At 34.0% G+C, this 115,343-nt stretch carries 112 protein-coding genes, 3 tRNA genes and 12 pseudogenes (2 of these 127 cut by a window edge); 85 read left to right on the forward strand and 42 right to left on the reverse strand.

All coding sequences use genetic code 11. From position 1 onward, the window contains the following. Positions 1–587: the 5' portion of a heme exporter protein CcmB gene (locus tag wTKK_RS01110; protein ID WP_407511609.1), read on the reverse strand. Its footprint begins 61 nt before the window's first position; 587 of the gene's 648 nt are visible here — the first part of the coding sequence; the start codon lies at positions 585–587; the stop codon falls past the left edge of the window. A 108-nt stretch (positions 588–695) separates the two neighbouring features. Between wTKK_RS01110 and wTKK_RS01115 the strand changes: the two genes are divergently transcribed. Then, complete coding sequence (locus wTKK_RS01115) at positions 696–1,073, forward strand: TraR/DksA family transcriptional regulator (RefSeq protein ID WP_407511610.1); 378 nt, start codon at positions 696–698, stop codon at positions 1,071–1,073. Between the two features lie 33 nt (positions 1,074–1,106). On the opposite strand, the pseudogene wTKK_RS01120 reads toward wTKK_RS01115, so the two are convergent. Then, a pseudogene (locus wTKK_RS01120) lies at positions 1,107–1,249 on the reverse strand (IS5-like element ISWpi1 family transposase); the annotation flags it as partial. A gap of 12 nt (positions 1,250–1,261) precedes the next feature. On the opposite strand from wTKK_RS01120, the pseudogene wTKK_RS01125 reads away from it, so the two are divergent. The 5 genes and pseudogenes from wTKK_RS01125 to wTKK_RS01145 form a co-directional block, all read left to right on the forward strand. Beyond that, a pseudogene (locus wTKK_RS01125) lies at positions 1,262–2,153 on the forward strand (integrase core domain-containing protein); the annotation flags it as partial. A 196-nt stretch (positions 2,154–2,349) separates the two neighbouring features. Then, positions 2,350–2,619: a hypothetical protein gene (locus wTKK_RS01130; protein WP_407511611.1), complete on the forward strand. Its 270-nt coding sequence runs from the start codon at positions 2,350–2,352 to the stop codon at positions 2,617–2,619. 258 nt (positions 2,620–2,877) lie between these two features. Then, positions 2,878–3,666, forward strand: a complete 789-nt coding sequence (gene dapB / locus wTKK_RS01135; protein WP_407511612.1) for a 4-hydroxy-tetrahydrodipicolinate reductase — start codon at positions 2,878–2,880, stop codon at positions 3,664–3,666. Beyond that, entirely contained in the window at positions 3,663–4,421 is a 759-nt protein-coding gene (pstB, locus tag wTKK_RS01140; RefSeq protein WP_407511613.1) for a phosphate ABC transporter ATP-binding protein PstB, read from the forward strand. The genes dapB and pstB overlap by 4 nt, the downstream gene beginning before the upstream one ends. Before the next feature lie 67 nt (positions 4,422–4,488). Then, on the forward strand, positions 4,489–5,112 hold the full coding sequence (locus wTKK_RS01145; protein WP_407511614.1) for a hypothetical protein: 624 nt from the start codon (positions 4,489–4,491) through the stop codon (positions 5,110–5,112). A 232-nt stretch (positions 5,113–5,344) separates the two neighbouring features. Here wTKK_RS01145 and dxr read toward each other — a convergent pair whose 3' ends face one another. After that, complete coding sequence (gene dxr / locus wTKK_RS01150) at positions 5,345–6,523, reverse strand: 1-deoxy-D-xylulose-5-phosphate reductoisomerase (protein WP_407511615.1); 1,179 nt, start codon at positions 6,521–6,523, stop codon at positions 5,345–5,347. 27 nt (positions 6,524–6,550) lie between these two features. Next, on the reverse strand, positions 6,551–7,042 hold the full coding sequence (locus tag wTKK_RS01155) for a hypothetical protein (RefSeq protein ID WP_407511616.1): 492 nt from the start codon (positions 7,040–7,042) through the stop codon (positions 6,551–6,553). 316 nt (positions 7,043–7,358) lie between these two features. Here wTKK_RS01155 and wTKK_RS01160 point away from each other — a divergent pair, with 316 nt between their 5' ends. Further along, positions 7,359–7,583 (forward strand): hypothetical protein, encoded by a 225-nt coding sequence (locus wTKK_RS01160; RefSeq protein WP_407511617.1) that lies wholly within the window; start codon positions 7,359–7,361, stop codon positions 7,581–7,583. On the opposite strand, the gene wTKK_RS01165 is transcribed toward wTKK_RS01160, so the two are convergent. The 3 genes from wTKK_RS01165 to wTKK_RS01175 form a co-directional block, all read right to left on the reverse strand. Beyond that, the gene (locus wTKK_RS01165) at positions 7,580–7,999 is read right to left on the reverse strand and encodes an HK97 family phage prohead protease (protein ID WP_407511618.1); all 420 of its coding nucleotides are present in this window, start codon (positions 7,997–7,999) and stop codon (positions 7,580–7,582) included. The two genes, wTKK_RS01160 and wTKK_RS01165, sit on opposite strands and share 4 nt — an antisense overlap. Before the next feature lie 369 nt (positions 8,000–8,368). Further along, positions 8,369–8,527, reverse strand: a complete 159-nt coding sequence (locus tag wTKK_RS01170; protein WP_407511619.1) for a hypothetical protein — start codon at positions 8,525–8,527, stop codon at positions 8,369–8,371. A 234-nt stretch (positions 8,528–8,761) separates the two neighbouring features. Continuing rightward, positions 8,762–9,013, reverse strand: coding sequence for a hypothetical protein (locus wTKK_RS01175; protein ID WP_407511620.1), 252 nt, complete (start codon positions 9,011–9,013; stop codon positions 8,762–8,764). A gap of 94 nt (positions 9,014–9,107) precedes the next feature. Here wTKK_RS01175 and wTKK_RS01180 point away from each other — a divergent pair. Then, positions 9,108–10,058 (forward strand): annotated as a pseudogene (locus tag wTKK_RS01180) (IS110 family RNA-guided transposase). Between the two features lie 170 nt (positions 10,059–10,228). Here the strand turns inward: wTKK_RS01180 and wTKK_RS01185 are convergent. Next, the gene (locus tag wTKK_RS01185; RefSeq protein WP_407511621.1) at positions 10,229–10,540 is read right to left on the reverse strand and encodes a hypothetical protein; all 312 of its coding nucleotides are present in this window, start codon (positions 10,538–10,540) and stop codon (positions 10,229–10,231) included. A gap of 416 nt (positions 10,541–10,956) precedes the next feature. After that, positions 10,957–11,166, reverse strand: a complete 210-nt coding sequence (locus wTKK_RS01190; protein WP_407511622.1) for a hypothetical protein — start codon at positions 11,164–11,166, stop codon at positions 10,957–10,959. A 160-nt stretch (positions 11,167–11,326) separates the two neighbouring features. Here wTKK_RS01190 and gap point away from each other — a divergent pair, with 160 nt between their 5' ends. From gap to wTKK_RS06205, 14 genes and pseudogenes are all read left to right on the forward strand, one after another. Beyond that, the gene (gene gap / locus wTKK_RS01195) at positions 11,327–12,298 is read left to right on the forward strand and encodes a type I glyceraldehyde-3-phosphate dehydrogenase (RefSeq protein WP_407511623.1); all 972 of its coding nucleotides are present in this window, start codon (positions 11,327–11,329) and stop codon (positions 12,296–12,298) included. 3 nt (positions 12,299–12,301) lie between these two features. Then, positions 12,302–13,060, forward strand: a complete 759-nt coding sequence (gene tatC / locus wTKK_RS01200) for a twin-arginine translocase subunit TatC (protein WP_407511624.1) — start codon at positions 12,302–12,304, stop codon at positions 13,058–13,060. A gap of 121 nt (positions 13,061–13,181) precedes the next feature. Continuing rightward, the gene (locus wTKK_RS01205; protein WP_407511625.1) at positions 13,182–13,391 is read left to right on the forward strand and encodes a nucleotide-binding protein; all 210 of its coding nucleotides are present in this window, start codon (positions 13,182–13,184) and stop codon (positions 13,389–13,391) included. Between the two features lie 140 nt (positions 13,392–13,531). Beyond that, positions 13,532–13,903, forward strand: coding sequence for a hypothetical protein (locus wTKK_RS01210; protein WP_407511626.1), 372 nt, complete (start codon positions 13,532–13,534; stop codon positions 13,901–13,903). A 264-nt stretch (positions 13,904–14,167) separates the two neighbouring features. After that, a pseudogene (locus wTKK_RS01215) lies at positions 14,168–14,323 on the forward strand (IS630-like element ISWpi11 family transposase); the annotation flags it as partial. Positions 14,324–15,182: 859 nt separating this feature from the next. Then, positions 15,183–15,428: a hypothetical protein gene (locus wTKK_RS01220; protein ID WP_407511627.1), complete on the forward strand. Its 246-nt coding sequence runs from the start codon at positions 15,183–15,185 to the stop codon at positions 15,426–15,428. A 230-nt stretch (positions 15,429–15,658) separates the two neighbouring features. Then, positions 15,659–15,787, forward strand: a complete 129-nt coding sequence (locus tag wTKK_RS01225; RefSeq protein WP_407511628.1) for a hypothetical protein — start codon at positions 15,659–15,661, stop codon at positions 15,785–15,787. Next, the gene (locus wTKK_RS01230) at positions 15,784–16,071 is read left to right on the forward strand and encodes a hypothetical protein (RefSeq protein ID WP_407511629.1); all 288 of its coding nucleotides are present in this window, start codon (positions 15,784–15,786) and stop codon (positions 16,069–16,071) included. The genes wTKK_RS01225 and wTKK_RS01230 overlap by 4 nt, the downstream gene beginning before the upstream one ends. A 129-nt stretch (positions 16,072–16,200) precedes the next feature. Further along, positions 16,201–16,800, forward strand: coding sequence for a peroxiredoxin (locus wTKK_RS01235; RefSeq protein ID WP_407511630.1), 600 nt, complete (start codon positions 16,201–16,203; stop codon positions 16,798–16,800). After that, positions 16,787–17,734: a thioredoxin-disulfide reductase gene (gene trxB / locus wTKK_RS01240; RefSeq protein ID WP_407511631.1), complete on the forward strand. Its 948-nt coding sequence runs from the start codon at positions 16,787–16,789 to the stop codon at positions 17,732–17,734. Before wTKK_RS01235 ends, trxB begins: the two co-directional genes overlap by 14 nt. Before the next feature lie 95 nt (positions 17,735–17,829). Beyond that, positions 17,830–18,300, forward strand: a complete 471-nt coding sequence (locus wTKK_RS01245) for a hypothetical protein (RefSeq protein WP_407511632.1) — start codon at positions 17,830–17,832, stop codon at positions 18,298–18,300. 142 nt (positions 18,301–18,442) lie between these two features. Next, positions 18,443–18,856 (forward strand): hypothetical protein, encoded by a 414-nt coding sequence (locus wTKK_RS01250; RefSeq protein WP_407511633.1) that lies wholly within the window; start codon positions 18,443–18,445, stop codon positions 18,854–18,856. 23 nt (positions 18,857–18,879) lie between these two features. After that, complete coding sequence (locus wTKK_RS01255; protein WP_068651400.1) at positions 18,880–19,077, forward strand: hypothetical protein; 198 nt, start codon at positions 18,880–18,882, stop codon at positions 19,075–19,077. 309 nt (positions 19,078–19,386) lie between these two features. Further along, positions 19,387–19,503, forward strand: coding sequence for a hypothetical protein (locus tag wTKK_RS06205; protein ID WP_458695407.1), 117 nt, complete (start codon positions 19,387–19,389; stop codon positions 19,501–19,503). A gap of 194 nt (positions 19,504–19,697) precedes the next feature. Here the strand turns inward: wTKK_RS06205 and ubiB are convergent, their stop codons facing one another. Both ubiB and wTKK_RS01265 read right to left on the reverse strand, forming a co-directional pair. After that, positions 19,698–21,131 (reverse strand): 2-polyprenylphenol 6-hydroxylase, encoded by a 1,434-nt coding sequence (ubiB, locus tag wTKK_RS01260; RefSeq protein WP_407511634.1) that lies wholly within the window; start codon positions 21,129–21,131, stop codon positions 19,698–19,700. After that, positions 21,128–21,859, reverse strand: coding sequence for a metal ABC transporter ATP-binding protein (locus wTKK_RS01265; protein ID WP_407511635.1), 732 nt, complete (start codon positions 21,857–21,859; stop codon positions 21,128–21,130). Before wTKK_RS01265 ends, ubiB begins: the two co-directional genes overlap by 4 nt. Between wTKK_RS01265 and wTKK_RS01270 the strand changes: the two genes are divergently transcribed. Then, a complete protein-coding gene (locus wTKK_RS01270) occupies positions 21,851–22,729 on the forward strand; it encodes a zinc ABC transporter substrate-binding protein (RefSeq protein WP_407511636.1) in 879 nt (292 codons plus the stop codon). The genes wTKK_RS01265 and wTKK_RS01270 overlap by 9 nt on opposite strands. 471 nt (positions 22,730–23,200) lie before the next feature. Here the strand turns inward: wTKK_RS01270 and wTKK_RS01275 are convergent, their stop codons facing one another. Beyond that, entirely contained in the window at positions 23,201–23,389 is a 189-nt protein-coding gene (locus wTKK_RS01275; protein ID WP_407511637.1) for a hypothetical protein, read from the reverse strand. Between the two features lie 939 nt (positions 23,390–24,328). Beyond that, positions 24,329–24,529 (reverse strand): 50S ribosomal protein L33, encoded by a 201-nt coding sequence (rpmG, locus tag wTKK_RS01280; RefSeq protein ID WP_407511638.1) that lies wholly within the window; start codon positions 24,527–24,529, stop codon positions 24,329–24,331. A 148-nt stretch (positions 24,530–24,677) separates the two neighbouring features. Here rpmG and wTKK_RS01285 point away from each other — a divergent pair, with 148 nt between their 5' ends. From wTKK_RS01285 to wTKK_RS01305, 5 genes are all read left to right on the forward strand, one after another. Then, complete coding sequence (locus tag wTKK_RS01285) at positions 24,678–26,435, forward strand: Rne/Rng family ribonuclease (RefSeq protein ID WP_407511639.1); 1,758 nt, start codon at positions 24,678–24,680, stop codon at positions 26,433–26,435. Positions 26,436–26,507: 72 nt separating this feature from the next. Next, positions 26,508–28,418, forward strand: a complete 1,911-nt coding sequence (gene dnaK, locus wTKK_RS01290) for a molecular chaperone DnaK (RefSeq protein ID WP_407511640.1) — start codon at positions 26,508–26,510, stop codon at positions 28,416–28,418. Between the two features lie 95 nt (positions 28,419–28,513). Further along, positions 28,514–28,795, forward strand: a complete 282-nt coding sequence (locus tag wTKK_RS01295) for a BolA family protein (protein WP_407511641.1) — start codon at positions 28,514–28,516, stop codon at positions 28,793–28,795. A gap of 11 nt (positions 28,796–28,806) precedes the next feature. Further along, entirely contained in the window at positions 28,807–30,039 is a 1,233-nt protein-coding gene (metC, locus tag wTKK_RS01300; protein WP_407511642.1) for a cystathionine beta-lyase, read from the forward strand. Continuing rightward, positions 30,008–31,570 (forward strand): Mur ligase family protein, encoded by a 1,563-nt coding sequence (locus wTKK_RS01305; protein WP_407511732.1) that lies wholly within the window; start codon positions 30,008–30,010, stop codon positions 31,568–31,570. The genes metC and wTKK_RS01305 overlap by 32 nt, the downstream gene beginning before the upstream one ends. A gap of 197 nt (positions 31,571–31,767) precedes the next feature. Here wTKK_RS01305 and miaA read toward each other — a convergent pair whose 3' ends face one another. Continuing rightward, positions 31,768–32,652: a tRNA (adenosine(37)-N6)-dimethylallyltransferase MiaA gene (gene miaA, locus wTKK_RS01310; RefSeq protein ID WP_407511643.1), complete on the reverse strand. Its 885-nt coding sequence runs from the start codon at positions 32,650–32,652 to the stop codon at positions 31,768–31,770. A gap of 75 nt (positions 32,653–32,727) precedes the next feature. Here miaA and wTKK_RS01315 point away from each other — a divergent pair, with 75 nt between their 5' ends. From wTKK_RS01315 to wTKK_RS01335, 5 genes are all read left to right on the forward strand, one after another. After that, positions 32,728–33,198, forward strand: coding sequence for a hypothetical protein (locus wTKK_RS01315; protein WP_407511644.1), 471 nt, complete (start codon positions 32,728–32,730; stop codon positions 33,196–33,198). 145 nt (positions 33,199–33,343) lie between these two features. Then, positions 33,344–33,931: an L-threonylcarbamoyladenylate synthase gene (locus wTKK_RS01320; RefSeq protein WP_407511645.1), complete on the forward strand. Its 588-nt coding sequence runs from the start codon at positions 33,344–33,346 to the stop codon at positions 33,929–33,931. Positions 33,932–33,948: 17 nt separating this feature from the next. Continuing rightward, positions 33,949–34,800: a DNA polymerase III subunit delta' gene (locus wTKK_RS01325; RefSeq protein ID WP_407511646.1), complete on the forward strand. Its 852-nt coding sequence runs from the start codon at positions 33,949–33,951 to the stop codon at positions 34,798–34,800. 99 nt (positions 34,801–34,899) lie between these two features. Further along, on the forward strand, positions 34,900–35,028 hold the full coding sequence (locus tag wTKK_RS01330; RefSeq protein ID WP_407511647.1) for a hypothetical protein: 129 nt from the start codon (positions 34,900–34,902) through the stop codon (positions 35,026–35,028). Positions 35,029–35,518: 490 nt separating this feature from the next. Beyond that, positions 35,519–36,169 carry a VirB8/TrbF family protein gene (locus wTKK_RS01335; RefSeq protein WP_407511648.1) on the forward strand — a complete coding sequence of 217 codons (651 nt, stop codon included), beginning with the start codon at positions 35,519–35,521 and terminating at the stop codon, positions 36,167–36,169. A gap of 14 nt (positions 36,170–36,183) precedes the next feature. Here the strand turns inward: wTKK_RS01335 and wTKK_RS01340 are convergent, their stop codons facing one another. Continuing rightward, positions 36,184–37,671, reverse strand: a complete 1,488-nt coding sequence (locus tag wTKK_RS01340) for a proton-conducting transporter transmembrane domain-containing protein (RefSeq protein ID WP_407511649.1) — start codon at positions 37,669–37,671, stop codon at positions 36,184–36,186. 345 nt (positions 37,672–38,016) lie between these two features. After that, positions 38,017–39,459 (reverse strand): replicative DNA helicase, encoded by a 1,443-nt coding sequence (locus wTKK_RS01345; RefSeq protein ID WP_407511650.1) that lies wholly within the window; start codon positions 39,457–39,459, stop codon positions 38,017–38,019. Positions 39,460–39,561: 102 nt separating this feature from the next. On the opposite strand from wTKK_RS01345, the gene wTKK_RS01350 reads away from it, so the two are divergent. From wTKK_RS01350 to wTKK_RS01365, 4 genes are all read left to right on the forward strand, one after another. Beyond that, positions 39,562–39,644: transfer RNA gene (locus wTKK_RS01350), tRNA-Leu, on the forward strand. Between the two features lie 23 nt (positions 39,645–39,667). Further along, positions 39,668–40,270, forward strand: a complete 603-nt coding sequence (locus tag wTKK_RS01355; RefSeq protein WP_407511651.1) for an RDD family protein — start codon at positions 39,668–39,670, stop codon at positions 40,268–40,270. An 11-nt stretch (positions 40,271–40,281) separates the two neighbouring features. Next, positions 40,282–40,560, forward strand: coding sequence for a hypothetical protein (locus wTKK_RS01360; protein ID WP_407511652.1), 279 nt, complete (start codon positions 40,282–40,284; stop codon positions 40,558–40,560). 33 nt (positions 40,561–40,593) lie between these two features. Next, a complete protein-coding gene (locus wTKK_RS01365) occupies positions 40,594–41,169 on the forward strand; it encodes a lipase family protein (protein ID WP_407511653.1) in 576 nt (191 codons plus the stop codon). Between the two features lie 12 nt (positions 41,170–41,181). Here wTKK_RS01365 and wTKK_RS01370 read toward each other — a convergent pair whose 3' ends face one another. The 4 genes and pseudogenes from wTKK_RS01370 to gltX form a co-directional block, all read right to left on the reverse strand. Further along, positions 41,182–41,520, reverse strand: coding sequence for a hypothetical protein (locus tag wTKK_RS01370; RefSeq protein ID WP_458695410.1), 339 nt, complete (start codon positions 41,518–41,520; stop codon positions 41,182–41,184). A 48-nt stretch (positions 41,521–41,568) separates the two neighbouring features. After that, positions 41,569–41,853 (reverse strand): annotated as a pseudogene (locus tag wTKK_RS01375) (IS481 family transposase); the annotation flags it as partial. A gap of 24 nt (positions 41,854–41,877) precedes the next feature. Next, positions 41,878–42,340: pseudogene (locus wTKK_RS06210) on the reverse strand (transposase); the annotation flags it as partial. Positions 42,341–42,591: 251 nt separating this feature from the next. Then, complete coding sequence (gene gltX, locus wTKK_RS01390; protein ID WP_407511656.1) at positions 42,592–43,941, reverse strand: glutamate--tRNA ligase; 1,350 nt, start codon at positions 43,939–43,941, stop codon at positions 42,592–42,594. A 219-nt stretch (positions 43,942–44,160) separates the two neighbouring features. Between gltX and typA the strand changes: the two genes are divergently transcribed. The 3 genes and pseudogenes from typA (at position 44,161) to wTKK_RS01405 (ending at position 49,047) form a co-directional block, all read left to right on the forward strand. Further along, positions 44,161–45,990, forward strand: a complete 1,830-nt coding sequence (typA, locus tag wTKK_RS01395) for a translational GTPase TypA (RefSeq protein WP_407511657.1) — start codon at positions 44,161–44,163, stop codon at positions 45,988–45,990. 335 nt (positions 45,991–46,325) lie between these two features. Next, on the forward strand, positions 46,326–47,561 hold the full coding sequence (locus wTKK_RS01400; RefSeq protein ID WP_407511658.1) for a CCA tRNA nucleotidyltransferase: 1,236 nt from the start codon (positions 46,326–46,328) through the stop codon (positions 47,559–47,561). 397 nt (positions 47,562–47,958) lie between these two features. Next, a pseudogene (locus wTKK_RS01405) lies at positions 47,959–49,047 on the forward strand (IS481 family transposase). A 24-nt stretch (positions 49,048–49,071) separates the two neighbouring features. Here wTKK_RS01405 and wTKK_RS01410 read toward each other — a convergent pair. After that, positions 49,072–49,368: a hypothetical protein gene (locus tag wTKK_RS01410; protein ID WP_407511659.1), complete on the reverse strand. Its 297-nt coding sequence runs from the start codon at positions 49,366–49,368 to the stop codon at positions 49,072–49,074. Positions 49,369–49,847: 479 nt separating this feature from the next. After that, positions 49,848–52,421, reverse strand: coding sequence for a valine--tRNA ligase (locus wTKK_RS01415; RefSeq protein ID WP_407511660.1), 2,574 nt, complete (start codon positions 52,419–52,421; stop codon positions 49,848–49,850). Between the two features lie 146 nt (positions 52,422–52,567). Here wTKK_RS01415 and wTKK_RS01420 point away from each other — a divergent pair, with 146 nt between their 5' ends. Continuing rightward, the gene (locus wTKK_RS01420) at positions 52,568–52,723 is read left to right on the forward strand and encodes a hypothetical protein (protein ID WP_407511661.1); all 156 of its coding nucleotides are present in this window, start codon (positions 52,568–52,570) and stop codon (positions 52,721–52,723) included. Between the two features lie 195 nt (positions 52,724–52,918). After that, positions 52,919–53,080, forward strand: a complete 162-nt coding sequence (locus tag wTKK_RS01425; RefSeq protein WP_407511662.1) for a hypothetical protein — start codon at positions 52,919–52,921, stop codon at positions 53,078–53,080. A gap of 117 nt (positions 53,081–53,197) precedes the next feature. Here the strand turns inward: wTKK_RS01425 and wTKK_RS01430 are convergent, their stop codons facing one another. Then, the gene (locus tag wTKK_RS01430) at positions 53,198–54,487 is read right to left on the reverse strand and encodes a cbb3-type cytochrome c oxidase subunit I (protein ID WP_458695408.1); all 1,290 of its coding nucleotides are present in this window, start codon (positions 54,485–54,487) and stop codon (positions 53,198–53,200) included. A gap of 324 nt (positions 54,488–54,811) precedes the next feature. Between wTKK_RS01430 and wTKK_RS01440 the strand changes: the two genes are divergently transcribed. From wTKK_RS01440 to wTKK_RS01450, 3 genes are read left to right on the forward strand one after another with little or no spacing between them, the layout of a single operon-like run. Beyond that, positions 54,812–55,921, forward strand: a complete 1,110-nt coding sequence (locus wTKK_RS01440) for an outer membrane protein assembly factor BamB family protein (protein ID WP_407511663.1) — start codon at positions 54,812–54,814, stop codon at positions 55,919–55,921. Further along, entirely contained in the window at positions 55,914–57,302 is a 1,389-nt protein-coding gene (gene lpdA / locus wTKK_RS01445; RefSeq protein WP_407511664.1) for a dihydrolipoyl dehydrogenase, read from the forward strand. The genes wTKK_RS01440 and lpdA overlap by 8 nt, the downstream gene beginning before the upstream one ends. Before the next feature lie 2 nt (positions 57,303–57,304). Continuing rightward, on the forward strand, positions 57,305–58,225 hold the full coding sequence (locus wTKK_RS01450) for a tyrosine-type recombinase/integrase (RefSeq protein WP_407511665.1): 921 nt from the start codon (positions 57,305–57,307) through the stop codon (positions 58,223–58,225). Positions 58,226–58,438: 213 nt separating this feature from the next. On the opposite strand, the gene gatB is transcribed toward wTKK_RS01450, so the two are convergent. Both gatB and pdhA read right to left on the reverse strand, forming a co-directional pair. Beyond that, positions 58,439–59,869: an Asp-tRNA(Asn)/Glu-tRNA(Gln) amidotransferase subunit GatB gene (gatB, locus tag wTKK_RS01455; RefSeq protein WP_407511666.1), complete on the reverse strand. Its 1,431-nt coding sequence runs from the start codon at positions 59,867–59,869 to the stop codon at positions 58,439–58,441. A gap of 205 nt (positions 59,870–60,074) precedes the next feature. Then, on the reverse strand, positions 60,075–61,055 hold the full coding sequence (gene pdhA / locus wTKK_RS01460; protein ID WP_407511667.1) for a pyruvate dehydrogenase (acetyl-transferring) E1 component subunit alpha: 981 nt from the start codon (positions 61,053–61,055) through the stop codon (positions 60,075–60,077). 64 nt (positions 61,056–61,119) lie between these two features. On the opposite strand from pdhA, the gene hemJ reads away from it, so the two are divergent. From hemJ to wTKK_RS01495, 7 genes are all read left to right on the forward strand, one after another. Continuing rightward, positions 61,120–61,548, forward strand: coding sequence for a protoporphyrinogen oxidase HemJ (hemJ, locus tag wTKK_RS01465; protein WP_407511668.1), 429 nt, complete (start codon positions 61,120–61,122; stop codon positions 61,546–61,548). Positions 61,549–61,702: 154 nt separating this feature from the next. Then, positions 61,703–63,214, forward strand: a complete 1,512-nt coding sequence (locus tag wTKK_RS01470) for an HlyD family type I secretion periplasmic adaptor subunit (RefSeq protein WP_407511669.1) — start codon at positions 61,703–61,705, stop codon at positions 63,212–63,214. A gap of 558 nt (positions 63,215–63,772) precedes the next feature. Next, entirely contained in the window at positions 63,773–64,537 is a 765-nt protein-coding gene (gene coxB / locus wTKK_RS01475; protein WP_407511670.1) for a cytochrome c oxidase subunit II, read from the forward strand. 15 nt (positions 64,538–64,552) lie between these two features. Then, the gene (ctaD, locus tag wTKK_RS01480; protein ID WP_407511671.1) at positions 64,553–66,103 is read left to right on the forward strand and encodes a cytochrome c oxidase subunit I; all 1,551 of its coding nucleotides are present in this window, start codon (positions 64,553–64,555) and stop codon (positions 66,101–66,103) included. Between the two features lies 1 nt (position 66,104). Beyond that, positions 66,105–66,992: a heme o synthase gene (locus wTKK_RS01485; protein WP_407511672.1), complete on the forward strand. Its 888-nt coding sequence runs from the start codon at positions 66,105–66,107 to the stop codon at positions 66,990–66,992. Positions 66,993–67,167: 175 nt separating this feature from the next. Then, positions 67,168–67,605, forward strand: coding sequence for a ribonuclease HI (gene rnhA / locus wTKK_RS01490; protein ID WP_407511673.1), 438 nt, complete (start codon positions 67,168–67,170; stop codon positions 67,603–67,605). Next, positions 67,598–70,534: a YhdP family protein gene (locus wTKK_RS01495; protein WP_407511674.1), complete on the forward strand. Its 2,937-nt coding sequence runs from the start codon at positions 67,598–67,600 to the stop codon at positions 70,532–70,534. The genes rnhA and wTKK_RS01495 overlap by 8 nt, the downstream gene beginning before the upstream one ends. On the opposite strand, the gene wTKK_RS01500 is transcribed toward wTKK_RS01495, so the two are convergent. The 6 genes from wTKK_RS01500 to wTKK_RS01525 all read right to left on the reverse strand — a co-directional run bounded on the left by wTKK_RS01500 (position 70,526) and on the right by wTKK_RS01525 (position 74,937). Beyond that, positions 70,526–70,978, reverse strand: a complete 453-nt coding sequence (locus tag wTKK_RS01500; protein WP_407511675.1) for a DedA family protein — start codon at positions 70,976–70,978, stop codon at positions 70,526–70,528. The two genes, wTKK_RS01495 and wTKK_RS01500, sit on opposite strands and share 9 nt — an antisense overlap. Further along, entirely contained in the window at positions 70,947–72,341 is a 1,395-nt protein-coding gene (cysS, locus tag wTKK_RS01505; protein WP_407511676.1) for a cysteine--tRNA ligase, read from the reverse strand. The genes wTKK_RS01500 and cysS overlap by 32 nt, the downstream gene beginning before the upstream one ends. After that, positions 72,334–72,990, reverse strand: coding sequence for an exopolysaccharide biosynthesis protein (locus wTKK_RS01510; RefSeq protein ID WP_407511677.1), 657 nt, complete (start codon positions 72,988–72,990; stop codon positions 72,334–72,336). Before wTKK_RS01510 ends, cysS begins: the two co-directional genes overlap by 8 nt. Before the next feature lie 114 nt (positions 72,991–73,104). Next, the gene (locus wTKK_RS01515) at positions 73,105–73,758 is read right to left on the reverse strand and encodes an exopolysaccharide biosynthesis protein (RefSeq protein WP_407511678.1); all 654 of its coding nucleotides are present in this window, start codon (positions 73,756–73,758) and stop codon (positions 73,105–73,107) included. 133 nt (positions 73,759–73,891) lie between these two features. Then, positions 73,892–74,059, reverse strand: coding sequence for a twin-arginine translocase TatA (gene tatA, locus wTKK_RS01520; RefSeq protein ID WP_006013840.1), 168 nt, complete (start codon positions 74,057–74,059; stop codon positions 73,892–73,894). 140 nt (positions 74,060–74,199) lie between these two features. Next, positions 74,200–74,937, reverse strand: coding sequence for an ABC transporter ATP-binding protein (locus wTKK_RS01525; protein WP_407511679.1), 738 nt, complete (start codon positions 74,935–74,937; stop codon positions 74,200–74,202). Between the two features lie 151 nt (positions 74,938–75,088). On the opposite strand from wTKK_RS01525, the gene wTKK_RS01530 reads away from it, so the two are divergent. Continuing rightward, positions 75,089–75,162 (forward strand) — tRNA-Arg (locus wTKK_RS01530). Between the two features lie 580 nt (positions 75,163–75,742). Here wTKK_RS01530 and wTKK_RS01535 read toward each other — a convergent pair. Then, positions 75,743–76,018, reverse strand: coding sequence for a hypothetical protein (locus wTKK_RS01535; RefSeq protein WP_407511680.1), 276 nt, complete (start codon positions 76,016–76,018; stop codon positions 75,743–75,745). Between the two features lie 113 nt (positions 76,019–76,131). On the opposite strand from wTKK_RS01535, the gene glpX reads away from it, so the two are divergent. The 6 genes and pseudogenes from glpX (at position 76,132) to dcd (ending at position 80,193) form a co-directional block, all read left to right on the forward strand. Further along, positions 76,132–77,055, forward strand: coding sequence for a class II fructose-bisphosphatase (gene glpX / locus wTKK_RS01540; RefSeq protein ID WP_407511735.1), 924 nt, complete (start codon positions 76,132–76,134; stop codon positions 77,053–77,055). 344 nt (positions 77,056–77,399) lie between these two features. Beyond that, positions 77,400–77,813: a hypothetical protein gene (locus wTKK_RS01545; RefSeq protein ID WP_407511681.1), complete on the forward strand. Its 414-nt coding sequence runs from the start codon at positions 77,400–77,402 to the stop codon at positions 77,811–77,813. 27 nt (positions 77,814–77,840) lie between these two features. Then, positions 77,841–78,152, forward strand: coding sequence for a hypothetical protein (locus wTKK_RS01550; protein ID WP_407511682.1), 312 nt, complete (start codon positions 77,841–77,843; stop codon positions 78,150–78,152). Between the two features lie 105 nt (positions 78,153–78,257). Continuing rightward, positions 78,258–78,482, forward strand: a complete 225-nt coding sequence (locus wTKK_RS01555; protein ID WP_407511683.1) for a hypothetical protein — start codon at positions 78,258–78,260, stop codon at positions 78,480–78,482. Positions 78,483–78,575: 93 nt separating this feature from the next. Beyond that, positions 78,576–79,525, forward strand: a pseudogene (locus wTKK_RS06215) (IS5 family transposase). A 110-nt stretch (positions 79,526–79,635) separates the two neighbouring features. Continuing rightward, on the forward strand, positions 79,636–80,193 hold the full coding sequence (gene dcd / locus wTKK_RS01575) for a dCTP deaminase (RefSeq protein WP_407511685.1): 558 nt from the start codon (positions 79,636–79,638) through the stop codon (positions 80,191–80,193). 604 nt (positions 80,194–80,797) lie between these two features. Here dcd and wTKK_RS01580 read toward each other — a convergent pair. Together wTKK_RS01580 and wTKK_RS01585 are read right to left on the reverse strand one after the other, a co-directional pair. Then, positions 80,798–81,208 carry a hypothetical protein gene (locus tag wTKK_RS01580; protein WP_407511686.1) on the reverse strand — a complete coding sequence of 137 codons (411 nt, stop codon included), beginning with the start codon at positions 81,206–81,208 and terminating at the stop codon, positions 80,798–80,800. Between the two features lie 111 nt (positions 81,209–81,319). Further along, positions 81,320–82,555, reverse strand: a complete 1,236-nt coding sequence (locus wTKK_RS01585; protein WP_407511687.1) for a metallophosphoesterase family protein — start codon at positions 82,553–82,555, stop codon at positions 81,320–81,322. 200 nt (positions 82,556–82,755) lie between these two features. Here wTKK_RS01585 and wTKK_RS01590 point away from each other — a divergent pair. From wTKK_RS01590 to wTKK_RS01630, 9 genes and pseudogenes are all read left to right on the forward strand, one after another. Continuing rightward, positions 82,756–82,843, forward strand: a tRNA-Leu gene (locus tag wTKK_RS01590). 20 nt (positions 82,844–82,863) lie between these two features. Continuing rightward, the gene (locus wTKK_RS01595; protein WP_407511688.1) at positions 82,864–83,949 is read left to right on the forward strand and encodes a GTP cyclohydrolase II; all 1,086 of its coding nucleotides are present in this window, start codon (positions 82,864–82,866) and stop codon (positions 83,947–83,949) included. A gap of 72 nt (positions 83,950–84,021) precedes the next feature. After that, a complete protein-coding gene (locus tag wTKK_RS01600; RefSeq protein ID WP_407511689.1) occupies positions 84,022–84,702 on the forward strand; it encodes a VirB8 family type IV secretion system protein in 681 nt (226 codons plus the stop codon). Beyond that, a complete protein-coding gene (virB9, locus tag wTKK_RS01605) occupies positions 84,689–85,480 on the forward strand; it encodes a P-type conjugative transfer protein VirB9 (RefSeq protein WP_407511738.1) in 792 nt (263 codons plus the stop codon). The genes wTKK_RS01600 and virB9 overlap by 14 nt, the downstream gene beginning before the upstream one ends. Before the next feature lie 16 nt (positions 85,481–85,496). Beyond that, a complete protein-coding gene (locus wTKK_RS01610) occupies positions 85,497–87,008 on the forward strand; it encodes a TrbI/VirB10 family protein (RefSeq protein ID WP_407511690.1) in 1,512 nt (503 codons plus the stop codon). A gap of 1 nt (position 87,009) precedes the next feature. After that, entirely contained in the window at positions 87,010–88,002 is a 993-nt protein-coding gene (gene virB11 / locus wTKK_RS01615; RefSeq protein ID WP_407511691.1) for a P-type DNA transfer ATPase VirB11, read from the forward strand. A gap of 31 nt (positions 88,003–88,033) precedes the next feature. Then, complete coding sequence (locus wTKK_RS01620; RefSeq protein ID WP_407511692.1) at positions 88,034–90,007, forward strand: type IV secretory system conjugative DNA transfer family protein; 1,974 nt, start codon at positions 88,034–88,036, stop codon at positions 90,005–90,007. 98 nt (positions 90,008–90,105) lie between these two features. Next, positions 90,106–90,990 carry a P44/Msp2 family outer membrane protein gene (locus wTKK_RS01625; protein ID WP_407511693.1) on the forward strand — a complete coding sequence of 295 codons (885 nt, stop codon included), beginning with the start codon at positions 90,106–90,108 and terminating at the stop codon, positions 90,988–90,990. 249 nt (positions 90,991–91,239) lie between these two features. After that, positions 91,240–91,392, forward strand: a pseudogene (locus wTKK_RS01630) (helix-turn-helix domain-containing protein); the annotation flags it as partial. 147 nt (positions 91,393–91,539) lie between these two features. Here the strand turns inward: wTKK_RS01630 and ispG are convergent. From ispG to wTKK_RS01645, 3 genes and pseudogenes are all read right to left on the reverse strand, one after another. Beyond that, entirely contained in the window at positions 91,540–92,820 is a 1,281-nt protein-coding gene (ispG, locus tag wTKK_RS01635; RefSeq protein ID WP_407511694.1) for a flavodoxin-dependent (E)-4-hydroxy-3-methylbut-2-enyl-diphosphate synthase, read from the reverse strand. A 16-nt stretch (positions 92,821–92,836) separates the two neighbouring features. Further along, complete coding sequence (locus wTKK_RS01640) at positions 92,837–93,463, reverse strand: TRP75-related protein (RefSeq protein ID WP_407511695.1); 627 nt, start codon at positions 93,461–93,463, stop codon at positions 92,837–92,839. A gap of 163 nt (positions 93,464–93,626) precedes the next feature. Beyond that, positions 93,627–94,715 (reverse strand): annotated as a pseudogene (locus wTKK_RS01645) (IS481 family transposase). Positions 94,716–94,902: 187 nt separating this feature from the next. On the opposite strand from wTKK_RS01645, the gene wTKK_RS01650 reads away from it, so the two are divergent. The 3 genes from wTKK_RS01650 (at position 94,903) to wTKK_RS01660 (ending at position 97,868) form a co-directional block, all read left to right on the forward strand. Beyond that, complete coding sequence (locus wTKK_RS01650; RefSeq protein ID WP_407511696.1) at positions 94,903–95,148, forward strand: TomO hydrophobic C-terminal domain-containing protein; 246 nt, start codon at positions 94,903–94,905, stop codon at positions 95,146–95,148. Between the two features lie 133 nt (positions 95,149–95,281). Beyond that, a complete protein-coding gene (locus wTKK_RS01655) occupies positions 95,282–96,601 on the forward strand; it encodes a dihydroorotase (protein ID WP_407511697.1) in 1,320 nt (439 codons plus the stop codon). A gap of 82 nt (positions 96,602–96,683) precedes the next feature. Then, positions 96,684–97,868, forward strand: coding sequence for a ribonuclease D (locus tag wTKK_RS01660; protein WP_407511698.1), 1,185 nt, complete (start codon positions 96,684–96,686; stop codon positions 97,866–97,868). Here wTKK_RS01660 and coaE read toward each other — a convergent pair. Then, complete coding sequence (gene coaE, locus wTKK_RS01665; protein WP_407511699.1) at positions 97,858–98,436, reverse strand: dephospho-CoA kinase; 579 nt, start codon at positions 98,434–98,436, stop codon at positions 97,858–97,860. The two genes, wTKK_RS01660 and coaE, sit on opposite strands and share 11 nt — an antisense overlap. A gap of 134 nt (positions 98,437–98,570) precedes the next feature. Here coaE and wTKK_RS01670 point away from each other — a divergent pair, with 134 nt between their 5' ends. The 7 genes and pseudogenes from wTKK_RS01670 (at position 98,571) to tnpA (ending at position 103,765) form a co-directional block, all read left to right on the forward strand. After that, on the forward strand, positions 98,571–99,974 hold the full coding sequence (locus wTKK_RS01670; RefSeq protein WP_407511700.1) for an NAD(P)H-dependent flavin oxidoreductase: 1,404 nt from the start codon (positions 98,571–98,573) through the stop codon (positions 99,972–99,974). Positions 99,975–100,055: 81 nt separating this feature from the next. After that, complete coding sequence (locus wTKK_RS01675) at positions 100,056–100,226, forward strand: hypothetical protein (RefSeq protein WP_407511701.1); 171 nt, start codon at positions 100,056–100,058, stop codon at positions 100,224–100,226. Then, the gene (locus tag wTKK_RS01680; protein WP_407511702.1) at positions 100,189–100,446 is read left to right on the forward strand and encodes a hypothetical protein; all 258 of its coding nucleotides are present in this window, start codon (positions 100,189–100,191) and stop codon (positions 100,444–100,446) included. Before wTKK_RS01675 ends, wTKK_RS01680 begins: the two co-directional genes overlap by 38 nt. 53 nt (positions 100,447–100,499) lie before the next feature. Continuing rightward, positions 100,500–100,664: a hypothetical protein gene (locus tag wTKK_RS01685; RefSeq protein WP_407511703.1), complete on the forward strand. Its 165-nt coding sequence runs from the start codon at positions 100,500–100,502 to the stop codon at positions 100,662–100,664. A 53-nt stretch (positions 100,665–100,717) separates the two neighbouring features. After that, positions 100,718–100,954 (forward strand): hypothetical protein, encoded by a 237-nt coding sequence (locus wTKK_RS01690; RefSeq protein WP_407511704.1) that lies wholly within the window; start codon positions 100,718–100,720, stop codon positions 100,952–100,954. A 117-nt stretch (positions 100,955–101,071) separates the two neighbouring features. Next, a complete protein-coding gene (gene metG, locus wTKK_RS01695; protein ID WP_407511705.1) occupies positions 101,072–102,637 on the forward strand; it encodes a methionine--tRNA ligase in 1,566 nt (521 codons plus the stop codon). A gap of 693 nt (positions 102,638–103,330) precedes the next feature. After that, positions 103,331–103,765, forward strand: a pseudogene (tnpA, locus tag wTKK_RS01700) (IS200/IS605 family transposase). Between the two features lie 66 nt (positions 103,766–103,831). Here tnpA and wTKK_RS01705 read toward each other — a convergent pair. Continuing rightward, positions 103,832–104,170, reverse strand: coding sequence for an outer membrane protein assembly factor BamE (locus wTKK_RS01705; protein ID WP_407511740.1), 339 nt, complete (start codon positions 104,168–104,170; stop codon positions 103,832–103,834). Positions 104,171–104,240: 70 nt separating this feature from the next. Then, positions 104,241–104,396, reverse strand: a pseudogene (locus wTKK_RS01710) (ribonuclease D); the annotation flags it as partial. 54 nt (positions 104,397–104,450) lie between these two features. On the opposite strand from wTKK_RS01710, the gene wTKK_RS01715 reads away from it, so the two are divergent. Next, positions 104,451–105,440 carry a ribonucleotide-diphosphate reductase subunit beta gene (locus tag wTKK_RS01715; protein WP_407511706.1) on the forward strand — a complete coding sequence of 330 codons (990 nt, stop codon included), beginning with the start codon at positions 104,451–104,453 and terminating at the stop codon, positions 105,438–105,440. Positions 105,441–105,674: 234 nt separating this feature from the next. Further along, positions 105,675–105,932, forward strand: coding sequence for a hypothetical protein (locus wTKK_RS01720; RefSeq protein ID WP_407511707.1), 258 nt, complete (start codon positions 105,675–105,677; stop codon positions 105,930–105,932). Between the two features lie 503 nt (positions 105,933–106,435). Here the strand turns inward: wTKK_RS01720 and ygfZ are convergent. After that, positions 106,436–107,233 carry a CAF17-like 4Fe-4S cluster assembly/insertion protein YgfZ gene (ygfZ, locus tag wTKK_RS01725; protein WP_407511708.1) on the reverse strand — a complete coding sequence of 266 codons (798 nt, stop codon included), beginning with the start codon at positions 107,231–107,233 and terminating at the stop codon, positions 106,436–106,438. Positions 107,234–107,345: 112 nt separating this feature from the next. On the opposite strand from ygfZ, the gene wTKK_RS01730 reads away from it, so the two are divergent. From wTKK_RS01730 to wTKK_RS01750, 5 genes are all read left to right on the forward strand, one after another. Beyond that, positions 107,346–107,636, forward strand: a complete 291-nt coding sequence (locus wTKK_RS01730) for a co-chaperone GroES (RefSeq protein WP_407511709.1) — start codon at positions 107,346–107,348, stop codon at positions 107,634–107,636. Positions 107,637–107,722: 86 nt separating this feature from the next. Then, positions 107,723–109,381, forward strand: a complete 1,659-nt coding sequence (groL, locus tag wTKK_RS01735; RefSeq protein ID WP_407511710.1) for a chaperonin GroEL — start codon at positions 107,723–107,725, stop codon at positions 109,379–109,381. 232 nt (positions 109,382–109,613) lie between these two features. Further along, complete coding sequence (locus wTKK_RS01740; protein ID WP_407511741.1) at positions 109,614–110,117, forward strand: protein-disulfide reductase DsbD domain-containing protein; 504 nt, start codon at positions 109,614–109,616, stop codon at positions 110,115–110,117. 83 nt (positions 110,118–110,200) lie between these two features. Further along, positions 110,201–111,526: an alanine:cation symporter family protein gene (locus tag wTKK_RS01745; protein ID WP_407511711.1), complete on the forward strand. Its 1,326-nt coding sequence runs from the start codon at positions 110,201–110,203 to the stop codon at positions 111,524–111,526. Between the two features lie 389 nt (positions 111,527–111,915). Beyond that, positions 111,916–115,059 carry a hypothetical protein gene (locus tag wTKK_RS01750; RefSeq protein WP_407511712.1) on the forward strand — a complete coding sequence of 1,048 codons (3,144 nt, stop codon included), beginning with the start codon at positions 111,916–111,918 and terminating at the stop codon, positions 115,057–115,059. On the opposite strand, the gene wTKK_RS01755 is transcribed toward wTKK_RS01750, so the two are convergent. After that, on the reverse strand, positions 115,046–115,343 hold the 3' portion of the coding sequence (locus wTKK_RS01755) for a Maf family nucleotide pyrophosphatase (RefSeq protein ID WP_407511713.1). 293 nt of this gene lie beyond the right edge of the window; the window shows 298 of its 591 coding nt (coding positions 294–591); its start codon lies beyond the right edge, outside the window — the gene reads right to left on this strand; its stop codon occupies positions 115,046–115,048. The genes wTKK_RS01750 and wTKK_RS01755 overlap by 14 nt on opposite strands.

The following is a 115,343-nucleotide window of genomic DNA, read 5'->3' on the forward strand; positions in this document are numbered from 1 at the left end:
AAAATGACAAAAATTAAGATGGTGATTAGTAGTGTATAAATATTCAAGGATAGATTTTCAAATTGAGTTAGCAATTTAAAATATACAAAAGTTGGCATTATCATTGGCAAAACAAGAATTTGCGACACTCCTGATGCTAAGTTATTTCGACCAATCATCAATGCATTTCCAGTAGCTGAAATATTAATGATTATCAGAGTATTAAATAATAAAGACACTGCAACTGCTACTGAATGTTCAATATTATTGCCTAGAATTGCAAAGCTGAACATGAAAGAAATCACTGAAATCGGTAACCCAAATGACAACCAGTGAGCGAAGATTTTATAAGCAACTATCAGCCTAGAAGAGAGCGGCTGTAAAAAGATTTGCTCTAATATTCCATCATGATAATCAGATGTAAATAAATTATTTGTAGAGATCTGCAAAACAAATGTAGCACATATCCATGTTAATGTTAATATGACTTCTTGTTTACTGTTGTTTTCAAGTGTATATGAAGATAAACTTAACATTATAATAAAAATACATACTATATAAGTATGATTATTATCATTTGTTACTAATTTTTTTACCAAACTAATCATACCAGGATTTTAAATGTTTATTATAAATTATAGTGTTTACTTTAAGGGTAATATAATTTTTTGTGTTTACAAGTTATATAAGTTTTAATATATTTTATTGATAATGCTATGGAAAAATTAATAAAAATAAAGTTACCGGAAGATTACGTTCCTTCAGAAAATGAAGAATATATGAACGTAAAACAACTGGAATACTTTAGCTTAAAGTTACAATCAATGCTCTCTGAACTGGAGAAACAAGATCTAGAAGATAGTAGTATTTATTCTGATAGTGAAAATGGAGAATTAATTAAGCGCAGAAAAGATAGAAAAGAAAAAATTAAGGAGGCGTTGGAAAAAATAAAATTAGGCATTTATGGTTACTGTGATGGAACGGGAGAAGAAATAGGAGTAGAAAGACTTAAAGCTAATCCACTTGCTATGTATTGTATTGAAGAACAAGAGAGAATAGAAAAAGAAAAGAACGTGTATAACATTAATGATTAGAACTTGTCCGGGAATTGATAAACTCAAGCATATTTCTCTCCTTAACATAACTCTACTCATAGCCAGATATATGAAATTTTCAGTGAGTAAATCTTATTCTTTCGATAGTCTTCTATTCCTAAAGCAAAAGTCCTTTCTACAACCCACCTTCTTGGCTGTACTTTAAACCCCTCATTGGTAGTAGCTATAGAGTACCAAAGGATACAAAAGAAGCAGTAGTTAAAATAGCAGTAGAGTTTCCAGCATATGGACAAGAAAGAGCAGCTAATGAATTAAAGAAAAAAGGAATTCTAATATCTGCTAGTGGTATAAGGTCAATATGGCAAAGAAACGATCTCGAAAATTTTAAAAAGAGATTGAAAGCCCTGGAAGCAAAGGTGGTCCAAGACGGTATAATTTTAACGGAGGAGCAAGTTGCTGCTTTAGAAAAAAACTAGGGAACAAAAAGAAGCCAATGGCGAAATTGAGACACAACACCCTGGATACTTAGGTAGTCAAGATACCTATTATGTAGGCAATATCAAAGGTATTCGAAGAATTTATCAACAAACTTTTATTGACACCTACTCTAGAGTGGCCTTCGCTAAGCTTTATACGGAGAAAACTGCTATCACAGCTGCAGATCTTCTCAATGATAGAGTTATACCATTTTTTGATGAACAGAAAGTTCCATTGCTACGCATTTTAACTGATCGTGGTACAGAGTATTGTGGTAAACCAGGTAGTCATGCGTACCTGTTATATTTGGGAGTAGAAAATATTGATCATTCTAGAACCAAAGCTTATTCTCCACAAACTAATGGTATATGTCAAAGGTTTCATAGAACTATGCAAGATGAATGTTACAATATTATCTTTAGGAAAAAGATTTATAGTACTTTGGAGGAGCTTCAGTTAGATGTCGTCATTGGTTGCATTCTTATAACAGAGATAGAACTCATTCCAGTAAGTATTGCTATGCCTATGCAGACCTTTTTTGATAGTATGAGTATTGCTTACCAAAAAAAAATATTGATAACATTAAAACAGATTCTGATATCAGTTTTGAACTCGTCAATTCTTCTGTCAGATCAAGTCTAAACTATTGCACTTTCATTAAATAGACCTTTAGCAGAAGGAGAGTATAAAAATCTCAATAATATCATGACTTTAATAACATCAAAAATGTATATATAGAATCAATAACAAAAAATAATAAAGATGGTAGTTATTTAAGTTGTAATGCAATTTATAGTAGAAAAAAAACAACACCTACCATATAAAAGAAATATTAGGATTGAAAGATGATGTAACAAAGATTAAAGTAGATAATATATCTAATCAACCGTTTGAAGGTACAGCGTTGGAGCAGCATAATCTTAATCATACTACGGCACAACAAACGGTTAACAATAAGGAAGTGACTACTGAATCAGAGGAGTTCCATGATGTACCAGAGGACTTTTGTAATGTGTTAAAGGAACAACCTCGCTCAATAACTGGAGAACAAGAAGCACAAATACATTATATCTCTAATCCGAGTATAGTAGGAAACGGTTGTTATTAACTAGCAAACCAAATCCTTCACAAAAGAGCACCTCTTCAGGTGCTCTTTTTTTTCTTTGTATATTCTCCATAGGGAAAAATTGACTGGTACAACTTTATTACTATAAATATACTTGTATTTTTTGGATCATTTTCGTATCTATTTTCAATAGATTCATCGATGTACTGATAAAACTATAGCTATACAAGGCTAAATATGCTAAGCTTATAAAGATGACAAAGCTTCAAAAAAAAAGCCTAACATAGTGGAAAAAGCTTTATGAAAATCAAAGTTGGAGTAATAGGCTGCTTAGGCAGAATGGGTAAGAAAATACTCAATGAATTAATTACGAATACCAAAGTGGAAGTAGCAGGTGCTGTTGCTCGCTTGGGTAGTGAGTATATAGGCTTAGATATTGGGACTATTGTAGGAAATAATTGCAATTTAGGAATCAAAATTACAAGTTCTATTAGTGAGGTATTTGAATCGTCCGATGTTGTAATAGATTTTACAACTAAAGAATGTATGCTAGAATGCCTTAAGGCGGCCGTGAAATTTAAAAAACCGCTAGTTAGTGGCACAACTGGAATAGAAGGTCTAAATTTAAAAGAATATGCTGCTAAAGTTTCAATATTATGGTCAGCAAATATGAGTATAGGAGTTAATGTGTTGCTGAAATTGGTAAAAGAAGCTGCCAACCTTTTAGGTAATGAGTATGACGTTGAAATTTGGGAAATGCATCACAATTTAAAAAAGGATTCACCATCTGGAACAGCTATAGAGTTTGGTAAAGCAGTTGCTAACGCTGCAAAAGTGGATTTTGAGCTCAATCAATATTCACATAATAATTCAAATATAAGAGGGAAAGGAGGAATAGGCTTTGCAGTATCTCGTGGAGGTGGAGTAATAGGAGATCACAGTGTCATGTTTGTCAATTCCGATGAACGAGTAGAATTAAATCACAAGGCAATTGATCGTACAACGTTTGCTAGAGGGGCGGTTCAGGCAGCAATATGGTTGTGCGAGAATAAAACTCCAGGACTTTATTCAATGCAGGATTTAGTATGAGCGATAAATACGCTTTCGTTAAAAATTTAAATCTTTGGTATGGCTCTAAACAAGTTTTATTCGGCATAAATTTGAATATTTGCAAAAAGAAAGTCACAACTTTTATCGGACCTTCTGGGTGCGGTAAATCGACATTTTTGCGTTGTTTTAATCGTATGAATGATTACGTATCTGGATGTAGAGCGACTGGTGAACTGGTAATCGATGGGCTGGGTAATATATATTCACGTGATATGGATGTTGTATTGCTCAGAGCAAAAGTTGGTATGGTATTTCAAAAACCCAATCCTTTTCCAAAATCAATATATGATAATGTTGCTTATGGGCCTAAGTTGCATGGAATGGTGAAAAATAAGCAAAAATTAGATGAAATAGTAGAGAGTAGTTTAACTAAGGTTGGTTTATGGGAAGAGTTGAAAGATAGATTGCAAGATAGTGCACTAAATTTATCTGGTGGCCAGCAACAAAGATTATGCATTGCTCGTGCAATTGCAGTAAAGCCAACTATTTTATTAATGGATGAACCATGCTCTGCTCTTGATCCAATGGCAACAAATGCAATCGAAAATCTTATACAAGAATTGAAATTGAGGTTCACCATAATTATGGTAACTCATTCGATGAAGCAAGCTAAAAAATTATCCGACAGCATAGTTTTCTTTTGCAATGGCAAGATTGTTGAATTCGGAAGTACTCATGAAATCTTTGCAAATGCTCAGTCTCCTTTAACGAAGGAGTATATTCTGGATCATTAGCTTAATAGTTGATATTTTAATTTTTTCTATGTATAATTTATCAAGTTTGTTGTGATAGGGGGTTAAAATGTTTAGTACAAGTGAAGCAACAAAAAAGTTGTTTAAAGCTATTGAGGGAGCTTGGAATCATTTTCAACAAGCATTGAAAGAAGGAGCGAATGTTAACCCTTTTGAGGATGGGATGACACCTTTGATGTGCATTGCTTCAGCTTTTGTTACTAGTAATAACAGAGAAGTAGTAGATAGGAGTCCATATCTTCACTGCATATACCTTGACAATTTACAACCTGTTAATGAAGGATTTATACCTCAAAATTATGCTCATGCAGAGGAGGAAATTAAGACCGGCAAGAGGGAAAAAAATACAGCTCTACACATTGCTTGCAAGTTGGGAAATGTAAACATGACAAAAATATTACTTACACATCCAAAGATGAAAATTAATATTAAAAACTATGAAAACAAAAATCCAAGAGATTGTATTGCAGGACATGCCAAGAAAGAAATAGAACCAGAATTCCTAAAGATAGAAGCAGTCGCTCAAGAAAGGAAACAAACTAATTATGCTTGTACTTTTTTTTTGTTATCTGGAATACTTACTGTTGTTCTATGTTTCGTAGTTGACAACCCAGTTCCACTTGCTGCAGCTTCGTTGCTTTTTTTTTGCAATAGGATGTGGTTTGCTATATAGAGCAAATACAGTTGTTAATGATGTAAACTTCTCTCAAGATGGTTGCGAACATGCTAAGTGATCTATCCAGCACTTGATGCTAGAATCGAGTTTTTCATTTAATTTCATTGAATTTAGCATAAGCTCAGTTTACTTGTAAATTTTTCTGGATCCCAGTGTCATCTACTAGGATGACAGGAGTATGAAATGGAGCTACTTGACCATTGAGTTGTTTTTTCTCGTCTACCTTATTTTACCACTCTGCTGAACGGATACTTTTATTTTCAATAATTTTGTTAGCAATAATACGGCTTTCAAAATCGATACTTATTATGTCAGATAGTGAGTTAATATCAGAGTAATTGTCAAAATTTTCTATTGTTGATTTTACTACTTTGACTACTTCTAAAAAGCCTATTCGTGATTTCAAGAATTCATTAACAGCTATCTCATTTGCAGCGTTCAAAACAATACTATTTGTATGTGGAGAAGAAGAATTTAATACTTCCATGCTTAGCTTTAGTGCAGGAAAACGTTTATGACCTGGTTCTTGAAAGGTCAATTTTCCTTGCTTTGTTAAATCTAATTTATGATTTAAAGTTGATCTTTCTGGCCAAGACAAAGCATATGCAATGGGAATTTCCATATCAGTTTCTGCAAGCACAGCAAAGCTGAATCCATCGTGATAAACGACAATTCCATGTACTATCGATTCAGGGTGCACTACTGCTTCAATTCTATTTGGACTGATATTGAACAAATGATGTGCTTCTATTATTTCTAGTGCTTTATTCATCATTGTTGCACTATCAACTGAGATTTTCTTTCCCATTTTCCAAGTAGGGTGATTTAGTGCCTGATCTACTGTAATATCTTTTAATTGTTCAAAGCTATAATTTAAAAATGGTCCACCAGAGGCAGTGAGTATAACCTTTTCTACACATTTATCATCATTGTGCAAAACTTGAAAAATTGCGTTGTGTTCAGAGTCGATGGGAATTATTTGTACGCTCCTTTCTTTAGCTTTTTCAAGCAGTAACTTGCCACCACAAACAATGCTTTCTTTATTTGCTAGGGCAATAACTTTAGTACCGCTTTCTATAACCTTTATAACTGGATCAAGGCCTGCGATGCCAACTATTGCAATAACTGAGAGATCAACAGGTAGAGAAGCAACATTTGCTAGACCTGGAGCGCCAACTTCTACTTTGACGTTTGTACTAAGTAGATCTTCTTTTAAAGCTTTGTAGAACCTTTCATCAGAAATGGCAGCATATTTAGCATTAAGTAGATTTGCCTGTCGTGCTAGCAGAGCAAAGTTAGAATTGGCACTTAGTGCTTCCACCTGATATTCTTCCTTTCTCTTGAAGAGCAAATCTACAGTCTTTTTTCCAATACTTCCTGTTGATCCTAAAACTGAAACTTTTTTCACTAATTACAATAAAATCTTCTTAGTTATTTAGTAACCAAGCTCATGATCATCACCAACAGATGGTGAAGGACCAGGTGAAAAAGATTGGCCATGATGATCACCTGCATCATGCATATCATGCAAACCATCAGCACTTTGAGCTATTTCATTGTTAGAGTGGGGATAATCATCCGGATGATGCCCCTCATCACCGTAGTCCATACCCATTCCTTCTGATGGCATATCTTCTCCACCACCCGAAAAATATTCTGCAAGACTTTCAAGAAATTTTATGCCAAATATGTTACCTGATTTCCCAAATAACGTTACTAGACTGCTACCACTGACCAAACCTTCAAACACATTATTATAAGCAGCAATTGCTCCTTCATGAAAGTTGAACATCCACTTCATTCCATCCACAATTGTTGCAATAGAGTCACTATAACCAAGACCGAAACCACTTTTCTCACCAGTGGCTTCCTGGTGTTGCTGCTGTGCCTGCCATTCTGCAATATTTGGACCTTGTGCTTCACTCATAAACTTTTATTCTAAGCGTTAAGCTATTATTTTACCAAAAATACTGTAAAATATCAATTGTTTAAGAGAGGTTATCATAAAAATAGCTAACACTAAGCTATTTTTATGATTCTGAATACTAAAACATCGATAATGTGCTGTAGTAACAAAGTGATGAAGGAAGATCCTTGAGGTTTAAAACAGTTTCTATTTCTTCTTAGAAGACTGCTCCTCTCTCTTTTCTTTTTATTATCTTAATATACACTTATTCATAAATTTTTGACAAGTACTAATAATTTAGTTATTATTAGTACTATATTAATAATAAGGAAGAAAAATGCTTACTAATGATTTATCTAATAATAACACACCATCATCAGCTCCGCCACCTCCTCCTTTACCACTCGGAGGTTTAAAGAATTGGACACTTCCACAGGATAATGGTAATGGTAAAAAATCTTCTAATGTGGCTACATCAGGAATTAGCAGTTGCACTGAACCAAAAAAAAAGGTCAATTATAATATAAATGTTAAATTGTATAAAAATTTTTATAGATTTTAAGTAGAAATACACATGTGCGTAAGCACAGAATTTGCTTTTTCTATTGCTCTTGCTAACACTTCTTGTTCATTGTAATGATTCTTTACATTGATTACCTGAGCTGACAAATTTGTAGGAAAAGTGACTAAACTAACTTCCCATAGCTCCACTTGTTTTAACACTCGAGCTCCGCTTTCATGATCAACATCATACTCTATTGGTATATAGCCAATCGAAAGCACGTTAATAGTTCCAGTTTTTAGCATTAAATATGCTTTCTCTGCTTTTTGAATACCAAAAAGCAAATGTGCAGTTATATATAGGCCAATATCATTTTGCTTATCAACTATATTAAAAACGCTCGCATAGCCAGAAAATACTCCGTTTTCTTCTATGCTTTTTATTGACAATGGTGAATAGAGAAATATCTTACTCATGAGTCCCCCTTGTAAATTATGGTATCGGGTTTACCAGCCCTCTTAGCCAGCTTAAAATGTTGTACAGATTGCCTTCCTATATCTCAGGATGAGTATAAGGCACTACAATATAATTCTATTATATGCAGTGCTTTGAAAATGGGGAAGTACTTTTTTAGTTATAAAATTTGTCATTTTATATACATAAGGGTAGGGTTCGTTGCACATTGGGTTGTTCAACAGCAGCGTTTTCTAGATTTGTAGAAACAACTTCGTTTGTAGGAATAATTATTTTACCTAGAAGGAAGCCAAAATCCCCAAGAAAAAGCGGCTATAAAACTATTCATTAATGACTCTGTCCATGTTTCTCCCTAGTATTCTTGATAGATTTTAGAATACACCATTATTAGCTTCATTCGGGTTTAAATTTCTTTCCAACTCTTCTGATGTTTTTTCCCCATCATCTTGGGATTTTGTTGGTGAACTCTTCTGTAAGTTTTCTAATTCTTGTGCATCCACTAACACCTCACTATTAAAGCCTAAGTGCAAATCATACAGCACTATAATTGTTTAGTCAAGGTAAATACTAGTATATTAAGTAAATATTTACTATATCAATATGATTACTTAAATTCACAACTAATTATTTTGGGGAATAAAAAGATTGTGTTTTGTAGGTGATTTACGTAGAGGAAGGTGTTACCCCAGTTTTACAACACCCGTGGTAACGATAAAGAAGGAAGTAGAGAAAGTTATATGTAATAGTTTTAAACTATTACAAGTTTATATGCTCTGTCCTTGAATATTTTGTTGTTCAGTGGTAGCATTTTCCAAATTTGTAGAGATAGGAGCAAACATCCTTCTCCCTAAAGCCGTTGACAATGTAGCTCCAATTGCAGCTATAAAACCAGGGCCTAATAATTCCATAAATGAAGTAACAGGGAAGATAACTCTACCCACTATAGGAATAGAGTTATCACGGGCGTGTGGGACCGAAAACCAATTGGTATTACAACCGTTTGTATCAAGGTACACTAGCCCTATCTCTCGATACGTTTGAATAGTTGTTTGGGAAATATATATACGCCCGTTTACAATCTTAAATTAACTAAAACTATCGAGGCTTATTGTGGTTACATCTTATCAAAATTTTATTGGCATTGACATCGAAAAATTTAAAAATGTTGCTGCAGTTTACAACCAAAATAACATTATCAAGTTCGACAATAATGCTGATGGTTGGCAACTGTTGTTTAAAAAGTTTTCAGATATCTTACCTAATTCTTTGGTAACTTTAGAAATACAGGCAAATATGAGCTTGGTTTATCACATTTTCTTGTTGGTAAGAATATTGGAGTACATCAAGCAAATACTCGAAAAGTAAAAAGTTTTATCTTGTCTCACGGAACTTTAGCAAAGTTTGATAAATCAGATGCGATGGCTCTTGCTCAATACGGATGTGAACTCCATAAAACTCTCTCTATTTGTACCTACTTCAAAAGAACAATAAACTCTAGCTGCACTGTGTCAATGTCGTGATGACATTAAGCAAATGAAAACTCAGGAAAAGTGTAGACTGGAAGCTCCTGAAAATGACCATATAAAGGAAAGTTGCCAGAAGACCATTGAATTTTTCAATAATCAAATAAACGAACTCAATGACACTATACAAAAGATTATTGATGAAAGCCATGAGTTACAACAACGTCAAAAATCCTTAAAAACAGTTCCTGGAATAGGCAAAAAGTTATCACAAGATTTTTTGTGTTTAATGCCAGAGCTTGGCTACTTAAGTAGAAAAGAAGTAGCAAGTCTTGCCGGAGTAGCACCTCATCCCAAGGAAAGTGGTAAAGCTGTTGTTTACCGAAGGATTATAGGCGGTAGAAGTAATGTTCGTTCAAAGCTCTTTATATCAGCCATAGCTGTTACAAAATCAAAATCTGTACTTGGTGCCTTTTATTCTAAGCTTGTTGAAAGTGGTAAGAAGAAGATGGTGGCTATAACAGCTCTTATACGTAAAATTATAGTAATTGCTAATGCAAGACTTAAAGCAGCAATTGCTTCACACAGTAGCAACTGACAATGAATATTGTGAATAAGTGCGTCCACACAAACTTAAAGTACTTATTCACATATTCATTGGCTTAAGCAGGTAATAGCTGTTTGACATAAAATTCTATTCCTATGACGAATGGATTTTATTACCTCCATGATTGGATCAAGTTGCAAAATTACACAATAAAAAATTTTTTAAAAAACATAGTTGATACTATTTGGTTGCTGTGGAATCTGATTTACTCGCCCTAACTCTTGTGAAGTTTTCCCTCCAATGCTTTTGACGGCATCTTCTAAGTCTAACAATGATCTGTTATTTAACCTTACGTTATCTTCACTATCACAAAGGATAATGTAGTCTAAAATTGTCATTCTCAGATCACTCATTTCTATATCATCATTAATATGATCTTTTAATTCATCGATAATCTTTAATGCTCGCTCTTTCATATCTTTTTCTTCTTCTGCATTAATTGGTGCAAGTATGAGAAAAATTATTCCAAGCAACTCTTGTTGTAAGTTTTTTTAATCCATAATAACTATCATTAATATTGAGTTAAATAATATGGTACTATAGTTACTTAATCAAGTTAATTATTAAGATATTAAAGTATAAGATACCAAAGAGTAATATCCTTAGCCGTAAAATACAAAAATAACTGACGGGTTCTTTATAATTAGAAATGTTAAGAAATTTACTAAATAAAAAAGGTAAAAGAATGTTATCTACTTTTCAGAGTCAGCTAAATAGCTGACTCTGAAAAGTAGGAAAGAGCTATATGCTCTGTTCTTGAATATTTGTTTGTTCAATAGTAGTACTTTCCAAATTGTGTAAAGGTTCAAATTCTTCTTGCATATCCAATATGTCTTCTATTAATTGCTGATCTTCATCTTTTTCTTTTAATTGAAATGCTACTGCTTCTTTAGGTGTTTCTAGCAGTTTTTTTAAATATTTCTGTGTGCATCTCTGTTATTGATTTCAACTGTAGCATTACTAGCATTTCATTGCGCAGGACTGACATTTTCTGTAGTGTTTTCACTTTTTCTGATAGCCCTTTATTTTCTTTTTGCAATGCTTCTATTTTTGTTTGCTGATACTGATTATCTGAGTTTGTCATTGGTAATCTATGCATAACCTACTTCAAGTTAAAATTTAGATATTATCAGTTATAAGTGATACAGTTTCTTTAGTTAAGATAAGCATCAATATATTATAACATTAGGATTAACAACCAAAAGAATAGATGAAATATCAGGCAATATCCTCTATAATCAAACTTTTAAGATGGAAAAATGACAATTCGTGTAGGAATTAATGGTCTTGGTAGAATAGGTAGAAGTGTATTACGTGCTATTTTTGAAGTAGAAAACTATAGTGAGCAAATAGAAGTTGTGGCGGTAAATGGTTCGCTCAGTGCTGAGCAGCATGCACATTTGATTAAATATGACTCTGTTCATGGTAAATTTAACGGCGATATTGATTTTAACGAGTCTGAAAATTGGCTATCTATAAATGGCAGGAAATTTTCTCTATATAGAGAACGTAGCCCTGAAAATATTCCTTGGAATGTTGATGTAGTGCTTGAATGCACTGGTGCATTCAACAAGCGTGCGGAAGCAGCAAAGCATAATGTAGAGAGAGTAATTGTCTCTGCTCCAGTTTCAGATGCTGATGTAACTGTAGTTTACGGCGTAAATAACGATATGCTAAAAAAGGAGCATAAAGTGATCTCAGCAGGTTCTTGTACTACAAACTGTCTGGCTCCGATTGTATACGTTTTACACTCCAATTTAGGCATAAAAAGCGGTTTTATGACTACTATACATGCCTATACGAATGATCAAAATGTTCTTGATGGCAACCATAGAGACTTACATAGGGCAAGAGCTTGTGGCCTTTCTATGGTGCCAACTACAACTGGAGCAGCAAAAACAATTGGTTCTGTCATTCCTCAGTTAAAGGGTAAGCTAGATGGTACTGCTATTAGAGTTCCGGTTAGCAACGTTTCTATGGTTGATTTTAAATTTTTAGCTGATAAGAGAGCAACAACTAAGGAAATAAACGAAATATTTAAGAATTCAGCAAATCATGTGCTTTCCGTATGTAATGAGCCTTTAGTTTCAATAGACTTTGTCCATAACCCTTATAGTGCAATTGTGGATTTAGCTGGTACATATGTCACAGGTGATATCTGTAGAGTTGCAGCGTGGTACGATAATGAATGGGCTTTTGCACTGAGAATGTTAGATATAGCTCTATTGTAAAGTATGAACGAAAACTCACAAAAATATGCTTCATTTTATGAGCACTTTGCGGAACTTAGAAAAAGGGTTATTTTTTGCTTTCTATTTTTTTGTGTTACCTTCGGGTTTTGTTACTACTTTAAAGAAAATATATACCGCTTTTTACTTGCACCTTTAATAGAGGTTATGAAAGATAGCAATGATTTTTCTCTAATCTATACAGACTTAACAGAAGCGTTTTTTGTATATCTTAGGGTTGCAATAATGAGTGCACTGTTGTTTTCTTTTCCTGTGTTTGCATGGCAATTCTACATATTTCTAGCACCTGGCTTATACAAAAGAGAAAGGGCAGTGTTATTGCCGTACTTAATTGCAACACCGGTTTTGTTTGTAACGGGAGCCGCTGTAGTTTACTACTACATATTTCCCTTAGCCTGGAAATTTTTTATTGCTTTTGAACATAGCGGTAAATCTTTCGGTATACCAATAGAGTTTATGCCATCAGTTAGTGAATATTTAGACCTTGTTCTTCAATTTATGTTTGCATTTGGCACTGCATTTCAAATTCCAGTTATACTCACCTTGATGGTAAGAGTAGGGCTAATCACTGCACAAAGTTTGTCAAATAAAAGGAGAATTGCGATAGTGGTAATTTTCATTATTGCTGCAATCTTAACTCCACCTGATGTACTAAGCCAAGTAGGGCTTGCAATTCCAATGTTGGTATTATATGAGCTCTCTATCCTGATATGTAGATATATTGAGAAGAAAGCAAAGGATTGAATCAAGAATATTATTTATAAACAAAGAACGAGCACCGGAGCACTTTTCTTGAACATTGAAGTGGGATTATGTAAATTTCCCTTATTGATTTTTTAGTAGACGCCAAGTGAATTAAAATATTATGAGGTGTGTTATGATAATAGTTGTTGGTGGTCAAAAAGGTGGTACTGGTAAAACGACTATACCCACAAATATAGCGGTGATGCGTGCTAGGGAAGGTAGAAATGTCCTTCTCTATGATCTTGACCCATTAATGCTAGCTACCTTGTGGGCATCCCTGCGAGACAAGGACAAAAGTTTACTGAAAATTAACAGTTTAACATTAGTGTAGTAATCAGAAATGAGCTACAAGCTTTACAGTCCAAATATCAAGATATTATTGTTGGCACAAGAAGAGCAGATGAAACTTTAAGGGCTGCCTTATCATTAGCTAATCTAGCTATATTTCCGATTAATCCATCTGGGATTGATATGTGGAAGTTTGACACTCTGAGCAACTTAGTTAACGGTACTCAAAGTTGTAATAAAACCTTTAAAGCAAGAGTGCTATTTAATGGAGTACACACCAATCCAGGTGCAGCTAAAAAACACATTGAAGAATGTGGATTTTTAAGTGAATTTGACAACTTAACAAGGTTAGATAGTTTTTTAAGTTGGCGAGCTGAAGTTCAAGACGCCTCTGGCGATAGTATGGCAATTTTTGAATATAAACCAGTAGATTTAAAAGCAATTAGGGAAATTGAATCTGTTTATGAGGAAGCCTTATCTACTGTTAGAAAATCAGAGCCAGCACAGTCAGTGTTAAGGTTGCCACCTAGTTTACATCAAAAATTGAGGGAATAGCCTTTATAACAAAAGATACAGTTTCTAACATTGGATTCAGGGTTTTAACGGAATACATTAAAACTTTAGAGAAATAAGAAACCAATCAAAATGAAGAAGAGAGGTTTGTTTCCTTGATTGTCTTTCAACTATTTTTCTGAAGTTGGAGGTTCGATAGGTTGCTGTGTAAAAGATTGGGAAGTAGTTTTGTTAGTGTTGAAAATTATAGCTCTTTTCCTAATAGTTGGAACATGATGGAATAGGTAAAGTAGCGAGGAGATGTGAATGCCAGCAGCATATAGCTATGATTTAAGGAAAAAAAAAGCATTGGATGTAGGGGAAAGTAGAGCATTTGTAGCCAATAGGTTTAAAGTTAATATTCTATGAATGGCAAAAAGGTGCAAGAAAATAGGCGATTTTAAATCAAAATGTAGATCCAATAGAGCGTGATTGATATCTTGCTAGTAATAGTGTAACAGCTTTTATTAAGATATTTTTTTTGCCATACGTCAGCAATAACAAAATTAGAAAATTGATGGCTGAATATGTTGGAATTGATAAACAGTATATTATGCTTCAAGCAATATTTACTTTAGTAGCTTCTACAACTTTTTTAGTATAGCTTCTCCTTGGTGCTGTGTACCAACAGCAGTATTTGCACTTGCTACGTGTTTCTTTGTTAAAAATGATGTACATGCTGCATTTTCTGCAAAAGAACTTTCTCCTGAGTTTGCCGAAATTATTACTGAAAAAAGTAGTAAATAATGTTGAGCTCAATGCAGAAGACAACTCTCAATCGAGAAGCTACTGGTATGAGACTGTGTTATATAGCGAAACTAGATTTCACTTTTACACACCTAGATAAGGGGTAACAGCAGACACTAGAATGACAAAATCGTTATTCTGCTACGCATTATCGCCATATAACTATAGCTATATATGAACTAGAAAAGTAATATTCACTAGATCTTAATATTTTAGATCTATATCTCAATGAACTACTACAATTAGTATGTATGATCCATTTAAAAGTGAGGATTATAAAAAAATCTTGATTCTCTGATTAAAGCTATAAATCTAGGAATCTAGAGGAAAAATGTTATAAAACAGTAACAGATCTGTCTCATGCTTTAGAGGGTTTTACAGATAAGGCAGAAGATGTAGCTAAGCTTGTTATACGTGATGACTTGAATAATTGTGTAAAGAAGGCAAATAAAAAGCCATTAATTCTTAGGATATTCAATAGAATATTAGGAAGAGATGTTCGATTAGGAATATCAGTAATTTTATAAAAGATAAATTGCCTCCTTCAACTGCTAGAACAGCAATCGAATATACAGATGTTATTCAAAAAATTTCATATTTAGAGCGAATAGAAAGAAGTCAAGATAAATATAGGTCATATGGAATAAATTTAGAAAATAGACAGCAAAAGAAAAATCTCTCATATGAGCAAGAAGATTCAGGTTATGGAGTTTCATTAAACGAAGATCCTGAGTATGAAGAAATATCAAATTATCAAGAGGAAAAAAAAGTAAATCTTTAACAGAGGAGCCGACTTATGCAACAATCTCTAAAGAACATATAGAAGCAAAAGAGAACATGGGAAGAAACAACAACTTCAATCTCTTGCACCACCAAGAGTACCACTAGTACCAGAGAAAATATTTACTATCAATCAAAATTAGACAAGAACCGAAAAAAAAAGATAAACCTGCAGTACCACCAAAGCCTAAAGATTTAGGCGAAAAAGTAAGCACAGAGCAAAAAATAGTAGTGGAAAAATCAGCTGAGAGTAACACTACACTACCACTAAAATCTGAAAATCAAGATGGTAAAGAATCAGCAAAAAAAAAAGCTGATGGACCAAAGGTACTAGTATTTGCTATGAAAAAAAAGAAGTGACTCGCGAGAATAGTAAAGTAAAGGCATTAAAAGAAAGATTTGAGCGAAATAAAGTAAAGAACGTGTTGCCTGCTGAAAACAAAACTGCTTCAGTAACACAAACGGATATCAGTGTGAAGAGAAAACAATCTCGTTCATTTCCAGTAGGAAATAAAAAATCTTCGATCAATCATCTTGCCAGCAAAAATTTACCTTCCACGAATGTAAGTGTAAAAGAAATGGTTAAAAATTTCAAGGGAGAAAAGGTGAAAGATAGTAATATTTGGGTGTTTTCCTACTCATGAAAATTAGCTCTTATCATAACATTTTTACAGCCATCAGAGGAAGTTTTTATAAGATTGGGGCTAAAGAAAACTTGCATGTAAATGTATCAAGGTATAAAATTATAAATATTAAGAATGAATAGGTTAGTTATGAATCTTATAACAAAATCCGCTATCGATTTTACTGCTTCGGCTGTTCTTGCTAGTGGAAAAATAGTTGATGATTTCTGTTTAAGTAAACATATAAAGGATAAGTATGCTGTCCTTTTTTTCTATCCACTTGATTTTACTTTTGTCTGTCCAACTGAGTTGATATCATTTAGCAACAAAATAGAAGATTTTTCAAAACGTAATGTTGAAGTGATAGGAATAAGTATAGATTCAAAATTTTCACACTATAAATGGCGAAACACTCCAGTTAATGATGGTGGCATTGGAGAGGTTAGCTACAGTTTAGTGTCTGATATCAAAAAGTCTATATCGAGAGACTATGGGGTCTTATATGATGACTCAATTGCACTAAGAGCAACTTTTGTTATTGATGATAAGTTTGTTGTACGTCATCAATCGATAAATGATTTTCCTTTAGGGCGTAATATCGATGAGTTTATTAGAATAATTGATGCAATAAAACATAATGAAGAGCATGGTGAAGTATGTCCAGCAGGGTGGAAGAAAGGTAAGCCAGCAATGCAGGCGAGCGACGAAGGAGTGGCTGATTATCTAAACTCACACAGTGCAGAATTATAAATTGAGTACAAAAGTTCTTATTATTGGATCTGGAGCAGCGGGTTATGCTGCTGCTATATATGCAGCACGTGCAAATTTAGAGCCAATTGTAGTAACAGGAATGCAACCTGGTGGTCAGCTTACAATTACTACGGATGTTGAAAACTATCCAGGTTTTATTTCTATACAAGGTCCAGAACTCATGGAACAAAAGAGGTTGCATGCAGAGAAGGTGGGGGCAAGGATAATAGATGACGAAATAAAAAGCGTTGAACAACTTGAGGATTCTAATGAGTATAGATTTAGATCTTGTGGTAATGCTAGTGACTACTATTCGAATGCAATTATAATTGCAGCTGGTGCGCAAGCGAAGTGGCTTGGCCTGGAGAGTGAAAAGAAATTTCAAGGTTACGGAGTCTCGGCGTGCGCGACTTGTGATGGTGCATTTTTTAGAAATAAAGTTGTAGCTGTGGTTGGTGGTGGAAATACTGCTGTTGAAGAAGCAATATTTTTAACTCGATTTGCTAAGAAAGTTATACTGATACACAGGCGTGATAAGTTAAGAGCAGAGAAAGTAATGCAAGACAGGCTCTTTAAAAATGATAAGATAAAGGTAGTATGGAATCATGCCGTAGAGCAGATTCTTGGAGAAGAAAATCCTAACAAAGTTACTGGCATTACAATTAAATCGACAGACATCAATAAAACCCAGGAATTGAAAGTAGATGGAGTGTTCATTGCAATTGGGCATGCACCAAATACAGGTATTTTTAAGGGCTTTGTTGAAATGGATCAGCAAGCTTATATAATTACGAAGCCTGGAACAACTCTAACCAGTAGGGCAGGGGTGTTTGCTGCTGGTGATGTTCAAGATAAGGTATATCGCCAGGCAGTAGTTGCCGCAGGAACAGGGTGCATGGCTGCACTTGATGCGGAAAAGTTTTTGGAATCATGATTAATTCTAAAATTTTTAACTAAATTACTTGCAATTTTCTTTCTTTTTTATAATTATGTCAATAAATTATAGGTTGGAGAGAATTTAGTATGCTTTTGAGAAGTAATGTAGATTTTGGAAGAGGGGTTATTAGTGATGTAGGATTACGAGCTCAAAATCAAACAACTTCAGGACAATCAACAACAAAATTATTTGAGGCTATTTATGATGAAAATCTAGGAGATTTTGAGCGAACTCTGGAAGAAGGTGCGAATGTTAATACGTTTAATGAAGAAGGCATGACACTTTTGATGTCTATTGCTAACATTTACAACGTTAGCAATAATCAGACTGCATTAAAAGACATGGCTAAATTGCTTATACAAAAAAGAAGTATAAATATAAATGTTCAAAGCGAGCAACCTGTTTATGAAAAAAGGCAAAAGAAAGATGATCAAGGGAATGTAATTTTTGAACACTATGGAAGAGAAATGGTGAAACAAAGTGGTAATTATTACATCTATTGTAATGATGAAAGTTTAGTGAAAGATGACGAAGTTTCTCCTATACTCTTTACTACCGATTGAGGATTATCAGAAGATAGTAAATATATATTTTTGAGAGAAGGATATGATGGAGTGAAGGAAGAAGTAAAAACATTCTTAATACAAAAAAAATACTGCCTTACATATTGCTTGCCAGACTGCAGCTATAGATATAGTGAAAATATTGCTCACACACCCAGATGTAAAAACTGACATTAAAAATTGTCAAAATAAAGTTCCTACAGATCTTATTGCAAGAGGATTTGAGAACATAATAAAATTAGAATTTGAAAAAGCACAAACAGGAAAAGAATTATTGAATGCTATTTCTGGTAGAAATATTGACCAAGCAAAAAGACTATTGAATCAAGATTTCAACCCTAATTGCTGGAAAAGAAATTTCAATGGAGAAATAGAAATACCATTTAGCCTGATTATCAAATCACGTTTACAAGGAACAACACAAGATAACGAGGAAGTATTGACTAAACTTTTAAAACATAAGGAGCTAGATTTTAGTCAAATAAAGCCAATACCAGCTATAGAGCAAAATTCACGATTGAAGCAAATCATTGAGCAAGTTATGAGGAGCGATTAACTAATGCTATTAATAGAAAAGATTTGGATGATGTAAAAGAATTAGTAGAAGATAATTGCTTTATGAATGATCAAATTGTTATTGAGGTGCTTAAAAGTTTTAATCCTGTCAGAGAATATCTAAATGAAAAATTTCCTACAAGTGCAGAGCAACCTGTAGCAAATACATATAATGTTCAACCAGCAATAAACGATGAGTTTATTTCTCAAGAGTTGCAGTAGCTCGAAAACCTTAGAAATGAACTTGAAAGAACAAAGGCTCGACTTACTAGAGAAAAAAGTAAACTTGAAAACCTTAGAGATGAGTTTGAAAGAACAAAAACTCAACTTAGAAAAAAAGAGCAAGAGCTGAATAAGGCCGTAAGTGAAAGAACAAGAGACACTAACAAAATTTCACAGTTAGAAAGGGATTTTTGGCAAGAGAGATTAGAACTTCAAGTTCAAAATCAAGACTTAAAGAACAAAAACAGAAAACTTTCAGAAGCAAACATTTATAACAGAAGGCAAAGTAACTATGCCTCTGCTTCTTTTGTGTTATCTGGAGAGTTTGCTATTGGTACATGTTTAACAATATCTAGTTTAGAAATATGTATTTCACTTGCTGTAGCTGCTCTGTTTCATTGCAATTGGGTGCTACTTTTCATATAAAGCAAGTAAAGTACTGAGTGATGTGACAAGCAATGAATTTAGTAATGTTATCAGTTTGAGATAGAGTTAAGGTTTTTACTTCTTCTCTAAACTCTACTGAAAGTTTTATACATTCTGAAAATACCTTGATAATTCGTGTGAATGTGAACCTGAGTGGTTTCAAGACTTAAATAGTTGTTGTAAACTTGCTTTTATTATCTTTTAGTTTGAGAAATTAAAAATTTAACGATGAGAATTATAATTACAGACCAAAGTAAAAAGTAGGCTTTTCCATTTGATTTATTTTTCACCTGTAATTTTTTGTCAGCTATTAGGTTTAATTTTTCTATAAGGCTAAATATTCCTTGGATTGTTTTGATGGGATAAGAGATTTTAATTTTTTCCCTATACCCTATTTTACTTTCATGTTGACTGTTTATCCATGTTTCAACTACTTTCCACATATTGATTTCTGGATAGACTTTCCTACATGTTCCTTCTAATAAAATCATAGTTTTCTGCAGCAATAACAATTGTGTTTGAACTTTCATATCAAAATCACCAGTGATTTTTAATAGCTGAGTAAGTAATCGAGCAAATGAAATCTTCTGTATAGGCTGTCCAACAATGGGCTCACCTATTGCTCTGCAAGCTGTAACAAAATTTCTATGCTGTGATGGAACATAACCGGCTCTAAAGTGCATTTTTGCAATGTGATCATAATCCCTATTTAAAAAGCCTTTGAGTATCTCTATAACGTAATAGCATGTCTCACGATCTATTCTACCCATGATTCCACAATCCAGGGCAATAATATTGTTATTACTATCGATCATTAAATTTCCAGGATGCATATCAGCATGAAAAAAACAATCCCTATATACCTGATTACAAAAAGATTCTATAAGCTTGATAGCTATTTGCTTTCGGTTATTCAGCTTTTCAACTTCGTATATTGGTATAGCTTCCATCCATTCTAATGTTAAAACCTTTTTTGAAGTTCTACTCCAATCTATTTCAGGTACGTAGAAATCTCTGTCATGTTTAGTATTTTCCTTCAGTTCCGAAGAGTGGGCAGCCTCAAAACGTAGATCTAACTCTAATCGGCAAATTTCAGCAAAAGTTTTGACTAATTCAACTGGCTTCAGCCTTTTTGATTGTTCACTAAATTTTTCTGCAATTTCTGCAAGCCAAGAAAGCATTTTTATATCCCTTGAGAATGTTTTCTCAATATTTGGCCTTAAAACCTTTACAGCAACTTCCTTACCTGCAGTCGTAACTGCTCTATGCACTTGAGAAATTGATGCTGCTGCAATTGGCTTTTCAGAAAAACTTGAAAAAATGTCGCTTAATTTACAATTAAACTCACTTTCTATAGTTTTAACTGCTATTTTATAGGAAAATGATGGCAATCTATCACATATCAATAGCAAGTTATTTGTTATGTCCTCATTTAAAATATCAGTGCGTGATGAAATGGATTGCCCAAATTTAATGAACACCGGACCTAATCTTTCAAGAGCACGCTTTAGTTTATGACCTTGTATTTTATTTATTGATTTTTTTGATGGTGGAAGTAAATAAGGTAACACATTGTAGCGTGTTAGCACTGTAGTTATTTGCAGAAGACGTAGAATATTTTGAATCATTTCGCTGCGTAGCTGCCAAATATTTCATTTATCTCCATAATCTCATCAGGTTTACCTTGATAATAGATAGTATTATTTATGCAAATTACATAATCTGAGGACGTTAGAGCAGAGTTAAGGTCATGAGAAGTCATGAGAATCGATACTGATCGTTCTTTTGCGATCTTATTTATAATATCATAAAATTTAGCTCGTGCGTCAATATCCATTGCACTGACTGGCTCATCTAAAATGATCAAATCAGATTCTGAAATTAAACAGCGTGCAAGCAGCAGTAATTGTGTTTGTCCTGCAGAGATTTCTAATACTTGATTTTTTAGGATGTTACCGATACCAACCAATTCTATTGCTTCTGTAACAATGGTTTGATTTTTCTTCAATTTCTTCGAGGAGCTATTGAAAAGGAAATACTCAACTGTTATTGGCATCAAATTACCAATACTAAAATTGTGTGGCATATAGCTAATTTTTATATTGTCAGCGAATACAATACTGCCAATAAAACCTTTATTTATACCAGCAACTGCTTTCACTAAAGAGGTTTTACCTCCGCCATTTGGACCAAGTATTGTAACTATATCTCCTCTTTGTACTGATATGTTGATGTTATCAAGAACTTTTTTATTACCGTATGAAAGAGTAAGGTTTTCTATTTTTAGAATGCAGTTATTGACACTACTTAGTTTTTTGGCAAAAATTGACTTCTTCTCAACATTTATATGAGACATTTACTGTTTTTTTTTCTATTACTTTTATTTACATTATACTACAATAGTGCCTTTTCATCCAATTTAAAAATTGTAGCTACAACCAAACCTATACACTCACTTGTAGCTTCTGTTACAGATGGAATTTCAAAGCCAGAACTACTAATGTACGAAGTAGTGTCTGAACATAACTACATGCTCAGGCCTTCAGACGCAAGTAAATTAGAATCTAGTAATATTATATTTTATATCGACGATTCTTTGGAAACATTCATTAAAACTTTCGCTAAAGAAAATAAGAAGTTAATACCGCTATCAAGTGCAATCGATCTACTTCCTGCTCGACCACATTCATTTTCTAGTCACATTCAAGATGAAAAAGATTTGCATATTTGGCTGAGTCCTGAAAATGCAAAAAGTATGATACTTTCTATCAGTGCAACATTATCTAATATAGATAAAGAAAATGCCTATCGATACAATAATAACGCAGAGGAGGCTATAAGAAAGATAGATCAAGAAGTAGAAAAAATTACGAAAGAATTGGATGAGTTAAAAAATCAAAAATATATAGTTACTCACGATGCTTATCAATATTTCGAAAAATATTTCGATTTAAGTTACCCAAGCGCCATTCTTTCTATAGAAGAAGATTCTTACATAGGTATGAAGAGTTTAATGAAATTAAAAAAGGTAATGAAAGAGGAAAACGTTAAATGTATTGTTTCTCATTCACGAGAGGATAGCATAAAGCCTAATGTCTTTTCTAGTGACGTAAAAATGGTGATTCTTGATCCTGTTGGATCAGATGTAGAGCCTGGAAAGGATGCATATCTAGATATAATCAGCAGCATTGCACAAAATTTCAAGTCTTGTTTCACTGAGCAATGAGTTCTTTTATCTATTCAGATAGCATTGCAAACTTAGTGCTTTCTATTCCAATCACAACTATACCGACATTATCTACCAGAAGTGTATCATCCCAGTCTGGGATTCAGTTAAGTTGGTAATTATAAAAATATTATGTTAAAGGGCAACGTTCTTGATGAGATTAGGGCAAGCCAATGTCAGCTACTTGAATGACACCATTTGCTATGCCCTCAAAAATGAATGCTCGTACAGCTGTGTGCCAGCTACTTGCATCTGCTGTTTTTACTCATAATTATCTTGCCTGAACGAACTTAATTTCAAGTAGTTAATTATAGAAATAATCGTATAAAAAAAAGAAGATAACCAATATCTTCTTTTACTCTAATTAAAAAGACATTGAATTGTAATTGTCTATTTCATCTGGTATAAGCGATAATTTTATGCTCTCAAAACGGATATTACTTGCAATATCTGTTAACTGTTCACTAAGTATTACTTTTCTGGTGAATGGTGTTCAGGAGCTTTTAATTTTCTATTACAGTCAGCCTTACACCAAGATCTATTAATTTTTGTCAATAAATCATTACCCTCGTATTTATTTTCACACTGTCTGTGGCACAAATTAAGTAAATCAACACCATGCATTGTCAATGAAGCAGAATCTTGTATAAATTTTACCATAATATACTCCTTAATCTTATTATATCTATATTAACATATAAATGTGAATATTATGCTGATATAGTTACTTTTTATGGCAAGTGGTTTTTGGTTATTTTCTAAACTTTCTTTATAAAAACCATAGGAGCCTATTGGTTTTTAGCTAAAGTAAAGATCAAGTATCTGGCATTCTGGACATAAAATCCTCCTGTGTAAAAAAAAAGATTAGAAAAAAAAAAGTGTGGCGCACATAAGACAGAGATTAAGTATGTGTGTGCACCCACGTACGCTGAAGAAGATACGCCACATTTTTTAATGAAAAAAAAGTCTGCGGATAAAGATAGACTTTGAGCTCTCGGAACATGGTTATAGTCAGATTTAAAATATGCGCAAGCAATTTTTTCTGTAAAAGTTTAACAAAAGAATTCAAAAGTTTGTGAACAACCTCTAAGTATATGGTCACAGAGTGTGATGGTATGTAGACTATCTGGATCATTTAAAGTGTCAGATCAAGTCTTATTTAACAAATTGAAGAACTAAGTTGTTGATAACTGACCTTTAATTTTTATAGGGGCACTTTCGACTTCTTTAGTAAGAACATACTATAAGAAATACAATTATGTGCATTTATACATAATACTGTGGGTAATTTTTTTAAATAAAAAGAAGTAGCCTAGCTAGTACCTTTAGTGTACATGAAAAAAAAAAGTAAATTTATACTAAAACTTCTACACTTGCCAAGCTTTCTAGTGACTCTTTTCTATTTAAGCAATAAGAAGCAAGATCAGGACAAAAACGCTACCATCTTCAGCCCTTATTCAGGTTGCTCAATCCCCGTAACTTGTACAAGTTACCGTAATCTTTCAAAACCTCAAACAGACTTTCTCTAATGCAAAATAGTATAACTAGTGAGCAACAAGCTACACCCCTTTTAGCTGTAAGCTTTGCATGGTAATATACTTACTTTAATTTTTCTTCTTTAAATAATACGTGTCTTCTGACCACTGGGTCATACTTTCTAAACTCGAGCTTCTTGGGAAGGTTCTTAGGATTACGTTTTTTTACACAAAAATAGCCTGTTAGTTTCTCTTCTCCAGCTTTTGTTGTTTTGGTTGCGGTGCTAACTAGCTTGACAAGGAAAGAAGCATTTTTTTTCGCCATAATTGTAGTGATATAATAAATTCTATGCAAGCTTAGAACGCAAAACACTGAAAGTCAACCCAATAATGCAGATCGCAAAATTCTTGACAATCAATAATACATTAAGTAGTATAAGAACGTTTCAGAATGAAGAGCAGACGGTAAATAAGTGGCGAGTGATGGCAAAAGGTTATTATTGATAGAAAGTACTACCTGTTCTAACGAGGTAAGGGTTGCCCTACTAGTTAATGGTAGGGTTGTAGAGTTTGAACAAGAATTCAAGGAAAAAAGACAACTGAGAGGTAATATATACGTTGCTTATGTAAAGCGTATAGAGCCTGCTTTGCAGGCCGTGTTCATTGAGTATGGAAAAAATAAGCAAGGTTTTTTGTCTTTTTCTGAGATATCTCTAAATTACTTTAATATTCCAGAAAAAGAGAAGGAAATTTTCCCTGACGAAGGCTATTCGAGCGGTGTGGACTGTTTAAATGATAATTGCACAGAAGAAGGCCTAGATTCTACAGCTAGTAATGAATCTAGCAGTGGTTTTGTGAGGGAGGTACCTTTACATAGAAAATATAAGTTACAAGATGTGATTTCAGTAAATCAAAAGTTATTGGTTCAATTAACTAAAGAAGAACGAGGAAATAAAGGAGCTTCATTTACAACATACGTAACTTTGGTCGGTAGATACTGTGTTTTCATGCCCAATTCCATAAGTAGGGGTGGAGTATCTCGCAGAATTGAAGATACCAACGTTAGAAAACAGTTAAAGGATATATTAAATTCAATAAATTTACCAAAAGGCTCAGGTTTAATAGTAAGAACTGTTGGTGCAGGAAAAAGTAAGAAAGAAATTGAGCAAGATTACGATAATTTGGCCTTATTATGGCAAGATATTCAGCAAAACTTCTCTTCTTTAAATGTTCCATCATTAATTTACAACGAAGCAGATGTAGTTATGAGATCTGTACGTGACTTTTGTAGTAATGATACAGAAATTATAGTGTCTGATAGAGAAGTTTGTGAAGCAGTAAGAAAATACACTAAAAATGTGTTACAAGGAAGATTACGTCCTAGATTATATAGAGGTTCTGTTCCAATCTTTACTTACTATCGAGTCGAAGATCAAATTTCTGAATTATATAGCAATAGGGTAGAATTACCATCTGGTGGGTCTTTGGTGATAACCTTAACTGAGGCATTTGTTTCAATAGACGTAAATTCAGGGAAAATGACAGGAGAAGATAACATAGAAGAAACAGCTTATAGAACTAATATGGAGGCATTATCTGAAATATCAAGGCAAGCGAATCTCAGGGGCTTGTCAGGGTTAATAGTTGTTGATTTTATTGACATGTTGAAACTTGAGTATTGCAAAAATGTTGAATTTGCTATCAAGCAGGCGTTTAAAGATGATAGAGCTAAAGTTCAATTTAGCTTTATCAATGACTTTGGTTTAATGGTCTTTTCAAGACAAAGAATTAAACCAAATATACAGGAAATTAATACTACAGAGTGCTCACGATGTAAAGGTATTGGAAGAGTGAAATCAAACGAAGTGGTTGTTGCATCGATACTAAGGGATTTGCAACATATTGCTAATAAAAATCAAAATAAGTCCTTTGATTTAATAGCACGCAGTACAGTTATAGCGCACATTTTTAATAATAAGCGTGATATGGTTTCTACAATCGAAAAAGAGTTCAATGTTACATTAAATGTTAGTATTGATAATAGTTTAGATGCAGATACATTTATTTTAAAGCAAGGAGACCATATTAATTTTAATGATTATAAGCCATTGCAGAATTCTGGATGTCAAATTGTGAATAGCAGGGATAAAGAAGCTGGTAGTTCAGATAAACTACCGGGCAACTTTTGGTTAACTAAATGGCTTTCGCGCCTTTTGGGCTCTAACAACTAAACTGGACTTGTAATTAACGAGTTTTATACTTATATACTTTACATCAGTAATATTTAAAAGGGAGTATTCATTATGGGAAGAGCAATAGGTATAGATCTTGGAACAACAAATTCTTGTGTTGCAATAATGCAAGGCAAGGATGGAAAAGTAATCGAGAATAAAGAAGGGGCAAGAACTACTCCGTCTATGGTTGCATTTACTGCATCTGGAGAAAGGTTGATTGGTGCTCCAGCAAAAAGGCAAGCAACTACCAATGCAAATAATACTTTTTTTGCAACTAAGAGATTGATAGGTCGCCAATATAGCGATCCTGAAATGAAGAATCTAGGTGTACCGTATAAGGTATTTGCAGCAAAAAATGGTGATGCATGGGTTAAAACAACTGATAGTAAAGAATACTCTCCTAGTCAAATTGGTGCATTTATACTACAAAACCTGAAAGAAGCAGCTGAGGCTTATCTTGGGGAAGAAGTAAAGGATGCTGTGATAACAGTGCCGGCGTACTTCAATGATTCTCAACGTCAAGCAACAAAAGATGCAGGAAAAATTGCTGGATTAAATGTCCTCAGAATAATTAACGAACCAACTGCTGCAGCACTTGCTTATGGTCTTGATAAAAAGCACGGACACACAATAGTGGTGTATGATCTTGGTGGTGGTACATTTGATGTTTCAGTTCTTGAAATAGGTGACGGAGTTTTTGAAGTAAAGGCTACAAATGGTGATACTCACCTTGGAGGGGAAGACTTCGATAATGAAGTGGTAAATTATTTGCTGGGTGAGTTCAAGAAAAGTAATGGCATTGATTTGAAAAACGATCCAATGGCTATGCAAAGAATCAAAGAAGCTGCAGAAAAAGCAAAGGTAGAGTTGTCAAGTGCAATGGAAACGGAAGTAAATCTACCTTTTGTTACAGCTGATGCAAGTGGCCCAAAACACTTAAATATGAAGCTAACAAGAGCAAAGCTTGAAAGTTTAGTGAATGATTTAATTGAAAGGACTATAATTCCTTGCAAAAAAGCTCTTGAGGATGCTGGTTTATCTGCTAGTCAAATTGGTGAAGTAGTTCTTGTTGGTGGCATGACTCGTATGCCAAAAGTCATAGAGAAAGTTAAAGAGTTCTTTGGCAAAGATCCACATAGAGGGGTTAACCCTGATGAAGTTGTAGCAATTGGAGCTGCAATACAGGCGGGAATCATTCAAGGTGATGTAAGAGATGTTTTACTACTTGACGTAACTCCACTTTCTCTTGGTATTGAAACTCTAGGGGGAGTGTTCACTCCGCTTATTGAACGTAATACTACTATTCCTACTAAAAAGTCTCAGGTATTTTCAACTGCAGATGATAACCAAACAGCTGTTACAATTAAGGTGCATCAAGGTGAAAGAAAATTGGCGGTTGATAATAAACTACTTGGTCAGTTTAGTTTAGAAGGAATACCACCTTCTCCTCGCGGGGTTCCTCAAATTGAGGTGACGTTTGATATAGATGCAAATGGAATAGCGCATGTTTCTGCAAAGGATAAAGCTACTGGAAAAGAGCAAAAAATACGTATTCAGTCTTCAGGTGGTTTATCGGAGGATGAAATAAATCGGATGGTAAGAGAAGCTGAGGAAAAAGCACAGGAAGATGAAAAGCGTAAGAAATTTATTGAAGTGAAGAATCAAGCGGATAGTTTAGTTCATTCTACAGAAAAATCTCTGACAGAATATGGTAATAAAATTTCTCCAGAAGATAAATCTGCTATTGAAAATGCAGTTAATGAGTTAAAGGAAGTGAGTAAATCTGACAACGTTGATGATGCTGATTCAATACAACAGAAAGTTACTAACCTCTCTCAGTTATCTATGAAACTTGGAGAAGCTATGTATAAGGAATCTCAACAACAAGGTGGAGAAAGCTCGTCTACAACAAATAATGAGGAAGAAAAAGTAGTAGATTCTGATTATCAAGACATGGATAATAAAGAGAAAAATAAGTAATTGTGATTGCTGTATCACTCTTCTTGTCATCTCAGTTTTTGAAGCTCGAATGACAAGAGGAAGACTATACTGTATTGTTGCTTAAAGGAGCTATTGTGGATATTACTAAGACAATAGAAGAAAAATTACGCGATTCAATAGGTGTAATTGATATTAATATTATCGATGAATCAGCAAAGCATGTAGATCATTATTTTTCTTCTTCTTCGACACTACCTTCACATATCAAATTAGTATTAATATCTAACGACTTTTCTGGAATGAGCTCTTTAAAGAGGCATAAATTGATCTATGAATTATTAAAGAGTGAAATAGAACGAGTACATGCGATTTCTCTTAACTTATATACGCAAAGTGAATATAATTTAAAAAAATAAGTGGTAGAAACATGAGAGAAGAGTCTTTATTAGTTAAAGCAGGAAGAAAATTTAATGACTATAAAGGGTCGATGAATCCACCAGTTTATCATTCTTCTACCATATTATTTCCTACTTACAAGGATTACTTAAGTGCAGCGGATGGGGAGAGTATATATGATGTGATCAATGATGGTGTTGCAAGGGATTACAGCTATAGTAATGTTGGTACGCCTACTGTTCATTATTTTTCAAATGCACTGGCTGAAATTGAGGGTAGGGGACGAGCACTCATCTACCCTTCTGGATTATTTGCAATTACTTTTGCTATTTTGACTTTCACTAAAGCAGGTTCACATGTCCTGATACAAGATAATAGTTATTATAGGCTAAAGAGATTTGCTGAAAATGAACTACCAAAAAGAGGAGTAGAAGTAACTTTTTATAATCCTACACAGGATATAACTGATTTAGTTCAGAGTAATACTTCACTCATCATGATTGAGACTCCTGGCTCTATAACGTTTGAGATTTCAAATATAGAGCATATAGTAAAAGTTGCTAAAGAACGTGGAATCGTAACCGTTTGTGACAATTCATGGGCCACTCCTTTGTTGTTTAAGCCGCTTGATTATGGAATTGATATTTCACTATATGCGGTGACAAAGTATCTAGCTGGTCACTCAGATTTAGTGATGGGAGCTGTGGTTGCTGAAGGTGAAACTTTTAAATTGCTTTATGAGAGCCATAAAAATTATGGAGTCACCATTCAATCGCATGACTGTTACCTTGCACACAGGGGACTTAGAACACTGCAAACACGCATGAGGAAGCATCAAAGTACAGCAATGCAAGTGGCAAAATGGCTGGAAAAACATCCAAAAATCAAAAGAGTTTTGTATCCAGCGCTTCCCTCCCATCCTCAACATGAATTATGGAAAAGTTATTTCAAAGGGGCAAGTAGCGTATTTAGTATAGTACTCGATAGAGAATATTCATGTGAAGAACTAGGCTGCATGGTTGATCAAATGAAAATTTTCGGCATCGGTGCTTCTTGGGGAGGATGTGACAGTTTGATATTACCAATAGACCATAGATCTACTTCAAGATCTGTAATGAATTCAGATTATGGTGGAAGTTTTGTGCGAATATTTTTCGGACTAGAAGATCCTGAAGATTTGATTTTTGACTTGAATACTGCATTAGTAAGACTGCCATGTTCAAGTGTTAAAGATGATTGTGAGACTGAAAGAGCTACTGCATAATATTGTAAATGCTGACTTTGACATTGAAATCAAAGGCGTCACATGTAATCCTAAGAGAGTTAAAGAAGGTTACCTTTTTGTTTGTGTGTCAGAAAGGAGTAAAGAACACGTAACATGTCTTCCTAGTGGATGTGTACACAACTGTGTAGAACCTGTAATACAAGGGGCCAAGAAAGATGTCATCCCAGTGCTCAGACACTGGGATCCAGAAAATTTAATTGTAAACAAGAATACTAGACAATTGTATAATGAAAACTGGATTCCAGTGTCAAGAACTGGAATGACAAGTACTCCAAGTTTTGCAGTGCTTTACCACTCGGAACCTCAAGGAATATACAGTAAAATAGTCAGCAGGTTTTATCAATTCAAACAACCTAAATATGTTGCTGCTGTAACTGGTACGAATGGTAAAACTTCAGTGGTGGAATTTTGTCGCCAGATTTGGCAAGATAATGCAGCGTCTATAGGAACACTGGGAACATGTGTCAATAATAATAGAAAAGATAATAGCCTTACAACACCAAGTGCAGATGATCTTTATTCCACATTGCGTGACATAAATAATAAGAACGTAGAACACTTAGCATTAGAAGCTTCAAGTCATGGAATCGATCAATATAGAATCCATGGACTCAGGCTCAATGCTGCAGCTTTTACTAATTTTTCTCAAGATCATTTGGACTATCACAAAAGTATCGATGAGTATTTTGAGGCCAAGAAAAGGTTGTTTGATGAGGTATTGCCAAAAGAAAAAACAGCGATTTTAAATGCAGATATAGGCGAATATGGAGAGTTGCTCAACATAGCTGAAAAGCGTGGCAACAAAGTTATAACCTATGGAAAAAAAAACTCTGACATTACTTTATTAAAGCAGATACCCACTTCCAATGGTCAATACCTAACAATTCAAATCGGTGATGAAATTTATAACGCATTTTTTCCGATTTTTGGGCAATTTCAAGCATATAATTTATTGTGTGCAATCGGTATAGTTATTTCATCGGGTATGGACTATCAAAGAATGTGTATAGATAAACTCGCTTCTCCACCTGGAAGAATGGAAAAAGTGAACACTTTTGCATTTGTCGATTACGCTCATACTCCAAGTGCACTCAAACAAGCTCTGTTGTCTTTAAAACGGCACTTCAATAAAAAGATAGTTCTAGTGTTCGGTTGTGGAGGGAATCGTGATCAAACAAAACGTGCAGAGATGGGTAAAATAGCACAAATGCTTGCAGGTAAAGTTATAGTCACAGATGACAATCCGCGTGATGAAGATCCGGGGAAAATTCGTCACGATATTTTGTTACATTGCCCTGATGCACTGGAGATAGGAGATAGAAAAAAAGCTATAGAGAAAGGTATAAATATAGCACATGATGAAAATATGATTCTGCTAGTTGCAGGAAAAGGACATGAAAGATTCCAAATAATAGAAGGCCAATCCCTTGAATTTAGTGATGTTGAAGTTATTAGAGAGGGCCAAAAATTTGCTACTGCTGTTTTGCTCTCTCCTTCATCCAACTCCTGAATGGCTTTTTCCTTAAGTCATAACTGTACGCTGCTGGCATTTTTACCTTCTTGTTATACTAAAAACTATCTTATCTTGTTCCTACTATTATGAGAAGAGCTATACAAGGATATGGAAGTGGAGATTGTGGTTACAAGATTAGTGAGAGAATATAGAAAAATTGAGGATGAAATATTGTGTGATATAGTTCATTATATCTAAAATTCTGTCAATTTATTTGCACAGTCAGTCACTTGAGAATTCGGAAATTGATTTTTAAACCAAGTGTACTGGCGTTTTGCATAATGCCTTGTGTTTGTTTGAGCAATCTGTATTACTTCGTCTAAAGTAATCTCCCCTTTTAAGTATCTTATAATTTCTGGTACTCCATGTGCTTTCATAGCTGGCAAATGTGGAGATGGGTTCATGCTAAGTAGGTTTTTTACTTCATCAATTGCTCCATTTTCAACCATTTCAATAAAACGAGAATTTATTTTTCGGTATATATCCTCACGTTTAGGTAGAATTGTATATACCTTAAAATTATTGAACAAAGGAGGCTGTCTATTTTTTTGCCATACAAAGATTGTCTTGCCAGTTTCAGTGATAACTTCAAGTGCTCTTGAGAGGCGATGTGAGTCATTAATAAATATTTTACCTTGAATCCTTGGATCTTTGCTTAGCACTAATTTGTAGAATTCCTCTTTACTTAAATTTTTCCTAAGTTCATTTACGTTTTCTCTCACTTCCTGGCTTATTTGTGGAATCGATGATAATCCCTTGATTAAGCTGCTAATGTAAAGCCCACTTCCTCCAGTGATGATGGGTATTCGTGAATTTTTCAGCGCGTTGTTAACTTCCCTCTTTAAATCCTCTAGCCATAAACCTACGGAATAATTTTCTCTTGCTGAAACATAACCGTATAGCCTATAAAATTCTTCCTGCTTTGGTGGTTGAGCAGTAATTACGGGAATCTCTCTGTATACCTGCTTTGAGTCACAGTTTATTATGCTAATGTTTTTATACTTTTTTATCAAGTTATCGCATAATTCTGATTTACCTGAGGCTGTAATTCCTGTAATAATTACTATATTATCTTTCATTTATATTAATTTAACTAACCTATGATAGGGTGTAGTAAAAATTTGGATTCTACAATCTAAAATTTGGAGACTTTTATGGCAGAAAATGATAACGATAGCTCGTTTACTAAGCGTTTTACAAATAGGGCTTCTAATGAGACAAGAGGAGGTTTTTCCAGTAAGTATTCATCTCAAAATACCAAAGAACATGCACTTGGAGCAAAAGGAAAAATTTCTGAATTGGCAAACAAAAAAGCTGAAGCCAAGGAAGCTTTTTCTGAAAGTGGCGGCATAAAGAGTAAAAGCAGAACTATCAACGAAAGATCCTTTGCTGATGTAACAAGAAGAAGTAGATCAGATCTCGTATATCTAGTTCGTGGTAAAGATCGAGGAAGATCAGCTTGGCACTATGCATTAATTGATAAAGATAAAAGAGAAATGTTTCTGGCAAAAAGTAGAACTGGCTCTATAGATATTGCAGATTATGGAGAGATTTTATATTCAGGATGGGGAGATAATCCACCACAGACGATAGTCGATAAAATCAATGAGGAGTTCGGATTGTAGTAAATCTGTTGTAAAAACGAGCAGTTGCTAATAAAACTTACTGTAAGTATACAACAGATGCGTGCTAGCCATTTCGGTATCTTGATTGCTACCATATAGCGAGATAAAGGTAAACCTAGAGCTATTGTAGACATGATTTAGTTATATGGTGTTTGAAGTAATAGATGCAATAAAAAATAATTTGTTAGCATGCTTTCCAACAGAGACAGTATATGCTCTTTCTTGTAATGCGCTAGGTAACGAATCAATAGAAAAAATATACCGAATAAAAAAGCGTTATCAAAACAAGCCGCTCTCTATATTTGTTAGTAATATTGATAGTTTGATAAGTATAGCAAGGGTAAAGCAAGAGTATATCGATTTAATAAACTATTTTTCTCCTGGACCAGTGACCTATATTTTACCACTTCAAGATAACAGTATGTTACCAAATGAGTTCTTTAAAGATAGTATAGGCATAAGAATTCCTGATCATCCTATTGTGATTTCAATATTAAATGAACTAAAAACTCCAGTAGTTGCAACTAGTATTAACATTTCAGGAGAAAAAAGTATATGCAAAGCAAGAGATATACCTCAGTCTATTAAGCAGCACTTATCTGCAGTAATTGAAGATGATGAATTAGTTTCTGGTATAGAATCTACTATTATCGACTTAACTGGAGAGAAGATTCAAGTTTTAAGAAAAGGTAAAATTTCATTACAAACAATAAATAACAAATTTTCAAACTAAGATCTATAGGAGAAAGAATGAAAAAGGTGATAGGCCACAACCAAGCAAAAAAAAAGATAATGAACAACTTGCCTATTCTATCTTGGCTGATCTGTGGTAAAAAAGGTATAGGAAAAGCAACATTCGCAAAATCCTTTTCTAATTGGTTTCTTATAAAAAATTACGATGAAGTAGCATTAGACTTACACATTGTTGAAGGTGATACAATAGGAATGGAAAAGGTGAGAGAAATGAAAAACTTTTTGCACTTAAGCCCCATTCAATCAGAATATAAAATAGCTATAATAGATAGCTTAGAGTCAATGACTAATAACGCTAAAAATGCAATATTAAAAATACTAGAGGAGCCGCCACAAAATTCTAAAATACTTATAATTAGCCATAAACCATATGATATACAAACCACCATCCGGTGTAGGTGTTTTCAGCTGAATTTACTTCCATTAACTTACGATGAAACAAAGCAGGTTGTTTCATCTCAGTGTAAATCCGACACTAAAATATTTAGTGAGATCATTACTTTGTTTCCTGGAACTCCGGGACTAATAATAAATGCAATAAACAGTGGTGCTTATGAGTCACATAAGAATTTTTATACATTTTTCCGTAATCTAAATAATTCTGATATAGTTAATAAAATAATTAATAGTGAGATTGAGCTAGAACTAGCATCACATATAATTCAAACCTCCATTTTAGAAAGTATAAAGAAAGAAGTAAATAATGTTGAAATTCTACTAAGTCAATGGAAAGAAATAGATGAACTTTTCGTTGCTGCAAAGCAATTTCGCTTAGATAAAAAGCATGTTTTAGCTAATGTAGTTAACATCATGACACAAAAATGTAATACTTTTAACATAAATTTATGATAAAATTCTGCTAATTTAATACTGAAAGTATATAACTTGAATGATAATAAATTAACTGTATGGTAATCAATAGAAGTTTTAACAAACACTATACTGAACATGCAGAAGGAATTGAGTTTAATCAAGAATAAATCTTTAGATCAAGACGTCACTTTAGAAAAAGGGAAGGAGCTATCAAGTGGCATCTGTATAGCTACTTTGCCAAATTGGCTATTATATGCTCAGTAGTGAGCTTTTTTTACGAAAGAGGAAGTAAAGATCCCTAGAGATTTTCATTATCTTAAAGTTGTTAAATCCAATCACGATGATTGTAAATTAACGTTTTATAATTTTTTAGGTAATGAGTTTTTTGAACATAAAAAGTATGATCCACAATATTCTGGTATCTTAGATGAATATAAATTCGTGGATTTTGGTAGTGTAAAAAAGACTAATAATCTAAAATTTAAGGAGTATGTTGGTCATGCACCTAAGTTTTTTTGCTGTAGAAGGCTCTATTGAGCCTGAATCTGAAACCATGTAATTGATCTATTTGAGCTATTCAGAGACGGTAAAGGCAAAAAAGTGGGAACACTTGCTGATGAATAATGATAAATTTAGATGTGAAGAAAATTGATAAATTTTATCTTATTGCAGAACAAGGTGATATAATCATTCATCCTATTTTGGAAAATTTAGAAATATTTTAAAGTTTTTTTAGAGTTATTATAATTAGGTTATGGAAGTTGAATCAGTAAAAAACAAAAGTTATTTTAGGAAAGCAGTAGAATGGTATTGCCACAGATACCTGTTCTGCGTTGTAGAAAGATCTTGGATGGCGTTAATAGCGTTACTTCTCTTAGTATGTTTATTTTTATCATTACTAAACATATACCTATTACTTCCTGTTAAAAAAGATTTAAATTTTGTGAAGTACAAGAACCACACAGAAGATGAGTTTTCTACAATACATAAACTTAGTTTTAGTGAAAAAGAAGATGAATACACTTCCATAGCAAGGTACTTGGTAAGTCAATACGTTGAAGCATACGAGTCCTCTCAGATCATTGAATCAAAGTATCAAGAAAATTTTATAAAAAACAATTCTATATATAAAATCTATCAAGACTTTCAGGAAAAAGTAAACAATGAAGCTGTTTCATCCACAAGAAAAATTACCAACACAAACGTCACAACACTATCTATTGACCGATCGATCAAGGACTTGGTTACATTTCCTGGAAATGCCACTGTAGTTTTTGCAGCTGAGCAAAATAAGAAAATGAAAGACTATGCTGTGGAGGTTAGCTTTACTTTATCAAACATGGAGGCAACTCTAACTGGTATAATACCATTTAAATTTATTGTTAACGGCTATAAATACAGGTGATTACATTTAAAAAATTACTTGGTAGCTAAAAAAATAACTAAAGTGCATACAGCAGTAACAACTGGAGGTAAAATTAGAAGCATTGGTGTCTTTTTAATAAAATAATTTCCAGAAGGTTTTAAGAAAAAGGCATTGTAAATTATCGGTAAGAAGTATAGAGCGTTGAGTATAGTACTGACAATTAACACCAGAGCTACAAATACAGAAAGTGTTACATTACTAGAGTTAAAAACAGCTTGAAAAATGAAAAATTTGCTCCAAAAAGTCGGAGCAGGTGGTACCCCTATCATGGACAATGCACCTATAGTAAATGCTATCATACTAATTGGCATACTACGTCCTATACCGTGAATTCTATCTATGTATTTCTCACCTGTTTTCGTTATTATTGCTCCAGCAGTGAAAAACAAAGTGATTTTTGCAAATGCGTGGCAAACTAATTGAAAAATTGCAACCCTCATGCTGAATTCACTAAAAATTGAAGCAAACAATACAATATATGACAACTGAGAGATAGTAGAATAAGCAAGCAATTTCTTTAATTCCTTTTGCTTTAATGCAATTAACGATGCAGTAATGATAGTAAATCCAGCAGCGTACGGAAGCCATCCTCCAGCAAACCAACTTTGCTGTGCAAAACGTTGCATATTATCGATGCCAAAAGTGTATAATATAACTTTGATGATGATGAACACTCCTGATTTTACAACAGCAACAGCATGTAGCAGTGCGCTTACAGGAGTTGGTGCAACCATTGCTTTTGGCAACCAAAAATGCATTGGCATTAATGCAGCTTTTCCTATTCCATAAATCAGCATAGCAAAACACACTGTAATAAAAGTTATGAACGAAGTATCAAACTTGAATATTCCACCTCTTACAAAGTCTAAAGTATGGAATTCATTATATAAGAGGCCTATCGCAGGAAAAAATAACACTAAAGAAGAGAAAAATAGTAAACCAAAGTAATAGCGTCCTGCAATTACTGATTCATTTGTTGAGTTGTAAGTAATCAGAGGGTATGTACTAATAGTTAGAAGCTCGTAAAAGATAAATGTAGTGAGCAAATCTCCAGAAAAAGCAATAAACATTGCACAGCTAATCGCTATTGAAAAAAAGCATAGAAAACTCGAGTAGTTACTATCAGCATAGTTATTTCGCATATAACATATTGCATACATACTGGTTAGTACCCACAAAAATGATATTAATAAGCTAAATATTGCTCCACTAGACTCTAACTTTAAACTAATGTGCAAATTATTACCAAAGTCCATGAGAATAAATTGAGAATGATCACCATATACCAAATATAAAGTGCATAGAGATGTATACGCAAATAGAAGCATAGAAGAAACAACAGTAATGCTATTGTTCACTCTGGGCCATTTACTCGTAAAAGAAATAGCTAATGCACTTAAAAGTGGGATCAACGCAGTAATTAACAAATAATTCTCAGTAATAAAAAGTGGCAAGGAAAGAGATATTAAAACAAAATCCATTAAGTAATTCATCTTTCTGTTTAGGTAAAGCTAAAATTATATTCAAGTTATAGAGAATTTGCTATTTTTTAGTTGTATATCGGAAGTGTTAAATAAACCATACGCATCAAGTTAAGAAAAAGTGGCGTAAGGAAGAAAGGAAATAGGAAAAAACCATTTTATATATCAAGTAATAAAGTTAGTAATTTATAGATCTTTCTAAAAATTATCTTCTCCTAGATAAGAATTTCCTAAAAAATAAATGTAACAAATAAAATGCCAATCTTAAATATTGCTATGTTTCACGATAGCTTCTTAGTTTGGCACATATGGTTTGTTAAACACTTCCAGAATCACTCAAAACCGCTACAGACTATATCTTTCTGTATAATCTTTAAATGCACCTCTATTGGAGTCAAAATGTAGCTTTACACTGCCAATTGGCCCGTTTCTTTGTTTTGCAATGATCAGCTCCGCAATATTTCTAATTTTCTCCATTTTCTCTTGCCACTCTCGATGTTTATTACTTCCTTCATTTGGTTGCTTTCTTAATTCATAATATTCTTCTCTATAGAGGAACATTACTATATCCGCATCCTGCTCTATGCTTCCTGAATCACGTAAATCAGAAAGTTGTGGTTTTTTATCATCCCTTTGCTCAACAGAACGAGAGAGCTGTGATAGTGCAACAATGGGAATATTTAGTTCCTTTGCAATTGCTTTTAAACCCTGCGTCACTTCTGAGATTTCTTGCACTCTATTTTCACTACTCCTTTTTGTTGTTCCTCGAATTAACTGCAGATAATCGATAAAGACCACCTCTACATTATATAGTTGATAGAGAAGACGTATTCTGGTACGAAGAGCACTAATTGATAGTGCAGGGGTGTCATCTATGATGAAAGGTAATTCGGATAGATCTGTACTAGCATTAATGAATTCGTGTAATTCAAAATCACTAATTCTCCCAGTCAGTGCCTTATAATAACCAATGCCTGAATCTATAGTAATCAATCTTGCAGTCAATTGCTCTGCTGACATTTCAAGTGAGAAAAACGCTACGTAGTGTTGTTTATCTGTTCTTTTTTGCAAAATCTTACAAGCATTAAGTGCGATGTTCAGCGCCAATGCTGTCTTTCCCATTGAGGGCCTTGCAGCTATAATTAACAGATCAGATTTCTGCAAACCACCAAGAAGCTGGTTTAGGTCTTGAAGTCCGGTTGTAATACCCAGAGCCTCTGGGTTATTCTTCAGCTTGCTGATCTTCTCAACCACATCTTTAATTGAACTTGCAAGCTTTACATATGTTTTATCACCTTGCTTTTTTACTGCTAAGTTGAACAACTTTGTCATTGCCTGCTCAATTTGTACCTGTGCAGGATTTTCAATGTCGTAGTTGTAACTATCGTCAACTATCTCCTGCCCGAGCTTGATTAAGCATCTCCTTAAATAAGTATCACGGATTATTCTGGTCAAGCTATAGATGTCAAGCGCAATGCTTGCCTTTGCTGCAAGTTTTGCTAGGTACTCAACTCCACCACATTCGGCAAATGCTTTATCATTTTCAAAAAACATCTTTAGGCTTAGTTCATTGGCGACTATGCCGTGTTTTCTGGTTTTAGATATCTGGGTAAAAATGCTTTTATGTATTGGATCATAGAAATTATCTGCTGTGATTATGTCTTCAACTGCATCACAAATTCTATTATCTCGAATCATTGCACCAATGAGCATTTGTTCTGCTTCTAAATTGTATGGCAATTTACATATTTCTTCTCTTGAATCAATAAGATTGGCTAATTCATTCATTTTAAGTTTTCAGAGTAATGATTGATTATTGTAGAATATTCAGTACTTACTTAAAAGATAAAAAATTTGACTAATCTTGTACTGCTTATAGCATTAAAGTAGGTCCCTGTGGTGGAATGGTAGACACGGCAGACTCAAAATCTGTTGCTTGCAAAAGCATGCTGGTTCAAGTCCGGCCAGGGACACTCAAACATTGAGAAATGCATATATGTTACATAAATTTTTTAATCGTTTATTTTCCATTCTTTCTTCTATAAATGCTATTCAAAAAGTGAAAAAGGATGATAATGGAATATGCTATGTAACGGGACTTAGACGCTATTTGTCAGTGCTGCTTGATTTAATCATCATCGTTTTATTTTTACAGTTTTGCGGTCAGGCCTTAAATCAACTCTTCATGAGCTCGGAGAGCAGTAAAATATTAGGCCAAATTGCTGCAAAATATCAAATGCAGGTACCACTCTCTGCAGAGGAAACAGCAATGCAGAGTAAACTAATCAAGTTACTCATTCTAAATCAAATAGTTCAATTCATTATGCTTTTTAGTTATGTGGCATATATGTGGATAAGGTTTGGTGCTACACCTGGAAAGTTATTACTTGGGCTTAGAGTTGTGAGTGCGCAAACTTTTGAAAAATTGACTCTAAAACAAGCAATAAAGAGGTTTTTTTCCTTTATATTGTCAACAGTACCACTATTCTTGGGTTTTATATGGGCAAACTTCGACAAACGCTGCCAAACTTGGCACGATAAGATCGCAGACACAGTGGTTGTCATAAATAGGAGTCTTAAGCGTGATAAAATGAAATAGTAGGTAAAAATATGCCAAGTATTACTCATGGTCAAAGTATGGATTCTATTAGCGATAGTATTGTACATATTGGTGGTGATGAAATAAAAGAATGCGCAATTGAAGCGCTAGAACCATTTAAGAACGCATTGGAAGCTCAAATTGACCTTAATGGGCTAGGAACTTCTGACCTAATTAAAGCATGGAAGAAGATAGAAGATTTTAAAGGTGCTGGATTAAAGGATGCTTTTGACCTTGCTGATCTGATAAAAGGGCAAATTACAGGATTTAACAAAGAAAAATTACAATAAATATGTACTTTTAGCAAGATTTCCTACGGTAATGTGGACAGAAAATTAAAGCAAGATGAGTACAAAACTAAAAGGCAATTTGAAAAAGAAGGTTATCAAATTGTAAAGTTTTACGACAATGAACTCATTGAAGACAAATATTGCTCGGATACTGATTATAAATTAGAGCAAGAAGTCACTATAGCTTACCATGGTGCTCGTGATTTAAATGATGTAAAGGAAGATCTTCGTGCATCTTTAGCTAAATTTTTCATTTTACCTGAAGATCATCGTGTCCACTCTGGTTTTTACTCTTTATTCAAACGCTCTTGGCCCAGTGTGGATAAGATATTAAAAGGGCATGCTAATGATAAAGGATTAGCAATCAAAGATTTGAAAATTAATGTTACAGGTCATAGCATGGGAGGTACTCTTGCTAATATCGCTGCTTTATGTCTTAATAAAACAGAAAACGCCGAAGATGTTCAGGTTGCAACTTTTGGCTCTCCAAGAGTTTTCTACAATGGTGCCGATGAAGTTTACAATCAGTATCTTGGAAATAAGACTATTAGAGTAGCTTGTCAATCAGATCCGGTACGGCTTTATTGCATAGGACTGATAGGCATGTAAATCAAAGTAAATTTACGCAGATAATTTAAATTTAGCCATACCTATATCAGTAAATATGTTCAATAAGTAGCACTTAATTAACAGCTCTTTTTCATGATTTACCTCTGATTTATTTTTCAAGCTAAACACAAATATTTGCTTCAACCTATAGAAAAAGACTTCAATATAAGACCGTGCTCCATACTTAATTTTTTTCTTCCATTCATTAATACCATCTTCATAATTCTCATATGACCTAATTCTACTAATATACTCGTTTCCTTCTGATAAGTAATCAGCTAAACAAATTTTAGTATCCTTTCTAGGGCGAATAATAGGCACAATATTGTATTTTCTGCATTCTTTATACACACTTTTTATATCATAAGCCGCATCTGCTCGAATAGAACAAATATTATACTTATCACTAGCAGCAACTTGCTCCTCCGTTAAAATTATACCGTCTTGGACCACCTTTGCTTCCAGGGCTTTCAATCTCTTTTTAAAATTTTCGAGATCGTTTCTTTGCCATATTGACCTTATACCACTAGCAGATATTAGAATTCCTTTTTTCTTTAATTCATTAGCTGCTCTTTCTTGTCCATATGCTGGAAACTCTACTGCTATTTTAACTACTGCTTCTTTTGTATCCTTTGGTACTCTATTGGTAAGTAATGGTTTGCTTTTGTTTATCTCATATAATGCTTTTCCCCTCCTGTTTCATCAAGTCATTGCATGCAGTTTTCTTGTTTGCTCATAGCGTCGATACTTTCTATCTGTACCATTTGCCTTGCTATGACCTGGAATATTATTGTAGATCAGTACTATCTATGGCAATCTCAATATCTTCTGTATTATTTTTATCATGTCTTCGATCACTAATTTTGATGTTAAGTTTTTCAAGCCTTCTTGAGGACTGGGAATATCTAATAACTTGCAAGTTTTTCCTTACTTGCTCAAGGTAACCTGCTATAAATCCCGCTGTTTGTCTCAGACCTATTCTAAATAAATAAGTTATTATGTGAACCAGAATCACGACCTTATCGCTATAAATATAGTTGCCACCAGCCATTTTTGGACCTTTTTCGTACTAATTTTCTATGGCATCATTAACGTAATAAAAAATATTTCCCCTCTCTTGGAGAAATTTATTATATTCATGGCAGTTACTGACTCTCATTTTTTGTGGCATATTTTTCTTTAGTAGGTTAAATCCTTGTCTTATAGTGAATTTTGTCAGTAGCTGCCAGTTCTTTTTATTTGACCTATGCAACAAAGCCCACTGGCATCCGGTTTTTTTTTGTGCAATTCCGTCAAAAAAAAGCGCTTTCGTGTTTACCAACTTAGTTGGATTCCAGTGTCAAGCACTGGAATGACAGGAGCAGAAACTGGAATGACAAGAAATCTAATATTTTCATATTTCCTGAATAATGCTTATTGGTGTCATTCAAATACATTCGGTGCATTTAAACCTTTTGTATGATTTTCTTCTAACCTTGCAACAATCCTCTCTCTACCGATAAAAATTAATAATTTAGCGAGTTCTGGACCTGTTTCTGTTCCTGTTAAAGCGAGGCGCAACTGCATAAATAGATCTTTTGCCTTTATATCAACTGTCTGTCGAATATTTTTAACCCATTCTGATAACGTATTTTTATTACACTCACCTTGAGGTAATGTGCTTAGCGCTATTTTTATAAATTCTTTATTAATAACCACAGGCTCTATATTGGATTTACATACTTGCCAACATTTGGCCACCTCAGAAAACCTGTTTATGTTATTTCTTATAAAATACCAAAACTCTGAGCCAATTTGACTTAAACGATCTTGCACCATTTCAAATGGCATTTGTTGCAGCACTTTGCTATTTAGCTTATACATTTCACTCAAGCTGAATTGTGCAGATGCTGAGCTAAATTTTTTAATATCAAATGAGTTAATTAAAGAATGCATATCAACATGAGCTTCTATCGGATCAGATGTGCCAAGTTTTGCTAAATAGCTAGTTAGCGCCATTGGCTCAATCTCATCTTCTCTTATGGACTTAATATCCAACCCACCTTTCCGTTTCGATATCTTGCTATCATCAAAATGTAGTAGGGAAAGGTGAGCAAATATAGGAATTTTCGCTTTTAATGCTTTAATAATTTGGATCTGCACTGCGGTATTAGTTACATGATCTTCCCCGCGTACAACATGGGTTACATTAAAGTCAACATCATCAATAACAGAAGGTAACATGTATGTATAAATTCCATCTTCTCTTTTTACCACAGGATCGCTAATATGAATTGTTGCAATGTTTATTTCACCTTTAACTTCATCATTCCATTTTACAATTTCGTTTCTATTCAATTTAAATCTGAAATGTGGTTTTCGTCCTTCTTGCTCATAACGAATTTTCTCTTGCTCAATTAGAAGCAACGCACCTCTATCGTAAACAGGGGGAAGACCTTGTTTTAATTGCAATTTTCGTTTAGTGTCTAATTCTTCTCTTGTTTCATAACATGCATAAATATGACCTTCTTTCATTAACTGTAAGAACACCTCGTTATAGCGCTCAAAACGCTCTGATTGCTTAAAACTTGAATTCCAATTTATGCCAATCCATTTTAGGTCTTCTATGATATTATCTACATATTTGACATCTGAACGCTCAAGATCAGTATCATCAAAACGTAGCAAAAATTTTCCATTTTGATTACGTGTGTACATCCAACAAATGAGTGCAGTGCGTATGTTTCCTACATGTAGGCAGCCAGTTGGGCTTGGAGCGAATCTTGTTAGCATTTAAATGATTACTTTAGTTTATTAATTTTATATAAATGTACTGCTAAAGCAAGATTCTTCTTTGTCTTGGTGTTAGTTGCTATAAAGTACAGCGAACATGAACCTTTTTGTTAGAGTTCCATAATCTGCCTGAAATACCCTGAAAGCACGGCTTTAGTTATTTACTCTAAATATATTATACGTATACTTGTTATTAAACTAAATTTGAAATGATAAGAAATGAGTGAATTTAAATCAATCCGCAATATTGCAATAATTGCACACGTTGACCACGGAAAAACTACTTTACTTGATAACATGTTAAAACAAAGTGGCACGTTTCGTGAGAATCAAGAAGTTCAAGAACGAGTGATGGATAGTGGTGATCAAGAACGTGAACGTGGGATTACAATACTTGCAAAATGTACGTCAATAATGTGGGGTGATGAGAAAATCAATATCATTGATACACCAGGACATGCGGATTTTGGTGGAGAAGTGGAAAGGGTGCTCTGCATGGCAGATGGTGTATTACTACTGGTTGATGCTGCAGAAGGTCCAATGCCACAGACTAAGTTTGTGTTGTCAAAAGCACTAAAGGCAAATTTAAAACCGATTGTGATAATCAATAAGGTTGATCGACCAGACAGCAGAATTGATGAAGTACTAAATGAAATATATGAGTTATTCTTTAACCTTGATGCAACCAACGAGCAACTAGATTTTCCAGTGCTCTATGCTTCAGGTAGAAATGGTTGGTGTGCTAAGGAGCTATCTGATGAGAGAAAAGATTTAAGCCCATTATTTTCAACGGTGATAGATTACATAAAACCTTCCGTTTATGATCAAAATGCACCTTTTGCTATGCTAGTTACTTTACTTGAATCTGATAAATTTCTTGGCAGAATATTGACAGGAAAGATCTACCAAGGAATCGCACAAGTTAACTCAGATCTTAAGGTAATTGATCTTGATGGTCAAGTGGTTGAGCGAGGGAGATTAACTAAGTTACTCTCATTTTCTGGCTTAAAACGCGTTCCAGTAGAGCAAGCTGTAGCTGGTGATATCATTGCCATTGCAGGACTTGAGAAAGCTTCAGTTTCAGACACTATAGCAGCACCAGAAGTTACAACTGCGATCAGCTCAACTCCAGTTGACCCGCCAACAATGGCGATTACTATAAGCGTTAATGACTCACCTTTTGCTGGTCAAGAGGGAACAAAACTTACCTCAACTGTTATAAAAGATCGTTTATATGCAGAAGTAGAAACAAACGTTGCAATTACTGTAACTTTGGCTCCAAGTGGTGAAGCATTTGAAGTAGGTGGACGTGGTGAGTTGCAGCTTGGGGTACTGATTGAAAATATGAGAAGGGAAGGTTTTGAGCTTTCAGTTTCAAGGCCTCGAGTGCTGTTTAAAGAAGAAGATGGCAAAAAACTTGAACCTATAGAGGAAGTAGTAATTGATGTAGATGATGAGTATAGTGGAATCATCATGGAAAAACTTAGCTTTCGGAAAGGTGAAGTAACTGACATGAGACCTTCTGGTAGTGGCAGAACTAGGTTGACATTTTTAGTGCCATCAAGGGGATTAATTGGCTATCAAGGAGAATTTTTAACTGATTCTCGCGGCACTGGTATAATCAACCGTTTATTTCACAGTTATGCTTCACATAAAGGTTCAATTTCCGGAAGGCGTAATGGGGTTTTAATTTCAACAGACAAAGGCGAAGCAGTAGCGTATGCAATTTTCAATCTGCAAGATAGGGGAATTATGTTTATTAAGCCACAGGATAAAGTATATTGTGGCATGATCGTCGGTCAGCATAGTCGTGACAATGATTTAGAAATAAATGTACTTAAAGGTAAGCAATTAACAAACGTAAGAGCTTCAGGTAGCGATGAAGCCATAAAGCTTACTCCACCAAAAATAATGACACTGGAGGATATGATAGCATATATAGACGATGATGAACTGGTAGAAGTCACTCCAAAATCTATACGTTTGCGTAAGAAGTTCCTCGATCCAAATGAACGTAAACGTGCAGGAAGGGCGAAGAATAAAGAGTAATCAACGTTCCTAATAAAAATCTGGATGAACTGCTCGGATAACACCATCATAAAGGGAATCAGTGTCAGTTACTTGAGCAGGTACTGGGATGACAAGAGAAGGCTACAAGGGTATCATGCAAGTAGCTCATCCAGATTTAATCATCGAAAACATTGTATTTTAACATTACTTTTATACTTGTAAGTTTCTAGGCACTGTATTTGTTGTAGACTTACTATTTACTCTATCACTTTACCCTCTTATTTTACCACTCTCCTGCCTATATATTTTTATATGAGGCTTTTTGCAAAAGTTTCGCATTTTTTGTAACATGATTTTCAGTATGTGTAACTTAAATGCAAATTGATCACGAAACTAGTTTAATTATTGAGACAATAGAGAAATTTAGTGGTGAGGCAAGGCTTGTTGGTGGGTGTGTTAGAGATTCAATTTTGCAGCGTGAAATTCACGACATTGATCTTGCTACTAATCTGCTGCCTAATCAAATAATTAAAGCGCTCAAGCTTTGCAATATAAAGAGTATTCCAACTGGTCTGAAACATGGAACTATCACTGCAATTTTACACAAGAGGTCCTTTGAGATTACAACGCTAAGGCATGATGTAAAGTGTGACGGTAGACATGCGAAGGTAGAATTTACTAATGATTGGCAAGCTGATGCTTCAAGGCGCGATTTTACATTTAATGCTCTTTATGCAGACAAGCATGGCCATATATACGACTACTTTGGTGGCATTCAGGACTTAAAAGCACGAAAGCTAAACTTTATAGGTAACGCTGAAGATAGGATTAAGGAAGACTATCTACGTATTTTAAGAGCGTTTCGTTTTCACGCCAAAATATGCATAGGAGATTTAAGTGATGGAATATTGGATGTGTGCAAAAAGCATTCGCACATGATTCAAAACCTCTCTGGAGAGAGAATAAGAGAAGAAATATTTAAGTTGTTGGAATGCAATGATCCTGCTCCAACACTTAAGAGCATGCAAAAATCTGATGTTTTACAAAAAGTTATTCCAAAAGAAGTAAAATGCGAAATTTTATCTTCACCACTTCTTATCAACACTAAACCTCCTACAAAACCCTCAGGGCATGTCCATAAGCCTTTCCTAGATCCCATCTTGAATCCAATCGATGCACTAACAAAATTAGCTTTGCTTCTTAGAACTACCGAAGATAGGCTTAATCTTGGAGAATATGTAAGCAAACTTCTACGTCTTTCAAATAAACAAAAGAAAAAAATATTATTTTTATTATCAAACAATATCAAAACAGAGCTTTCAGAAAAAGAGCAAAAGAAATACATATCTTTATTTGGTAAGGAATTATATTGTGACTTAATGAAGATTTGTGGTATTGAGTCTGGAACAAATGTTGATGAGTATATTTCATTTGCTCATATATTCAATATTCCAAAATTTCCTTTATCTGGGGATGATCTAATAATTATAGGTCACCAGCCAGGAAAAAATTTAGGTAGAAACTTGGAATTGCTACGACAACACTGGGAAGACAGCTCCTACACTTTAACAAAGGAGGAGCTGATACTTTATGCTAAAAGTTTTATCTAGACGTTGCTTCTTGCTTCATACTTACCAGAGTGCTATTAGTGTGACTCATGGAAGAGTTAGGTGTGTATTCTTTTTTAGCTTTCTCTGTTAATTGGTATTCATTGTTTTCTTCTGAAGTTTGAACGCACACTTTCTCATCTTGGCATAAAAATTTATCTCTTATACTTGATGCCAGCTGTAATCCTTGAATCTTATCTGAAAAACATTTGATTTTCAGCTTTTATTAACTCCTTCACAATAAATTCTTTGACTGAATCATTATTGATATCATTTCCATTAGCCAAAAAGCATGTGAAAGAACCTATTATTGCTTGACTATCTTCAATAGTTTAGATTTGATCTGACAGATTAATAAAGTAAGATAAAAATATAAATAAATTTTAAAGGAGTGTCAGACATGAGTACAACACAAGAAAAAATACTAGAACCAAAGTTGGGGTTGCTAGAACTTGCAAAGCAATTAGGAAATGTATCCCAAGCGTGTAAAGTAATGGGATATTCAAGGGATACATTTTACCGCTTCAAAGAGCTATATGAAACAGGAGGGGAAAAGCATTATATGAGATAAACAAAAGCAAACCATTACTTACCAATAGAGTACCAAAGGATACAAAAGAAGCAGTAGTTAAAATAGCAGTAGAGTTTCCAGCATATGGACAAGAAAGAGCAGCTAATGAATTAAAGAAAAAAGGAATTCTAATATCTGCTAGTGGTATAAGGTCAATATGGCAAAGAAACGATCTCGAAAATTTTAAAAAGAGATTGAAAGCCCTGGAAGCAAAGGTGGTCCAAGACGGTATAATTTTAACGGAGGAGCAAGTTGCTGCTTTAGAAAAAAACTAGGGAACAAAAAGAAGCCAATGGCGAAATTGAGACACAACACCCTGGATACTTAGGTAGTCAAGATACCTATTATGTAGGCAATATCAAAGGTATTCGAAGAATTTATCAACAAACTTTTATTGACACCTACTCTAGAGTGGCCTTCGCTAAGCTTTATACGGAGAAAACTGCTATCACAGCTGCAGATCTTCTCAATGATAGAGTTATACCATTTTTTGATGAACAGAAAGTTCCATTGCTACGCATTTTAACTGATCGTGGTACAGAGTATTGTGGTAAACCAGGTAGTCATGCGTACCTGTTATATTTGGGAGTAGAAAATATTGATCATTCTAGAACCAAAGCTTATTCTCCACAAACTAATGGTATATGTCAAAGGTTTCATAGAACTATGCAAGATGAATGTTACAATATTATCTTTAGGAAAAAGATTTATAGTACTTTGGAGGAGCTTCAGTTAGATGTCGTCATTGGTTGCATTCTTATAACAGAGATAGAACTCATTCCAGTAAGTATTGCTATGCCTATGCAGACCTTTTTTGATAGTATGAGTATTGCTTACCAAAAAAAAATATTGATAACATTAAAACAGATTCTGATATCAGTTTTGAACTCGTCAATTCTTCTGTCAGATCAAGTCTAAACTATTATAGGTAAATAATAAGTTTCAGCACTTTCTTTTACTATTTTCTATCACAACCTCAGATGATTTATGATTGCCTTTCTCCTTATTTCTAAATTTTATTTGATACAAGAATAAGTTACCCATTTTTACATCTTTATTTTCTTTCAATTGATCATCAGTAACACGATTACACTCGATAAGTTCTATACCATTAGCATCAATATTAATTATAATAGTGTACTTTTTCCCGTCCTCATCATACCAATTCAGAGTCATTTCGTATGCACCATCATTTACAACATAGTGCCTTATTCCTTCTTCAGAAACAAAAAAGTGCATTCCATTTTCCATTGCTATGCAGAGTTGAAAACCCTATAATTCCATTACCTTGGCAGAAAGTACTATTCAAAACTCACTGACTTTGAATTTGTTTTTATTAGCTCCCAATTTAACTTCTGCACAAGTACCATATATTGAAACCGTTCCAACGCTACTTTCAATATACCCATTTAATACTTTTTTAGCCTTATCTTAAAGCTCTAGTCTTGCCTCCTTTACATTATTGAAATCTTGGATAACGGCTTTATACACTTCATCTTCATTAAAATTGGCATTGTATTTTATTTAAAAAGATAATATGCGAAAACTAGCTACAGCAGTGTGAACTGATTTATTCTTTTCTTTTATCTTACCGAGCAAAAACAAAAACCTTTGAATGAAGTCATGATAATCACCTTTTTGTTCTTCAATTTTATTATCATATGAATTACCAATCGTTATTATCTCACAACTAAATAATTAGTATAGTAATACGAATGCTAAGTTACATCAATCAATAAACTTACAGTAAATTTTCCATTCTCAGTTATAATCTCTGCTTCTGTACTCTCAACCCATTCTATCACTTCAGCATTGCAAACTGACTGCAAATCATGCTGAGCAGAATAATTTAACTCATACTCTTTTACACTCGCTTTTATCATCAACTTTTGTATAAGATGCTTAACTGATACGTTATTATCTGCTTTTATTTTTCTCACAAGGTTTAATATCTGCACAAAATTATCTCCCATTTCCTCAGAATACTTCTCATAGATAAGTTCTTCCTTGTTAGGCCAATTACTTTTATTGTGAACAGAGTTATAACTATACAACTGATGATATATTTCCTCTGTAATGTATGGCAAAAATGGTGCAAATAACCTCAAAATAATATTGAGTACATATGCCAAACTCTGTTTCGCACTCATGTTTGCCTCGCTGTCCAATGCATCTCCATATGCACGTTTTTTAACTAACTCTAAGTAATTATCACAAAAATCTTTCCAAAAAAATTCTTCTATTGCGCTCAAAGCTTCGCAGTATTCAAACTGTAATAGGTTGTTCGTCGTTTTTTCTATCACTTTATATAATTTGGACAATATCCACTTATCCATCGTCTCACTGATGGAATTTATGCTCAATGCTTGATGTTTTTCCATAAACATGGAAACAAATTTGCTAGCATTCCAAAGTTTCGTAACAAGTCGTTTGCCAATTTTGAAGATATTTTCAGAGTAGACTGTGTCAACTCCAAGTCTTGAGTTTGCTGCCCAATAGCGTACTACGTCAGCTCCATAGGTTTCAAGCATTACATGAGGAGTGATGATATTACCTTTTGATTTACTCATCTTTTTTTTATCATCGGCCAAACACCAACCACTAATCATAATATTTTTCCACGGAAGTGAATCTGCATGATAATGTGCCTTCAAAATCGTATAAAAAGCCCAAGTTCTTATTATCTCATGGCTTTGGCTGCGCAGATCTGCAGGAAATATCTTATCATACCGATGGCTTGGTAAACCGAGCTCACTGTTTACTGCTAGTGCACTTAGTTGAATAGTGATCGCACTTGTGGCCCACGTATCCATTACATCTTGGTCTGGGGTAACCTCTTCTTTAATATACCCTTTTGGCAAATCTTTGAGTGGATCGATAGGCAAATCCTTTACTTCAGCTAGAATGATTTTACCCTCCTCCCCTTTACGTTTTGAATACCACACCGGAAATGGCACACCAAAATAACGCTGTCTTGAAATGCACCAATCCCAATTTAGCCCTTCTATCCATACCTCCATGCGTTTACGCATAGACTTTGGATGCCAACTACACTTTTTTACTTTATCTAACACTTGAGCTTTTTGCTCTAAAGTCTTGATAAACCATTGATAAGTTGGTAATATTTCAAGTGATGCACCAGATCTTTCTGCACACTTTACGAAATGAAAAATGTTAGTACTTTCTATTAAAAGGTCCTTTTTAGTTAGGATTTTAATAATTCTTTTTCTTGCTTCTTTAACCCCTAGGCCATTTATTTCATCGTAGATTCCAGCGTCACGCGCTGGAGCGTGTGTCTCCTCTAATGGCTCGATTCCAGTGTCAAGCACTGGAATGTCACTCCCTTTTGTCATCCCAGTGCCTTGACACTCGGATCTATTATTACCATACACTGAATCTAGACTTATCCTACCATCCTGATCGATAATAATTTTCATCGGCAGACCATGCTTTTGCTGCCAATATACGTCGAGCTCATCACCAAACGTACAGCACATAACAAGCCCAGTACCTTTATCTATTTTAACTTTATCATCAGCTATTATTGGAACTTTTGCTCCTGTTATTGGCACCACGGCTATTTTTCCAATCAGCTTAGTGTAGCGTGCATCTTCTGGATGGCAAAAAACTGCAACACATGCTGGAAGCAACTCAGGCCGTGTAGTTGCAATCTTAATCTGCTCATTTTCTTCAGTGGAAAAAACTATCGTGTTCAAAAATGACTCAAAGACTTTATCTTCTATTTCTGCTTGTGAAATTGCAGTTTTATCGACTGGGTCCCAAAGAATAGGTTGCATTTTTCTGTATGCATACTCTTTATTATATAGATCAATGAATGACATTTGAGAAAGTGCCACAGCTTCCTTGCTGATCGTGTGGTATTCCAAATCCCAGTCATAGCTAATTCCAACTGATTTAAACAATTCCTTGAATTCTTGCTTTGATTTTTCAATAACCTCATGGCACATCTCTATAAATTTTTCTCTGCCAACTTCTTTTGCGCGGGTTTTATAGGTTTTCTCAACTAACCTTTCAGTCGGAAGGCCATTATCATCAAACCCAATTGGATAAAATACATCTTTTCCCAGCATACGTTGAAACCTTGCAACAAAGTCTGTGTGGCAATAGCTGAATATATGGCCAATATGCAACTTTCCTGATATTGTTGGTGGGGGCGTATCTATAGTGAAAGTGTTACCCTTTTCACTATTCCATTTATAAACTTTACTTCCTTCCCATAATACATTGTATTTATCTTCAACTTCTCTAAAGATGTATTTTTCTTCCAACATAAATATTTTTCAGTTTTAAGCTTTAAGTTAGCACAATTGAGCAAATACAGCAATTTTAATGTCTGACATTTTAGTTTATAATACAAAATTTCTTGATTTTAGTTTTTTATGTATTACACGATAAATTTTTAGTATTGAGGTTTATTATGCCTGATTTTAAATTTTCTGATTTACAAGATCTTGTTAATGCTCTATATGATCCATACTATCTGCCCTCCAACGAAAAAATAAAACTAGCAGAATTGATTGAGGACGTGTTGGAACTAGAAGTTAAAAAAAAGCCTAGAAAAGGCAATATCTAAATTAAAAAATAAAATAAAAAATGAACTAAAAAGTGAAGTATCGAATGAACTGAAACAAAAAATAAATACTCAAATCCAGCAGTTACAGCAAGAAAAGAAAATATTAGAAACCAAAAATGAAGCAAATAAACAACTAAAAGAAAAAGCAACATACATCGCTACTGCTATTACTGGTCTTGCTGTTGGGTTAGTAGTGTGTATATTACACTTGAACATACAACTAAATTGGACATGTGGTTAATAGTTGTTATAGCAACAGTATCTGCATTCTTAGCTGGTGGTTTAATAATAAAACCTAGCTCTCAAGTAAATGGAACACAAGAACCACAAGGAGTAGCAAATAAGAATTCAGTCTAGCTTGATATAGTTTTTTTCATTTCATTTCCTTTCCAAATTTGAAGCAGGTTGTTTGAGCCATAGTACAAAGTAAATATAGTAATTTTACACTAAAATTTTTAGTTTTGTTTCTTTGGGTTAGTTGGTACGAGCCTTGCCTTTAAGAAGATGTAAAATCACAATTATTACGAATAACATTCCACCAATAACTGATATAGCTCCACCCGTAATAAAACAAGCACGTGCCAACATTGATGAAATACTTGGCAGATCTGCAACTTTTCTTAAGGCACCATATCCACCAAGCCAAACAAGTCCAGTAATGTGGAGAAAATGTCCCAAGCTATATGCATAAATCTGTAATCTTACTATGGAGCTTTTTATTTCTTTACAGCCCAATTTTGGTAACAGCCAGTAGACAAAATTCATAAAAGCTATAGTAATACCAACCACAGAACCGTGATAATGCGCAGGGATAGTGACATTTCCTTCAATAGTTAGCACTCCAAGCACACCTCCATAAGTGAACAATACAAACGAGTGGAGAAGATAATTGCCCTTATCATTGAGCAGAGTTTTTGTGTTGCAATACACTAATATTGTTAAAAAGCACGGCAGAACTGCTCCAGCAATTCTCATATGCCAGGTAAAAAAATGTATCAATTCAGCACTATCCACCGAATAAATAAAGTATATAAACGGCGCACCTACGGTCAAAACTGTGTTTATAAGTAGTGGTAAAATGTTAATTTTATTTAGACTAATATAGCAAGCATTCAGTATGATCAAATAAACTAAAAACATTGCTTGAGCAAAGGCAAACTGCAGTAAATGTCCGCCTCCCCAAAAGAGATATTCATAAAATAAATTCTTGTCTGAGTGATATAGACCTGGAGGCATATTTTTATGTGCTAAAACAACACAAAGAAATGATGACACAAGTATAATGACCAGGCCAATTTGTCCGATTGAAAGATATGAGTCTTGTTTATTTGATATGTAGGCTAGAGCTGTATTTATCAATATGCTGGTAATGAAAAGACTGAGTCCAAGTAAAAATAATTTGTTTTGTAACACAGGTATATAGTTACTTTTGATAACTTCAGTATTTGGAACAAATGCAGATATAAACATTAGCAGCATGGAAAGGATTGAGAGAATCCATGAGAAGTTAAACCAATGATTGGTTTTTAGGTTTATGATGAAGAGCAGAGATATTATAGAGCACATCCATACCAAAATTGACAAATTTACGTGTATCACCAGTGCATTATCAAAGATATATTGTGCAGAAGAAATGAGAGAAGAAATAAAAGGCAATCGTAGAAAAATAACAATTATTGACAGCAGTCCAGAACAAGCAAGAGCAAGTACTGCCAAGAATATCCATTGCCTGCAAAGTGAAGCGTTATTTTGTATGTTGAGCATTTACTTTTAGGTACTATAGCATAAGACAATGTACATTTTTCAAATTGATATGCATAGTTTAAATGAATGACATTACAATAATATCTTTCATCGTGAAAATGCTGCATCCATTTCCATTTCATATTAATGGTAATATTACTGACAGCACTAGTCTGGGCTATCGGAATGTGTTTTAATCAATACTTGATAAAAATTATTACAGTAAGAGAACCTTTACATAATAGCATGACATTACGTTAATGCTTTTGATCCACAATTAAGAACATTTTCGTTGTGATTTACGTTTCTAGTATGTATATTGATGGATCTTGTTTTCACTAGATAATGAAAATAATAATTGTCATGATAATGCTATTGTATAGTAACTATACAGTAGCAAGCGAACGAATAAGTTTAGTAGATAAAAAATTATCTCAAGGATATGTAGCTCCAATACTTACAGAAAGTAGCGTTATTTTACCAGATAAGCACGGTAACTTATATTCCTTTGATATCGGTAACCCAAGAGTTATAAATTGGAAATTATACCTCTCAAGTAGGAAAAAAATTGGTAATATGAGTTTGTCGAGCTACAAAGAAAATGTTTTCTTTGTAGTGGATAACATTCTACACACAATAGATGCAAAAACAGGGAAGATTCAATGGGAAAAAGAATTAAGAGCTCCGGCAAGAGGGAAAGCAATAGCAATAAACAATAAGTTGGCAGTATTGACTATTGAGAACTATCTACATGTATTTGATATAAGAGATGGCAGACCCATTTGGGCTTATCAAAATGGTATAAATGAGGTTCGAGGTTTATATTCCATCTCACCAGCAGTCTCTGATGGTAAAATAATGGCACCATTTTCAAATGGCGAGTTAATAGCTTTTAATGAAGAAGGTAAAAAATTATGGAGCCAAAAATTAGCTACAAATCTTTTAGACACACAGCTTACAGATGTAACTACTACACCTAGAGTACACGATAATATCTTAATAGCTACGAGCAACTCTTATATTTATAGCATTGATGTAAACTCAGGAAATATTTTATGGTCAAGGCCACTACAAGTAAAAAGTATATCAAATATTGAGTCATATTATAGCCCTCTTATTCCTGCAGAGAAACAAAAAGAAGGCAGAAGAATTTTCATGGTGACTAAAGATAATAAGGTAATTGGCATCGACATACAAAGTGGAAAAACAGTTTGGACATCTGATTTTATAGAGAATGTGCAATTGTTTGTTCCAATTATGGATGCCCATACGCTTTGGGTAACAAGTAACAAAGGTTTAATATTTGCTTTTCCTGGATCTGAAAGTACGGGAAGAGTAATTAAAATACCCGGTAATGTGTTTCATCCTCCAGTATTTACCCATGGTAAGATGTATATAACGACTGAAGGAAATGGTGTTTATTCTTTAGAAAATAGGTTTGTTTTTTATGACTGATTATGATTTGATTATTATAGGTGGTGGTCCAGGTGGTTACAAATGCGCTATTGTTGCTGCAAAACTTGGACTCAAAGTTGCTTGTATAGACAAAAATAGCATTTTTGGTGGCACGTGTTTGCGAGTTGGGTGTATACCATCAAAAGCATTACTCCATTCCTCTTATCAGTATGCTAGCGTGAAAAATAATCTATTAAAACTTGGCATAAAAGTTAAGGATGTAAGTCTCGATTTGAGAGAAATGATAGGCTATAAAGACTCTATAGTTCAGGAACTTGGAAAAGGCATAGAATATCTGTTTAACCTTTACAAAATTACTAAGATCAATGGACTTGGAAAAATTACTTCTTTTGATCAAGGCAACCTTGAAGTTTCAGTTGAAGGTAAGATGCTGAAGACAAAAAATATAGTAATTGCAACCGGTTCTGACGTTATTTCTTTGCCAGGAATTAATATTGATGAGAAAAGTATTATTTCATCAACTGGTGCATTGTCTTTAACTGAAGTACCAAAAAAACTTGTCGTAATCGGAGCCGGAGCAATAGGGCTTGAAATGTCTTCTATATGGAGGAGGCTAGGGTCTGAAGTCACTGTGGTAGAATTTTTTGACAGAATCGCTGCAGCAATGGATGGAGAATTAAGTAAGTCTCTACTTTCTAGTCTACAAAAACAAGGAATAAAATTTTTACTTAGCACTAAAGTTGAGGGAATAAAACAAAGTAGTAACTCTTTGAGTGTGAAAGTTTGCTCTGTAAAAGATAATCAAACAAACACTATAGAGGCGGATAAGGTATTGGTGGCAGCAGGACGCAAACCATGTACTGATGGTCTTGGTATTGATAAAAAAATGGAAAAAGATAATCGAGGTTTCGTTCAAGTTAACAACAGATATGAAACTAATGTGAAAGGAATATTTGCTATTGGTGATGTGATTGGTGGAGCAATGCTTGCTCACAAAGCTGAGGAAGAAGGGGTGGCAGTTGCAGAGATACTAGCAAGGCAATTGCCTCACGTTGATTATGAAATCATACCGTCAGTCATTTACACCCACCCTGCAGTTTCTTCAATAGGTAAAACTGAAGAAGAACTCAAAAGTGCTGGTCGAAAGTATAAAATTGGTAAATGTCAATTTGCTGCAAACGGTAGAGCAAAAGTCACTGACGATGCTGAGGGATTCGTGAAAGTTCTGACTTGTAGCAAAGCAGATACAATACTCGGTGTACATATCATAGGAGCGTACGCTGATACGCTAATCAATGAAGCAGCGGTTGCAATGGCATATGGTGCAGCAGCAGAGGATATATACAGAATTTGTCACTCTCATCCTGATATAAATGAAGCCTTTAGGGATGCGTGCATCGATGCTTTCTTTAAAAAGTAACTGTGGACCTCGGTTCAATCATTGAAAAATGGTATGATTGGCTAAAGTACAACAGGTCTTACTCATCAAACACTTTGGAGTCATACATGAGGGACCTCAAAGATCTTATAAGTTTCCTAAATACTCACATTGGTGAAGAAGTAAATATTGGCTCTTTAGAAAAATTAAGCATACCTGAACTGAGAAGTTGGTTTACCTCTCGTTATGCAAGAGGTGTAAATGCGAGATCTAACACTCGCGCATTGTCAGTAATCAGAAATTTTTTCAAATATATAAAAAACAATTATGAAATAAATAATGAAGCAGTATTTTCTTTATCAAGGCCAATTCAGAGAAGAACACTACCTAAAGCACTTTCAATATCTAACATAGAAACTCTATTGAAAGAAATGACATTGCCTGATCTAGGAGAGCCTTGGGTGGTAAAAAGAGAAATTGCAATTGTCGTTCTGCTATATGGTACGGGCTTAAGAATCACTGAAGCACTGAATCTTAAGGTTAGTGATATTAGCAATGAAAGTTTAATAGTAACAGGTAAGGGAGATAAACAAAGGCAGGTATTTATTCTTCCAGTAGTAAAAAAGTGTATACAAAAATATATAAAATCTTGTCCCCACTTTGACGAAGCGGGACATCTTTTTGTGGGGGTAAGAGGAAAAAAATTGGGAAGAACTTATGTTGCTAATCGTTTGCAAAAAATAAGAAGATTTTTAAACTTACCAGAAATTTTATCTCCACATGCATTTCGCCATAGTTTTGCTACTCATTTGCTTCAGGAAGATATTGACATAAGATCAATACAACAGCTGCTTGGCCACTCAAGCCTTGAAACTACTCAAGTTTACACTTACCTAAGTTATCAAGATGTCTTCAATATGTATAAAAACTTTCAGAAGAGTTTAAATAAAAAATCGAAATCTTAACTTCGTCTTAAATCGATAATATTGCCGAACTGAGTGCTTGCAACATCATTCAATATTGTACTTGCTTTATATAAGCAATAGTGACCAGCAGAGAAGAAAGCAAAAACGTTTTGCAAAAGGTTATGAATGAAAGAGAATAGACAGCAGAATTTAAATTAGAAGCTATGTAAAGAAACAAGTCAAGCAAATAGCAAAAGATCTGGGACCGTACACCTAGGCACTCAATTTTAATTTTTCACTCAAAACCAAGTTTACGACATCAGGGCTGGCTTTTCCTCCGGTGGATTTCATGACTTCACCAACAAAGAACCCATACAATCTTGTTTTACCACCCTTATATTCTTGAACTTTATCTTGGTTGTCATTGATGATTTTATCTATTACCTCTGAGATTTGAAATGTATCAGTTATTTGCTTGAGATTCTGCTCTTCTATAATAAGGGATGCAGGCTTTCCAGTTTCAAACATAATATCAAAAACTTGTTTACCAAGTTTAGCAGAGATCGTTCCATCGACGATAAAGTCGAGGAGTTCGGATAAAGCATCTGCTTTAATTGGAGAGCTAACAATATTAATATTTGTTTTATTTAAACGACCGAAAAGCTCGACGGTTAACCAGGTAACTGCAATCTTTGAATCATGCTTTTTTGCTAATTTTTCAAAATAATCGGCAATTTCTTTATCAGAAGTGATAACGTCTGCATCATATTCATTGATACCTAATTCTTCTATGTATCGAAGTTTTTTTTGATCTGGCAACTCGGGTAAAGATGATTTAATAGAATCAATTTTGTCTTGGCTTATTTCAATAGGTAGCAAATCAGGTTCAGGGAAATATCTATAGTCACTTGAATCTTCTTTGCTTCTCATCACTTTTGTTTTTCCTAAAGTGACATCAAACAATAATGTATCTTGACTTATTTCTCCTCCGCTTTCCAAAATTTTGATCTGCCTTTGTGCTTCATAATCTATAGCTTGTACAATATAACGTATTGAATTTAAGTTTTTTATTTCACAACGAGTGCCAAATGTGCTACTACCCTTTGGGCAAACAGAAACGTTTGCATCACAGCGAAGTGACCCCTTTTCCATATCACCATCACATGAACCGATGTAACGCAAAATCTGCCTCAATTTTTTCATGAATTCTGCAGCTTCTGCAGATGAACGAAGATCTGGCTCTGAAACAATTTCCATTAAAGCAACACCTGCACGATTTAAATCTACGTAAGTTTTGCTTTCTTCATGGATACTCTTTCCTGCATCTTGCTCTAAGTGAATTCTTGCGATTCTTATTTCTTTTTCATTATTTTTGATAAATACTTTACCATTTTTAACTATTGGCGCAAAAAACTGGGTTATTTGGTAACCTTGTGGTAAATCGGGATAAAAATAATTTTTACGATCAAAGTAAGAGCATTTATTAATTTCTGCAGAAAGTGCAAGACCGGTACATATTGCTTGCTCTATGCAGAAATAATTTAATATTGGTAATGTACCTGGCATTGCTGCATCAACTAGAGAAACTTGAGTATTGTGCTCAGCGCCAAATTCCGTTAGTGAACTAGAAAATAGCTTTGTCTTAGAAGAAACCTGAGCGTGTACCTCAAGTCCAATTACTGTCTCCCAGTTTTCTTTTGTCATGTATTTTATTCAATGAATAACTTTATATTCTGCAAACTAGCACAAAAAGTCAAATAAAACTCATTTAACCTATGATCCAAGAGCGGTGTATATCAATAATATAAGAGTTACTACAGTTTCTATTGACTAGGCTGTTATATAATAAAGTTAAGTGCTGCCAAAAAATGTCTATAGTAGGCCAAAACATAATTTTGATGGCAGCTGATTAGCTAACAAATTTATAAACATCAGTATATAGTTCATCAATGCCTGGCTCTTTACTATTTTTAGCAAAATCTTCTGACTTTTTTACTAAATCTCGTATTTCCTTATCAATAGCTTTGCACTCTTCATCAGAAGCGATTTTATTGTCTGTTATATACTGCTTTAGGGTGCTTATAGGATCATGATTTTGCTTCATATCTTCAACTTCTTCTTTTGAGCGATAAGTAGCAGGATCCGACATTGAATGGCCACGATATCGATATGTCTTCATTTCAAGCAAGAGAGGTCCTTTTCCCCCACGTACATGCTCAGCTATTTCACTTGTTAACTCATAGACAGAGAAAAAATCCATTCCATCAACTTGTTTTCCAGGAATACCAAAACTCTCTCCTCTTTTATATAGTTCAGTTACTAAAGTTGATCTTTGTACAGAAGTTCCCATTGCGTATTCGTTATTTTCTATGATATAAACCACAGGTAACTTCCACAAAGATGCCATATTAAATGATTCATATACTTGTCCTTGATTTGCAGCACCGTCACCAAAATATGTGAATACAACGTTATCTTTTTGCTTGTATTTATTAGCAAATGCTATTCCTGTGCCAATTGGGACTTGTGCACCTACTATTCCATGTCCACCAAAGAAATTTTTTTCAACATCAAATATGTGCATGGAGCCACCTTTGCCTTTTGAACACCCTGTTCCTTTGCCGGTTAGTTCTGCCATCACAACATTCGGATCAGAGTTACATGCAAGCATTAAGCCATGGTCTCTATAGCTTGTGATAAAAGCATCACCAGATTTTGATGCAGCTTGAGTCCCAACTGCAACTGCTTCTTGCCCTATTGATAAGTGACAGAATCCTCCTATTAATCCCATTCCGTATAATTGTCCTGCTTTTTCCTCAAATCTACGTATGAGAAGCATTTTTCTGTAGAATCCAATCACCTGTTCTTTAGTGAAATTTTCTGCTTTCATATTGACTTTCTTTTATTAAATTGAGATCATACCAGAAATTTTTAACATTTTAAATACTATCTATATGGACTACTATCACTGGCTTGAAGCTTGTCACGTTATCTCTGTAATTATGTGGGTGGCAGGTATGCTCTATTTGCCAAGGCTTTATGTTTACCATGCATCTGTAAAAACAGGGTCAGAAAATGACAGCTTACTTCAAATAATGGAGAAGAGACTCCTTAGATATATCATAAACCCTGCAATGCTTTTCTCCCTTAGTTTTGGAATTATGCTAATGATTATTAGGGAAGCATATCGCGAAGGGTGGTTTCATGTAAAAGCGCTAGCATTATTCTTAATGTTTGCTATTCATGTCCTACTTGCAAAGCATAGAAAAAATTTTGCAGTGGGCTTGAATAAGAAAACTCACGTTTATTTTCGTGTTTTAAACGAAGCAGTAACAGTGTTAATAATAATTATAGTTATTATGGTTATTGTAAAACCTTTTTGATTTTCTAGCCTAATGCTGAACCATTGAATGGAGTATAAGAATTGTTACTAAATAGTTTATTCTGATGTTCCGTAGTCTAAGTAAAGTACTTAAGGTATAGATTCTTTGTTTTTGTGTGTTATCGTGGTTAACAAGAATTCGCAGTAGTGTTATAATGAATAAGTTAAAGAAGCTTAGTGCTGGACTTTCTTCGGCAGGCCTGATTGGTAGTGATGATATGGATATGCAAAGGTCAGGAAATAGAAAGAAGAAATATCAAATTTTGGATAATGCGTTCGCATGGATTGATGCGATGATAAATTTTATTTTTAAACGTGAGAGTAATAACGTAAATGAAGTCCTAAAAGTCACATGGGGACCACTATTTTTTGGTTTAGTGGTGATATTCATCTTTTTTGGAATAGGTGGTATTTGGTCAGCTATAGCTCCGATTGACGGAGCAGTTCATGCAAGTGGAGAAGTTATTGTCTCTTCAAATAGAAAAATAGTGCAACACTTGGGTGGGGGAATAATAAGCAAAATTTTAGTAAAAGAAGGTCAAGCAGTTAAAAAAGATGAGCCTTTAGTTTTATTAAGTGATGTTAACGAAAAGGCAAATTTGAGTATCATTAAAGAAAAACTCTTATCACTTTTGGCAAATGAAGCAAGACTTATTGCAATTAGGGGAGACTTAGATACGCTAGAATTTTCTGATGAGGTTAAAAGATTGTCTAACGATGAACTTGTAAATAAAGCGATAAAGAATCAGGTAAAGTTGTTCAACTCTCAGAGAAAGAGTATATTAGGAAAAACTGACATACTGCAACAACGTATAAAGCAGTTAAATGATGAATTAGCAGGGCTAAATTTTCAACTAAATGCAGCCCATAAGCAATATGACTTGATAACTGAGGAGTTAGAAACAAAAAGACAATTACTTGATAGTGGCCATATAAGCAAACCACACATTTTAGCTTTAGAAAAACAGTTTGCTGAAATTGAGGGTAGAGTTGGACATTACCGTTCTGCAATATCTCAAGTACAGCAAAAGATTGGAGAAAATGAGTTAGAGATTATAAATGTGAAGAATGATGCTCAAGAAAGAGCAAATGCTGAGCTTAAGGAAGTTAATACATCTATTGCAGATTTAAAAGAGAGGCTGATGGTTGCTGAAGATGTGTTAGCACGTACAATAATTAAATCACCTCAAGATGGTATAGTTACAGATATAAGATACCACACTGAAGGTGGTGTCATACAATCTGGAGTTCCAATCATGAGTATAGTACCATCAGATGATGATCTAATAATAGATGCTAAAGTTCTAACCAGAAACATAGAAGAGATACTGTCAGCAAAAAAGAAAGATAGCAATATAGTCTCTATCGATGGACTAGAAGGGCTTAAAGTTAAGGTAAGGCTGAGCGCTTATAGTGCACGTCGCTTAAGTTTAATTAATGGTATAGTAAACCATATTTCCCCTGATGCTCTTGATGATCCAAGGATGGGTCGTTATTATTCAGTGCGAGTGGTGATACCAAAATCAGAACTTGCTCAATTTAAAAACGTATACCTATATCCTGGTATGCCAGTAGAAGTATATATAGTTACTCAATCCCGCACTCTTTTATCGTTCTTGTTTACACCTATAATTGCAACATTCGACAGATCTTTCATAGAGAGATAATTTATTTGGCTTTTCTAAAAAAAATTTGTTTACAGGCTTTGATATGCAAAAAAAAATTACACACAAGTAGTGTATTATTTTATAATTATTTTCTATAACATGTAAATCTTTGATCCAAGATGCAAATGGTAATGTAAACATTAAAGGTTAATTAGTAAACTCATCTGTATAATAGGATTAAAGGAATTAGGAAGACCTTTACCTTGATGAATTATAAACAGACAAACTTACCTAAAGTTTAGTAGTATCTGTTACTGCTTTTAGGTGTGAGGCTAGAGGGTTATTAGCAGTAACAGACACTATTAAACTTATTATAGAATTTCCTTAGAGTAAATACTTAATTTAAAATATTACAATATTTTAAATTAAAATAGATTCATGTAAATGCTTTTTCCTCAAGTTAGTATCGTGTTATTGTATTTATTAAATGCTAAAAAAACATTAATCATCATTTACTTTTGATTCAATATTTAGCAAAACACTTGTGTACATTCTATAATCTCTGTTTGCAGAGTAAGTTTATATATATTATTATAGTATTGTTTTACAGCAAAAAATATGGTGAAGTTATTTGCATTATTGGTAATGTTTTACTCAAACATATCAATTGCTTCTGCTCCTACTTCTTGGCAATTTGGATTTCCTGCGCCTGCAACTGAGATAATGGAGGTTATAGTTAAGTCACATTCGTTTGTGATGAGTGTAATGATTGCAATTATGCTTTTTGTATGGGCCCTGCTTGTTTATATAGTATTTCGCTTTCGTAAGGGCAAAGTGAAAAATGTTAGTAAAATAACTCATAATATCTTTCTAGAAATTATCTGGTTTGTTATACCAACGATTATTGTTGGGGTATTGGCTTTTAAAAATGCTGAATTAATTAAACTACAGGAGAAAGTGCCAAAATCTGACATAACACTAAAAGTTATTGGTCATCAATGGTATTGGAGTTACCAATACCCAGAATATCAAGGTATTTCATTTGACAGCTATATAAAGGGAAGAGAAGACTTTACCGAAAGAGATTTAAAACTATTCTCTGTTGATAATAACGTTATTTTACCTATCAATACTAATATTCGTTTACAAGTGACAGCAGGAGATGTAATACATAGCTGGGGAATACCGGCTTTTGGTATAAAAATTGATGCAATACCAGGTAGGCTGAATGAAGCATGGTTTAACGTTACGAAGCCCGGTATTTATTACGGGCAATGTTATGAACTATGTGGCCAAGGTCATGGATTTATGCCAATTGTTGTTGAAGCAGTGAGTAAAGAAGATTTTAATAAGTGGATTGAAGATAAAAAATTAGTAAGTTAAGTTTGGAGTATAGATATGATTGATGTACCAAAAGGTATAAGACGTTGGCTGTTTTCTACTAATCACAAAGATATAGGGACACTATACATTATTTTTTCCATATTAGCTGGAATTATTGGTGGATTGTTATCGGTAATTATTCGTACTCAGCTAATGCACATTAATATACTTAACAATAATTACCAGCTATATAACGTAATGATTACAGGGCATGCGGTAATAATGGTGTTTTTTATGATAATGCCAGCCTTAATGGGAGGATTTGGTAATTGGTTCGTACCTCTCATGATTGGTTCACCAGATATGGCATTTCCTCGTATGAATAATTTAAGTTTTTGGTTGTTAGTTTCATCTTTTATTTTGCTTATCCTCTCGGTATTTGCTGGAGAAGGTCCTGGAACAGGATGGACTTTATACCCACCTTTGTCGCAAATTATGTCCCACCCAAGTGCAGGAATTGATCTTGCTATACTTGCACTTCATATTGCTGGTATGTCATCAATTGTTGGGGCAATCAACTTTATAGTTACCATATTTAATATGCGTGCAAAAGGTATGTCACTCACTAAGATACCACTATTTGTTTGGTCTATTTTAATCACATCATTTATGTTAATTGTTGCCTTGCCGGTACTTGCTGGTGCTATAACTATGCTGCTCACTGATCGTAATATAGGTACCTCCTTTTTTGATCCTGCTGGTGGTGGTGATCCTGTGTTATTTCAACATCTGTTTTGGTTTTTTGGTCATCCAGAAGTTTACATAATTATTTTTCCTGCATTTGGTATCATCAGTCAGATTGTATCAACTTTTTCTCATAGGCCAGTATTTGGTTATATGGGAATGGTTTATGCTATGATAGGAATAGCAACGTTTGGCTTTATGGTTTGGGCTCACCATATGTTTACTGTTGGGCTTGGCGAGGATGCTACTTTATTTTTTAGCACTAGCACAATTTTCATTGGTGTTATAACTGGTGTAAAAGTCTTTAGTTGGATTGCAACTATGTGGGGTGGAGCGATTGAATTGAAGACACCAATGCTATTTGCATTAGGTTTTATTTTCATGTTTGTTGGAGGTGGTATAACAGGGATAATTCTTTCTCACGGTGGAATAGATAAGCTTTTGCACGATACCTATTATGTCGTTGCTCACTTTCACTATGTTATGTCGCTTGCTGCATTATTTGGAGCTTTCGCCGGTTTTTATTATTGGATAGGCAAAATGTCAGGTAAGCAATATAACGAGTGTTTAGGAAAGATACACTTTTGGCTCACTTTTATTAGCACCAATGTCACTTTCTTACCCCAGCATTTCCTGGGATTAGCAGGTATGCCAAGGCGTATACCTGATTATCCCGACGCGTTTATCCCTTGGAATTATATATCCTCAATTGGCTCATATATGTCCTTTGTTTCAGTTATGTTCTTTGTATTTATAGTTATACATCTCTTTAAGTGGGGCAAAAAAACTGGAGATAATCCTTGGGGGGGTGATACCTTAGAGTGGACGGTATCTTCACCACCACCTTTTCATACTTTCGAAAAGCCACCAGTGGTAAAATAAAGTGTATATAAGTGCTTTATTAAACGTTGAATCGACAATATTGGACTTTTGGCATTTGCTGAAGCCAAGGATAATGTACCTTGTAGTGTTTACTGCAATTGCTGGAATGGTTGCTGCACCGGGTAGCATTCATCCTTTCCTTGCACTAATATCTCTTATGTGCATTGCTCTTGGTTCAGGATCTGCAGGTGCAATAAATATGTGGTATGACAGAGATATAGACTTGCTTATGGAGAGAACAAAAAACCGCCCTATACCTTCAGGTAGAGTTTCTGCAGAAAGCGCGCTTGAATTTGGCATAACTCTCGGAATATTGTCAGTATTCATCATGGCAATAGCAGTGAACTATGTTTCTGCTGCTTTGCTTGCAATTAGCATATTATTTTATGTTTTTGTGTATACAATTTGGCTCAAAAGGCGTACTCCGCAGAATATTGTTATTGGTGGTGCAGCAGGTGCTTTTCCTCCAATGATTGGCTGGGCGGTTGTAACTGACTCTGTAAGCTGGGAAAGTTGTATTCTATTTTTAATAATTTTTATGTGGACTCCACCACATTTTTGGGCTCTATCCTTAAATAGATCTGAAGACTATACAAAAGCATCGATTCCAATGTTCAATATCGTTTATGGTCCAGAAAAAACGAGGAAATATATATTAATCTATAGCGTGTTACTCGTATTAACTAGCTTACTTCCAGCACTATTTTTGAAAAAGGCTCTATTTTACCTCAGTATGGCAATTATTGAAGGGTGTGTTTTTATTTGGTTTGCTGCATCCGTTATAAGGCTTAAGAGTCATGGCTCGCAGAAAAAAATGTTTTCTTATTCGATTTCTTATCTATTTTCTCTGTTTGCCAGCGTTATTTACTGCTCTATTGATTTGTTTTAACCATGAAAGAACATAAAAACTATCTTTTACTTTCTCTTCTCATAATGCTCGTTGTAGCGCTTTTTTTTATTTCCATAATAAAATTTAAAGGTGCAACTTAAATTGCCTCTATATCTATGAAAATTGTGATTTTATAGAAGCAACGATATACTTTATTAATTCACTACAGTTAAAGATGAAGAAAAAGGAAGTGACAATATACACAGATGGAGCGTGCTCTGGTAACCCAGGGATAGGAGGTTGGGCAGCAGTCATATTATTTCAAAATCATAGAAAGAACATCTGTGGTAGAGAAGAAAATACTACAAATAATAAAATGGAGTTAACAGCAGTGATCAATGGACTGAAGGTATTAAAATTTCCTTGTAATATCAGCTTGTATACGGATAGCCTCTATATAAAATACGGTATAACAGAATGGATAAATAAGTGGAAAATGAACGGCTGGAAGACAAGTAATAAGAAGTCAGTAAAAAATATAGAATTATGGAAAGAATTAGACGATGTTGCTTTGCAACATGAGATTAACTGGAAGTGGGTGAAAGCGCATAATGGTGATAAATACAATGAAGAAGCCGATAGCTTAGCAAGAAAAGCAATAATCGATGCTTAAAAAAATAGCTCTATCATTTTCTATAACTTTATTATTTATATTCTGCTTCTTTATCCCTTTTAAAGGGGAAGGTCCTTTAGAAATCAATATTAGTTATATTAATTTTTATATAAAGAAAAAAATATTAAAGATATTTACCAATTCGGATGTCAGCATGGAGAGTACCTCGGTTATTTGGCAGAAAGATGGCAAGCTAGTCATTACAGATTTAAAAATAACAAATCCTGACTTTACCATAGAAGTGCCTGAGCTTTTCGTACACTTTAAGTTAAGTTCCAAAAAGTTCTCTCAGGTTTTAGCTGGTAATGTACATATATATATCAAGAAGGAAGAGACCAGAGGAATAACAACATCTGTAATGACAGATAAGATGAGTAGTACAAAAAATCTGCTGAAGACAATAAGAAAAATTTTTTTCTACTTAAATGCAGACTCAAGGATTGAAATTACTAACATTGCTATCAATAAAAATATGGAAGGTGAATTCTTCATTGATAAAGTATATGTAGGAAAGGAGGAAAATTTTAATGTTTTGGATATTCGTGTTCATACAAAAGATAAAAAGGGGATTCTAGATGATTTATCTATTATGATAAAAAATCGCAATAATTTGTTAAATTTATATGGAACATTTTATAACCTAAAGTTGGGGCTATTTAACGAGTTTTCCACACTAGTTAAAAGTTACAATTTGGACAAAGAAATAGGGTTCAAAGGGAACTTCTCAATTAGAATTAATGGAAAGGATGAAGTTATGGATGGAAACATATACGTGTTAAATACAGAGAGTCACTCAGGTAAAAACTTAGCCTTGACTAATGTAAATGTAAATTTGACATATAGTGATGAAATAATTAGCGTAAAAAACTTTCATTTTAAGTTAAATGATACTTACCTTTCTTTGATTGGCAAAATGAACTTTGGCACAAATCATGCTTTGCTTAGAGTTAATATTAGTAAACTTGTTGCAAAAGATTTATGTACTTATGTACCAGATGGTCTAATGAACAATAAATTTAGAAAGTGGTATTGTAATAATATTGATGGGAATATTATAAATACAATTATAAGTTTTAACGGTAAAATCGATAGTTTAATAAATGATGATCTGTCAGGTATTGTAATTGTTGCTGATATAGAAAATGGCAGCGTTCAATTTGATGAGGATTTTGAACGAGTAGAGAACTTGAAAGGTGAGTTAACTCTCAAGGATAACAATCTCAAAATTATTGTAAATAGAGCTAAGTTTCAGAATTTTACTATCAATAGTAGTCATATTGAAATGAACTCTCTCAATAAAGAAGATTCTGTTCTTACCATTAATGGTCAGGCTGTAAGTGATGCTTATGGGTTATATGAGCCTATAAAATTTAAGCTGGATGATGTGGTAAAATTTGAAAGAGATAAAGTAGGTGGAATAGCAAATTCTATATTCAATTTTCGTATTTTTAATCTAAATGGTGATAGTAAAAAAGTGGACTTCTCAGCAAATTTCTATTCTGAAATTGATAATTTGGTCGTATATAATGAAAGTCTTGGTAAGTATGATATTAAGCTTGATTTCGGCAGAGATTTTATTGATTTAAATGGCAGTGGTATGGTAAATAATACACAGCTGCTATTTGACCTCAAAAGTAGTAATAAAAATGAAAATTTTGCCTGGAGTTTGACTGGAGATTTACCTGCTCAAATATTTAATTTCGGTGATGGTTATATCAATGCAAATATAGAGTCAGTAATGTATCAAGACAAAACAGGGTATGTTAATGGTAATATAGATTTATCAGAGCTCGAGTTGAGTTCAAGCTACTTAGGGTGGAAAAACCATTTTGAAGATCACAATGAAGTTTTATTTTCTACAAGGCTAAAAGGAGCAGGTAAGTTAATAATAGATAAACTAGATGTTGTAGGAAATGATCTAGACATAAAATTTAGCGGAAGAGTAGAAAATGGAAATCTATATTTAAATTCTAGCAACTTTAAATTATCTGATACTAATTTTAGTATAGAAATTGAATCAGGTAAGGAGAAAAGTGCCATAATTATTCACGGTGAGAAAATCAACTTAAGTGATGTGTTAGGTTTACTTGGCAAAGATAGTAATCGATTAAATAACAAAATAGAAGTTACTATGAATGTTGATAATATAATTATGAAAGAAGGAATTATCATAAAAGATGCTAAGCTGAATGTAACTTGTGCTAAAGGTGATTGTAGTGGAAGTCAATTCACAGGACAGTTTTTAGAAGATAACAGTAATATACTAGTAGAACATAGTAAAATAGGTCTTGAAATATACGCGGATAATTCAGGTATGCTTTTACGTTCTTTAGGTATTGGTAAATCAGTTAAAAATGGCAAATTATCTCTTTATCTATCTTCGAAGAGAGAAAATGGAGAACATTATGGTATGTTATCTATCAGCAACTTCTATATCAAAGATGCTCCACTGCTTACCACTTTATTATCAATGTCTTCACTGCCTGGTATTGTAAATGCTATAAAGAACGAAGGTGTACATTTTTATAAGTGTAATGCACCTTTTTCATATAAAGATGGTACTGTTGAAATTGAAGAATCTTGGCTTGAAGGAGCGGAATTAGGCATTAGCACTAGTGGTACGCTTGATATTAAGGGTTATAAATTCCAGGTTGAAGGACAAGTAATACCGGCATACTCAATTAACAAATCTTTGTTGAAAATCCCTATAATCGGAAAACTTCTGACTGGTGGGAAGAGTAGGGGGATTATTTCAATAGACTACAAAGCAAATGGTGATGATAAAAACAACAACGTATCTGTTAATCCTATCTCTTCGCTAACCCCAAGCTTACTTAAGAGGTTATTAGGAGTATTTGATCGTATTATGACAAAAACTAATAAAAGCATTTTAAAAGGTAATTTGAAGAAGAAATTTAGCTCAATATGACCAGAAGAAAAGTTGTTTATTGATGTTTAGTGAGATGATAAACGTTAGATACAACAAACAGAGGAAGTTAGATAAAATAATTAAGGGAACAAGAATATAAAGGTTTAACTTGAAGTAACCGGATAAAATCTGAGTCACACTTCCAAGTGGTGGTAACCACGAAAGCAATGCAACTGCACAAATCAGTAGGTGCCTTACAATTTTTGGTGTTTTGTCTTCATTCTCTAATTTGTGATGTGATCTTCTGATAAAAATCGTTATTCTACCTAAATACCAGTTAGCTATTCCACCAAGACTGGATCCTAATACTCCAAAAAGTAATATAAGTAGTTGATTGTAGTTTGACCTAAAGCATAACATAGTGTAAAGTGCAAAACCCTGATGTATGGGTAAGATAAGCGATGATACTAGGCTATCTATAAACAATAGGAGATAATTTTCCATACCAAGTTGTTGTACCATCTTCGTTGTCAGAAATTGTAACCCCCATTTGCTTCAATTGCTCTCTTATTTTGTCTGCAGTATCATAATCTTTATTTTGTTTTGCTACTTTTCTTAAGTCTATCAACCTTTCTATTTCTTGATGACTCACATCACTTGCAAACCACTCTTGATAACTTGACTCAAGAAGACCAATGAACCTTGCGCTTTTAACAAACTTCTTAGTTAATTTGAGCCTCTCACATTCATTACTTGTCTTATTGATTTCTGTAGCCATTTCATGCAATATGGCTACAGCTTCAGGAATGTTTAAATCGTTTTTCAAAGCCTCTATGAAATCTTTAGAGACTTCTGCATCACTTTCCTTAATACATGTACTACGTAATAACCGATAAAACTTGTTTAAAGTTTCTTGCGACTCAGAGATAACATTTTCTGTCCAATCAAGTGGTTTTCTATAGTGAGTTTTGAGCAGTGCATAACGTATTACTTCACCTCTGACTCCACTATCTAGCAAATCCCTTACTTTGACTATATTAAATAATGATTTGCTCATTTTCTCTTTATTTACCGTAAGAAAACCGTTGTGTATCCAATATTTTGCAAACGTTGACTCAGGAAATGCAGATTTACTCTGCGCAATTTCATTCTCATGATGAGGAAATTGCAAGTCTATACCGCCACCGTGAATATCAAAATCTTTGCCAAGGTAAGAATATGACATTGCTGAACATTCTATATGCCACCCTGGTCTTCCTTCTCCCCATTGACTATTCCAGTGACTTGAAAGTTTATAGTCAGTTTCGTTTGCAGGTTTCCAAAGTACGAAGTCTCCTGGGTGTTTTTTATTTTCACCCACTTCAACTCTATTACCATGATCCAACTCATCAATTTTTTTTCCTGATAAAACACCGTACTCAGGGTAAGATTCTACACTAAAATATACATGTTTATTTGATTCATAAGCATGCCCAGATTGCAGCAAAGATTCAATTAACTCAACAGTTTGGTCTATATTTTCTGTTGCTTTTGGTTCATGTGTTGGTTCTACGCAATTTATGCTTCTCATATCTTCATGAAAAGTTTTAGTGTAATATTTGCTGATGCTTTCTATATTACTATTTTTCTCATTTGCTGCATTGATTATCTTGTCATCGATGTCGGTTATATTACGCACATAAGTAACTTTTCCATAACAAAATTTAAGCAGTCGAAACAATACATCGTAAACGACAATAGAACGTGCATTACCTATATGTGCTGTATCATATACTGTTGGCCCACAAACGTACATTTTTATATGATCTTTATCGATCGGTGTAAAGGGCTCTTTTTTTTTTGTTAAAGTGCTGTAAAGCTTAACCATATACAAAGCTTTTTAGAAAAGAAAATGCTCCAAATATAAGCTGTGGTCCTTTAACTATTACGACAAGAGTAAGTAATAACCCACACAACGATACTAATACTCCCATTATAGAGAGAAATCCATCTTTGCTCATGATACCCAGTGAAATGAGAGTTGTACCAATTGCAGGAATGAAGTTAGTTAAAGGAAGTGGGATTGCTATCGATAATGCACAAAGCAACATCATAAAAGCTAGAATCTTTTCACCAGGACCACGAAAAATGAAAGACATTCTTGGTTTCATAAACTTTTCTATTTTTTTTAATGTAGGTGAAGTTTTCTCTACCACGAGAGCTAGTGTTGAACGTTGAAAAGATTTCCTTTCTAGCCAATTAGGCATCCAAGGAGAATCAAACCCAAATAGAAGCTGCAGTGAAAATAAGATTAAAGGTATAGAAAGAATGGTTGTATAGCCAGGTGGAACAGGTATAGGTACTGATAGCGGTAAAGAGAAGATGATTATTAAAATACCAAAACCACGCTCATGTAAAGCTGTTTTAATATCAAATAATGTTACTTTATCATTATCGTTATTATTAGTATCTGCAACCTCTTTTAGAATATCAGAGGCCAATTTTTTATCTTCAGTCAATTTCTCACTTTTTTCCACAGCTACCCTTTAATAACAATATAACTTCTAACTAACATAGTTATTGCTATATTTCAATATCGATTATTCATTTCATGCTGTACTTCATTCTTTTATTAAATTTTTTTAAAGCTTTTAAGTTACAAGGCTTTTAAGAAGAGAAAATGTTACGGCTATAAGTTTTGGTCCTTTAACTATTACAATAAGGGTAACCAATAACGCACAGAATGAAAATAACACTCCCAGCATAGATAAAAATCCATCTTTACCCATAATGCCGAGTGAAATAAGAGTTATACCAATTGCAGGAAGGAAGTGAGTAAAAGGTAATGGAAGAGCTATTATTATTGCACAAAGCAACATCATAAAAGCTAGAATCTTTTCACCAGGACCACGAAAAATGAAAGACATTCTTGGTTTCATAAACTTTTCTATTTTTTTTAATGTAGGTGAAGTTTTCTCTACCACGAGAGCTAGTGTTGAACGTTGAAAAGATTTCCTTTCTAGCCAATTAGGCATCCAAGGAGAATCAAACCCAAATAGAAGCTGCAGTGAAAATAAGATTAAAGGTATAGAAAGAATGGTTGTATAGCCAGGTGGAACAGGTATAGGTACTGATAGCGGTAAAGAGAAGATGATTATTAAAATACCAAAACCACGCTCATGTAAAGCTGTTTTAATATCAAATAATGTTACTTTATCATTATCGTTATTATTAGTATCTGCAACCTCTTTTAGAATATCAGAGGCCAATTTTTTATCTTCAGTCAATTTCTCACTTTTTTCCACAGCTACCCTTTAATAACAATATAACTTCTAACTAACATAGTTATTGCTATATTTCAATCATACCTCTTCAATTCTTTAGCCTTGTTTAAACAAATGACACGCACTTTAGTGCGTGTCATGAAACATAAGGAAGCTAACGATCTGGTTCATTAGATGAGAGTTTTTCTGAATCCTTAAGTTCTTGTTTAAGGTTTTTAATGCCTTTGCCTAAATCACCCATAACTTGTGGTAACCTACCTGCACCAAACAGAACTAAGATTATTATTAAAACTAGAAATAGCTGCCATGGACCTAAACTCATTTGTACCTCCGTTGAAAATATTAAATTTTAGGTATTAAAACTTGACTGAAGCCAAGTGGTACATAAATTATATCACTTTTATTGAATTATAAATCAAGAGTTTTTAATTATCTTATAATAGTTTTAGCCCAACACTAAGTTTAGTTTAGCTGTAGAGTAAAAGGAAGCTCACTAAAAAATTTTGCTAACGTATCATCTTTAGGTCTGTGGTATATGTAGCTAGGAACTCCTGATTGAATAATTTTACCATTTTTCATCACGTAAATAAAATCTGCAACTTTCAACGCTTCTTGAGGATCATGAGTTACCATGAGTATAGGAATATTTTTGCTTCTAAAAAGTGACAATATATGGTGCCTTATTCGATATTTGAGCAGTATATCTAAATTAGAAAATGGTTCATCGAGCAAAACAACATCAGGATTTTGCGCCATTACTCTTGCTATTGCAACTAATTGCTGCTGTCCTCCTGATAAAGTATGAGGGTACATGTTTTCATATTTTTCTATATTAAATAGCTTTAAGATTTCCAATGCAGTAAGGTATTTTTCTTTTTTAGAAGTACTGTAAATAGCAAAAGTTATATTTTCTATTACTGTTTTATGAGGAAATAATGCAGAATGCTGAAAAATCAATCCGATATTTCTACGCTCTATAGCAATTGACAATTTGTTACTTGCAACTAATTTATCATTTATAACAATGGTTCCAGATTTTGGATTTTCTATTCCTGCGATTAATTTTAGAATTGTTGACTTGCCACAGCCAGAATGACCTAGTAAACAGGCAACACTTCCTTTCTTCACTTGAATGCTGATGTTGCTTAAAGCAAAGCCATCTTGATTACTATAAAAGTAACTAATATTGTTAATTAGCATTAGTCTTTCAATTGGAATCGTATTGTTAAATATAACAGTATTACATTCAAGAAATACAGAAATATTTTTTATTATTGTGAATTAATTGTACAGGGTACCTAGAAAAATGAGAGACTTTTTGCTATAATTTTGCATAAATAGCAGAAGACATGGGACTATAGCTCAGTAGGATAGAGCGTTGGATTCCTAATCCGAAGGCCGTGCGTTCGAATCGCACTAGTCCCACTTAATTCTAATAAAGTGGTTTAACAATCAAGAAGTTAGTGATTGGTTTGAAAAGTGATTCTAGGAGCTAGATTGCATGGTTTCTCAAACTTGAATTTACAGGTTCAACCTTATTTTCTCTAATTTCACTGTAACTTGGAAGTGTAAAATTTTTTACATGTAATCCAGTTAATATTACAACCAAAATAGCTAGGAGACTGTAAACTAATGCACCAGCTCAAGATGGAACCATCACAGCAGCAACAAACAATCCTGCAATAACAACTCCAACAACATCACTCCTTAATGAGGCGCAAAAACTCTCCTTACTTTTTTTTTGTATTTAGTTTCTTTTTCATGTGGTGGAGAAATTGAGCCTCTACAAAGTCGTTAGCCTTCTTATCATTATTTGGTGTGACAGTTGGGCCAGTCCTTGTTGATACAGGTGCTTCATTTTTGTTACTATTACCATTAGTACTAACTGGAGGCGCTGTTTCTACAGATCTATTACCAACGTTTCCATTACTGCTGAAAGTTTTTGCTCTATCTTCTTCCGTATTAGGTGTATTTTACTCTTCTTTTTCTTTGTTTTCATCAGCAGTTACTTGTTCTTGCTCAGGAAGCTTGAATCCATTTTAAGGAAAGATTCGCTAACACGTAGGTAGTCATTCTCACATACAAATTTTAAAAGTAAATCTCCTAATGAATTGTTCCCTTCGCATTTACTTTGCAAATCAATTTCTTTAAATTTAGCCTTTCTTCTTAACCTATTTTGCAAGCTTTCAAGGGTGACTTTATTGTTGTATCTATTATCATTAATCAAAAATCTATCTGCATCTGGCCACAACTCTCTGATGTCCTCCTTACTGTACAGCATAATTAAACCTACTATTACGATGTTCTATTATATCAATTCCATCAAAATTAGTAAAGGAATCTTGCAGTATCAAATGGCATGATATATATTGATTTATGATTCTCAAGCAAACGATAGAAGATTTATCCTATAAGTTAGTCAAAGTAACCGAAGCTGCAGCACTTGCTGCATATAAATTGGCAGGCCTTGGTAATGAAAAAAAGGCCGATCAGGTTGCAGTTGATGCAATGCGTACGGTGCTAAACTCAATGGAAATAAATGGTACAATTGTGATTGGAGAAGGGGAGAGGGACGAAGCACCGATGCTATATATCGGAGAAAAAGTTGGCACAGGAAGTGGCCCTGAGATTGACATCGCTGTTGATCCACTTGAGGGCACTACGATTTGTGCTCATTATAAACAAGGGGCAATGTCTGTTCTTGCTGCAACAAAAAAAGGTAATTTTTTACATGCACCTGATGTTTATATGGAAAAGATAGCAGTGGGAAAAAATCTCCCAGAGGGTGTAGTCTCACTAAAAAATAGGATTGAGAGGAATCTGGACAATTTAGCTAAGGCAAAAGGATGTAAAGCAAGTGATCTTATAGTAACTGTACTTAAACGTGAAAGACATGATGAATTAATAGCAAAAATTAGGAAGCTAGGAGCAAAAGTGAAATTAATAGATGATGGTGATGTTGCAGCCATAGTTTCGCTAATAAATGGCAACCATGATATGTATATCGGCACAGGAGGAGCTCCAGAGGGAGTGCTTGCAGCAGCAGCGCTAAGCTCAATCGGTGGGCAGATAGAAGGAAGATTAATATTTGACACGGATCAATTAAAAGAAAGAGCAAAAATTTTGAATATCACTGACCCAGAAAAAGTCTACACCGTGAAAGACATGGCAAGAAGTGAATCAGTGTTCATTGCAACTGGAGTAACAAATGGAGAGTTTGTGGATGGAGTAAAGTTTGGCCAAGATATTTGTCTTACTAATTCATTAATAATATTGCCTGGTAAAGTAATAAAAATACAAACAAAATCAATATCTTAAACATTCGTCATATGCTGATTATAAAATTTTTATAGAAGGAAGATACTTGTAACTGTCTTAAAAAAATGAATTTACATATTAATTTTAGATTTACAACATTTGGCATTAAGTTATAGTTAAATAGTAATACTAAGAAGTGCTTAATGTTTGGTTCACTAACTAATTTTTTACTAATACGTCTAAAAAGAAAAGTTATCAATCTGAAGAAAATAATCATTCTTTCTCTAACAGCACAGAAAGTTTATTAGTCCAATCTACTAAAAAAATCCTCAACTTGATGATCAAAGTAGAACTGACGCGTCTCCTCAAGCAAATCTTCATTTAGTGAGGGTGATGTAAAAAACGTGCTCCAAGACTTCGAAAAATTGGATTTTAAGAACAGTCATGAGTGCTTTAACGAAATAGCAGAAGATTATGAAAGGAGGAAAAAAAGTGACCTTTTTAACTACGTAATATTGAATAAGCGAAAATACATAACAGATATATTAGATCAGAGGCTTGCCCACAAAGATCAAGAAAATTTTAGGAAGAAATTTAGTGAATATCTTCTTAAAACAAATGAGAAAATGAATTATGGGAAAGAATTTCAAAATAAACTTCAATTTTTTAAAGATAGGGTAGAAGAAGTATTATCAGATTTTAGAAAATTGAATTTTGGCCTTAAGGATAATTTGTGTGAAGATGATAAGGATAACGTAAATTATAATAAAGGCTGGCCTGCAGATCCATTTGACAAAATAGCGAATTATTATCGATGAAATAAGAACATTTTCCTTTTTAATTATGTGGTATTAAGTAAGCAAAAAGAAATAATAAGTATATTGAATGAAAAGTCTATTCCTGAAGACAAGCGAAAGAATTTTAAAAAGAGGTTGGGTGGATATCTTCTTCGAGTCGAAGAAGGGATGAGTAACGGACAGGAATTTCTCAAAACTGAAGTGCATTTTGATGGATGTTATGTGCCATGCGCATATGCAAAACGTTCTCTTAATAATTATGGTCATCTTAGTATTAATATTTCTAAGCCTGGGTATAGCTTAGAAATCAGCCGTCTTTTCACTGACAAAATTGAAGGGATGGAAAGAAATGAAAATTAGGTAAAGATAGTAGAAATATACAGTAACGATAAAAGAATAGCAACGGTTGAGAAGAATGATAATGGAAAAAGAAATTACCGCTTTGCAAAAGATGCAACATGCGATATGAAAATTAGGTGGAGTGCAGAAGATAAGAAAGGTAATTCTGTTAACTGCTCTATTAGTTTAAATGTAAATCTTAGTGAAATTGAGATTGGTCAGGCAACTATTAATGGTAAAGATGTTGAACTAGACGAAATTTTGAAATTAGCTGAGCAAAGCGAAGATGTGCTTATAGAAGGTAAAGCTTTACATGAATTTTTAGAAGGATATCTGGAGAAAGATGTATAATCGTAAGAAGAAAAGCTTTTCAATATATGACTACTAACGAATTTTGTTGTAGAATAGGCATTTTCCAAACAAGCATAACTTATGCTGTAAAAAGTGAGAGTAAGCAACCAAAGAGAATATAACGAATTTCTCAAAAAAAAGAGGAAATATTTTTCATTTTGTTAATCAAGCTATAGAAAATTGGTATGAAAATAGTCCAAAAGTTGCAGGTGGCAATACTACTTATAGTGATAAGGTTGTGATTTTAATACACATAATAGTTCATCTTTTTAGAATTGGCTTGAGGCAAGCTGTAGGTTTTGTAAAAGGTTATATGGTACAAATAGGCAAAAAAACTTAAGATTATCAGCTATACACAAGCTTCCAGAAGATTTAAAAAGCTTAATTTGAAGATTGATGACAATAGAGCCAATAAAGATGATTTTGAAAATATTGAAATTGCCGTAGATAGCACTAGAGTTAGTATCTACAATAATAACGGTGGGCACAGTAAGCTTAATACTCGAAAAAGAAAATACAGTGGTTATGGTCAAGTAAGAAAACTACATGTTGTTTTAAACGTGAATGATAAGAAAGCAATAAGCATGAACTACACTAGTAGTGTTGCTGTAGACTATTTGCCGGTCTGTGATATGTGAGAAGAAGTCAGTGATAAGTATAATATTTGTTCTATTCGAGCAGATGCGGCTTATGATATAAAAAGTGTGTATAAAGAATGCAGAAAATACAATATTGTGCCTATTATTCGCCCTAGAAAGGATACTAAAATTTGTTTAGCTGATTACTTATCAGAAGGAAACGAGTATATTAGTAGAATTAGGTCATATGAGAATTATGAAGATGGTATTAATGAATGGAAGAAAAAAATTAAGTATGGAGCACGGTCTTATATTGAAGTCTTTTTCTATAGGTTGAAGCAAATATTTGTGTTTAGCTTGAAAAATAAATCAGAGGTAAATCATGAAAAAGAGCTGTTAATTAAGTGCTACTTATTGAACATATTTACTGATATAGGTATGGCTAAATTTAAATTATCTGCGTAAATTTACTTTGATTTACATGCCTATCAGTCCTATGCAATAAAGCCATCCAGGTTTACATTTAAATTCTATTACATATTATTATAAGTATTACAAAACTTTAAAGGACAATTATGGCAGTTATGTCAGATAAATGGATAAGGGAAAAGGCTGAAAGCTCTAGAATGATAGAGCCTTTTGTGAATCATAAAAGCAGTAAGGGTGTTGTATCTTTCGGATTATCATCTTATGGCTATGATGCAAGAGTTAGTAATAAGTTTAAGATTTTTACTAATGTTAATTCAGCTATTGTAGACCCCAAGAATTTTTCTGAGAATAGTTTCATAGATAAGGAAACAGATGTATGTATAATACCACCAAATAGTTTTGTACTTGCCAGCACGGTGGAATATTTTCGTATACCAAGGAATGTACTGGTAATTTGTGTTGGTAAATCAACTTATGCAAGATGTGGTATTATAGTAAACGTCACACCTTTAGAGCCTGGATGGGAAGGTCACGTCACACTTGAATTCTCTAACACTACTCCACTTCCTACAAAAATTTACGCTAATGAAGGTGTATGCCAGTTTGTGTTTTTAAGCGGCGAAAGTGAATGCGAGAAATCATACGATGATATGAAAGGAAAATATATGAATCAACATGGTATCACTTTGCCGTTAGTTAAGTGATTACTTTAGATAAAGCTAGATATTGATTCTTTGTATTGAAGATTAGCAAAATTTCTTTTATTAGTTCATCACATTTTTATCACCTAAAACTGCTCGTGCAGAGTGATTTTTAAATGATTCTATAAAGCTAATAAAGAAATTTGTAGAATGATTACTTAAAGCTTTTGCAACTTCTTTTTTTTCTTCATCATTGGCAAGCTGATTAAATAATTCTTCACCTTTTTTTGTAGCCCATTTTGAAATTCTTGTTTTACAGTAGCCTTGTCCGCTCTTTGCAAGAAGGAAAAATCTTCAAAAGTGTACAAGGATGAGACAATACTGTTAAAGGCATCAGTAAAACATGCACTGCCAACAAGTACTCCGTATTCTGTTTTCGATTCTACTAAATGTTTAACCAGTTGATATTTTCTCTGTGATATGCGGGTATTAATATCTATATTATTATCAGTATTTTTTTATTTTTATCCTTACAAGCTTTCCAAACCAAACTTAAAACTTGCTTCAATCTTAATCCACTTCCACTATGTGAATCAGGGTCATTTTTTATACGCTTTAGGCACTCAAGTGCATGTTTTTGCTCATCTGCTGTGAGTTGATCTTTTATCTACAGCTTTTGTGTGCCATTTGCTATGCACTCTAACTGATCAATAAATCCTTCTATTTCCTTTATAAACTTATCATCAACATAAGGCTCGCCATAGTTTTCTTTTAGCTTTTGAATGTTAATATTAATTGCATCATTTACATTAGTATCATGCGTTGTTTGCGGGATACGTGCTGCCTCTATAAATGCTTCAGTTCTTTGATCTAACCATTCTGGTAATTTGCCTCCTGCAAGAACATATAGCTTACTCAATGCTTGAGCAACTAGAGTTAATGTTAGAACAAGAACAATAGATACTATGAGTAATACTACAGCTAAAACAATGACTAGCCACCTCACAGGGGCTAGTAAAATATCTCTTAATTTTGACGTTCTTTGTATGTTACCTGGTGTATCTACTACCACTGGCATAATTAATTAAATAGTCTCACTGTCGTCATATACAAGAATTTCAGTGGTTTTTGTTGCTATGAGTTTTTTTAAGCTCAGCACGTTTTTCTGTGTCCTTAAATAGTCCTAATTTTAATTTGTTTTAAGTTTAAAGTCTTTCGTTAGGTTTGCAGAATACATTTCCTTATTATCTTGGTTATAGAAAGTAAATTTGTGATCGTCTAAACCTAATATTGCAAAGCCAAAGCCGAAAAAGTTTCTAACTTCGTGTGCTAAGTAATTTCTACTATTTGGATAGTTAAATTCTACGTTTTGATAAACGGGTTCTTGATCTTGAGCGTGTAATAGTGCACCGCCATTTCCAACTATAATCTGATCTGGAACATTATCCATTAATAAAATCTGGGCTATATGAATGTGGCCAGAAACTATGGTAGTAACATTGCTTGGAAATTTATCTCCAAAAGCTTCAATTTGTGTAAGATTACCATGGCTTTTTAATGTCAAAAATTCTTTTTTTGGAGATCTCCAAAGTGGTTTATGAGTCAAAAACCACGTGGGCTTACCTTGTATCAATTTATCAAACTGCCTCTCAAAAGCATCAACTGTGCTTTGGGTTGTCAAAATTTCCTCACCGGATGAAGAGTCGAAGATAAAAAACTTCATCGGCCCAGCATCTAAGAACCAACTGGAAATAAGATCTTCACATTTTTGAGGAAAAAGGGGGTATGAATCTAAATATCTGAACCATCCTTCATAAGCTCTATTACAACTCTCATGATTTCCACGAACAAAAAGAAAAGGAGATTGTGTTAAAATATCTTTTGCAGGCTCAAACCAATCAGCGTACCAAGCTTCTTTGCTATATCCATAAATATCGCCGCACTTTTTTGTGTTTCTACATTTTGTTTGTCTATAATGATAATCACCAACATGGATAATTAAATCTGGTTTATGAAAAGCGATTGAATCTAAATTTTTTTTCAAAGGCCAGTGATCTGCAGAATTACATTCTTGCTGAAATAACATATTTATTCTACATCCTGTATCACCAATGAAGGCAATTTTGCTGATCTTTTTCGCTAATGCGGGAACTTTTATATTGTCAATACTAATGTTTTGAGCATTTGTTTCTACTATCAGTTCACAAACTGTTTCGGTATTGTTAATTGAGCTGCGACTTAGCATTTCTACTGCCTTATTATCGACGTAAGCAATGGGACACATGTTATTGTCTATAATCGCACGTATGCTTAATTTATTTTCTGGAATGATTTGAGACCATGTGTACAATATTTGTGCATGAGTGGGGTAAAAGCTAATTGCAAGAGATAGAATTAAAAAAATGAAGATATTAGCTATTTTCATCTGTATAGAGACCTAAATTAAGAATTAGTAGTAAGATTATCTTAAATGATTAAAGTTTGTAACCATAAAATTCATAGTTAAATTATACATGCATTTCCTAAATTATCCTAAATTATCCTAGTATCAGATTGACACTTTAGATGAAAAATCCTAAAATGATGAAGTAATTTAAAGTAATTATATAGAAACTAGAATAAAGTGCGGTCGTGGTGGAATTGGTAGACACGCAGCGTTGAGGTCGCTGTGGCTCACAAAGCCTTGGAAGTTCAAGTCTTCTCGACCGCACCAGGTTGTTTGTTGTAGGTGAAATGTTTATAGGAAATCAAAGTAGAAATAAAGTAGAAAGGGCCATCAGTGAAGTAAGGCGTGGTCTTCCAGTTTTAATATATGATGATGAAAATAACTATTTATTGTTTGCTTCTGCTGAAACTTTAGAAAAAAAATTATTTAGTCAGTATAAGCTTATATCAGGTAATGTGTATGTTACTTTGACTGCAAGTAAGGTAAAATACATATGTCAGAGTAAAGAACATAGTAGCAAACGTCTGTTGATAAGCGATTTTGATGAACTACTCCATCTAATAAACTGTTCAAAGGAAGATTGGATAAAAGAGTTGCAATGCTCAAAGACAATGGATGCGTATGCTGTTGCCTTGCTTAAGTTCTCAGAATTATTGCCATACGCGTTAGTGGCTGATATGACTTTTGAGAATAAACATGAAATGCGAAATTGGTGTGAAGAAAATGACATTATTGCACTAAATACGTTACTTGTGAATGATTTTCAACAAAATCATAGTGTGTATGAAGTGTGTAAAACATCATTATTTTTAAAACAGACTCAAGAAGTAGATATCATATCTTATAGAACCAAAAGTGGCGGAAGAGAACATTATGCAATTATCATTGGTAATCCAGATAAAGATAATGAGCCATTAGTGAGAATTCATTCTTCCTGCTATACAGGAGACTTATTAGACAGCTTATCATGTGATTGCAGAAGCCAGTTACATCAAGCTATTCAAATAATGACAGACTTTGGGAATGGCATTATATTATACTTGATGCAAGATGGGAGAGGTATTGGTTTAACTAATAAGTTAAGAGCATATAGTATGCAAAGAAAATATAATCTTGATACTGTTGATGCAAATAGAGTATTGGGTTTTGAAGATGATGAAAGGAGCTTTGCTGTTGCAGCTAAAATACTTAAGAAATTGAACATTAACAAAATGCAGTTACTTACAAACAATGGTAGAAAGTTATCAGAGTTGAAAAATAACGGTATAGAAGTTACAAAGTGTATACCACTTATTATGGAACGCAATGAATATAATGATTCATATATGGAAACAAAATTTGGCAAGTTAGGCCATGGATTAAGGGTTTATTAGCTTTTTTGTTATAGCTACTTTGTTAGCTTGCTATGTTAATTAATATGAGTTGAGATTTTTAAGAATATTGAGATGCTGAAATTTTTAAAACAAGAAAAAAGTAATGAGTCATTGGATGAGGATATAAATTGGAATTCAAGTCGCTATAGCACAGTTGTTGCTCAGAGAAATACTTTACTTTTATTTACATTAATATTACTAGTTGCAATTTCTATAAGCATATTAGCTATATTTAAAATTAGCACAAGTAGCACTATTGAGCCATTCGTTATAGAAATTGATAAAAAGTCAGGAATAGTGCAATTGGTTGATCCTGTTACAGTAAAACAATATTCTGCAAATGAAACGCTGAACGATTATTTTATTTCAGAGTATATAAAAGCAAGGGAGGTTTTTGACCCATATAATTATAATTATAATTATTATACAAAAGTAAGGTTGTTTTCTTCGCCTAGTGTATATAGTGAATTTAGCAATTATATAAAATCGCAGAATATGAATGACCTTTTGAATTTATATTCAGATGCTAAAGGTGAGTTGAAAATTCGTTCAATTCAAAAATTAGGTAACGATGCTCTTCAAGTGAGATTCTCTATAGAACTTACACGAAAAGATGGAAATTCTTCAAGGAAAAATAAGATAGTTGTGATGTCGTATAAATATGCATCGCTTGAAATGAATGATCAGCAAAGATATATTAATCCGTTAGGTTTTCAAGTTATTTCATATAGAGTAGATGATGAATATGTGTAGGATATTGTTAGTTTTAGCTTTATTAATAAGTGGCAACTTAAATGCATCCATTAATAATAAACCTATTTCTGTAGATAGTAGAATAAAGACTTTTGTATATAGCCCTAATGAGGTGTTTACAGTAGTGTTTAGTCAAGGTTACTATTCTTATATTGAGTTTGCAGAAGGGGAAAAAATCAAAAATATTGCTGTTGGTGATGCATCAAGTTGGAAAATTAATCCTTATGATAATAAACTGCTTGTCATGCCATTTGAAGTCAGTAGTCGCACTAATATGATTATTACGACAACTAAAAAGAGAAATTACATTTTTGATCTAATTTCAAGACCAAATTACGATAAATACCCAGATACTGATGCTAAAAAAGTGGATCATGATTATTCCGTTGAAAAGGATATATCTTACGTAATACGTTTTTATTATCCTCAAGAAGAAGATGAATTTGATGTTGATTTAGATGAGGTTTCTTTACCTACTCAAATGCAATACATTACGGAAAAGCCAGAAAAAATAATACAAGAAAATAATACGAGGTACAACTATACATATATAGATGAAGGTGGTAACGTAGATATAGTTCCAATTGAGTTATTCGATGATGGTTATTTAACCTATTTAAAGTTTAGAAATAGTAATAAAATTCCTCAGATTTTTATAGAAGGCGAATCCTGTAAAAGGCTGTTATTTGATGATTATGTTGTAATAAAAGGAGTACATAAAAAGCTATTAATGCGTTATGAAGGTAGTGAAGTTGAAGTTATAAATAGGTCACTTTAGTTGTGGTACATATAATATGAGTAAAGAAAGGTATAATAGTGTAGAAGATGAATCAGAGGTAGAAAGCAAGGTAGTAACAGTTGGCTCTAATCGAGGTTATAAGGCATTGATGATAGTTATGGTAGCGCTCTTAGTTAGTGGAGTGTACTATCTTTATTTTAGTCCTTCTGATCAAGAGGTTACAGAGATTGTTAAAAAAGAGGAAACAAAGCAAAACATTCAAGAATTGAAAGGAAAGTTAGAACAAGTTCCAGATAATGAAATAGTTTCCGAAAGAGTGGTAACTGATCTCTTGCCACCCTTACCTTCTCTTCCTATTCCACAAGTCATACCAGAAGTAAAACAAATCGAAAAAGAGGAAGTGACAAAAAAAGAAGAGCAACTAAAAGAAATTCCCTTGTCAAATATACCTGTTTTACCAAAGCAAAATTTTCCTTCTGGTAATGTTATTAGCAATTTGCCTACTTCATTTCCTACAGTAGGGGGTGGCGGTTATCCTAGAGACAGACGTAATGCACAAATGTTAGCAATTTCAGGTAGTAGTGGGGAAGGTAAAGCTACAGATGCTGTTTTATCCAATACCTCAGCACAATCGAGCAAAGCTACCAAAGCTGGAAAGCTTGGTTTAATGATTATTCAAGGTAAAGTTATTGACGCTATTCTTGAAACTGCAATAAGTTCTGACTTACAAGGAATGCTCCGTGCTGTTGTTAGTAGAGACGTTTATGCAGAAGCTGGTGATACAATTTTAATACCAAAAGGTTCAAGGTTAATAGGTGTTTATCTATTCGACTCAAATGTTGCAAAAGCCCGCGTGCACATAAATTGGAATAGGATAATTCTTCCTCATGGTATAGATGTTGCTATTGAATCATCTGGTACCGATGAGCTTGGAAGGGAGGGGATAGCTGGAATAGTTGACAATAAAATAGTAAGTGCATTATTCTCTTCAGTAGCACTTGCTGGTGTTTCGATTGGTTCAGCTATTGTAGGACAAAAAGCCTCTAATCTTATTGATGTGCTAACTGCCATGGATGCAGAGAAGTCTATTGCTGCAACTCAAATAGATATTTCTTCTCTCAAAGGGGCTATTGTTGAGAGATTGGAGAATTCTATAAAAACTGAAGTTGGGAAGATAGAGGACGAAAAATGGAAATTGGGTATTAGGGCTATTAAAAAAATTCGAAATGCTAAAAGTGATCAGGATTTGCTGAGAATAATAAAGGAAGAAATAGTAAGTGTGATAAAAAATTCTGGAGCTAGTGGAGTTGATGCAATTACTAGTGACAATATCGGTATAACTTTAGACGATGTACATCAACTGTTGAGGCAAACTCAGAAAAGAAGCAAATCTATTTATGATGAAGTAGTAGGGAAGTCAATCAATGATTTTTCCAAAGACATACGAGATGTAGTTGATAGGAGTGTAGATAAAAAACCAACTATTTATGTTAATCAAGGAACTGCATTGAAAGTATTTGTTAAACAAGATATAGCATTTCCTCCACAGTCAATATTAAATAACTGAAATGAACTATGCTGCACTTGATGCATATTTGGAGCCATTACAAGGCATATTTCAAGAGGAAGGTGTAAATGAAATATCAATAAATAAACCGAAGGAAGTATGGATTGAAAATCGCGGTAAAATAAGATGCGAAAAGTTGGAAATATTTGATCTTAATCATTTAAAATCTCTTAGCAGGTTGATTGCTCAAGCTACAGAACAAAAACTGAGCGAAGAGACACCGCTGCTTTCAGCTACATTACCAAATGGTTATCGTATACAGGTAGTGTTTCCTCCAGCATGTGAGCCTGATAAAGTAGTCATTTCAATTCGTAAACCTTCTTCTATGCAATTGGCATTGGATGATTATGAAAAAATGGGGGCTTTTTCTGAAACTGTTATAAGAGTGACCGATAATCCAGTAGATCGTCATCTAGATTTGCTACTGAAACAAAAAAAAATAAAAGAGTTTTTAGAATATGCTGTAATAAGTAAGAAAAATATCATAATTAGTGGTGGAACTTCCACTGGTAAAACCACTTTTACTAATGCTACTTTGCGTGCTATTCCATCTGAAGAAAGAATTATTACTGTTGAAGATGCAAGAGAGATAGTTTTGAATGATCATCCCAATAAAGTCCATTTAATTGCTTCTAAAGGAGGGCAAGGCAGGGCAAAAGTAACCACTCAAGATTTGATAGAGGCATGTTTACGTTTGAGACCAGATAGAATAATAGTTGGTGAGCTCCGTGGAGCAGAAGCTTTTAGTTTTCTTAGAGCAATAAACACTGGCCACCCAGGGTCAATATCGACTCTTCATGCAGATAGTCCGGCAATGGCTCTTGAGCAAATAAAACTTATGGTTATGCAAGCAAATCTTGGCATTCCCCCAGATCAGATCATACCATACATTAGAAATGTAATTGACATTGTTATTCAACTCAAAAGGACCAGTGGTGGAAAAAGAAGCATTTCTGAAATATTATTTACTAGATCTTCAAATAAAAATACTTAAATTTATACATAAGTTAAGAAAAAAATAGTTTATGAGTAATGGAAATCACCTACGCAATATTCTCATAGGAGGTGTGGTATCTTTTAGCATACTTGAATTTTGCTTCTATTTGTCTGGTATATTATTCTACCTGTTTGTTGACGGTCCAGATGGTGTAGATTTTAGAGCAATTAATCCTAGCTTGACACCTTTTCCTCAAGCTCTCTGGCCGACAATTTTTGATCATATACAATATTGTTGGCATCATCCAGAGCTATATAGCTTTGAGCTCAAAATTAAATTAGTTGTATCTTCTGTACTTCCTCAAATTGTTTTGATGATTATTTTGTGGAATGTGAGAGAAAGACTAATTGAGTGGCGGCCATTTAAAAAGAAAGAATCACTTCATGGAGATTCACAGTGGGCATCAGAGAAAGACATACGAAAAGCGGGATTAAGAAGCAAAAAAGGTCTATTGCTTGGTAAAGATAAGAGAGGATATTTTATTGCTGATGGGTTTCAGCATGTATTGCTCTTTGCACCTACAGGCTCTGGTAAAGGTGTTGGTTTTGTAATTCCTAATTTGTTATTTTGGAATGATTCGGTAATTGTGCATGATATAAAATTAGAAAACTATGAAATAACAAGTGGTTGGCGAGAGAGACAAGGACAAAAAGTATATGTATGGAACCCGGCGCAGCCAGATGGGGTAAGCCATTGTTATAATCCACTGGAATGGATTAGTGAAAAACCTGGACAGATGGTTGACGATGTGCAAAAAATAGCTAACCTAATCATGCCTGAACAAGATTTTTGGCAAAACGAAGCAAGAAGCTTATTTGTTGGGGTGGTGCTATATTTACTTGTTGCACCAGAGAAGGTTAAATCTTTTGGTGAGGTTGTGCGTACGATGCGTAGCGATGACGTAGTTTACAATCTTGCTGTAGTTTTGGACACAATGGGTAAAATAATACATCCGGTAGCGTATATGAACATTGCAGCTTTTTTGCAAAAGGCTGACAAAGAAAGATCAGGTGTTGTGTCAACTATGAACTCGTCGCTTGAATTGTGGGCAAACCCATTGATCGATACTGCAACTGCATCAAGTGATTTTAATATTTTAGATTTTAAAAAGAAGAAAACTACAGTTTATGTTGGTTTAACTCCTGATAACTTAACTAGGCTCAGGCCTTTAATGCAGGTTTTTTACCAACAGGCAACTGAGTTTTTATGTAGAAAATTGCCATCGGATGACGAGCCTTACGGCGTATTATTTTTAATGGATGAGTTTCCAACACTTGGAAAAATGGAGCAATTTCAAACGGGCATCGCATACTTTCGTGGCTATCGAGTAAGGTTATTTTTAATCGTTCAAGATACTGAACAGCTTAAAGGAATATATGAAGAAGCAGGAATGAACTCCTTTTTATCAAACTCAACCTATAGAGTAACTTTTGCAGCCAATAATATTGAAACGGCTAATTTGATATCTCAGCTTATAGGAAATAAAACTGTACAACAAGAATCATTAAACAAACCTAAATTTTTAGACTTGAATCCTGCATCAAGATCATTGCATATCTCTGAAACACAGAGAGCATTGCTCTTACCTCAAGAAATTATTATGCTACCACGTGATGATCAAATAATTTTGATAGAATCGGCTCATCCAATTAAGTCAAAGAAAATTTTGTACTATAGTGATAGCACATTCACAAGGAGGCTGATTAAACCAACACGTGTGCCTACACAAGAGCCATATGATCCAAACAAGGTCTTTTCTGCTGCTAACAAAGATAAGATTATTAATGAAGAAGAGAGTAATGCTATTGAAGCTGCTGATCATCCTGTTGAAGCTAAAACTGAAGATTCAATATACGATGAGCCAGAGATTGAAGATGAATTTGAAGACGAGGATATTGATGATAAATTTGAAGGTGGTGATGGTTTTGATGATGAGGAAGACGATGATGAATTTGAAGATGAGGACAAACTAGACGGCAATAAAATTAAGGATAGAGGTTAATTTTACCTATTTTTAGTTTAGAAAATAGTTAGTTTTTTGTATTAAATCATTTTTAATTAATTAGTACTAGATTAGCTACTTTAACTAGAGGAATAGTCATGATGAGTAAAAAAACATTAGCAGTTACGGCACTTGCTTTATTGTTGTCACAACAATCTTTTGCAAGTGAAACAGAAGGATTTTACTTTGGTGGTGGATATTACGGTCAATATTTGAACTTGGGTAAGTTGAAAGCAAAAATTGGAGGCAAAGATGCTACAGATGATAACCGTGTATCTATAAATGACATAGACGCTCAGAGAACAGAAGGTCAGTTAATAAGTAATTATAAAGGAGATTATAACCCACCTTTTGCTGCAAATGTAACGTTTGGTTACACAGGAGAACTAGGCAATAATAGCTATAGAGCTGAATTGGAAGGGATGTACTCTTCTGTAAAAGTAGATAATGTTGGTTTATTAAGTAATCAAGTAACTGTTTCGTATCTAAAAGACGTTGGTGAGAGTGCTAATAAAAAAACTTATATGTATAAAACTGTAATTAATCATGACCAAGTAGAAAACGCATCTGTAATGGCAAATGTTTATCATTATTGGAAAAGTGATAGTTTCTCTTTTTCTCCTTACGTTGGTATTGGAGTTGGTGCAACAAGAATGACAATGTTTGAAAAATCGTCAATAAGACCTGTAGGTCAATTGAAAGCTGGCTTTGACTATCGTATAAACGAAGATATAAATATGCACATCGGATACAGAGGTTTTGGTGTTTTTGGTAGTAATGTTGATTTTGAAGCAGAGGTGTTAGGAGAAATAAAAGCAAATCAACAGGTAAACCCAGATAGAAAAGAGATATTAGAATTGAATCAAAGTCAAAAACCATCGGACCAGAAGTTACACAAAGAAGGTATCAGTATAGGCAATCAAGTATTTCACACACACGGTATAGAAGCTGGTCTTACTTTTCATTTTGCAAGCAAAGCTTAACTCTGATGGAGACCATTTTCCTGGTGTCTGCATCACACGACTGTAGCTGCTAACCAGGTGGAAAGTTTCTCGTTATCTGAATATTTTCTTTCTTATAATTCAGGCTCTTTTTTCTCAGTTCCAGGGTGTAGGGCTGGAATAACAATAAAGAACATAATAAAGAATGGTTTTTTGTAATAGTTTAGATTTGATCTGACAGATTAATAAAGTAAGATAAAAATATAAATAAATTTTAAAGGAGTGTCAGACATGAGTACAACACAAGAAAAAATACTAGAACCAAAGTTGGGGTTGCTAGAACTTGCAAAGCAATTAGGAAATGTATCCCAAGCGTGTAAAGTAATGGGATATTCAAGGGATACATTTTACCGCTTCAAAGAGCTATATGAAACAGGAGGGGAAAAGCATTATATGAGATAAACATAAGAAATTTACCATATAAAAAAAGGCAGAACAACCCATATTATCTATTTTTAAATTTACGTTCTTTATTGTCTCATTTGACGTTCACTAAACAGAGTGTAGTCTAAGTACAAACTTGTGAAAGGCTTATGTGTAATGCTTCTCCACATAATCACTAATAATTTCCTTAAATTCTTCAAAAATATTATCACCTTGTAAAGTTTTGAAATATTTGCCGTCTTTGTAGACTGCTGAAACAGGTTTTTCTCCATAACCAGGCAGGCTGATCCCCAGATTTGCATGTTTGCTCTCTCCAGGACCATTTACTATGCATCCCATAACAGCAACTTTCATATACTCTACACCAGGATTATTTTTCTTCCATACCGGCATATGAGTTTTTATGTAGCCATTTACTTCCTTAGTTAATATACGAAAACGATCGCTACTTGTGCGTCCACAACCAGGACATGAACTCACCTGAGGGTTAAAGTAGCGCAAACCTATAGACTGCAGTATTTCCTGACATACTACCACCTCATTAGTGCGTGATTCACCAGGGCGCTGAGTTAAAGAAGCCCGGATAGTGTCTCCAATACCATTTTGCAATAAATAAGTAAGCCCTGCTGTGGTATTTACTACGCCTTTGTTACCCATACCAGCTTCGGTTAAACCCAAATGCAGCACGTAATTGGAAGATTTTGCAAGTGCCGTATAAACTAAAATTAAATCCTGCACTCTACTGACTTTACACGAAATGATTATTTTCTCTGCATTAAGGCCAATCTTTTCAGCTTTTTTTGCACTACCAAGAGCAGACATTACAAGCGTCTTACGTAATATAACATCAGAAGTTTTGGGATTACTAGACAAGGAGTTTTCATCCATTAATTTTTGTGCAAGGTACTTATCAAGACTACCCCAATTTACTCCAATTCTGACAGGAAGATCATGCGTTATTGCATACTCTATAATTTTTTCAAATTTTTCATCACGTTTATCACCAAAGCCTATATTACCTGGATTTATCCTAATTTTACCCAGAATTTTAATGTTGTCTGGATAATTCTGAACCAGCCTGTAGAGCTCATATTGTCCACAGCCTACTAATATCTTACCATCAAAGCCTTCTTTATTTATTTCCTCTATTATATAAGGTATTGCTTTTGCTACTCCCTCTGAGTTCAAAGCAATTCGCACCAACTCTGAACCTGCATGCGCTAGTTCTATCACTTCTTTTGCATATTTCTGAACACTGCTTTTTATGTTGTCAGAATCTATATGTACACCAAGTACCATGGATTGAACAACTATAGGATTATTTCCACCTATCTTCACTTGTCCAACTTTTACAGTATGAGTCTTATGCCTGGAAACCGGCGATGACTCATATGCATCATCACTCAATGTCAGTTCTCTATCTAGCATATTATTAATCGTGACACTATTTTACTGTATCAACTACACTGCCAAATGAACTTGAACCATTTAAACTATGCTGTGGTGTTCTATTTAGATCAGTAATAGAATTATGAGAGCACGTTCTTCTTGATGGACTTTCTTTTATAGTAACATTTATAGGGGAAACTTTTTTTTCTCGTGCTGAAGTAACTTTTTTCCCTTTTTGTTGTTCACTTTTATGCTGCTTACTTTCATACTGAGAAACTTGCTCTTGATCTATAAATACAGCACCCTTTAAACGTGCAAGATTAATACCATGCTGATTGATCATAGCATCCTCCCCATCTTCAACTATGCAAGCTCCCAAGTTGTTTGGCTCGTTATCAAGGCTAGCAATTTTTTTTTCTTTTAATTTTTTGACTAGATCTTCTTTGTTTACAGCTAGATCTTGTAACTTTTTTTTCTTGAGGAGCTCCCTACGCTTCTCATACAGTCTATATGACTCAGCAAAATCCTCATCTGCATGAAAGTTTGCACCACCAGGATTACCAGGAGGTATGTACCTCTTACTGAACTTTACCTTAGACTTCGCTTCAACATTATATACATTAAAGAAACTAGAAACCAAAAGTATTAATACGAATAAAACTTTAGAAAAGATCTTAAGCATACTATAGTGAATATTGTGTTTTAAAAGATACCAATTAACAAACTTCAAGTAAATGAGAATCTCTACCAACTTTATAATACAAACATCTTTCTAAAAAATTTACCACCAAAACCTACATAATCCAAAGGAAATTTAAGGTGTTACAAATTTTACCTCTAATAATTTAGACTTGATCTGACAGAAGAATTGACGAGTTCAAAACTGATATCAGAATCTGTTTTAATGTTATCAATATTTTTTTTTGGTAAGCAATACTCATACTATCAAAAAAGGTCTGCATAGGCATAGCAATACTTACTGGAATGAGTTCTATCTCTGTTATAAGAATGCAACCAATGACGACATCTAACTGAAGCTCCTCCAAAGTACTATAAATCTTTTTCCTAAAGATAATATTGTAACATTCATCTTGCATAGTTCTATGAAACCTTTGACATATACCATTAGTTTGTGGAGAATAAGCTTTGGTTCTAGAATGATCAATATTTTCTACTCCCAAATATAACAGGTACGCATGACTACCTGGTTTACCACAATACTCTGTACCACGATCAGTTAAAATGCGTAGCAATGGAACTTTCTGTTCATCAAAAAATGGTATAACTCTATCATTGAGAAGATCTGCAGCTGTGATAGCAGTTTTCTCCGTATAAAGCTTAGCGAAGGCCACTCTAGAGTAGGTGTCAATAAAAGTTTGTTGATAAATTCTTCGAATACCTTTGATATTGCCTACATAATAGGTATCTTGACTACCTAAGTATCCAGGGTGTTGTGTCTCAATTTCGCCATTGGCTTCTTTTTGTTCCCTAGTTTTTTTCTAAAGCAGCAACTTGCTCCTCCGTTAAAATTATACCGTCTTGGACCACCTTTGCTTCCAGGGCTTTCAATCTCTTTTTAAAATTTTCGAGATCGTTTCTTTGCCATATTGACCTTATACCACTAGCAGATATTAGAATTCCTTTTTTCTTTAATTCATTAGCTGCTCTTTCTTGTCCATATGCTGGAAACTCTACTGCTATTTTAACTACTGCTTCTTTTGTATCCTTTGGTACTCTATTGGTAAGTAATGGTTTGCTTTTGTTTATCTCATATAATGCTTTTCCCCTCCTGTTTCATATAGCTCTTTGAAGCGGTAAAATGTATCCCTTGAATATCCCATTACTTTACACGCTTGGGATACATTTCCTAATTGCTTTGCAAGTTCTAGCAACCCCAACTTTGGTTCTAGTATTTTTTCTTGTGTTGTACTCATGTCTGACACTCCTTTAAAATTTATTTATATTTTTATCTTACTTTATTAATCTGTCAGATCAAATCTAAACTATTAGAGGAACGACCTGAAGACAAGACTACAGGAATCTGAAAATAAAAGTAAAGTACTAGAGAAGAATCTAAAGAAACAATCTGAAAGCAAAGATAAAGAGCTAAATGAAAAATTCTTGAAAGCAAGAATTTATAGTAAAAAGCAAGGTAATTACGCCTCTGTTTCTTTTGTACTATCTGGAGCATTTGCTGTTGGTGCAAGTCTAACAATTCTTCATTTAGCAAAATGTGTTTCACTTATTATAGCTGCATCAACTTTTCTTGCAGTAGTAGGATGTTACTGTTCTTATAAGACAAATACTGCACTTAGTGATGTTAAAGTTGGTCAAATCGGGAATGATGCTAGTTATTCTGTAGTGTAATTGTAGAGTAGCTACTTGAGTATTAAATTAGTAATTTAAATATTCACTATTGCTAGTGATTATACCATCACTTTAATTTGGTTGTATTTTACTAAAAAAAACTTTAGATTTATTTTATAATTGATACTCAAATATGATTTGGAATTTATTGCAGAAAGGCCAAAAGGAAGGCTATAAAATTGCGTATATCAATGCTCGTATTATTGACCCGGAAACTAAACTTGATATAAAAGGTTCATTATTGACTGAAGGGGATAAAATTGTTGATTTTAGCGAATCATTACTTTCAACAAGTGGAGTTGATGAAACAATAGACTGTAAAGGGCTTGCTCTAATGCCAGGCCTGATTGACATTCACGTGCATTTTCGTGAACCAGGTCAAGAGCATAAAGAAACTATACATACGGGTAGCAAATCTGCAGCTACAGGAGGCGTTACAACTGTAGTTTGTCAGCCAAACACTGTTCCAGCAATTGATAGTGTTGTCTTGGCTAAATATTTGAAATATAGAGCACTTGAAACTTCACATGTGAATGTTGAATTTTACGCCAAAATTACCACTTCGGAAGAAAAATTAACTGAAATGGCGCTTTTAAAGGAAGCAGGTGCGGTTGGGTTCACCGATGATGGTATGCCAGTTATGAATCCAATGATTATGAGACAGGCACTGCTTTATTCAAGTATGCTTGGTGTTCCTATTGCTCAACATGCAGAAGATTTAAATCTATCTGCTGATGGCGCAATTAATGAGGGTAAGATTTCTGAAGAATTGGGAGTAAAGGGAATTTTGAGTGCATCAGAATCGGTTATGGTAAGTCGTGATATACTACTAATGAAGGACATAGAAAATGTACACTATCATATTTTACATGTCTCTTCAAAAGATTCACTTGATGCTATTAAACGAGCGAAAGATTTGGGGTTAAATGTTACATGTGAAGTAACTCCTCATCACTTTACTTTAACTGAAGATATAGTAAAGCAACATGGAGCAATCGCAAAAATGAATCCGCCACTGCGTACAGAGGAAGATCGTTTAGCTGTGATTGAAGGTTTAAAGACAGGTGTGATTGATTGTATTGCAACCGATCATGCTCCTCATGATCTTAGTTCTAAAGATTTGCCACTTGAAAATGCTGCATTTGGTATTGTTGGCCTTGAAACAATGCTGCCCATTTCACTTGAACTATATCACAGTGGACAAATGGGGCTACTTGATGTGCTTGCAAAATTGACATATAAGCCTGCAGATATCATACATGTGCCACGTGGCCGCATACAGAAAAACCTTGCAGCGGACTTAATTTTAGTTGATTTGGATCATGAATGGAAAATTAAAGTTGACAACTTTGCTAGTAAATCAAAGAATTCCCCTTTTGATGGACGAGAAGTAAGAGGACAAGTAATACGTACTGTTGTGTCTGGCAAAACTGTATACTTACGGAAGAGTTAGTGATCATATAGTTGTGCTTTGAATTTCAACCAATTGTAGAGATTGAATATAAGTGGTAAAATATAGCCACTGAATAAAATATATGTTAATTAGTACGATATCGGAGCTGGAGAATGCATGTGAAGAATTGATGGCAAAAGATCCAAAATTTATAGCAGTGGACACAGAGTTCATTAGAAACAATCTAACCTACTATCCTAGATTATCACTAATTCAAATTTCTTACGGAGAGAAGAGTTTTATTGTAGATGTATTAGTACCGGGAATTGACTTATCGCTTATTAAGAAAATAATGCTGAATCGAGAAATAACCAAAGTTTTTCATAGTTGTCGGCAAGACATAGAATCCTTACTCACCGTGCTTAAATGTGTTCCTACTCCCATTTTTGATACCCAAGTTGCTACTATGTTTTGTCATTATTACCATGACTTTATTGGTTATTCAAAAGTAGTAGAGCAATATCAGGGGGTAGTGCTGGATAAAATTAAAGCTAAAAATTCAGACTGGTTAAAACGGCCATTATCTGAGGATCAATTAGATTATGCAGTAAATGACGTGATACACCTATATGACCTACACCAAATATTATGCAATAAACTTGAAGAAAATAATAGGATGGGATGGTTTCAAGAAGAGATGGAATCAATAGTTGATGTCAATAAATATTTGCATAATCCAAAAGATGCATGGAAGAGGATTAAATTTAATTATGAAGCAAATCCAAGGTTGATGTTAACTGTTAAAGCAGTTAGTGAGTGGCAAGAGACCTTAGCACAGCGTTACAATATAAATCGTAATAAGGCAGTCAGTAATGCTGTAATAACTGGTTTAATTGAAAAAAGTGTGGAACATGTTGATGACATTTTAGATGACCTTAAGAGAAACACAAAAAATATAAAAGAGGAAGATTTATTAGAATTTATAGATATTTTCAATGAGAATGAGAAGGAATTTGTGCAGCAAAATTATACTCTGTCAGATAATTATGATAAATCTGTATTTGATATACTCTCGATTATTTTGGAGAGCAAATGTAAGGAAAATAACATATCAAGAAAGTTAATTTCATCAAAAGCTGAGTTAGCTCGCTCAATATCTGGGCAGATAGATAAACTATTCAAGGGATGGAGATATGATTTTTTCGGCAGATCAATAGAATCGTTTTTGAATGCAGGCTCAAGGTTTGAAATTTTAATGGTAAAATCTGCTGATAATATAGCTAAAATTCGGAGTAATATTGTGGAGAATAACCGTATCACGTCTTGAGGTCTAACGAGTTTATTATATCTTTCACTTGAGAAAGAACATTTGCACTGGTATCGATGATAAAGTCACTCATTTGCTTTTTTTCTTCAATAGGTAGCTGAATACTAGACATTAGATCCAGCTTTTTTTTATCCATATTACGCTCACTGATCCTTTGAGCTTGTACAGAGCTATCTGCATGGATAAAGACAATAAAATTGCAATATAAACGGAATCTAGTTTCCAGCAGGAGTGGAATGTCTAGAACTAGAAACTTTCCGTCGTTTTCTTTCTCCTGATCAATAAAAATTTCTAATTCATTTCGCACAGCGGAATGCACTAAAGACTGAAATTGCTCCCAATTTTCATCATAAGCTAAAAAATATTTAGATAATACTGTTCTATCTATTTTTCCATTTACTATCACCCCAGGAAATTTTTCTTCTGCGTAACTTATTATGTTTTTGTTTACTTTATAAAGCTGGTGCACGACAGAGTCGGCATCAAACAAAGCGGCACCAAATTCTTTAAAGCAATTGGCTATAAAGCTCTTTCCAACTGCAATTCCACCTGTTAAACCTATGATCATATAGCATTTCTTATAAAACTATATTTATAGCATCTCCTATTCCTATTTAAAACTGAATGCATAGGTATAAAAAAGAAAAGCTATTATTTTTTTTAGTAATTAAGTAAAATAGAGTGAAAGATTAAGAGGAAATTTTGAAGAATAAGATAGAAAAGATAGTGATTTCAGGAAAAGAAGTGTGGCCGATTATCGAAGGTGGCAAAGGCATCGCAATCAGTGACGGAAGATCAAGTGGAGCATTTGCTGCAGCAGATGCTGTTGGTACATTTTCTGGTGCAAATGCTAAACTTATCGATAATAATGGCGAGTTAGTGCCGCTAATTTACAAAGGTAAAACAAGAAGTGAAAAACACGAGGAGTTAATTGAGTATAGTATCGAGGCTGGAGTTAGTCAAGCAAAAATAGCGAATGAAATATCAAAAGGCCGTGGAAGAATACATATGAATGTGCTTTGGGAAATGGGAGCAGCAGAGCAAGTCCTTCATGGCATATTAGAAAAAGCAAAAGGCTTAGTTCATGGCATCACTTGCGGTGCTGGTATGCCTTACAGGCTTGGAGAAATTGCAGCTAAATATCAAGTTTATTACTACCCTATTATCTCATCGGCGCGCGCTTTTAAAGCGTTGTGGAAACGTGCTTACCAAAAAATATCTTCTTTTTTACTTGGTGGAGTAGTATATGAGGATCCGTGGCTTGCTGGTGGTCACAATGGACTCAGTAATAGTGAAGATCCAGAATTATCACAGGCTCCATTTGAAAGAGTTGCAGAGCTTAGATCTTTCATGAATGAAGTCGGTCTTTCTGAAACGCCAATTGTTATGGCGGGGGGAGTATGGAATTTGAAGGATTGGGAAAATTGGTTTGACAATTTACAAATTGGACCAATAGCTTTTCAGTTTGGCACTCGTCCACTTTTAACAAAAGAAAGTCCGATTTCTATGGAGTGGAAAAAGAAATTACTCACTTTAGAAAAAGGTGACGTATTTTTAAACAAATTTAGTCCGACAGGATTTTACTCATCTGCAGTAAGAAATAGCTTCATACATGAGCTACAGGAACGAAATTCACGTCAAATAAAATTTTCAGAAAGTGCGAGTGGAGAGTTTAATAATGAATTTGCAATAGGTAGCAGAGGTAGAAAGATTTACCTCACTGTAAAAGAAAAAGAGCTAGCAAATGCATGGATTAAAGCAGGGTATATAGAGGTAATGAAAACTCCAGATGCAACTGTTATTTTTGTGACACCAGGCAAATTTGCGGAGATAAGACAAGATCAAATTAATTGCATGGGATGTTTGAGCCATTGTCTGTTTAGCAATTGGAAAGATCATGGTGGCCATTCAACAGGGCGAAAGCCAGATCCACGGAGTTTCTGTATACAAAAGACACTACAAAACATTGTACATGATGGCAATGTTGAAAATGAACTCATGTTTTCTGGACACAATGTTTACAGATTTAAGCAAGACCCATTTTATGAGAATGGCTACATACCGACAGTAAAAGAACTGGTGGAAAGGATATTAACTGGGTATTAGGTTATGGTTGAATTGACAAGTAAAATTTACCTTATTGTAATAAATGTTTATTAATTTAATCTTAATTTAGGGGGAACTTTTATGAGTGATAGTGTTTTAAAAAGGTATGCACTTGCCTATATAAAAGAAACTGGCAGTGACAATGGTGTTCAAGAATTTTTACTTTCTCCTGGTATGCAAAATATTGAGAACTGGAGTGATAAAAATTTTGAAGATGAGTATAAGGAATTTAGGCAACATAACCATAACTAATGGAAGTGATCGATGTGATAGTAGGCAACAACCTACAAGCCCTCAGGTTACACACGTACATGTGCACAATAATAGAGGTTATTTTTGGTATTATTTTCTACTGCGTAGCCTATTTAGTGGTAATACTACAGTGATAAATAACCTTGGTTCCGGTAGCAATAACCAGCCAAACAGAGAAGATAAGAAAAAAGACGCAGAAAAGACAACAGGAAATTATTAGCTTTAGGGATAGTAGCTGTAGTTGCGTGTGTTGCTTTCCATGCTTTAATGTGTGTGTGGTACAACAGCAGCGAAAAGACGGCTAGAGAATCAGAAAAGGTAGATTACCTGGATAATAAACTTAAAATGTTCAGAAATATAGAACTTGCAGTTGGTGCAATTTCTTTAGCAGCTTTGATAGGTTGCACTATTAAGCCAGTCTACCAGTTTGGGGTTTAGTCATTCTTGGCATTAATTCTCTTGTGTGTCTTACTGGTGGTGTGGCTTTTCATATGAAACATGAGAAAGAGTCAGAAAATATTAAGAAGGCTGAAGAAGCGGTAGATAGCTATCCTGGACAAGGGTATGATTATGGAGGTTCTTCTCATGATGCACCACCTCCTTACTTTCCTCAAGATCCTAATACTGCTCCAACTACTCCGCCTTCAAGTGCATTTAGCTATCCTGACCCGAAGCAATATGTTGGAGGTTATAAACAACAATATAGTAGCCAAAGCATAGGTTACTAATCGAGAATACTGATGCAACACGCAGCGGTATAATGGCTTGTCAGATTGCTTGTACGATAGGATATATATTGATTTTTATTACTAGTGCAGATACGATTAAGCTTTAAACAGTACAAAATGGGGCAATTTGAGAGCTTTTACGTCACTACGCCAATATATTACGTAAACGACAAGCCACATATCGGCCACGCATATACTTCCCTTATTTGTGATGTTACAGCTAGATTTATGAAATTAGCTGGAAAGAACGTCAAATTTACTACTGGTACAGATGAACATGGACAGAAAATTGAAAAAGCGGCTAAGGTAAAGGGAATAGAGGCAAAAGAATTTACAGATGAAATAAGTGTTACGTTCAGAAAATTGGCTGAGCTAATGAACTTTGATTATGGTGATTTTATTCGTACCACAGAAGAACGTCATGAAAAAGCAGTTATAGCTCTATGGAATAGGCTTGAAGAGAGAGGGCAAATATATCTGGATTCTTACTCAGGTTGGTATTCAGTTCGTGATGAAGCGTTTTACCAAGAATCGGAGTTGATAGATGGCAGAGCACCAACAGGTGCTGAAGTTCAGTGGATAAAAGAAGAGAGCTACTTTTTTCGTTTGTCAAGTTGGCAAAATAAATTACTAGAGTTATACGAAAATCAGCCGAATTTCATCTTTCCTGAGAGCAGAAAAAACGAGGTGGTATCGTTTGTAAAATCAGGACTTACTGACCTTTCGATTTCTCGTACTAGTTTTAATTGGGGTATAAAAGTACCAGGGAATGACAAGCACGTAATTTATGTTTGGATAGATGCGCTCACTAACTATCTCACATCAATAGGCTTTCCTAATATAGAAGATGAGGAATATAAGAAGTTTTGGACGAACTCCTTCAACGTTCATGTGATCGGTAAAGACATATTGCGTTTTCATGCTGTATACTGGCCAGCTATTCTTCTTGCAGCAGATTTATCACTGCCAAAGCAAATTGCAGTTCATGGTTGGTGGCTGAACGAGGGGGAAAAAATATCCAAATCCCTTGGTAACGTTATAGATCCAATTGGTCTGGCAGAAGAGTTTGGTGTTGATCAACTGCGCTATTTTCTCCTTCGGGAAGCAAGTTTCGGTCAAGATGGTAATTTCAGTAAGAAGAACATGATCAGCCGCATAAACTCAGATCTGGCAAACAATATAGGAAATTTAGTGCAAAGAACAATTTCATTTCTGCACAAGCAATGCTTTGGAGTTGTACCAGTGGTAGATCGTAATTTGCTCAAAAATGATGAGAGTTTACCAAATTGCAAAGCCATACTTGATCAAGTAATGGATCATCTATCAAAGTATGAATTTAACCAGATTATTCTCCTGATTATCAATATCTCTTCCAAGGCCAATGCTTACATAGATAAAAGTGCACCCTGGACGTTAAGAAAAACCGATAGAAAGCTCATGGATTTAGTAATCTATAAATTACTGGAATATATAAGGATAATTGGCATTTTACTGCAGCCAATTGCTCCAAAGTCAGCAAAAATGATACTCGGTCAGTTGCAAATTCCAAAAGAACAACGTGATTTAAAATCTCTGTGCAACGCATACGTAGGTTTAGACATTACACTGCCTAAACCTACGCCGATTTTTTTGAGGATCGATAGTAAGCCGTTACAAGACCAGATTGAGTCGGCCGTTCTGTAGTTAGCCTTTTTAATTCAGCAGAGTCAGAAAAAGTTCCTTGGCGTTTTGATGTATCTATACCGTTACAACTTTGATGCTAAAGCTACTACTATAACTGATGCGTACGTTGCAATACTACTAAATTTTACAATCTGAGTATCTTGTTGTTTACATTTAGTACAATACATAATAGATGCAGCTCCAACACAAGCAGCTCCAGCAATTAAGGCAATTTTTGACTAAAGTCTTTGTTATAACCTTGGTTAAATCCTTCACTGTAGCCTTTTTTGTAGCCCTCCATATAACCATCTTCATAACTTTTTTTTTGTTGTGCAAAAAAAAACATAAGCGTATGTAAATAATGCTCCTCCTGCAGCGTAAAATATACCCTATATTCCAGGTTTGATTATGTCTGGAACAAGCCTAACGCCATTCTTTATTTCTTGTACTATAGAAATTGTTGTTAAGCTCTCTATGTTAAAATCATTGATATTCATTTCTTTTTATAAAAAATTAAGCTATATACTTTATATCTTAACATTAATTTAGTTTTAAAATAAACTAATATTTTAATATAAGTTTTCTCTTTTGTAGAGAATCTGCTTTTTCTTGTTTTGTCTGAACTTAGAAAATTTTTACTGTCCCAAATTTGGGAGAAAAACCCTGGACCATCCTTTTAAGAATATAATTTAAAGGTGAAAAATCTCAAAGAATGTGGAATATTATAGAAAAAGCAGTCACTCTGTATATATATATCACATAGTGTGGATAACAAAATATCGATATCCAGTATTAGTTGGAGATATTGGACAGAAAGCTAAAGAAGTTGTACAAGAAGTATGTGCAAATAATCAAGTAGAGAGGTAGAATTGCGTCAACATGTATACGTTTCTGTACCCCCATACTTAAGTATTAGTAGGTTAGTGCAGTTAATAAAAGGAAAAAGTTCCAGAAAAAATCCAGCAAAACTTTCCAGAGCTGAAAAAAGATACTGGGTTATGGACATTTGTCAGAACTAGCGGAAATGTAACTGACGAAATGATAAAAAATTATATTGAAAATCACTCTAAAAAAGAAGATAAATTCGGTAGATCAAAAGTTAGCATTACATACTCTCTCAATCTTTGGATTTCAATCCATAGTGGTTGAATCTAAATAGGTAAATTTACGTTACCTAAATTAGTTGCTTGTTATGAAAAATAGATCAGCAAATTTTCAATCAACAACAGCTAAAGACCTTTCTGCAACGTTGATTTCTCTTATATCTGTAACTTCGTCATTCTTATTAAACGAAATTTGCAGAGACCTGCTACTGTACTTCCTCTTTCCCAAGAAGTTAGCTTGTTTAATTTTATATGAGACATAGTACCAAACATTTTCGTCGAACTTTGATACTAATGTTGGTGATCCTAAAGTATGAACCACTTTTTCTCTATCATCACCTACTTTTATTTTGCTCCACAGTTCAACATTAACGCCAGGAACTCCGTGATTATGAATAGTGTGAGTACAGCTCACTGTAAATAACAAAACAGAAAATATTAATACTCGCATTTCGTCAATTAATTGTTTGAAATCACAATACACTGATAAACTATCTGTTGTCAAATTTCAAAAAAGTTAATCTGCCGAAAAAATCATATCTCCACCCCTTGAATAGTTTATCTATCTGCCCAGATATTGAGCCAGCTAACTCAGCTTTTGATGAAATTAACTTTCTTGATATGTTATTTTCCTTACATTTGCTCTCCAAAATAATCGAGAGTATATCAAATATTGACTGATTCTCAATATCATTTAGTATAATATTTACTTAAAAATAATTAGGTACATTATGTCATTGCTAGAAGCAGATCCAATATACAAGCCTTTTAATTATCCTTGGGCATATGATGCATGGTTGCAGCAACAAAGGATACACTGGATACCTGAAGAAGTTCCGCTTGCTGATGATGTGAAAGATTGGAAAACTAAACTTTCGAATGTAGAGAAAAATTTATTGACCCAGATTTTTAGGTTTTTTACTCAAGCAGATATTGAAGTAAATAACTGCTATATGAGGCATTATTCAAATATATTTAAGCCAACAGAAATATGTATGATGCTTGCAAGCTTTTCCAATATGGAGACTATACACATTGCAGCCTATTCATACCTTCTAGATACGATTGGCATGCCAGAAAGTGAATATCAAGCATTCTTGAAATATGATGCTATGAGAAAGAAGTATGAATACATGTTAGAATTTGAGGAAAGTAAAAAGCACGATGAAAAACATGTTGCTAAAACTTTAGCAGTATTTGGTGCCTTCACTGAAGGATTGCAGTTATTTGCATCATTTGCAATTTTGCTCAATTTTCAACGGTTTGGAAAAATGAAAGGTATGGGGCAAATCATTGCTTGGTCAGCACGTGACGAAACCTTGCACACCAATTCAATTATCAATTTGTTCAATACGTTTATTAAAGAGAATAATGAAATTTGGAATGACGAGTTCAAAGAAGAATTATATTCTGCATGTCGCACTATTGTTGAACTTGAAGATGAATTTATAAGTCTTGCTTTTGATTTAGGAGATGTTGAAGGGCTATCTGCAGGGGAAGTGCGCAATTATATACGTTACATAGCAAACAGAAGGTTAACGCAATTAGGTCTTAAATCTATATACAATGTTAAGGACAACCCTATTCCGTGGCTTGATGAAATATTAAATGGCGTGGAACATACAAATTTCTTTGAAAATAGAGTAACAGAGTATAGCCGTGCAGCAACTCAAGGCACTTGGGAGGAAGCTTTTGCTAAAAACGATACAAAAAGTGAATAGCAGTAACTTCACCCTTTTTTATCGTTTCAACGGAAGCTTGCGATACATATCACAGGTGGAAGGAGGAAGAATTTGATATAAATCATCTATTTAGCCTAGAGAAAAGAGAGTATAGATATAAGGTTACATTATTGCATGTAATAGTTGGACATTTTGATTGCTTAGAGGAGGAGAAGAAGTTAATTAGACAAAGGTGCTAATGTTAATGCACGAGATTCTTTTGGAAAAACTCCTTTGCACAATAGTCGTGACAAAGAGGTGACACAAATTTTACTAGATGCAGGTACTAATCTTTTTATAAAGGATCACTATGGAATAACTGCAAGAAAACATGCCCGTGATGAATCAAAGCAGCTTTTAAAAAAGGCAGAAGATAAATACAAGCATAAAACAATGAAATTTGGTGCTATTTTTGGTATTACGGCTGGAATGGGAGTTGGTAGTGGACTTTTTGCTGCTTCGGCTTTTATTGGCACAGCTTTATATATATAATTGAGAATAAAAAAAACTGTAGATAACTCTGAAAAAGATCAAATGATAAATATCTTAATACTTTTTAAAAAAAAAAGACAAATAAAGGACTATGCTAGAACTAAAAATTGAAATTTTAAGTGTTTTTAAAGTAGCAATTTACGTACTAATCCGAAGGTTCAACAGGTTGTTGTTTAAAAGATTGGGAAATAGTTTTATTAGTATTAAAAATTACATAATACGTATTATGGAAAATACAAGAAACACAAGCTTTTAGCAGGAGAAAAAGACCATTCCTTACTCCCTTATTGGCTCTTATTAGAAAAATATTAAAATCACAACTAAAAAAGATTAAAGTTGATGTAATTTTTTTAGAGTTGTCCACTTTATTATGAATCTCCGAAGTACTCATAATGCGTAAAATATGTATTTCTCTGGGTTATCAACTGAGTTATTCACAATACTGTGGATAACTATCACAAACACTTAAACAAGAAAAATGGGCTTTTACTCGAGTAGATATTTTATAACGTCTTAATACTAACTCCACCGACATATAAATTTGCGTGGCTTTTTCCAGTATTAAGCAATGCAAGTCCAATATTGTCGACACTAGAGCGTAGTTCTCCTACTTCTTCATTATGTTCACTGATTACTTTAGTACCAATATTTGGAAGTGCATTTTTTCCCTCAACAAGGTAAAGTTTCCTTCTGAATTTTTCTTGTCTGCTCATTCGATTTACAACTTCCTGACCTATATAGCACCCTTTATTAAAGCTTATACCATTTATCTTATCGATTAAATATTGCAGCGGAAATGATGAATTTTGCACCATATCTTTTGCTCCATCTGGGACAAGGTTTCTAATTCTAACTTTTTCATACTGAATAAAATCTCCAACCGGTTCTTTTATTTCATCTTCATGTATGATCCTCATTCCTAGCAGCTTGTGCCTTGGATCTTGAAAAATAACTTGTGACTTACTACTACACTCCGTCAACTGAGCATCAAACAAAACTCCAACCTTATATAGTGAGCTAATGTCTTTAATCCTCACTCTAAGGTAAGTTTTGAGCAAGTCTAATTTTTCAATTATTTGCTGTAGATGGGAATTTTCACACTCTAAATAAATATATTTATCATGCTCAATGAGGAAAAAATCGTACAGATATTTTCCCTGAGGGTTGAGTAATAAAGAGTAAATTGCCTGCTGGCTACTTAGTTTATTAATATCATTTGTTATAACACCCTGAAGAAAATCTCTCGTATCTGGTCCGTATAAAGATACTAGACTACGGTTTGCTAGCGGTATGTAACCCATAAAACTTCTGTTCAAACCTTAATTATACACTTTTACTAACTCCAACCCTTGAAATGTAACCTTTAGATGACTACATATAGCCGTAGGTTAATCTATTAATGAGGAAGCATAAATGTCAAGTGTAAATTTGAATGTATTAGACGATAACGTGCTAATAAAGCCCATTACTGAAGAAAAACAAGGTGGAATTGTACTACCATCAAGTGCTGAAAAGAAGCCTACTAAAGGTGAAGTTATAGCAATTGGTAGTGGTTCACGCAGCCCAAGCGGAGAGCGTATGGCTTTAACTGTAAAAGCTGGTGATAAGGTTTTCTACAGGCAGTGGGCTGGAACAGAAGTAGAGCATGATAATGAAAAGTATGTCGTGATGAAGGAGTCAGACCTACTTGCTGTTATCAAGTAGGTATCCCTATTTTACTAAACTAATGCGCTACATAGTGCATTATGTATTTTAATATTCTAAATTTATTAATTTGAGGAGTGATAAAAATGGCTAACATAGTAGTATCAGGCGAACAGTTGCAAGAAGCCTTTCGTGAAGTTGCAACAATGGTTGACTCAACGGTGGGAGCAACTGCAGGCCCTAGGGGAAATACAGTAGGAATTAGCAAGCCATATGGTGGACCAGAGGTCACAAAGGATGGCTATAAGGTAATGAAAGGTATAAAGCCTGAAAAACCATTACACTCTGCGATAGTAAGCACCATTGCTCAAAGTGCTTCTCAGTGTAATGACAAAGTTGGTGATGGTACCACAACATGCTCAATACTGACTAGCAACATGATAATGGAAGCTTCAAAGTCAATTGCAGCTGGAAATGATCGTATTTGTATCAAAAATGGAATACAGAAGGCAAAAGATGTGATACTAAAGGAAATTACATCAATGTCTCGCACAATTTCTTTAGAGAAAATGGATGAAGTTGCACAAGTTGCAATAATTTCTGCAAATGGTGATAAAGATATTGGTAATAGCATTGCTGATGCTGTTAAAAAGGTTGGAAAAGAAGGCGTCATCACTGTTGAAGAGAGTAAGGGTTCAAAAGAGTTAGAAGTTGAACTTACAACTGGTATGCAGTTTGACCGTGGTTACCTCTCTCCATACTTTGTTACAAATAATGAAAAGATGAGCGTGGAGCTTGATGATCCATATTTGCTGATTACAGAAAAAAAACTTAATATTATTCAACCTTTACTTCCTATTCTTGAGGCTATTTTTAAGTCTGGTAAACCTTTGTTTATCATTGCAGAAGATGTTGAAGGTGAAGCATTAAGCACTTTAGTGATCAACAAATTACGTGGTCTAAAAGTTGCTGCAGTAAAAGCTCCAGGTTTTGGTGATAGGAGAAAGGAGATGCTCGAAGACATAGCAGCTTTAACAGGTGCTAAGTATGTCATAAAAGATGAGCTTGGAATCAAGATGGAAGATTTGACTCTTGAAGATCTTGGTACTGCTAAAAATGTTAAAATCACTAAAGACAATACCACAATTGTTAGTGAAGACAGCGACTGTGATAAACAAAGCAGAGTAAATGCTAGAATTAACCAGATTAAATCTCAGATTGAAACTTCAACCTCTGATTATGATAAAGAAAAGCTGAGAGAGCGTTTAGCGAAATTATCAGGCGGTGTTGCTGTGCTCAAAGTTGGTGGAGCAACCGAAGTAGAAGTAAAAGAACGCAGAGATAGAGTTGAAGATGCACTTCATGCAACAAGAGCCGCAATTGAAGAAGGGATAGTTCCAGGTGGGGGAGTTGCACTTCTTTACGCTGCATCTGCTCTTGACAAGCTAAAAGCTTCAAGCGATGAAGAGCAAATAGGTATCAACATTGTCAAAAAAGTTCTCAGTGCTCCAATCAAAAGATTGGTTAAAAATGCTGGTCTTGAATCTGCTGTTGTAATTGACTATTTGATTAAGCAGAATGATAAAGAGCTTATATACAACGTTGAGGCTATGAACTACGCTAATGCATCAACAGCTGGTGTAATTGATCCAGCAAAAGTAGTTCGTATTGCTTTTGAAACGGCAGTGTCTGTAGCAAGCGCACTTATTACTACTGAATCTATGATAGTTGATCTACCAAACAAAGAAGAAAATGCTTCATCACCTATGGGTGCAGGAGCAATGGGCGGAATGGGTGGATTCTAAGTAAACAAGAGCCTTGGAGCAATTGCTCCAAGGTATCTTTCTAGTTCTAAAAAGTCTTACATTTATAAAGGAAATAAATCTTTGGTTTTCTATGCAAAGCCGCTATTTTTTATAAAAGTTGTAATTGCTAGTACATTTCTATTAGAATGATATTATATCAACAAATGATTTATATAATGTTTTTATTCTAATAGATAGAACTTAAATTATTTTCTTCATAAATAGAGCGTTTATAAAAATGCGTATATACTCAATCCTACTTTTACTTTTTTCTTGCACTCAATTGTGCGCTGAAGAAGAAGTTGCAAAATTTGATCTGCTCATTGGTGAGGTAAATAAAGCAAACCTCACCATTGAAGGCGCAATAAAGGTTACAATAAAATCAGGTTGGCATATATATTACAAAGACCCTGGAGATTTCGGCCTTCCTACTTCTTTTGACTGTCAGGGTAACATATCAAATATAGATATTCATTGGCCTACTCTCAAGGAACATGAAGATAAAGTTGGGGAAGTTACATTTGTTAGTAACATATATGAAGATATGGTGTTATTTCCCTTTAAAACTAATATCATTCCAAATCAGGAATACGCTGATATTAACTTTCATGTAAAGTACGCAATATGTAAAGATAGGTGTATCCCTAAAAATGCCGAGATAAAAACCAGTCAACCACTAAAGGATTTTATGGATTCCGATATCAATAAACTCATAAATGAGTGGTATGAAAAATAGGATTTTAGCAGGCTTACTATAGCTTTTATAGTGTTACTTCTCATATTTTGCTATATACTCGAGTGAAAATCTCTCTTTTACAGATGGATACAGTAAAGTTTGTTTTATTACTGCCAACAATACTACTCATACTAGTTGCTGGTGTTTACCTATCGGTTAAACTAAAATGGTTACAGGTGTTTAGACTACCGTATGCCGTTTCACTTATTGGAGCTAAAAGAGGAGAAAATAAATTTTCTTCTATAGCTGCCCTGTTTACAATCTTAGGAGGAAATTTAGGAGTAGGAAACGTTTCAGGCACTGCTGTTGCTCTAAAAACCGGAGGACCAGGATCCATTTTATGGATGGCAATAATTATTGTTGTTACTTCTGTGATAAAATATGTTACTTGTTACCTAAGTATAAAAACCAGAAAAGAAAAAAATGGACGGTTTATAGGTGGACCTGTAGCCTACATGACTGATGCATTTAATTCTAGAAAAGCTACAGTTGTGTTTCTAGTTATTATGATGATGGTTTCAATAACAGTTGGTAACCTTGTTCAGGTAAATTCTCTATCAATACCACTCAGCATGGTAGATATACCTGTAGTCATTGGCGGCATTGTAATGGCCATAATATTTTTTGTTGTTTCAGCTCTCAGCTTAAAAAAAATTAAAATTTTTATATCGGCTATAATACCGATAATGACGGTAAGTTACCTCACACTTTGCGGTATCATATTATTTAAGTTTAGTGAAAATATTCTTCCTTCTCTAAAACTAATAACAAGCAATTTTTTTACAACTAGTAGCTTTAACTCTGGCTTATCTTTAGGTTTAATTTTAGAAATGTTGACTATTATTCAAGTAGGAACTCTGCGAGGTATTTTTGCAACAGATATAGGACTTGGCCTCGAAGGAATTGTACACTCCTCGATTACTCCTAAAAAAAATAACAATAAATTTATCATTGAACAGAGTCTAATCACAATAATATCTCCTTTTATAGTTGCACTCATAGTGTTCATTACAGCAATGGTACTGCTTGTCACAGATTCTTGGATTACTGATTTAGAGAGCACTAACGTGTGCATTTTTGCTTTTAGAAAAGCTATGAATTGGCCCTATACTGACTATTTAATTATGGCTATAATGTTTTGTTTTGCCTTTACTACTATCTTTACTTGGTTTTTTTGTTCAAAACAAACAATACGCTATGTATCTATGGATAATAAATACACTAAAATCTGGACTGTAGTTTTTACCTTAATCATTCCATTTGGTGCAATCGGTGGAGTTAAGTTACTCTGGGATATCGCTGATATTTCAATTGCTGCTTTGCTGCTCATAAACATACTTGCTATACTCAAGCTCACTTCTCAAGATCCAGAAGTATTTACTATGAGTAGCAAATACTTGAAGTTGTAAAAACAGAGCTAAAGCAATATTTTAAGTTATCATCCCAATCTGGAATCCGGTCTTTCATGAACTTCATCAAAAATCTTATGTTTTAACATAATACTTTTATGCTCACTAACTGAGTGACACTGGATCCCAGTGTCAGCTACTCAAATGACATATTTTGGTGAAAATTACTCTTATATTACAACGTTTGTAGTTATGAATTTGACTATAGGATCAAGTCTAGAAAAATCTAGATTCCAGACTGGAATAACAACTTAAATTGCTTGATGTGAACATAAAATAGCTCATGTCATCACGTCAGCAATACAACATCTTTAATAAAAACTAAATCAATTCCCGTGATAATTGTACTAGCTAAGGCTAAAAGGCAGAGGGTTATTAGTGAGGGAAATATGAATACTCAAAGCACACAACAATATCATGAATTCATTCGAGGATTTTTTATTTTATTCGATGAAATAAAAAAGGAAGACGACCCAATTTATAATTCCAGAGTTGGTTTTAATGCAGTAAAGTTTCTAATAAACCACTCCATCTGGAATTTGGAGACAGATGAAGACAAAAATAAAGCTTATGAAGTTATTCTTCCAGAGCAGAACAAGATGAAGAAAGCCGAACAAAAGCTTGAAAGTGAAGTTAAAGCAAGGTTAAAAGAGTATGTTGATGATATCGCAGGAGTTTCAATATATGGTGATCACACAAGTATTACACTGCGAGATAACAAAAAAGAGTTTAAAATCAGCGAGTTTTTAAATAGTGACTTTTATCGGAAGAAAGGAATTTCGGGATTTTCAACGCTGCATAGTAATGGAAAGAGCGGAATGCACGGTTTTGTTGCCGAAGAAGGAGAGAAAAGAATAAGGCATTATGTTGTAACCGATGGTTCATATGAAATGACTTTGAATTGGCATGACAAAAATGGAAAAAAATGTACTATCAAAATCAATATTGATAAAGATGGTGTAGATCTCACTGAACGTAATGGTGTTACTGAGGAACAATTAAAAGCAAACACAGATATAAAAATAGGTGGCTTATTCCTATATCAAATACAATTCAAGGAAAAAGGACAAGAACAAGAGAATCAACAATCATCTGAAACTTTCATGGAAAGTGATATTAGTAAAGGTGTTGGCGTTCAAGCTACTCAAGATCAAGAAGTTGAGTTTAAGCATGCAACGACTAGCACTACAAATTCTAATAACGCATCTGCTAAAAAGATTCCACCGTCACTTCCACCTAGAGCTAGTTCATTACCTAATAATCAGAAAAAAGATGAGTATCAGCCAATACGGATTAATAGTGGAAATAACGACAATTCTCCATATTCTGATGCTTCTTCAAGCAGTACTATTTTCACCAAGTCTGTAATCTACAATCAAGATAATACACAAGAAGATAAACGGTATGACAATCCTATGAATCAACAATCATCTGAAACTTTCATGGAAAGTGATATTAGTAAAGGTGTTGGCGTTCAAGCTACTCAAGATCAAGAAGTTGAGTTTAAGCATGCAACGACTAGCACTACAAATTCTAATAACGCATCTGCTAAAAAGATTCCACCGTCACTTCCACCTAGAGCTAGTTCATTACCTAATAATCAGAAAAAAGATGAGTATCAGCCAATACGGATTAATAGTGGAAATAACGACAATTCTCCATATTCTGATGCTTCTTCAAGCAGTACTATTTTCACCAAGTCTGTAATCTACAATCAAGATAATACACAAGAAGATAAACGGTATGACAATCCTATGAATCAACAATCATCTGAAACTTTCATGGAAAGTGATATTAGTAAAGGTGTTGGCGTTCAAGCTACTCAAGATCAAGAAGTTGAGTTTAAGCATGCAACGACTAGCACTACAAATTCTAATAACGCATCTGCTAAAAAGATTCCACCGTCACTTCCACCTAGAGCTAGTTCATTACCTAATAATCAGAAAAAAGATGAGTATCAGCCAATACGGATTAATAGTGGAAATAACGACAATTCTCCATATTCTGATGCTTCTTCAAGCAGTACTATTTTCACCAAGTCTGTAATCTACAATCAAGATAATACACAAGAAGATAAACGGTATGACAATCCTATGAATCAACAATCATCTGAAACTTTCATGGAAAGTGATATTAGTAAAGGTGTTGGCGTTCAAGCTACTCAAGATCAAGAAGTTGAGTTTAAGCATGCAACGACTAGCACTACAAATTCTAATAACGCATCTGCTAAAAAGATTCCACCGTCACTTCCACCTAGAGCTAGTTCATTACCTAATAATCAGAAAAAAGATGAGTATCAGCCAATACGGATTAATAGTGGAAATAACGACAATTCTCCATATTCTGATGCTTCTTCAAGCAGTACTATTTTCACCAAGTCTGTAATCTACAATCAAGATAATACACAAGAAGATAAACGGTATGACAATCCTACATTTGGACATTCTGTACCTGGAAGCCGAAAATCAGATGAAAGTGAGCAAATATCTAATAATCGGCAAGAAGGTGCAATTTTTGATCCTACAGCTACTGAAAGCGCTGCAACAGCACAAGACGTTGCATTGAAAAAAGTTAAAGAATCACGCAATACTGGAAATAAGCAACCGCTAAACGAAGATGAGTATATAACGCTTTCAAATCCTCAATCAGATTATAAACAAGAAAAAGATTATCTTAGCACTAAGGAAAACGAAGAAAGAGGAAACGATAAACAAAAAGAAACCGAAGATAAATTACAAGAAAATGAATCTCTAGAATATAGCTCAACAGACATAAAAACAAACGATTCGGGCTATTCATCTCCAACTCACTCTAACCATGAAAAATCTCAAGTAAATTCTGGACAGTTAAAAGCAAGCCTAATGAATGTTGAACAAAGAGATGATACCCTACTTACGGAATTTACCAGTAAGTTGGATAAAGAAACTCAGAAATTCCTGCTAAAACCAGTAAATCAAAAGAAAATGAGTGGGCAAACAAAAGAACATTTATTAGCAGCTGGATTGCTAAAAGACAATTCAGCGGAGAAAGAAATAAACGACTCAGGTTACTCATCTCCAACTTACACTAGCCTCTATAATTTTCAGGTCAATTCTGAGCAATTAGAGAAGAGATTAGAAACCATTGAACCAAAAGATACATTGGAAAAATTGAATAAAGGATTGAGAGAACCTTCACACCAGGCTACTAAAGATTTATTCTCAGAAAGTATGTTGAAAGAAATAAAAGAAGGTAAAGAATATAACCCTGTACGTAAGTTATTAGAAAGAAAAGTGGCAGAACAAGAAGCAGAACAAGAAAATGATAATACTAATCTGACTATAGACAAAAATAGCGAACTATATAAATTGCTAGAAAAAGATGCAGAACAACTGAAAGCTGGAATAGTAGAAGAGGAAAGAAAAGATACTTTAACAGAACGCGATGATAGTACTGATCGCAATAGAATTGCATTAGCAAATAGAAATAGAATATGGGCTAAACTTATTGCTGAAGAAAAACAAAAAAAGGATAGTGGTATTAGTATAGGTTAAAGTAATTACTTAGCAAGCAATGGGTTTCATGTAATGGTAACCCTATTACAGAAGAGTATGAGCCACGTAAAAATAATACAAACATTCCTGCAAGACCTTGTATGTTGCACCCCCCTGCCCTGTTTTTCCACTCTTCTGATGCTAAATAATATTTAATTTCTTGTTCGCTGAGACGCTTAAATTTCACTATTGTAACTACAGTCCTAATATGCTGTTTAGATTGATCAGGAGTTAATAAACACACACTGGTGTATACTCTATGCCTTCTTCCTGATAGCAAGCGA

It is taken from the genome of Wolbachia endosymbiont of Trichogramma kaykai, assembly GCF_045765165.1.
In the GTDB taxonomy this organism is placed as follows: Bacteria; Pseudomonadota; Alphaproteobacteria; order Rickettsiales; family Anaplasmataceae; genus Wolbachia.

Excerpts from the sequence above, each read along its gene's own strand:
- tatC (WP_407511624.1), top strand. The coding sequence starts at position 12,302 with ATGAACGAAAACTCACAAAAATATGCTTCATTTTATGAGCACTTTGCG.
- pdhA (WP_407511667.1), bottom strand. The coding sequence starts at position 61,055 with ATGAAAGCAGAAAATTTCACTAAAGAACAGGTGATTGGATTCTACAGA.
- ispG (WP_407511694.1), bottom strand. The coding sequence starts at position 92,820 with ATGCTAGATAGAGAACTGACATTGAGTGATGATGCATATGAGTCATCG.
- ctaD (WP_407511671.1), top strand. The coding sequence starts at position 64,553 with ATGATTGATGTACCAAAAGGTATAAGACGTTGGCTGTTTTCTACTAAT.
- wTKK_RS01440 (WP_407511663.1), top strand. The coding sequence starts at position 54,812 with ATGAAAATAATAATTGTCATGATAATGCTATTGTATAGTAACTATACA.
- dcd (WP_407511685.1), top strand. The coding sequence starts at position 79,636 with ATGGCAGTTATGTCAGATAAATGGATAAGGGAAAAGGCTGAAAGCTCT.
- wTKK_RS01500 (WP_407511675.1), bottom strand. The coding sequence starts at position 70,978 with ATGGAAAATTATCTCCTATTGTTTATAGATAGCCTAGTATCATCGCTT.
- wTKK_RS01595 (WP_407511688.1), top strand. The coding sequence starts at position 82,864 with ATGTTTATAGGAAATCAAAGTAGAAATAAAGTAGAAAGGGCCATCAGT.
- ygfZ (WP_407511708.1), bottom strand. The coding sequence starts at position 107,233 with ATGGGTTACATACCGCTAGCAAACCGTAGTCTAGTATCTTTATACGGA.
- ubiB (WP_407511634.1), bottom strand. The coding sequence starts at position 21,131 with ATGATTCAAAATATTCTACGTCTTCTGCAAATAACTACAGTGCTAACA.
- wTKK_RS01580 (WP_407511686.1), bottom strand. The coding sequence starts at position 81,208 with ATGCCAGTGGTAGTAGATACACCAGGTAACATACAAAGAACGTCAAAA.
- tatA (WP_006013840.1), bottom strand. The coding sequence starts at position 74,059 with ATGAGTTTAGGTCCATGGCAGCTATTTCTAGTTTTAATAATAATCTTA.
- wTKK_RS01430 (WP_458695408.1), bottom strand. The coding sequence starts at position 54,487 with ATGCTCAACATACAAAATAACGCTTCACTTTGCAGGCAATGGATATTC.
- gltX (WP_407511656.1), bottom strand. The coding sequence starts at position 43,941 with ATGCTAACAAGATTCGCTCCAAGCCCAACTGGCTGCCTACATGTAGGA.
- wTKK_RS01585 (WP_407511687.1), bottom strand. The coding sequence starts at position 82,555 with ATGAAAATAGCTAATATCTTCATTTTTTTAATTCTATCTCTTGCAATT.
- metG (WP_407511705.1), top strand. The coding sequence starts at position 101,072 with ATGGGGCAATTTGAGAGCTTTTACGTCACTACGCCAATATATTACGTA.
- wTKK_RS01555 (WP_407511683.1), top strand. The coding sequence starts at position 78,258 with ATGAAAATTAGGTGGAGTGCAGAAGATAAGAAAGGTAATTCTGTTAAC.
- virB11 (WP_407511691.1), top strand. The coding sequence starts at position 87,010 with ATGAACTATGCTGCACTTGATGCATATTTGGAGCCATTACAAGGCATA.
- wTKK_RS01165 (WP_407511618.1), bottom strand. The coding sequence starts at position 7,999 with ATGAGTAAGATATTTCTCTATTCACCATTGTCAATAAAAAGCATAGAA.
- wTKK_RS01715 (WP_407511706.1), top strand. The coding sequence starts at position 104,451 with ATGTCATTGCTAGAAGCAGATCCAATATACAAGCCTTTTAATTATCCT.
- wTKK_RS01210 (WP_407511626.1), top strand. The coding sequence starts at position 13,532 with ATGTGGAAGTTTGACACTCTGAGCAACTTAGTTAACGGTACTCAAAGT.
- wTKK_RS01660 (WP_407511698.1), top strand. The coding sequence starts at position 96,684 with ATGTTAATTAGTACGATATCGGAGCTGGAGAATGCATGTGAAGAATTG.
- wTKK_RS01730 (WP_407511709.1), top strand. The coding sequence starts at position 107,346 with ATGTCAAGTGTAAATTTGAATGTATTAGACGATAACGTGCTAATAAAG.
- wTKK_RS01675 (WP_407511701.1), top strand. The coding sequence starts at position 100,056 with ATGAGTGATAGTGTTTTAAAAAGGTATGCACTTGCCTATATAAAAGAA.
- wTKK_RS01640 (WP_407511695.1), bottom strand. The coding sequence starts at position 93,463 with ATGCTTAAGATCTTTTCTAAAGTTTTATTCGTATTAATACTTTTGGTT.
- wTKK_RS01360 (WP_407511652.1), top strand. The coding sequence starts at position 40,282 with ATGCCAAGTATTACTCATGGTCAAAGTATGGATTCTATTAGCGATAGT.
- virB9 (WP_407511738.1), top strand. The coding sequence starts at position 84,689 with ATGAATATGTGTAGGATATTGTTAGTTTTAGCTTTATTAATAAGTGGC.
- wTKK_RS01320 (WP_407511645.1), top strand. The coding sequence starts at position 33,344 with ATGGTGTTTGAAGTAATAGATGCAATAAAAAATAATTTGTTAGCATGC.
- wTKK_RS01525 (WP_407511679.1), bottom strand. The coding sequence starts at position 74,937 with ATGCTAATTAACAATATTAGTTACTTTTATAGTAATCAAGATGGCTTT.
- wTKK_RS01275 (WP_407511637.1), bottom strand. The coding sequence starts at position 23,389 with ATGGTAAAATTTATACAAGATTCTGCTTCATTGACAATGCATGGTGTT.
- wTKK_RS01270 (WP_407511636.1), top strand. The coding sequence starts at position 21,851 with ATGAGACATTTACTGTTTTTTTTTCTATTACTTTTATTTACATTATAC.
- wTKK_RS01190 (WP_407511622.1), bottom strand. The coding sequence starts at position 11,166 with ATGCATAGATTACCAATGACAAACTCAGATAATCAGTATCAGCAAACA.
- hemJ (WP_407511668.1), top strand. The coding sequence starts at position 61,120 with ATGGACTACTATCACTGGCTTGAAGCTTGTCACGTTATCTCTGTAATT.
- wTKK_RS01345 (WP_407511650.1), bottom strand. The coding sequence starts at position 39,459 with ATGAATGAATTAGCCAATCTTATTGATTCAAGAGAAGAAATATGTAAA.
- wTKK_RS01705 (WP_407511740.1), bottom strand. The coding sequence starts at position 104,170 with ATGCGAGTATTAATATTTTCTGTTTTGTTATTTACAGTGAGCTGTACT.
- gap (WP_407511623.1), top strand. The coding sequence starts at position 11,327 with ATGACAATTCGTGTAGGAATTAATGGTCTTGGTAGAATAGGTAGAAGT.
- wTKK_RS01420 (WP_407511661.1), top strand. The coding sequence starts at position 52,568 with ATGCCTGATTTTAAATTTTCTGATTTACAAGATCTTGTTAATGCTCTA.
- wTKK_RS01145 (WP_407511614.1), top strand. The coding sequence starts at position 4,489 with ATGTTTAGTACAAGTGAAGCAACAAAAAAGTTGTTTAAAGCTATTGAG.
- rpmG (WP_407511638.1), bottom strand. The coding sequence starts at position 24,529 with ATGGCGAAAAAAAATGCTTCTTTCCTTGTCAAGCTAGTTAGCACCGCA.
- cysS (WP_407511676.1), bottom strand. The coding sequence starts at position 72,341 with ATGGTTAAGCTTTACAGCACTTTAACAAAAAAAAAAGAGCCCTTTACA.
- metC (WP_407511642.1), top strand. The coding sequence starts at position 28,807 with ATGAGAGAAGAGTCTTTATTAGTTAAAGCAGGAAGAAAATTTAATGAC.
- wTKK_RS01745 (WP_407511711.1), top strand. The coding sequence starts at position 110,201 with ATGGATACAGTAAAGTTTGTTTTATTACTGCCAACAATACTACTCATA.
- typA (WP_407511657.1), top strand. The coding sequence starts at position 44,161 with ATGAGTGAATTTAAATCAATCCGCAATATTGCAATAATTGCACACGTT.
- wTKK_RS01610 (WP_407511690.1), top strand. The coding sequence starts at position 85,497 with ATGAGTAAAGAAAGGTATAATAGTGTAGAAGATGAATCAGAGGTAGAA.
- wTKK_RS01115 (WP_407511610.1), top strand. The coding sequence starts at position 696 with ATGGAAAAATTAATAAAAATAAAGTTACCGGAAGATTACGTTCCTTCA.
- groL (WP_407511710.1), top strand. The coding sequence starts at position 107,723 with ATGGCTAACATAGTAGTATCAGGCGAACAGTTGCAAGAAGCCTTTCGT.
- rnhA (WP_407511673.1), top strand. The coding sequence starts at position 67,168 with ATGAAGAAAAAGGAAGTGACAATATACACAGATGGAGCGTGCTCTGGT.
- pstB (WP_407511613.1), top strand. The coding sequence starts at position 3,663 with ATGAGCGATAAATACGCTTTCGTTAAAAATTTAAATCTTTGGTATGGC.
- wTKK_RS01680 (WP_407511702.1), top strand. The coding sequence starts at position 100,189 with ATGAGTATAAGGAATTTAGGCAACATAACCATAACTAATGGAAGTGAT.
- wTKK_RS01625 (WP_407511693.1), top strand. The coding sequence starts at position 90,106 with ATGATGAGTAAAAAAACATTAGCAGTTACGGCACTTGCTTTATTGTTG.
- wTKK_RS01335 (WP_407511648.1), top strand. The coding sequence starts at position 35,519 with ATGGAAGTTGAATCAGTAAAAAACAAAAGTTATTTTAGGAAAGCAGTA.
- lpdA (WP_407511664.1), top strand. The coding sequence starts at position 55,914 with ATGACTGATTATGATTTGATTATTATAGGTGGTGGTCCAGGTGGTTAC.
- coaE (WP_407511699.1), bottom strand. The coding sequence starts at position 98,436 with ATGATCATAGGTTTAACAGGTGGAATTGCAGTTGGAAAGAGCTTTATA.
- wTKK_RS01470 (WP_407511669.1), top strand. The coding sequence starts at position 61,703 with ATGAATAAGTTAAAGAAGCTTAGTGCTGGACTTTCTTCGGCAGGCCTG.
- wTKK_RS01600 (WP_407511689.1), top strand. The coding sequence starts at position 84,022 with ATGCTGAAATTTTTAAAACAAGAAAAAAGTAATGAGTCATTGGATGAG.
- wTKK_RS01205 (WP_407511625.1), top strand. The coding sequence starts at position 13,182 with ATGAGGTGTGTTATGATAATAGTTGTTGGTGGTCAAAAAGGTGGTACT.
- wTKK_RS01415 (WP_407511660.1), bottom strand. The coding sequence starts at position 52,421 with ATGTTGGAAGAAAAATACATCTTTAGAGAAGTTGAAGATAAATACAAT.
- wTKK_RS01160 (WP_407511617.1), top strand. The coding sequence starts at position 7,359 with ATGCTTACTAATGATTTATCTAATAATAACACACCATCATCAGCTCCG.
- miaA (WP_407511643.1), bottom strand. The coding sequence starts at position 32,652 with ATGAAAGATAATATAGTAATTATTACAGGAATTACAGCCTCAGGTAAA.
- wTKK_RS01235 (WP_407511630.1), top strand. The coding sequence starts at position 16,201 with ATGAATCTTATAACAAAATCCGCTATCGATTTTACTGCTTCGGCTGTT.
- wTKK_RS01655 (WP_407511697.1), top strand. The coding sequence starts at position 95,282 with ATGATTTGGAATTTATTGCAGAAAGGCCAAAAGGAAGGCTATAAAATT.
- wTKK_RS01355 (WP_407511651.1), top strand. The coding sequence starts at position 39,668 with ATGTTACATAAATTTTTTAATCGTTTATTTTCCATTCTTTCTTCTATA.
- wTKK_RS01155 (WP_407511616.1), bottom strand. The coding sequence starts at position 7,042 with ATGAGTGAAGCACAAGGTCCAAATATTGCAGAATGGCAGGCACAGCAG.
- dapB (WP_407511612.1), top strand. The coding sequence starts at position 2,878 with ATGAAAATCAAAGTTGGAGTAATAGGCTGCTTAGGCAGAATGGGTAAG.
- wTKK_RS01690 (WP_407511704.1), top strand. The coding sequence starts at position 100,718 with ATGAAACATGAGAAAGAGTCAGAAAATATTAAGAAGGCTGAAGAAGCG.
- wTKK_RS01410 (WP_407511659.1), bottom strand. The coding sequence starts at position 49,368 with ATGCACTTTTTTGTTTCTGAAGAAGGAATAAGGCACTATGTTGTAAAT.
- wTKK_RS01400 (WP_407511658.1), top strand. The coding sequence starts at position 46,326 with ATGCAAATTGATCACGAAACTAGTTTAATTATTGAGACAATAGAGAAA.
- wTKK_RS01265 (WP_407511635.1), bottom strand. The coding sequence starts at position 21,859 with ATGTCTCATATAAATGTTGAGAAGAAGTCAATTTTTGCCAAAAAACTA.
- wTKK_RS01325 (WP_407511646.1), top strand. The coding sequence starts at position 33,949 with ATGAAAAAGGTGATAGGCCACAACCAAGCAAAAAAAAAGATAATGAAC.
- wTKK_RS01750 (WP_407511712.1), top strand. The coding sequence starts at position 111,916 with ATGAATACTCAAAGCACACAACAATATCATGAATTCATTCGAGGATTT.
- wTKK_RS01495 (WP_407511674.1), top strand. The coding sequence starts at position 67,598 with ATGCTTAAAAAAATAGCTCTATCATTTTCTATAACTTTATTATTTATA.
- dnaK (WP_407511640.1), top strand. The coding sequence starts at position 26,508 with ATGGGAAGAGCAATAGGTATAGATCTTGGAACAACAAATTCTTGTGTT.
- wTKK_RS01330 (WP_407511647.1), top strand. The coding sequence starts at position 34,900 with ATGCAGAAGGAATTGAGTTTAATCAAGAATAAATCTTTAGATCAAGAC.
- coxB (WP_407511670.1), top strand. The coding sequence starts at position 63,773 with ATGGTGAAGTTATTTGCATTATTGGTAATGTTTTACTCAAACATATCA.
- wTKK_RS01620 (WP_407511692.1), top strand. The coding sequence starts at position 88,034 with ATGAGTAATGGAAATCACCTACGCAATATTCTCATAGGAGGTGTGGTA.
- wTKK_RS01535 (WP_407511680.1), bottom strand. The coding sequence starts at position 76,018 with ATGCTGTACAGTAAGGAGGACATCAGAGAGTTGTGGCCAGATGCAGAT.
- wTKK_RS01315 (WP_407511644.1), top strand. The coding sequence starts at position 32,728 with ATGGCAGAAAATGATAACGATAGCTCGTTTACTAAGCGTTTTACAAAT.
- gatB (WP_407511666.1), bottom strand. The coding sequence starts at position 59,869 with ATGACAAAAGAAAACTGGGAGACAGTAATTGGACTTGAGGTACACGCT.
- wTKK_RS01305 (WP_407511732.1), top strand. The coding sequence starts at position 30,008 with ATGATTGTGAGACTGAAAGAGCTACTGCATAATATTGTAAATGCTGAC.
- wTKK_RS01340 (WP_407511649.1), bottom strand. The coding sequence starts at position 37,671 with ATGGATTTTGTTTTAATATCTCTTTCCTTGCCACTTTTTATTACTGAG.